Origin of the sequence: Streptomyces sp. NPDC006174, from assembly GCF_040614075.1 — a bacterium.
In the GTDB taxonomy this organism is placed as follows: Bacteria; Actinomycetota; Actinomycetes; order Streptomycetales; family Streptomycetaceae; genus Streptomyces.
This window is the reverse complement of the sequence record NZ_JBEXTJ010000001.1, coordinates 225,448-338,148: the sequence shown is the minus strand read 5'-3', so window position 1 is coordinate 338,148 and position 112,701 is coordinate 225,448. Positions and strand designations below refer to the sequence as shown.

Sequence of the window (112,701 nt, the reverse complement as noted above, 5' to 3'; positions counted from 1 at the left end):
GACGCCTACGGCAACCCGATCGAACTGGCCGCGATCGTCGTCTGGAAGGTCGAGGACACCGCGCAGGCGCTCTTCGAGGTCGACGACTTCCTGGAGTTCGTCGCCACCCAGACCGAGGCGGCCGTCCGGCACATCGCCATCGAGTACCCGTACGACGCCCACGAGGAGGACGGCCTCTCGCTGCGCGGCAACGCGGAGGAGATCACCGAGAAGCTGGCGATCGAGCTGACCGCCCGGGTGAAGGCGGCCGGCGTCCTGATCATCGAGTCCCGCTTCAGCCACCTCGCGTACGCCCCCGAGATCGCCTCCGCCATGCTCCAGCGCCAGCAGGCCGGCGCGGTCGTCGCGGCCCGCCAGCAGATCGTGGAGGGCGCGGTGGGCATGGTGGAGATGGCGCTGGCCCGGATCGCCGAGCAGGAGATCGTGGAGCTGGACTCCGAGCGGAAGGCCGCCATGGTGAGCAACCTGATGGTGGTGCTGTGCGGTGACCGCGCGGCCCAGCCGGTCCTCAATACGGGCAGCCTCTACCAGTGACCGACCAGCCCCCGCCCCGGCGGACTCCGGCGGACCGGCCGCGGCAGCGCAAGCAGATGGTGCTGCGGCTGGACCCGGCGGTGCACGACGCGCTGGCCCGCTGGGCCTCCGACGAGCTGCGCAGCGCCAACGCGCAGATCGAGTTCCTGCTGCGCCGGGCGCTGAAGGAGGCGGGGCGGCTGCCGGGAGCGGCGGCGCCGATCGCCCGCCGGGGCCGGCCACCGAGACAGCCGCCGGAGGAGCCGGCTCCCGACGCGTAGACAGCGGCCCTGGCCCGCGATCGCAGGCCAGGGCCTCTTTTCGGACTCATATACACAGTAGGTATACACGCCGTGTACAGTGCCTCTCATGTCTATCGGTCACACCCTCCTAGGGCTCCTGGAGTCCGGCCCCCGCCACGGCTACGACCTGAAGCGGACCTTCGACGAGAAGTTCGGCCAGGACCGCCCGCTCCACTACGGCCAGGTCTACTCCACGATGTCCCGGCTCCTGAAGAACGGGCTCGTCGAGGTCGACGGCGTCGAGAGCGAAGGAGGGCCCGAGCGCAAGCGGTACGCCATCACGGACGCCGGGATCACCGATGTCTCGCGCTGGCTCATGCAGCCCGAGAAGCCGGAGCCGTACCTCCAGTCCACGCTCTACACCAAGGTCGTCCTCGCGCTGCTGACCGGCCGCAGCGCCTCGGACCTGCTGGACTCCCAGCGCTCGGAGCACCTGCGGATGATGCGCGTCCTCACCGACCGCAAGCGCAAGGGCGACCTCGCCGACCAGCTGATCTGCGACCACGCCCTGTTCCATCTGGAAGCCGATCTGCGCTGGCTGGAACTGACCGCCGCCCGCCTCGGCCAGCTCGCCAAGGTGGTGGCCCCGTGATCCCCGAAGGCTCCCTGCTCGCCGCGCACGACCTGCGCAAGACCTACGGTTCGACGCCCGCGCTGGACGGCGCCTCGTTCTCCGTGCACCCCGGCGAGGTCGTCGCCGTGATGGGCCCGTCCGGCTCCGGCAAGTCGACCTTGCTGCACTGTCTGGCCGGGATCATCACACCGGACTCCGGCACCATCACCTACGCCGGCCGCGAGCTCTCCGCGATGTCCGACGCCGAGCGCAGCGCTCTGCGCCGCAGCGACTTCGGCTTCGTCTTCCAGTTCGGCCAGCTCGTGCCGGAGCTGACCTGCGTGGAGAACGTCGCGCTGCCGCTGCGCCTCGACGGCGTCAAGCGCAAGGCCGCCGAGCGCACCGCCCGGGAGTGGATGGAGCGCCTGGAGGTCGACGGCGTCGGCGCCAAGCGGCCCGGCGAGATCTCCGGCGGCCAGGGCCAGCGCGTCGCCGTGGCCCGCGCGCTGGCCGGCTCACCGAAGGTGATCTTCGCGGACGAGCCGACCGGCGCTCTGGACTCCCTCAACGGCGAGCGGGTCATGGAGCTGCTCACCGAGGCGGCCCGCTCCTCCAACGTCGCGGTCGTCCTGGTCACCCACGAGGCCCGGGTCGCCGCCTACTCCGACCGTGACGTCACCGTGCGCGACGGCCGGGCCCGCGACCTGGAGCACGCCGTATGACGCTGCTCGACTCCCGTGACGCTCCCGTCTCCGCACAGGACCGTCCGGCTCCGCCCGCACGCCCGGCCGCCGTCCTCCGCGACCTCGGTCTCGGCATCCGGTTCGCCGCCGCCGGCGGCCGCGAAGGCTGGATCCGTACGCTGCTGACGGCGGTCGGCGTCGGCCTCGGGGTCGCGTTGCTGCTGCTCGCCTCCTCCGTACCGCACATGCTCGACGAGCGCTCCGCCCGGGACCAGGCCCGCAAGGAGGCGCCCCTCTCTGGCTCGCCCGACGCGAACGCGGCGAAGTCGGACACCTCGGTGGTCCGCATCAACACCACCACCGAGTACCGCGACCGGACCATCGAGGGCTACCTGATGCGCGCCGACGGCTCGGCGCCCGCTCGCCCGCCGGGTCTCGACCGCTTCCCCGCACCGGACGAGATGGTCGTCTCCCCGGCGCTGCAGGAGCTGCTCACCGCTCCCGGCAACGAGCTGCTGCGCGAGCGGCTGCCGTACGAGATCACCGGCACGATCCGAGACGCCGGACTCCGCTCGCCCGGTGAACTCCTCTACTACGCCGGCAGCGACACCCTGACACCCGCCTCCGGCGGCCACCGCATCGCCGGATACGGCGACCCGCGCGAAGGCGATCCGCTGCCGCCGCTGCTCATCGTGCTGACCGTCATGGTCTGCGTCGTACTGCTGGTGCCGGTCGCGATCTTCATCGCCACCGCCGTCCGGTTCGGCGGCGAGCGGCGCGACCGCAGGCTCGCCGCGCTGCGGCTGGTCGGCGCCGACATCCGTACGACCCGGCGCATCGCCGCCGGAGAGGCGCTGTTCGGCGCGGTGCTCGGGCTGCTGGCCGGGCTGGTCTTCTTCCTCGTGGGACGGCAGTTCGTCGGTGCGGTGGAGATCTGGGACGTCAGCGCGTTCCCGGCGGACCTGGTGCCGGATCCGCTGCTCGCGCTCCTCATCACCTTCGCGGTGCCGCTGACGGCCGTGCTCGTCACGCTGGTCGCGATGCGCTCGGTGGTGATCGAACCGCTCGGCGTCGTACGGCGTGGCCGTGACCGGGGCCGCCGGCTCTGGTGGCGTCTGCTGATGCCCGTCGCGGGTCTGGCGGTGCTCGGATCCACGGGCAAGGTCAGCACGTACGAGTACGCGCCCCTGAATCCGTACTTCATCGCGACCGGTGCCGTGCTGGTGCTGGTCGGGCTCGCCCTGCTGCTGCCCTGGCTGGTCGAGGCGTGCGTGAACCGGCTGCGCGGCGGCCCGGTGCCCTGGCAGCTCGCCACCCGCAGGCTCCAGCTGAGCAGCGGGGCCGCGTCCAGGGCCGTCAGCGGGGTCACGGTGGCGGTGGCGGGCGCGGTCGCACTGCAGATGATGTTCGCCGCGATGAACGCCGACTTCAACCGGATGACCGGCCAGGACCCGACCCGGGCCCAGTTCGCCGGGTACTCCGAGCGGGTCACGGGCGACGCGGCCACCTCGGCCATCGAGCAGTTCCGCGCCACCAAGGGGGTGGAGATGGTCATCGGCTCGGTGGAGGCGTACGCGTCCAAGCCGGGCGTCTACGCCGACGACGACGTCCCGCCCACCACCTCGCTGACCGTCGGCACCTGCGAGACCCTGCGCGAGCTGGCCCGGATCGGCGCCTGCCGGGACGGCGACACGTTCGTCGTGCACCCGGAGGACGACAAGAGCATGGCCGACTGGGTCGACCAGGCCGCACGCAAGGGCAAGGTGGTCGAGATCGGCTCCGGTGGCGGCAAGCCGTTGCGGTGGACGCTGCCCGCCGACTCCCCGACCGTGACGGGCCGCATCGACCCGATGGGCAACGCGCACTGGGGCATCATGGCGACCACCGGCGCGATCGACGCGAGCACGCTGCCCGGCGCGCAGATCACCGCTCAGATCCGGGTCGACAAGAGCGTGCCGGACGTCGCCGAACACGTACGCAACACGGCGGCCAGGATCGATCCCGGCATGCGCTTCGTCACGCTCGACTCGGTGGAGCGCGACCGGCAGTACGCCAGCATCCAGACCGGTCTCCAGGTCGGCGCGAGTGTGGTGCTGCTGCTGATCGCCGCCTCGATGCTGGTCTCCCAGCTGGAGCAGTTGCGCGAGCGCAGGCGGCTGCTGTCGGTGCTGGTCGCTTTCGGCACCCGGCGTACGACGCTGAGCTGGTCGGTCCTGTGGCAGACCGCCGTGCCCGTGCTCCTCGGCCTGGTGATCGCGGTGGCGGGCGGGCTCGGCCTCGGTGCCACGCTGGTCTGGAAGATCGAGAAGAGCGTCTCCGACTGGTGGCTGTTCCTGCCGCTGACCGGCGCCGGCGCGGCGCTGATCCTGCTGGTGACGGCGGCGTCGATGCCCTCGCTGTGGCGACTGATGCGGCCGGACGGGCTGCGGACGGAGTAGCGGAACAGGCGGGTGCGGCCGGGCGGAAGTCCGGGCGCACCCGCGTCCGTTCACTCCTCAAAGGTCACCACCCGTACCGGCAGCGGCTTCATCGCGCCGCGCAGCGCGGCGCCGAACTCCTCGAACTCGCCGCCGCGCGCCGACCCGGTCCGCATCGCCAGCGCCACGCGCCGGGTCGGGGCCGGGTGGGCGAAGTAGCCGGTGGCCAGCGCGTCGTTGCGCGCGGTCTCCACCGTGACGGCGGTGCGCGGCAGCAGCGTCACGCCGAGCCCGCCCGCCACCAGCTGGACCAGCGTGGAGAGCCCGGCGGCGGTCGTGGTGACCGGCGCACCTTCCGTACGGCCTGCCTCCCGGCAGATGTCCAGGGCCTGGTCGCGCAGGCAGTGGCCCTCGTCCAGGAGGAGCAGCGGCAGCTCGCGCAGCGCGTCGCGCGGGATGTCGGCGCGGCCGCCGAGCCAGTGGTCCTGCTCCATGACCAGCACGAAGTCCTCGTCGAAGAGCGGGATCTCGCTGACTCCGGGGACGCCGAGCGGCACGGCGAGGAGCAGCAGGTCCAGGCGTCCGGCGGCGAGCCCTTCCAGCAGCGAGGAGGTCTGCTCCTCGTGGACCTGGAGGTCGAGGTCCGGGTAGCGGTCGTGGACCAGGCGGAGCACGGTCGGCAGGAGGTACGGGGCGACGGTCGGGATCACGCCGAGCCGGAGCACTCCGGTGAACGGCGCGCGGGCCGCCTCCGCCTCCTCCATCAGCGCCGCGACGGCCTCCAGCACGGCGCCGGCCCGGACCGCGAGCCGCTCGCCGGCCGGTGAGAGCAGCACCTTGCGCGTCGTACGCTCGATGAGCTGGACACCCAGTGCCTCCTCCAGGGTGGAGACGGCTCCGGAGAGTGCCGGTTGACTCATCCCGATTGCTGCCGCCGCGTCCCGGAAGTGCAGATGTTCCGCCACGGCCGCGAAGGCGCGCAGCTGCGACAGACTGGGCTGCCTGGCGGCCGACTTACCGGACTGCTTCGGGCGTATGCCCTGTTTTCCCTGTGCCACTGATAGGCACCTCCGATCATCACGACCGAGTGTAGCTATTTCACTGATCAATGCACTCTGTGCCAAGGTGGATCTCGTCCAACCCTCAGGAACTCTCCCAAAAAGGGAGTTCCAGACGTTGCAAGGAGAGCGCGTGCTCACTGTTGGTGACAAGTTCCCCGAGTTCGACCTGACTGCTTGTGTCTCGCTGGAGAGTGGCAAGGAGTTCGAGCAGATCAACCACAAGACCTACGAGGGCAAGTGGAAGATCGTCTTCGCGTGGCCGAAGGACTTCACCTTCGTCTGCCCCACGGAGATCGCCGCCTTCGGCAAGCTGAACGAGGAGTTCGCCGACCGCGACGCCCAGGTCCTCGGCTTCTCCGGTGACTCCGAGTTCGTGCACCACGCCTGGCGCAAGGACCACCCGGACCTGACCGACCTGCCCTTCCCGATGCTGGCCGACTCGAAGCACGAGCTCATGCGTGACCTCGGCATCGAGGGCGAGGACGGCTTCGCGCAGCGCGCCGTCTTCATCGTCGACCAGAACAACGAGATCCAGTTCACGATGGTGACCGCCGGTTCCGTGGGCCGTAACCCCAAGGAGGTCCTGCGGGTCCTCGACGCCCTGCAGACCGACGAGCTGTGCCCGTGCAACTGGACCAAGGGCGAGAACACCCTCGACCCCGTCGCGCTCCTCTCGGGCGAGTGAGCTGATACCCATGGCTCTCGATGAACTCAAGTCCGCCATACCGGACTTCGCCAAGGACCTGAAGCTGAACCTCGGTTCGGTCATCGGCAACAGCGACCTCCCGCAGCAGCAGCTGTGGGGCACGGTGCTGGCCTGCGCGATCGCCTCGCGCTCGCCGAAGGTGCTGCGCGAGCTGGAGCCCGAGGCGAAGGCCAACCTCTCGCCGGAGGCGTACACCGCGGCGAAGTCGGCGGCCGCCATCATGGCGATGAACAACGTCTTCTACCGGACCCGGCACCTGCTGTCGGACCCGGAGTACGGCACGCTCCGCGCGGGTCTGCGGATGAACGTCATCGGCAACCCGGGCGTGGAGAAGGTCGACTTCGAGCTGTGGTCGCTCGCCGTCTCCGCGATCAACGGCTGCGGCCAGTGCCTGGACTCGCACGAGCAGGTGCTCCGCAAGGCCGGTGTGGACCGCGAGACCATCCAGGAGGCCGTCAAGGTCGCCTCGGTGATCCAGGCGGTCGGTGTGACCCTCGACGCCGAGGCCGTACTCGCCGAGTAGTCACGCGCCCCTGACGCGCGGAAGAGCCCCGAGGACGACCGACCGTCCCCGGGGCTCTTCTCCGTCTGCTGTACGGCTACTTCTGCGGCGGCTCGTCCGGCGAGGGCGTCTGGCCCTCCGGCGGATCGGGGAACACGACCGGGGTGACGGGCTCCGCGGGCGGTCCTTCCAGCACCGCGTCCGGGGCGGCCGGCGGCCCGGACGGCGCGACCCCCAGCGCCGTGGCCCCGTGCTGGCCGCCGACCGTGCGCGGCGCTCCGTAGGACCGTAGGTAGCCGACCACCGTATTGGTGACCGCCACCAGCGGTACGGCGACGACCGCACCGCCGATGCCCGCGACCAGGCCGCCTGTCGCCACCGCGAGGACCACGGCCAGCGGATGGACCCGGACCGCCCGGCCGAGGATGAACGGCTGGAGGATGTGGCCCTCGATCTGCTGCACCGCCAGCACGACGACCAGCGCCCAGAGCGCGGTCCACACACCCTCGGTGACCAGCGCGACGACCACCGCCAGCGCTCCCGAGACGACGGCACCGACGAGCGGGATGAAGGCGAACAGGAAGATGAAGACGGCCAGTGGCACCGCGAGCGGCACATTGAGGACGTACAGGCCGAGCCCGATGAAGATGGCGTCGATCAGGGCGACGAGCACCGTGCCGCGCACGTAGGCGGTCAGCGTCCGCCAGGCGCGCGGACCGGCGCCTGCGACGCCGGGCCGGGCGGCGGCGGGCACCAGCTTCAGCGACCACTCCCAGATGCGCCGGCCGTCGTAGAGCAGGAAGAGCGTGGAGAACATCGCCAGCAGCAGGCCGGTGAGGAACTCCACCATGAAGGTGACGCCCTGGAGACCGGCGGAGGTGATCTCCTCCGTGTTGGTGCCGATGGTGTCGTTGAGGTTCTTGGCGATGTCGTTGATCTGCGACTCGGTGACGTGGAACGGGCTGTCCAGCAGCCAGCGCTTCAACTCGTCGATGCCGTCGCGGACCCGGTCGGAGAGCGTGTCGAGGTTCTCCATGACCTGCCACACCACGAACCAGCCGACCAGGCCGATGATGACGAACCCGAGGACGGCCGTCACGGCGGTGGCGAGCCCGTGCGGCAGCCCGTACCGCTTGAGCCGGACCACGGTCGGCTGGAGCATGGCGGTGATGAGCAGCGCGGCGGAGAAGGCGAGCACCACCAGCTCCACGGCGGTGATCACCTGCATCAGCACCCAGAGCGTCCCGGCGAGGACGAGCAGCCGCCAGCCCGCCTCGGCCGCCACCCGCATCCCCCACGGAATGGCGGCGACCGGATCGGGTTTGGCGGCGACGGAGGGGGCGTACGTGGGCGGCGCGGGCACCTGTCCGGAGTCCGCGGTGTCCGGGGACCCGTGAGGATCGTCGTCGCCGCGCGCGCGCTCCCGGCGCTCCTCCAGGCGTGCGCCCAGCTCCGTCAGTTCGGACCCGAAGCGGCCCAGCCAGCCTGGCAGTTTCGACATGTCTCTTTCCCTTCCCCCAACTTCGCTCCCCAGCGCTGCCAGGTTCGCCGGATGCGACCGTACACGCGCGAAGCCCCCCACCGCGTTCGCGGTGGAGGGCTTCGGGAGAGCCTGACGCTAGTACCAGTTGTTGGCCTGCCAGAAGGACCAGGCGCCGCACGGGGAGCCGTAGCGGCTGTCCATGTAGCTGAGGCCCCACTTGATCTGGGTGGCCGGGTTGGTCTGCCAGTCGGCGCCGGCGGAGGACATCTTGTGGCCCGGCAGGGCCTGCATCAGTCCGTACGCGCCGGAGGACGGGTTGGTCGCGCGGTAGTTCCAGGTGGACTCGTGGTCCACGATGTTGCTGAAGCACTGGAACTGGTCCGCGGGGACCATCTGGCGGGCCATCGCCTGCACCTCGGACACGGAGTACGAGCCCTGCGCGGAGAACGAGGAGGCGTCGCGGACGGAGGACCGGCTGGCGCGCTCGGCCGCTTCCTTCTTCTCCTTCTCCGCCTTCTCCTCGGCCAGCCGCTCGGCTTCGGCCTTCGCCTCGGCCGCCGCCTTCTTGGACTTGGCGTCCTTGGCGGCCTGGAGACGGGCGGACTCCTCGGCCGACTTCTTCGCGACGGCTTCGGCCGCGGATGCCTGGGCATCGGCCTGCTGCGTCAGCGAAGCGATCTGGACCTGGGCCTGCTGGCCCGCGGGGATGTCTGCGAGCAGCGTGGTGTCGGCTGCGGCAGCCTCGAAGTTGTTGTCGTCGGCGGCAGGTGCGCCGCCCGCAGCAACGCCTACGACGGCGCCAACGGTGGTGACCGCGGTGGCAGATGCCACGGCGAACCCCCGGACCGAGATCCGGCTCACATGGTGTCCTTCCAGCATCGTCCGCTTAGGTGACCTCGCGGGCGCGTTCGTGCCCCTGGCACTGGCCTCCCTACTGCGTGGGTCACGGGAGGTACGGGCCCGATGGGCAACCCCGGTGAGGAGGTCGCCACGTGGTACTCGCGGGCGGCATACGGCGGTTACGTGTGGAGTTGTGTGGTGCGTGGCGCCTCTGGAGGTGCCCAAGTGCCGTATGCGGGGCCTGACGGAAGCAAGACTCTGCCGGACGGGGATACCAGGGGGCAATTCTGTGTTGCGTGGGAAAGGTCACACCTCATTTGGGCCATCGGTTTCACGGAAATGACGGTGCAACACGATGCCGCCCGGCTAAGCTCTTTGGCTCGCCGGGCGGCACGAACAAGGACATGCAGGTCAGATGTGCCCTTCCTCCAGCATTTCGGTCACCAGTGCGGCGATCTGGGAACGCTCCGAACGCGTGAGCGTCACATGCGCGAAGAGCGGATGACCCTTCAGCTTCTCGACCACGGCGACGACTCCGTCGTACCGGCCGACCCGGAGGTTGTCCCGCTGGGCCACGTCATGGGTGAGCACGACGCGCGAATTCGCCCCGATCCGGGACAACACGGTCAGCAGCACGTTCCGTTCCAGCGACTGCGCCTCGTCCACGATCACGAACGCGTCGTGGAGCGAGCGGCCGCGGATGTGGGTGAGCGGCAGGACCTCCAGCATCCCGCGACCGAGCACCTCCTCGATGACCTCGCGCCCGGCGACCGCCGAGAGCGTGTCGAAGACCGCCTGCGCCCACGGGCTCATCTTCTCGGCCTCGCTGCCGGGGAGATAGCCGAGCTCCTGACCACCCACCGCGTACAGCGGACGGAAGACCATCACCTTCTTGTGCTGCTGACGCTCCAGCACCGCCTCCAGGCCGGCACAGAGCGCGAGCGCCGACTTTCCGGTGCCGGCCCGGCCGCCGAGCGAGACGATGCCGACGTCCTGGTCGAGCAGCAGGTCGAGCGCGATCCGCTGCTCGGCGCTGCGGCCGTGGATCCCGAAGGCCTCCCGGTCGCCGCGCACCAGCCGCACATTGCCCTCCGCCGTCACCCGGCCCAGCGCCTTGCCGCGCTCGGACTGGAGGACGAGCCCGGTGTGGACGGGCAGCTCGGCGGCCTCGGGTACGTACAGCGTCTCCTCGGTGAAGAGCAGGTCGACCTGCTCGCCCGAGAGGGACAGCTCGGTCATTCCGGTCCAGCCGGAGTCGGTGATGGCCAGCTCGGCGCGGTACTCCTCGGCGAGGAGGCCGACCGAGGAGGCCTTGATCCGCAGAGGCAGGTCCTTGGAGACGACCGTGACGTCGTATCCCTCCGCCTGGAGGTTGCGCGCGACCGCGAGAATCCGTGAGTCGTTGTCCCCCAGCCGGTAGCCGGCGGGCAGGACGCCGGGGTCGGAGTGGTTGAGTTCGACGCGGAGCGTCCCGCCCAGATCCCCGAGCGGGATCGGGGCGTCCAGCCGGCCGTACCGGATCCGGAAGTCGTCCAGCAGGCGCAGGGCCTGGCGGGCGAAGTATCCGAGCTCCGGATGGTGCCGTTTGGCCTCCAGCTCCGTGACCACCACGATCGGCAGCACGACTTCGTGCTCGTCGAAGCGGGCCATGGCTCCGGGATCGGCCAGCAGGACGCTGGTGTCGAGAACGTATGTGCGCCTGTCGGGCATGCGGCGCTTGCTACTGGTCACCACGGAAGGACGTACCCCCTCGGACGAGGTCGGGGAGTGCGACGGACGGTCGCGGAGCTTCCCGAAGGAGAGGACGGACCGGGATCGGGCCCCTGTGCGCGGGCCGGACCACGGCCACCACGTCGGCCGCAGGCTGTCTGCGTCCACGGCTACGGGCCTTCGTGCGCAAAGGGCCTCCCGGGCGAGCGGACTGGGTGCCGCTCACTTGGTTGCGACATCCGCCTGGTTGATGACCGGATGTCGACCTGCCAGGGGTATTCCCTTTTCAGTCCGAAGCCATGCCGCTGCATATGACACGGTGTGGAGAAGTCCCGGTGGACGCGCGATGACTCCCCTGTATAGAGGAGTCATCGGGCGGCACGGGTGAAGGGGCCTGTTCAGGCCCCGTAGCGGCGGTGGCGGGCCGCGTAGTCGCGCAGCGCGCGCAGGAAGTCGACCTTGCGGAAGGCCGGCCAGAAGACCTCGCAGAAGTAGTACTCCGAATGGGCGCTCTGCCAGAGCATGAAGCCCGACAGACGCTGCTCGCCACTGGTGCGGATCACCAGGTCGGGGTCGGGCTGGCCGCGGGTGTAGAGGTGCTCGGAGATCAGGTCGGTGGAGACGATCTCCGCCAGCTCCTCGAAGGTCGTACCGCGCTCCGCGTGCTCCAGGAGCAGCGAGCGCACGGCGTCCGCGATCTCCTGGCGGCCGCCGTAGCCGACGGCGACATTGACGATTATCCCGTCGACATGGGACGTCGCCTGCTCGGCCTCCTTGAGCACCGTCTGCGTCTCGGCGGGCAGCAGGTCGAGCGTGCCGACGTGGTGGACGCGCCACCGGCCGTCGGCGGCGAGGTTGCGCACGGTGTTCTCGATGATGCCGAGGAGCGGTTTCAGCTCGTGCTCGGGCCGGTCGAAGTTGTCCGTGGAGAGCATCCAGAGGGTGACGACCTCGACATCGGTCTCGCTGCACCAGCCGAGCAGCTCGGAGATCTTGTCCGCGCCGGCCTGGTGGCCCTGCACGGCCGAGCCGCCGGACGCCTTCGCCCACCGGCGGTTGCCGTCGAGGATGACCCCGATGTGCTTCGGCACCTGGTCATGGTCCAGGCGGCCTTCCACCCGGCGCGCGTAGAGCCTGTACACCAGGTCGCGGAAGTTCACTGAGTTCACCCTCTCGGTTCCGTACGGGCCCGGGGCCCGCCCTCCCCGTCGCCGGGGGTCCGGGGTCCGCCCCCGCCGGGGAGCGCCGCGCGGTCCGCACGGACCCGCGCGGGCATGAGCCGCGCCGCACGTCGGCATTCCCCGAAGCCGCCACATTACTGCGACCGGGTCACGGGGGCCCAACCCGGTCTGTCACAACTCCGTGATAAGGAGAGAAAGTGACTGATTACCTCTCCCCCGACCTCTATCACCGCGCTGCCGACACGCGCTACGACACGATGGAGTACCGCCGCACCGGACGCAGCGGCCTCAAGCTGCCCGCCCTCTCGCTGGGCCTGTGGCACAACTTCGGCGACGACCGGACGCTGGAGTCCCAGCGGGCGATCCTGCGCCGCGCCTTCGATCTCGGGGTGACGCACTTCGACCTGGCGAACAACTACGGCCCGCCGCCCGGCTCGGCCGAGCTGAACTTCGGCAAGCTCTTCGCCCAGGACTTCGCGCCGTACCGGGACGAGCTGGTCCTTTCCACCAAGGCCGGCTATCTGATGCATCCCGGCCCGTACGGCGAGTGGGGCTCGCGGAAGTATCTGCTGTCCTCGCTGGACGCCTCGCTGAAGCGGATGGGCGTGGAGTACGTCGACATCTTCTACTCGCACCGCTTCGACCCGCACACCCCGCTGGAGGAGACGATGGGCGCGCTGGCGTCCGCCGTCCAGCAGGGCAAGGCGCTGTACGTCGGTGTCTCCTCGTACAACGCGGAGCAGACGGCCGAGGCGGCCGGGCTGCTGAAGGAGATGGGCGTCCCGGCCCTGATCCACCAGCCGTCCTACTCCATGATCAACCGCTGGATCGAGGACGACGGCCTCCTCGACACCCTGGAGACGGCCGGTATGGGCTGCATCTCCTTCGTGCCGCTCGCGCAGGGCCTGCTCACCGACAAGTACCTGAAGGGCATCCCTGAGGGCTCGCGCGCGACCCAGGGCAAGTCGCTGGACCCGGGCCTGCTCTCGGACGAGGTCCTGCGCCGGCTGCGCGGCCTGAACGACATCGCGCAGGGCCGCGGCCAGTCGCTCGCCCAGCTGGCCATCGCGTGGGTGCTGCGCGACAGCCGTATGACGTCGGCGCTGATCGGCGCGTCGAGCGTGAAGCAGCTGGAGGAGAACGTGGCGGCGCTGGCCGGACCGGCGCTGACGGCCGCGGAGCTGAAGGAGATCGACACCTTCGCGGTGGACACCGAGGGCACGAACATCTGGGCGGGGCGCGGCTGACAGCGGATCAGGAGAGCTCAGGCAGGTCGCCGGTGGAGCGGCGCCGGGACCTGCCCAGAAAAAACGGGCCGGTCCGTGGGGGGGATACGGACCGGCCCGAGGGGGGGTTTCCACCATAACCCTTCGTAAGTCCTGACGCGCGCCGCGCCGCTCCACAACTACTCTCCGGATTCACCGGACTCCGTAAAGAGCCGGGCGGAGGCGTTCCGGACGCCGCGCGCGGGCCCGGATTCGTCCCCGGTATCGAGGGGCGGCGGAGTGGCGCGGGCTTGACGCCAGGAGGTGTGTGGCGACTCTCCGCGCGATTGCGGACAGGAGTTGTCCTGGTGAGCTTCTAGGTTCGTCCTATGACGAGCCGAGCCCGTGCGACCGTGACCGTGACCTGGCCCGAGGCGAATGCCCGCAGGATGGCCCGCCAGCACCTGTCGGGCCCGGCGCCCGGCGTCTCCGCCGCCGACGCGGTCGGCGCGATGCTCGGTGCGCACGCTCAGGTGCTGTCGGCGGCCGAGCTGTCGGTGGGGCTGCGCGGCGAGGGGCTGACGCGCACGGACGTGCGTACGGCGCTGTGGGCCGACGACCCGGCCCGGCGGATCCTGGTGAAGACGTTCGGGCCGCGCGGCACGGTCCATCTGCTGCCGGTGGCGGACCTGCCGCTGTGGACCGGCGCGCTCTCCGCCGTACCGACGGGTCCGAACCCGTTCCCCAAGGACACCCGGATGACGGCGGGCCAGGTGGAGGAGGTCGTGGCGGCGATCGGCGAGGCGCTGACCGGGACGGAGCTGACGGTCGACGAACTCTCCGAGGAGGTCGTGGCCCGGACCGGGCCGTGGGCCGGGGACCTGGTGATGCCCGGGTTCCAGGCGATGTGGCCGCGCTGGCGGCAGGTCCTGCACCTGGCGGGCCACCGGGGCGCGCTCGCCTACGCGCCGAACCGGGGCCGCCGGGCGACCTACACGAACCCCGGGTACACCCCGTTGCCGGGCGCGGAGGCGCGGGCGGCGCTGGTGGAGCGGTACCTGTACGCGTACGGTCCGGCCGCTCCGGCCCACTTCGCCCGCTGGCTCGCCGCGCCGAAGCGGTGGGCGGACGGGCTGTTCGCCTCGCTGGCGGACTCCGGCGCGATCGAGGAGGTGGCCTTCGAGGAGGCCGGGCCCGCCTGGGTGGTGGCGGGCGACACGGACTTCCCGGCCGAGCCGGTACGAGGAGTGCGCCTGCTCCCGTACTTCGACGCGTTCGCCATCGCCTCGCAGCCCCGCGAGCGGCTCTTTCCCGGCCGGGCGTACGAGCGTGCGCTCGGCGGCGGGCAGGCCGGGAACTACCCGGTGCTGCTGGTGGACGGCACGGTGGCGGGCGTCTGGCACCAGCGCCGCTCGGGCCGGCGGATCGCGGTGACGGTGGAGCCGCTGGAGCCGCTGCCGGCGGCGCGGCTGCGGGCGCTGGAGGACGAGGTGGAGCGGGTGGGGACGGTCATGGAGGGGAGGGCGGAGCTGACGGTGGGAGCGGTGTCGGTGGGGCCGCACGCGTAGGAGACGGGGTGCCCTTCGGTGCGGGTGGGCCCGCTGCGGGCGCCTTCCGCGGACTTTTCAGTGCGGGTGGAAGCGGACCGCCAAGGTGTCTCCCGCCGCGACCACGAAGTCGCCCTGCTCGCAGCGGATGACCGCCTCGTGGACCTCTCCGTTGCCGTCTCTGCGCTCCAGCGTCCCGACGACCGTCCACGCACCCTCGTACGGCACCGGCGGCAGCTGCGTCAGCGGGGCGTGCTGCCACTGGCCGGCCGGTACGCACCAGTCCGGCAGCAGCGGCCAGGTGCCCGGCGTGATGCGTAACGTCCAGTCGGAGGTGCAGGTCAGCAGGACGGACTGGTCCCGGTCGATCACGAACTCCACGGCCTCCGGCTCGCCCGCGCGCCCTTCCGGCCGGTAGAAGACCCCGTGCACGGCGGTGATCCGGGACCCGGTGAGCCAGTCGGCGTTGCCGCTCCGGGTGCGTCCGGCCGGAGCTCCGTACTCTTCCCGCTCCACCGTCATGACCGCTCCTCATCTCCCTCGCCGGGCCTGCTCCCACCGAGTAGGACGACGGCTCGCACGATCGCGTTGCCTGCCGGGCGAGGCTGAACTGGCGTCCGGAGTAAGCAGGTTGACACTTCTTGATACGTCACAGGGGCTTGCGGGCCTCAATCAGGAAGCGCGTGGTGTGGGCGAGGAAGGGCCCCTCCTCCTCGATCTTCCGGTGGAGCGCGGCCAGTTGGGGCCGGTACCGCCCGACGGTGAAGCCGGGCACCATCCAGATCACCTTGCGGAGGAAGTAGACGACCGCGCCGATGTCGAGGAACTCGGTGCGCAACCGCTCCGGCCGCAGATCGACGACCTCCAGACCGGCCGCCTCGGCGGCGGCGCGCGCGTCCTCGGGGTCGCGGCCGTTGCGTACCTCGGGCGGCTGCGGGCCGAGGAAGAACTCGACGAGCTCGAAGACGCTGGCCGGTCCGACCTGCTGCGAGAAGTACGTGCCGCCGGGTGCGAGCACGCGGGCGACCTCCTCCCACCAGGTGGTCACCGGATGCCGGCTGACCACCAGGTCGAAGGCCGCGTCGCCGAAGGGCAGCGGCGGCTCGTCCGCGTCCGCGACGACGACGGCACCGAGAGGGTGCAGGAGCGCGGTGGCGCGGGCGATGTTCGGCGGCCAGGACTCGGTGGCCACGGTGACCGGCGGGAGCTTCGGCGCGGCGGCGAGCACCTCGCCGCCGCCGGTCTGGATGTCGAGCGCGGCCCGCGCCTCACCGAGCCGGTCCGCCATCGCGCGCGCGTATCCCCAGGAGGGCCGCTGCTCGGTGGCCCGGCCCTCCAGCCAGGAGAAGTCCCACCCGTCCACGGAGACGGAGTCCGCCTCGGCGACGAGGGCCTCGAACCGGTCGCGGGAGGCGGCGGAGGCGAAGGACGGGGCGGAGTGAGGGGCCGGACGGGACGGAGGAGGCGGAGGGGACTGTTCGGACATACAGGGATCGTGTCAGGCCGGGGGTGAGTGGCGCGAATGGATTCCGGGCGTACGGATTCCGGGGCGTACGGGTCGTTCACCTGCCGGGCCCGGGGCTCAGGCCGCGAGGGCGCCGAGCAGCACACCGACCAGCGCCCCGGCGATCATGAACGGCCCGAACGGGATGCCGGTCTTCCGGCCCGCGCGACGGAGCAGGACGAGCCCGAGCCCGTACGCCGCGCCGAACAGGAACCCGGCGAACCCGCCGAGGAACAGCACCTCCCAGCCGTACCAGCCGAGGGCCACGCCCAGGGCCAGGGCCAGCTTCACATCGCCGAAGCCCATGCCGTCCGGGTTGATGAGGAAGAGCAGGAGGTAGAAGCCGCCGAGCACGAGCCCGCCGAGGAGCCCGGAGGTCCAGGATCCGGCGTGTCCGGGGAGGAGGGCGGCCGCGCCGAGCAGGAGGACGGCCGCGGCGGCCAGAGGCAGGGTGAGCGGGTCGGGCAGCCGGTGGACGCGGCGGTCGACGGTGGCGAGGAGGACGGCGGGCGGAGCGAGGAGCAGCCACGCGGCGAGCTCGGGCCGGGGCCCCGTGGCGGCGGCGAGCGCGAGGCAGGTGAGGACGGTGATGAGGGGCGCGAGGGTGCCGGGGGCGTAGGAGGCGGGGTGCGGTGGACGGGCGGCGGGGGCCTCGCGTTCGGGTCCGTACGGCGATACGGAGGCGGCGTTTTCGTGTCCGTCCGGCGGTACGGAGGCGTCGCCTTCGTCTCCGTACCGCACGGATGCCTGCGTCCGGGGCACGCAGGACGTGCAGCGCGCCGGGCCCAGCCACCCTCCGAGCCGGCCGGTGAACGCGTGTCCGGCCGGGCACGCGGTGTGCCAGGGCTCCTCGGGGTCGACGGCGAACCGGTACGCGGCGCGCGGGATCAGCAGTCCGGTGACTCCACCCCAGACAGCGGCGACGGCGAGCAGCGCGAGGTCCACACCACGACCCTAATCGGCCGCGCTGACCGGGAGCTTGGGCCCTGGGGCCCAGGCGCGGCCGTTCCGGACCCAGCGGCGTACGCCGGAGGCTACGGTCGGTGCCCATGAGGACGAGGACGTGGCGGGACGGCGACGGGACGTTGACGGTCGGCGGGGACGGCGGGGCCCGGGAGGTGCCGCTGCGGATAGCGGCCTCGTACCGGGCCCGTACCCGGGGGCTGCTCGGGCGGGACGGGATCGACGGGGCGTTGCTGCTCACTCCGGCCGGGAGCGTGCACACGTTCCGGATGCGGTTCGCGATCGATGTGGCGTACCTGGACCGGAACTTCACGGTGCTGGCCGTCCGCACGATGAAGCCCGGCCGCCTCGGCCTGCCGCGCCTGCGGTCCCGCCATGTGGTGGAGGCGGAGGCGGGCGCGATGGAGCGGTGGGGAGTGCGGCCGGGTGTGCGGGTGGAGCTGCGGGCGGTGGGGACGTCATGGGGACGGCCCGGCACCCTTTAGGGCTTTACGGCGGGCCCGCGCCGAGCAGGGTCCAGGCGCCGTAGGCCGCCGACGCGCAGGCGAGTACGGCGATGACGGCGGCCGTACGTCCCGTACCCCGCAGCCGTACGAGGGCGGCGGCGGGCGGGAGGAGCAGCGGGAAGGCGGGCATCATCAGGCGGGGCCGCGAGCCGAAGTACCCGGCGCCGATGAGCGAGATGACGACGATCGCGATTCCGTAGACGAGGAGCGGCAGCGGCTGCCGCTGCCGTACGCAGAGCACCACCAGCCGGCCGAGCAGCCCGAGCGCCGCGCAGAGTCCGAGCGCGGCGGGCAGCGGCAGCCCGGCGATGAAGGCGGCGAGCGCGCGGCCGCCGTCGATGCTGTTGCCCCACTGCGCCTGCACGTCGAAGTACGCGACCGGGCTGCCTTCGCGCACGGCGACGAACACCACGTACGCCAGCCAGCCCAGCGGTGCGAGCGCCACTCCGGCGATCATCCGGGCGTTGCGGCGGAGCACCGGGCCGATGCCGTTCCCGGCGCGGATCTCCCGTACGAGCGTGATGGCGGCGGTGATCGCCAGGGCCGCGATGAGGGCGGCGGCCGAGGGGCGGGTGAGTCCGGCCAGGACGCAGAGCGCGCCCGCCACGAGCCAGCGGCCCTTGAGGACCGCGTACAGCGCCCAGGCGGCGAGTGCGGTGAAGAGCGTCTCCGTGTACGCCATCGACTGGACGAACGCCGTCGGATACACGCCCCAGAGCGCGGCCAGCACCACTCCCGTACGCCGTCCGTACAGCTCCGCCCCCACGGCGAAGATGCCCCACGCGGCGAGCAGCCCGGCCGTCCAGGCGACCAGGAGGCCGGCGCCGCCGAGAGTGAGCGGGGTCACCTCGGCGAGGCCGCGCTCCAGGGCCGGGAGGAGCGGGAAGAAGGCCAGGTCGGAGTGGAGGGCGCCGCCGGGGAGGGTGACGGTGTAGCCGTAGCCGTTCTCCGCGATGCGCTGGTACCAGACGGAGTCCCAGCGCCCGGTGAGCCGCGCCAAGGGGTCCTTGCCGGATACCTCGGCGGCCACCCGGAGGACCAGGAGCCCCAGGGCCCGGACGGCGGCGTAGACCGCGAGCGCGGGCGCGGCGGCCCGGAGCGCGGCGGCCGCCCGGGAGGCGGGGTCGCGGCGGTGCGGGGCGGGGGTGCCGGGCATCCGGGTGCGGAGCTGGTGATCGGACATATTGCCGATTATGTCCTCCGGGGCGGGTGCTCCGGGCCTCGGTGTGGTGGTGCGCGGGGGCCTCTGTGCGTCTGTGCGTCTGTGCGTCGGTACGTCGGCACATGGGCGGCTCGGCGGCTTGGTGGCGTCAGCCGGGCGCCGGGCGGAGAGGAGGGCGGGTGCCGAGAGCGCGGCCGACCAGCGGGGCCACGGTGCGGATCAGCTTCAGCTGGGTGGAGCGTAAGACGCGCACGGTCGTCTCGTCGGACCAGCCGGTCGTGGTGGACCACTCGTAACCGGAACCGACCACGTCACTGGCGAAGGCCAGCTCGGTGGCGAGGAGCGCCCGCGCCCAGTCCATCGGCTCCAGCGCCTCCCGGGCGATCAGGGCGGCCCGGATCCGCAGCAAGCGGTGGTGGAGGTCCTTCGTACCGTCGAAGCCCATGGCGACGGCGAACTCCTCCGTGGAGCGCGCCGGGCCGCACCACTCGATCAGCCCGAGTGGTGGTGATGGCGGAGGGGCGGATCGTGGAACAGGGTCGGCCTGGTGAGTTGTTGGCGCGGGCGGGGGGCCATCTCAAGGAGCTGGTGCGGCGGCAGTTGGCGTGATGGCGGAGGGCCGGCACCGCGATCGCGTCACGGTGCCGGCCCCCTGGCCGTGCGTGTTTCCCGGCAGGGCTCAGGAACCCTCGCCGCGCGGGAAGGAGACCTCCACGCGGCGGTTCTTCTTCCGGCCCTCTTCGTCGCTGTTGCTGGCGATCGGATACTGCTCGCCGTAGCCACGGATCTCGTACGTGATCGTGGGGCCGAGCGCCTTGGAGAGGACTCCGTGCACGGCGTCGGCGCGCTTCTTGGAGAGCACGTCGCCGTGGGCGGAGGAGCCGAGGTTGTCGGTGAAGCCGAAGACGCGGACCTTGGTGGCGTTCTGCTTCCTGATCTCGTCGGCGATGGCGGCGATACGGGCGTTGGCCGCCGAGCTCAGCTTCGCGCTGTCCTTGCCGAAGAGGACTTCGGCCTGGAGCGCGAACTTGATGTCGGCGTTGCTGTCCTCGCGGCGTTCTTCGCCGCCGAGGTCTTCCACTACCTGGACGATGTCGAGGACCTTGCCAGGTGCTAGCGTCCCGCCCTCGGGCATCTTCAGATCAGGGTCGTTCGCATCGATGGGAACGGGGGCCTCGGATGTCGCCTCCGTGCCAGGTGGCACGCTGGGTCCGTCGTCGCCGTAGGAGACGGATGTGCTCAGGACCACGCTGCTCACCACGAGCACGGCAACGGCCATCAGGCGGCCGGCGCTGCGCTTGGTCCCAACACGTCGGGTGGTATCCATGTCCGCAGTCACCCGGAGATCTTGAGTGAGGTAGTAGCGAAAGTCGGCAGGGTGAAGTCGACTTCCGTCGTTTCCTGGGGAGGCGACGGGAACTGCATGAAGACCGAAGCGGAATCGCCCGGTGACAGCGGGACGATCGCTGTCGTACACAGACACCTGCCATCGGTGTCCCGCAGTACGTAGTAGTTTTTCTTGCCTGCCTTGTCCACCAGGGTTGCCCCGGCGACCGAGTTGGGGTTCTTCGCTACGAGCGCGGACTCCTGCCCCACCCAATTGGACGTGTTCTCGGTGGTTTCACCGCCATTCTTGATCACACCTTGAACGGTCACGAACCCACCGGAATCCCGCTTGACCTGGTTGATGAGCAGCGTCAGGCCATTCTGACCGCGTGCCTCCGCGAGCTTGACATCCGGGTCGACGTTATCGCCGGCAGCGGTGTCGTTCTGCCGCTCACCCTTGTCCTCGGGAGAAGAGCTAGCCGGAGCGGACGTACCCGCAGAACCTGTACTCGGCGCGTCGCCGCCGTCGTCACCACCGCAGCCGACAAGGGGCAGGCTGAGGACCGCGGCCATCGCCGCTGCGACCGTCGTCCTTCTGGCTGTCGTGGTCCACCGCATGGTCATGGTCAGAATCCTCTACTCATCGTTCGCTTCACTGTCACTGGTCGACCAACCGGACATCAAAGAGAGTCCTGCTCACGCTCTCCCACGGTGGAGGGCTGGCCGGCGTGATCTCGACGTTTTCGCCGTTCCGGCACGTGAAGGTGAAGAGGTCCAGGACTCCGTCACCGGTGAGGTCCACCGCCTTGGGGTTGGGGCAGCGGAACTCGATGACCGCGGTGGCCTTGGCCACGGCCTTCCTGTTCTCCGAACCGGGGAGAACCGAAGAGTCCACCGTCTTGCGTCCTTGGACCTCGACCGTGACCCGGTCGCGTAGGTATCCGGGGGTCGAGTAGCAGAGCTGCTGATCGGTGCCGTTGGCGTCAGCCAGTCGCTGGGCCTCCTGGCAGGGTGCCACGAAAGACCCGTCGAGGAAGGCGTCCAGCATGTTGGCAGGAAGCGAAGCGAGGAATCCGGTCCCGAAGTCGCTACGTGCCTGCTGAGCAGCGGCCAGCGCGGCGGCGTCAGCCGCGCCTTGGGACTCGTTGCGCAATGCCGAGGCCTTGCCGACAGCGAAGAAGGCCAACGCAAGGAAGAGCAGGCCCGCCACCATCATCACGTAGATGGGAAAGGCCTGCCCTTGCTCCTTGTGCAGGATACGAATCACTTCGCCGTGATCGAGTTCACCAGTCCGCTGATGCGCGCCGAGATCGCCCCGCCGATACCCGTCGCCACGATCGCGCCGATGATCGCCACGACCACCAGAATGATCCCCAGGTACTCGAACGCCGTCTGCCCCCGGTCCTTCGCCGCGTACCGCTTCCGGACGGCGGTGACGGCCGTGTTGGCCCAGCCGTTGACGCGGACGGCGGTCTTCAGGGTGATGTCCGACATGGTGTTCCCCTCCTGGTTCGGCCGGCCGTCTGCCGGCCGACTCGGGCGTTTCCGCGGTGGTGCCTTCGGTACCGGCTTCCTCCTGGCCGGTGCCGTCGGTGACGGGAGAAATATAGAGGGGAACTCCCGCGCGGTCAGAGGGTCCGTGGGCCCATTCCCGGGCCCAAAAGGTCTCCTGGGCCCCCGTGAGTAACGTCCGGTTCACCTTCCGGGCGGTCATGGGTGCCGTCCTGGGTCCCGGGGCGCCGTGCCGAGCCAGCGGGCTATGGCCTCGCTGCGGCTGGTGCTGTGGAGCTTGGTGAAGATGCGGTTGATGTGGTTCTTGACGGTCTTCTCGCTGATGAAGCAGGTGGCGGCGATCTGCTGATTACTCATTCCGGACGCAATCAGCTCCATGACCTCCACCTCCCTCGAACTCAGCCCGTACTGCTGCCTGTTGGGGGATGAGACCGGCCCCCCGGTTACAGAAGACTGTCCCACAACAGGTTGCAGTTGCGAAAGACTTTCGGAATGTTCGCGCTGTCGTGAGGGCTCGTGGACGAAAGCGGGAACAGGCGTCTGCGCGGGCGCCGTTGTGAGTGCCGCGCCCAGGCCGTCCGGCAGCGGGGCCCGCTCCGGGGCCGTGCCGTGGCGCATGTGGGCCAGCAGCGCGTCGGCGGCCGTGGCGGTGAAGTTGGCGCGGCCGTTCCTCGTGTCCCGTACCGCCTGCACCAGCTGGTCCGCCGTGAACTCGCCGTGCACCAGATAGCCTCCGGCGCCGAGGCGCAGCGCCTCGTGCACGATCTCGCTCTCGCGGCTGTACGTCAGCATGAGGACCGGCGCGATGCCCACCAGGTGCGGCAGCGCCGAGATGCCGTCCACGCCGGGCATGCGGACGTCCAGCAGGACCACGTCCGGGCGGTGGTGGAGCGTCTTCTCGTACGCCTCGCGGCCGTCCGCCGCCTCCGCGACGACCTGGATGTCGGCCCGGCCCGAGAGCAGGACGCCCAGGCCCGCGCGGACCACCGGGTTGTCGTCGGCCACCACCACCCGGAGCCGGGCCGTGGCGGGAGCGGGCGGCAGGGCTGGGGGAACGGTCGCGGGGTGCGGGGGGCCTGGTTCGGAGACGTCGTCCGGCATCGTGCGGCCTCCTCTCGGGGTCGGGGAATCAGGGGTCGGTGGTCAGAGGGGTCAGACGGGTCATGGGGATGACATGTGGGCGGCGGGGACAGAGGTGGGTCCGGCAGGTACCGGGGCCGACGGCGCGAACGGCGGCGGCAGCGAAGGCACCAGCGCCGCCAGCGGGAGCTCCACCCGTACCTCCGTCCCCCGCTCCGCCTTGCCCCGGCCGATCCGGATCCGGGCCCCGATCGACGCCGCCCGCTCCACCATGCCGACCAGGCCGAAGTGGCCCGCCAGGTGCAGGCCCTCCAGTGTGGTTCCGGCGGGCAGGCCGCGGCCGTCGTCGTACACGCTCATCCGCAGCACATCGCCCTTCACCCCGGCCAGGACGACCAGGTACGTGGGGCCCGCGTGGCGGTGCGCGTTCTCCAGTGCCTCCGAGGCGACCGTGAGGAGCTGGCGGGCCACCGCGTGCGGGACCGGTGGCACCGGGGTCTCCTCGGACAGCCGGCGGAACGTGGCCGTCACCGGGTGGCGGGCGGTGAAGTCCGCTGCCTGGGCCGCCAGTTCCGTCACCAGGTCCACGCCGCCCTCCAGGCCCTGTTCGCGCCGCAGGTCCGTGAGCAGCTCGCGCGCCTCAGCGGCGGCTCGGCGCGCGGCCCGGGCGACGAGCTCCGCCTGGTGGCGTACCGTCGGCGGGTCCGTCCGGTCGGCCGAGCACGCCAGGCCGTCGGCGGCCAGCGCCAGGCCGTGCAGGGTCTTGGCCACCGAGTCGTGCATCTCCCGCGCCAGGCGCGTGCGTTCGCCTTCCACCGCCTCGTTCACCGCCAGCCGCGCCCTGGTCTCGGTGAGCGCCTGCGTGGCCGCGCCGAAGCGGAGGAGCAGGTTGCGCAGAGTGACGCCGACCGCTCCGGCGATCACGCAGAAGCCGGGCAGCAGCAACGCCGTCGCGCCGCCCGCCTCCAGCTTCGGGACGCTCGCGTACACGCCGAAGACGATCACCACCTGGAGCGCCGCGAAGACCGCCGCGCCGCGCCAGCCCTGGACCAGGCCCGCCAGGAGCGGGGTGCAGACGGTGACGTACGCGAGGGTCGACTCGGGTGTCGCGGTGATCAGCAGGAGCGAGCCGAAGGCCATGTCGACGGCGAGGAGCCACGGGTGGCGCAGGAGGACGGGGCCGAAGCGTTCCCAGTCACGGAAGAGGACGTACGAGCCCATGAAGGTGACCAGGATGGCCGAGCCGATGAACCAGGTGGGAAGGCCGGGTGCGGTGTGGCCGATGGCGTACGGGGTCGCGATCGCGATCATCGCCAGCCGGAAGCCGAAGACCTGGCGGCACATCGCCTGGAGCGCGTTGACCTGGATGGCGAAGGCCGGGGCCGCCGGAGTACCGGCGTGGGCCCGGGTCAGGTCGGCGGTCAGGCCGGGATGGGATCCGCTCAGTTGATAGGCCATGTTCCTGTCACCTCCGCCTCGTTCCCCGTAAGGCTCCGCTGTCCCCGTCGTCCCCTTCCCGTACGCCGTTCATGTCAGCCGCCCGAGAGAAACGAGAAGTCGACGTCGGCTCCGTACACGAACCCGACCGTGAGGAGAACGAGCGTGCCGGGCAGCAGGAACGTCGTGACCGCGAACGTCGCCTTCGGGACCGCCTTGGCCGCCTTGCGGCGGGCGTTCTGCGCGTCGGTGCGGCGCATGTCGTTGGCGATCTGGATGAGCGTCTCGACGATCGGAGCGCCGAGCTCCTCACCTTGCTGGAGCGTGGTGACGAACATCGCGACCTGCTCCGAGTCGTTGCGTCTGCGCAGTTCCTCGAAGGCCTGGCGGCGGCTGACGCCCATGTCCATCTGGCGCAGGGTGATGCGGAGTTCGTCGGACCACGGGCCCTCGTACTTCTCCGCCACCCGGTCCAGCGCCTGCCGGAAGCCGAGGCCGGCGGAGACGACGACGGCGAGGACGTCGAGGAAGTCCGGCAGCGTGCGCTCGATGTGCTCGCGGCGGACCCGGATCGCCGACCAGATGCCCGCCTCCACCCAGAACAGGCCGAACGCGATCATGAGGAGAGCCAGGAAGAGCTGGCCGCGCAGGAGCATGGAGAAGGCGCCGAGGAGGCCGAGCGCGCCGTAGACGGCGCGGCGGGCCGCGTAACGGTCGATGGTGAGGCCGCCCGGGTTTCCGGCCAGGTCGATCTGGCGGCGCTTCTTGTTGACCGCCTTCGGGCCCATCATCCGCAGCACCATCGGGGCCCAGCGGATGCCGAGCCGGTCGATGCCGGAGCCGACCGCGCTCGTGCGCGAGGAGCCGGATTCCAGCGCGATGGCGAGGTCGCCGGGAAGTTTGGCGTCGGCCCGGTACATCCGGATGCCGTGGATGGCCCCGTAGACGGCGAGGCCGACGACCAGGGCGAGCAGCAGATCCATGTCCGTACCTCTTCTTCCTGGTCTCAGACGTCGATGCGGGAGAGGCGGCGGATGACCACGAACCCGACCGCGTACAGGGCGAGGGCCACGACCACCGCGGCCTGGCCGATGAAGGCGCCGGTCATCCGGTCCAGCGCTCCCGGCATGACCGCGTTCATCAGGAGCATCGCGCCGATGCCGAAGACCGGTACGGCGTAGGCGGTGACGGTCACCTGCGAGAGCTGGGTCTTGACCTCCCGGCGGGTCTCCTTGCGCTCCTCCAGCGTCTCGGTGAGGTTGCGCAGCGAGCTGACGACCGTACCGCCGGCCCGGTTGGAGAGGACCAACGTCGTCACCAGGACGACGAGTTCTCGGGACGGCAGTCGGTCGGTCAGTTCGCTCAGCGCCTCATCCAGCGATTCGCCCACCGCCAACCGCCGTGCCACGCGCGCCAGTTCCTCGCCTGCCGGGTCCTCCAGCTCCTCGGCGGCCATGGAGAGCGCGGTGCGCAGGGCCAGGCCCGCCTGAGTGGCGTTGGCCAGGATGCGGGAGAGCTCCGGGAGTTGGTTGATGAACTTCTCGGTGCGCTTGATCCGCTGCCAGTTGAGGAACGCGTTGGTGCCCCAGAGACCGATCAGCGCGGCAACCGGGCCGAAGAAGGTGGCAAGCACGGAGGAGGCGATCATCCACAGCCCGGCCATCGCGAGGAGCGCGTAGACGAAGAACTCTCCGGGCGTGAGCTCCATGCCGGTCGCCGCGAGTTTCAGCTCCAGCCTCCGGCCGAGCGCGGTGGCCCGCAGCCGCCGGTCCAGGTTCCGGAACCGGCGCCGGCGGCCGGTCTCGGGGACCTGGCCGACGTACGAGAGCCGCTCGACGAGCGCGTCGCGGTCGGCCTTGCCGCCGGAGTAGGCGTACAGGCCCATCACGCCGAGCACACAGGCGATCAGCGTGACGCCGACGGTGAGCAGAGGGAGGTTGACGTTGTCCATGCGCGGTACCTAGTTGGCCTCTCGGGTGGCGAGCTGTTCGGCGCTCTGCGCGATGCCGAACGCCTGCGGGATCGGCTGGCTCGCCATGTAGAGGCGGTCGGCGACCCTGCGAGGCAGCGGCAGGTACTGGAAGCGGCCGTGGATCCGGCCGTCGGAGGCCATCGGCTGCCCGTTGAAGCGGGCCACCGTGACGATCCGGTACGGGTCGCGGCCGTGCGAGTCGAGCACCGCGATCTCGGTGATCTTCCTGGTGCCGTCGGCGTGCCGGGTGAGCTGGACGATCACGTCGACGGCGCTGTTGATCTGGTCGTGCAGCGCCTCGAACGGGATCTCCACCTCGGACATCGAAGCCAGGGTCTGGAGCCTCATCAGCGCGTCCTCGGCGTTGTTGGCGTGGACGGTGGCGAGCGAGCCGTCGTGGCCGGTGGACATCGCCTGGAGCATGTCGAGCGACTCACCGCCACGGACCTCACCGACGACGATGCGGTCGGGCCGCATACGCAGCGAGTTGCGGACCAGGTCGCGGATGGTGATCTGGCCCTTGCCCTCGACGTTGGCCGGCCGGGACTCCAGCCGGATCACATGGCTCTGCTGGAGCTGGAGTTCGGCGGAGTCCTCGATGGTCACGATGCGCTCGGTGTTCGGGATGAGGCCGGAGAGCGCGTTGAGGAGCGTCGTCTTGCCGGTGCCGGTGGCGCCCGAGACGATGATGTTGAACTTGGCCTGGACGAGACCGGCCAGCAGGATCAGCATCTGCTCGTCCAGCGAGCCGAAGCCGATCATCTCCTGGAGGGTGAAGGAGCGCGGGAAGCGGCGGATGGTGAGCGTGGCACCGGTCAGCGAGAGCGGCGGGATGATCACGTTGACACGTTCGCCGCTCGGCAGCCGTGCGTCGACCATCGGATTCGACTCGTCCACACGGCGGTTGACGGTCGACACGATGCGCTCGATGGTTTGCATCAGCTGCTCGTGCGAGCCGAAGCGCAGCGGCAGTTGCTCGACCTTGCCGCTGCGCTCGACGAAGATCTGGTCCGGGCCGTTCACCATGATCTCGGTGATCGACGCGTCCTCCAGGAGCGGTTCCAGGATGCCGAGGCCGAGCGCCTCGTCCACGACGCGCCGGATCAGCTGCGAGCGCTCGACGGTGGAGAGGACCGGGCCCTCACGGCTGATGATGTGGCCGAGTACGCGCTCCAGCCGGGCCCGCCGGTCGGCGGCGGCCAGCGAGGACATCTCCGCGAGGTCGATCTCCTCCAGCAGCTTGGCCCGGTAGGTGGCCACCAGGTGGCCGTCCTCCCGACCGCTGCCCTGCTCGTCCGGGGCGGTCATGCGTGCCCGCAGGCTCATCGGCGTAACTCTCCTCGGTGTGACGGGTGGTGCGGGGCCGGGTCGGCGTGGGCCGTGCGTGGCGCTACTCGCGCGGCATCGTGGCGCTCCGGGTCGCCACCCAGCCGTCCAGGCCGGGGACGACGGACGGGACCTTGACCTTGACCGTGGCGGTGATGTCCTCGCCGCCGCTCTGGCTGTACCCGAACCCGTCGCCGCTCAGCCAGCCGCTCACCGAGCCGCGGGCCACGGACTCCGGGTCCCCGTGGGCGTCGTAGCTGGCCGCCGTACGGGCTCCGGCGCGGGCGGCCGTGCCCGCCTGGTTGGCGGCGTACGCGGCGAGGCCGAGCTGGAGGGCGCCCATGGCGACGAGGAGCAGGAGCGGCAGGAAGCCGAGGTACTCCAGGGCGACCTGGCCGCGGTCCCGGCGGGTGTTCGGCGATGCGTTCACGGTTGCCGTCATCACTCAGTCCTCCCTCGGCGATCCGGCTTCACCGGTGATGGGGATGTCCAGGTCGAACAGGCCCGGCACCAGCACCGGGACCTTGAGCCGCACCTCGGCCTCGTACAGGTCCGAGCCCGTGCCGCAGCTCACTTGGGCCGTGCCCGACCAGGCGTCGGGCAGATCCTTCATCGCGCCCGCCCGGCAGGCCGCATCGGCCCCGTACTCCGCGCCGCTCCCCTTGCGCGCGCCCACGTCCGCCGCGTTGCCCGCGAGGCTGAAGGTGTAGCCGATCAGTGCGCACTCCCAGAGCACGAGCATGATCAGGATGATGAAGGGGGTCATGCCGAGGAACTCGATCGCGGTCTGGCCGCGGTCGTTCCGTCGGAACTGCCGGATCCGACCGCGGTCAGCCTCCCGCCGCTGCCAGGGTCGCCAGGGCCTCCTTATGGAGCCGCGAGCCGTCCTTCCGGTCGTCGTCGTCATCGCTCAACGTGTCCCCTCAGCGTCGGCGGGCCCGCCGCGCCGGCGGCGCGGGCGTCCGATCGAGCCCCGGTCGTTCTTGAAGGTGCCGCTGTTCCTCCTGGCCAGAACGCCGCCGGACTTCTTGGCGGTCGCGCTCGGCTTGACGATGCCCAGCTCTCCGGCCAGGCCCCACAGAGCCTGCTTGACCGTGCTCCTGACGTCCAGTTCGTGCAGGCGCCCGGAGTCGACGGCGGCCTGGAGCTCCTTGAAGTTGGCGGGGACCGCGGCGGAGGCGACCCGGGTGCCGGTGATCTTCTGGATCAGAGGTGGCTGGATCTCGGTGTTGCGGGTGAAGCGGTTGACCAGGGTGACGGTCTCCTCGGCCTTGCGGATCTGGAGCCGTTCCCACATCCGTACGATGCGTTTCGCGCCGCGCACCGCGACCACGTCCGGGGTCGTCACCAGCAGGGCCGTGTCCGCCATCTCGATGGCCGCCGCGTTGGCGCCGTTCATCTGGCCGCCGCAGTCGATGACCACGATCTCGTACCGCGAGCGGAGCGCGCTGACGATCTGGCGCGCCGAGCGGTCGCTGACCTCCTCGCCGCGTTCGCCTTCGCCGGGAGCCAGGAGGAGGGCGAGGCCGGTGGAGTGCGAGAAGACGGCGTCGGCGAGGACGCGCGGCGAGATGTCGGTGATCAGCGCCAGGTCGACGAGCGAGCGGCGGAACTGTACGTCGAGGAAGGAGGCGATGTCGCCGGTCTGGAGGTCCATGTCGACCAGCGCGACGGTGTGGCCGGACGCCTGAGCGGCCAGGGCGAGTTGGATGGCGGTGACGGTGGCGCCGACGCCGCCCTTGGCGCCGGTGACCGTGACGACGGTGCCGCCGGGTCCGGTGAAGACGTCGCCGGCGGAGGAGAGGTGGCGGCGTACGCCGGTCGACCACTGGGCCGCCGCCTGGACCCGGTTGGCGAGTTCCTCGTACCCCACGGGCAGCGTGACCAGGCCGCGGGCGCCGGAGTCCATCGCGTCGGCGAAGAGGTGCGGGCCGGCGTCCGTGGTGATCATGACGACCCCGACGGACGGGAACCGCAGGGACACCTCCCGGATCAGCTCCAGCGCCGGGACCGGGCCGATCCGCTCGTGCACCAGCACCACTTCGGGCAGCTCGTCCAGCGCCTCGCCGGCCAGGCGCGCCAACGTGTCGATCAGCTGCGTGGAGTCGGTGACCGGGGCCGCGGGTTCGGCGTCGGGCAGCTGGCTGAGCAGAGTGGTGAGGGAGCGGGCCGCGTCCGGGTCGGCCACGGCCGGGAGGATTCTGGTGGTCATCCGGTCCCTCACTTGTCCTTGTCGAGCGTGTAGGTGCGGTCGCCCGGGCGGATGGTGCCGTCGCTGCCGGGGGCGACGAGTGCGAGACGTACGTGCTCCGCGAAGGACTCGGCGTAGGCGATGCGCTGGGTGTCCAGCGTGTTGAGCGCGAAGGTGATCGGCACGGCCTCGGTCATCTGGGTGCGCCGGTCGTCACCGCTCGGGTTGAGCGCGGTGAGCTTGCCGACCTCCAGCACCTTGGCGTTGGAGACGATGACCTTGGACTGGGCCGGAGTGGCGTTCTCCTGCTGCTGCTCGCCGGCGAAGGTGGCGTAGATGTTGACGGTGGCGCCCGGTGTGATCTTGCCGGCGACGCCGGTGGCGGCGTCGATCAAAATGGCGATCTCCTGCTCTCCGGCGCGGAGTTCGGGTTTGCGCACCATCATGTCCGACTGGAGGAGCGAGCCGCCGCGCAGCTCGGTGACGGCGATCTTGCCTTCGACCTCCCGCAGGTCGGTGACGGCGTTCTCCGAGAGCCAGCGCTTGGGCATCGTGATCTTCTCGAACTGACCGCTGTTCAGGGCCGTATAGGGAGCCACATCGGATTTCAGCTGGTAGGCGGTGACCTCGGGACCGACCTTGGAGTTCACATCGCTGATCACCGAGAGGACGCCGGCGAAGGCACCGAAGGCACACAGGACCGACAGGAGCAGGAGTATCACGCCGCGGCGCTGGCGGGAGTTCATGGGCCGGACAACCTCGTTCGAATCGGATGCGTGGGCAGCGGACGGAGAGGGAGGCCCGGTGAGGCGGTACGGGCCCGTGGGCCGGGTGCCTGGGCCGGGCGGGCCTAGGGGCCGGAGGGCTTGCCTGCCTCCAACTGGAGGACACCGGTGGACGGCGTGCGGTTCTCGGGTGCGGCGAGCGGTGCGGAACAGAAGGCGCAGCGGTCACCGATGAGTTCCATGGCGCACCAGTGGCATCTCTCCCGGCGGACGGAGGCGACCAGTTGGTACAGCACGGAGATGTCCGGGAGGTGGGCGGCGAACTCCACCAGCTTTCCCGTGCCCCACCAGCGCGGCGAGTCGGCGGGAACAGGCGTCTCGTGGACGGCCTGGACCTGCCAGGCGGGCGCGAGGGTCTCCTGCACCCAGTCCGACGTCAACTGCCCTCGCGCGATCAGGAGATGCGTACGGAATTCCGGTCCGGCCAGCGGTTCGGCGTCCGGGCCGACCTTGATGAGCTGCGGTTCGGGGCCGGCGAGCACGGCGAACTGGGAGCCGGGGACCCAGGACCTGGCGTGGCTCTTGAGGCTGACCGGGACCCGGTCGAGCCTGGCGACGGAGTTGAGCAGGGCGCCGGCGTAGATGTAGTGGGACAGCAGCCGGGCGGCGGAGGCGACGACGCCGGGGCTGAAGTCGCAGATGGACAACTGCCGCAGCTGGCGCACGAGTACGGCGACGCCGAGCGGCGGCAGGTCGACCTCGACCAGCGCGATCCGGTCGCTCTCCAGGACCGAGCGCATGGAGTGGAGCCGTCTGACGTGTTCGGGCCGGATGCCGGACGGATAGAGGGCGATCACATATCCGTGCTGTTCGAGCAGGAGATGCATGTCGCCGATCGCCAGCTCCAGGGCCTGGGCTTCGGGGGCCTGGAGCAGGGCCGCGGTCGGTGTCTGCTGATCGGTGGGCGGCAGCACCAGATCTGCACTCGTCACTGCTATCGCGGTCGGCACGCTCTTCCCCGTTCGGCTCCGGCCGCCGTCGAGACGTCGGCCGCAATCGCTCCTGCTCCGTGCTCCTGTCTCAGCACTTTAGCCACGTCTCATCAGGCAGAGAACAGTTATCGGAGACCTGTGCGTCATCATGCGAACACCGTTCGTACGGAGGTCGGGTGCTAAACGGGACGAAATCGATTCCGGTCAACTCCGCCGTCCTTGCGGAGCGTTACCGAACCCGCCATCCAGAATCCGGTCAGGCTTCCATTCCCGCACGTCAGGACGGACAGGGGCGCGTTCCGGACCGTTTCGGCGGGTGGTTCTCGTCACGGTACGGAGACCTTCGGCAAGATCACCCTTGTGGGTAGCGAAGCGCGGACGCCGGGTCACCGTCCGGCAAAGAAAATCCGGTCCGGACCTCTCCGCCGAGCACCGGGCGGGCGACCGGAGCCGGTGCGCGCCGATACCTCGCGAAGCCCCTTTCACTGCCAGAGGTCTTGACAACTTGATTGGTCTGGACCAGTTTATCCGCCAGCGGTGACGACCGCTTCCGCTCCACCCGCGCGGCCCTTCCCCATCCCCGTCGCCGCGCACCCGTCCGTCCGCCAGCCCGCACCGCCGCACCATCCCCGCCACGCACCACCAACTCCCCACGGAGGACCCCGTGCAACGCTCCGCAGGCAGCAGAAGACGCAGAAGGCACACCTCCCGGCCCTTCCTCGGCGGCGCCATGGCCGTCATCGCGGCCGGCGCCCTCACCGTCACCGGACTGGTCTCCACCGCCCAGGCCGCCGACGTCAACAACGCCAAGAACGCGGGCTTCGAGTCGGGGCTCGCCAACTGGTCCTGTTCCGCCGGCAGCGGCGCCACCGTCACCACGCCCGTGCGCAGCGGCACGTCGGCCCTGAAGGCCACTCCGGCCGGCCAGGACCACGCCAAGTGCACGCAGACCGTGGCCGTGAAGCCCAACTCGACGTACGCGCTGAGCTCCTGGGTGCAGGGCGGTTACGCCTACCTCGGCGTGACCGGCAGCGGAACGACCGACGTCTCCACCTGGACGCCGGGCTCCTCCACCTGGACCAAGCTCTCCACGAGCTTCAAGACCGGCGCCAACACCACCTCGGTGACCGTCTACACCCACGGCTGGTACGGGCAGTCCGCCTACTTCGCCGACGACGTCGAGGTGACGGGCCCGGACGGCGGCGGTGGCGGCGACGGCCCCGGCCCGGTCATCCCGGCGGCCCCGGCCGGTCTCACCGCGGGTGCCACGACGACCTCTTCCGTGGCCCTGTCCTGGAACGCGGTCTCCGGCGCGACCGGCTACAAGGTGTACCGGGACGGTGTGCAGGCCACCACCTCCACCGGGACCTCGGCGACCGTCACGGGGCTGGCCGCCGACACGGCGTACCAGTTCACGGTGAGCGCCACCAACGCGGCCGGTGAGTCGGTCAAGTCGGCCGCCGTCAGCGCCCGTACGGCCAAGCCCGGTTCCGGTGGCCCCGGCCCCGCCGTGCCCAAGCACGCGGTGACCGGCTACTGGCAGAACTTCAACAACGGCGCGGCCGTCCAGAAGCTCACCGATGTGCCGGCCGACTACGACATCATCGCGGTCTCCTTCGCGGACGCCACGGCGACGCCGGGCGCGGTCACCTTCAAGCTGGACACGGCCGGTCTGAACGGCTACACCGACGCGCAGTTCCGCTCGGACATCAAGACCAAGCAGGCGCAGGGCAAGAGCGTCATCATCTCGATCGGCGGCGAGCTCGGCACGATCCGGGTCGACAACGACGCCTCCGCCACCGCGTTCGCCAACTCGGTGTACGCGCTGATGCAGGACTACGGCTTCAACGGGGTCGACATCGACCTGGAGAACGGCCTCAACGCCACCTACATGTCGAAGGCGCTGCGCCAGTTGTCGGCGAAGGCGGGCTCCGGGCTCGTGCTGACCATGGCGCCGCAGACCATCGACATGCAGTCGACGTCGGGTGAGTACTTCAAGACGGCGCTCAACGTCAAGGACATCCTGACCGTCGTCAACATGCAGTACTACAACAGCGGTTCGATGCTCGGTTGTGACGGCAAGGTCTACTCGCAGGGTTCGGTGGACTTCCTCACCGCGCTCGCCTGCATCCAGCTGGAAGGCGGCCTCGACCCGAGCCAGGTCGGCATCGGCGTCCCGGCCTCCACCCGCGGCGCGGGCAGCGGCTACGTCGCCCCGTCGATCGTGAACGCCGCGCTGGACTGCCTGACCAAGGGCACCAACTGCGGTTCGTTCAAGCCCTCGAAGACCTACCCGTCGCTCCGTGGCGCGATGACCTGGTCGACGAACTGGGACGCGACGGCCGGGTTCGCCTGGTCGAAGGCGGTCGGCCCGCACGTCCGCAGCCTGCCGTAACCGGTTATCACCACCGCACCACCCCGAAACCTGCAGCGCCGCCGCTCCCCCGGCGGCGCTGCGGCGTTTCACCTGGTCGCAGTCACCAAGGCAGTTCACGCACCTGCTGCACACACAGCACGATGAACAGCAGCCCGGCGAGGGCCAGCATCCCGTTGCTGAGCCAGCCGTTGCGCCACTGGCTGGGCGTACGGGAAGAGTTGAGCAGCCAGAGCAGGGTCAGGGCGAGGAAGGGCATGAAGAACGCGCCGAGCACCCCGTACGCGATGACCAGGCCGAACGGCTCGTCCAGCCAGAGCAGGGTCATCGGCGGGAAGGTGAGCCAGAGGAGGTACGCGCGGAACGGCAGCGACCGCTGCTGCCGGTCGACGACGGCCGGCCCCGCGTGCTCCTTCTCCGCAGCGTCCTCGGCGGCCGGGGCCCGGAACCGCTCCACGAAGTCGGCGAACATCAGGCTCACGCCGTGCCACACACCGATCAGCGACGAGAACGAGGTGGCGAAGAAGCCGACCAGGAAGAGCTTCGCTGTACCCGTGCCGAACCGGTCCTCCAGCACCTTGCCCAGGTCGATCAGCCCGCGGTCGCCGGAGGTGAGGGCGAGCTGCGAGGCGTGCAGCAGCTCGGCGCCGACGATGAGCATCGCGACGACGAAGATCCCGGTGGTGATGTAGGCGACCCGGTTGTCGAGCCGCATCACCTTCATCCAGGAGGAGTTGCTCCACCCCTTCGCGTTCACCCAGTAGCCGTACGCGGCCATCGTGATCGTGCCGCCGACACCGCCGATCAGCCCGAGGGTGTAGAGCAGCGAACCGTCCGGCAGTACGGGGACGAGCCCGGCGAACGAGGCCCCGACGTCCGGCACGACCCGGGCGGCCACGTACACGACCACCACGAACATGATGCCGATCAGGACCGTCATGACCTTCTCGAAGACGGCGTACCGGTTGAACCAGACGAAGGCCAGCCCGATCAGCCCGGTCACGATCGCCCAGAACTTCAGCCCCGGCCCGTCCGGGAAGAGCGCGACGATCGGCAGGGCGCTGGAGGACATGGCCGTGGCGCCGTAGATGAAGCCCCAGACGACGACGTAGATCGCGAAGTAGACGGTCGTCCACGCGCCGATGCTGCGCCACCCGTCGAAGAGCGTGCGCCCGGTCGCCAGATGCCAGCGGCCGGCGGCCTCGGCGAGCGAGATCTTGACGATGCAGCCGATCACCGCCGCCCACATCAGGGTGTACCCGAACTTGCTGCCCGCGATGAGCGTCGCGACCAGATCCCCGGCCCCGACCCCGGTCGCCGCGACCACGATCCCGGGCCCGATGTACTTCCAGCTGGACTTACGCGGTCGGGAGGCCGGCTCCCCTGTCTCTGTGGTTGCGCTTGTCTCGGACATGCCGATCAAGGAAGCGCAATCGGCGGGACGGCACAAGGGGGCGTGCGGGGATCGAGTGGTGAGGCCGGCACCATGGGCAGCCGCAGGTAGCCCTGGGTAGCTTCAGTCAGCCTGAGGTAGCCTTAGTTAGTCCAGTCCTTAGTCCATCCCTTCTCCTTTGGTGAGGCAGCCGTGGAAGCAGCCCGGCAGTACAACGTGCATGAGGCCAAGACGCACCTCTCCCGGATCCTGGAGCAGGTCGCCACCGGCGAGGAAGTCGTGATCAGCAAGGCCGGCGAGCCGGTCGCCAAGGTGGTGCCCCTGCGTCCGAAGGTCAGGAGGACCGGACGCGGGTCGCTGGCGGGCCGTATCCACGTCGCGGACGACTTCGACGAACTGCCCGACGACATCGCTGACGCCTTCGGGATGCGCTGATGCGCCTGCTGCTCGACACCCATGTGATCCTCTGGTGGCTCGGTGATTCCGACGAGCTGTCCGACCAGGTCAAGGACCTCCTCGACACGGAACCCTCCGTCCACCTCAGCGCGGTCTCCGCGTGGGAGATCGCCATCAAGCAGTCCCTGGGGAAGCTGGGCGGCCCGGACGACCTGGCGGAGCGCGTACGCGACAGCCAGTTCACCGCGCTGCCGGTCACCGCGGGACACGGGGTGCGGGCGGGCAGACTGCCTGCTCTGCACCGCGACCCCTTCGATCGGATACTGATCGCCCAGGCGCAGGTCGAGGGGATGACCATCGTCACCCGTGACAAGTGGATCCCGCGGTACGACGTCCCTGTCATGGCCGCCTGAACGGCCCGGCAGGCGTACGGGCGCGCACACGCACCGCACGCCCACCCGTCCCGGTCCCCGGGGCTGACGGCCCCTAGATCACCAGGCTGAGCAGCGCCGCGACCGCGAAGCCGGCCACCGACAGCACCGTCTCCAGGACCGTCCAGGACTTCAGCGTGTCGCGTTCCGAGATGCCGAAGTACTTCGACACCATCCAGAAGCCGCCGTCGTTCACGTGCGAGGCGAAGATCGAGCCCGCCGAGATCGCCATGATGATCAGCGCCAGGTGGGCCTGGGACAGGTCCTGGCCCTCGACCAGCGGGACCACGATCCCGGCCGTGGTGACGATCGCGACCGTGGCCGAGCCCTGGGCCACGCGGAGGACCACCGAGATCAGCCAGGCGAGCAGGATGACCGGCAGGCCCACGTCGTTGAACGTGTCGGCCAGCGCGTCCGCGATGCCGCTGCCCTTGAGGACCGCGCCGAAGATGCCGCCCGCGCCGACCACCAGCAGGATGTTGCCGACCGGCTTGAGCGAGGACGTGGAGACCGATTCCAGGGACTTGCGGGACCAGCCGCGGCGGATGCCGAGCAGGTAGTACGCGAGGAACAGCGCGATCGTCAGGGCCACGAACGGGTTGCCGAAGAACTCCACGACCGAGCGGAGAGTCGACGGGTCCAGCGCGATGGAGGAGAACGTGGCGGCGAGGATCAGGATCAGCGGCGTGCCGATGATCGCCAGGACCGTGAGGAGCGGCACCGGCTTCTCGTGCGGCGTGACGCCCGCCGCCCGCTGCTCGGCGGCGACGGCCTCCTTGGCCTCGGCCGCCGCATCCACCATGTCCTGCGGTACGTCGACGAAGATCCGCTTGCCGATCCAGGAGGCGTACGCCCAGGCGGCCAGGACGGACGGGATGCCGACGACGGCGCCCATCAGGATGACCCAGCCGAGCGACACGTTGAAGAGTCCGGCGGCGGCCACCGGGCCCGGGTGCGGCGGCAGGAACGCGTGGGTCATCGACAGGCCCGCCAGCAGCGGCATCGCGTAGAGCAGGATCGATTTTCCGGAGCGCTTGGCCGCCGCGTACACGATCGGTGCGAGGACGAAGATGCCGACGTCGAAGAAGACCGGGATACCGAAGACGAGACCCGTCATACCCATGGCGAGCGGGGCGCGCTTCTCGCCGAAGGCGTTCAGCAGGCGGGCGCTCAACACCTCGGCCCCGCCGGAGACTTCGAGGATCGCGCCGAGCATCGTACCGAGCCCGATGATGATCGCGACATGGCCGAGGATGCCGCCCATGCCGGATTCGATGACCGAGACGACGGCGGATTTCTGGACGGTGCCGAAGAGTTCGGTGACCGAGAGCCCGGCGCCGAGGCCGACGGCTATGGAGACCGCCAACAGGGCGACGAACGGCTGGAGTCTGACCTTGATGATCAGGAAGAGGAGGAGCGCGATACCGAGGGCGGCGACGGTCAGGAGACCGGCGGTGCCGTCGATCAGGAGGAGCAGGCCACCGGTGTGCGGTGGCGTCTCGACCGGCGGTGGGGTGGCGGCGAGCGGCATGGGAACTCCGATGGTGCTGGAGGGAGGGCAGGGCGGAGCGCGGCACGGCGCCCTCGGAGGACGGGGCGCCGTGCCGTACGGCACGTTGGAGAGTTGCTGCGGGTGGAGCAAGGTGATCAGTGCGGCAGGGCCTTCGGTGAAGCGGGAACGGTCAGCGGAGCTGGAGTCGTCAGCCGAGCCGGAACCGTCAGCTCAGCACCGCGAGCGCGTCGATCTCGATCAGCAGCCCCTTCGGCAGGCCGACGTAGACCGTCGTACGGGCCGACGGCGCCTCCTTCAGGTTCTGCTCGGCGAAGTACGTGTTGTAGATCTCGTTCATCTCCGCGAAGTGGTCCACGTCCGTGAGGTAGACGCGCATCATCATCACGTCGTCCCAGCTCGCACCGCCCTCCTCCAGGATCGCCTTGACGTTGGCGAAGGTCTGGAGGGTCTGCTCGCGCAGGGTGGGGCCGGCGGGCGTCGGGGCCTGGCCCTCGACGGCCGGGAGGAAGCCGACCTGGCCGGCGACCTGGAGGATGTTCCCCTTCTTCACGCCGTGCGAGAACTTCGCCGGCGGCGTGGTGTGGGTGGAGGGGGTGAGGGCGGTCTTCTCGGTCATGGCTGATCAGACTTTCTTGGGTCGGTTGGTGCCGGATCCTGAGTACTCCCGGCTGATGGTCTCGGCGGTGCGCCGGACCAGCGGGAGGAGGGTGAGGAGTTCCTCGGCCGTGACGACCACGTTCGGTGCGGACACCGACATGGCCGCGACGACCCGCCCGTCCGCGCCCCGGATCGGGGCGCCGACGCAGTTGATGGACTCCTCGTGGCCACCGAGGTCGGTGGCCCAGCCCTGTTCGCGCACGACGGCCAGCTCCTTGAGGAAGGCGGCCGCGTTCGGCGTCGAACGGGACGTGTACATGGGGTAGTCGAGCTTCTCCGCGATCGCGCGCCGCTCGGGGTCGGTGAGGTCGGCGAGCAGCAGCTTCGCCACGGCCGCCACGGTGATCGCCACCGGCTTCCCGATCCGCGAGTACATCCTGACCGGATAGCGGCTCTCGACCTTGTCGATGTAGAGGACTTCCTGCTCCTCGTAGACGGCGAGGTGCACGGTGTGCCCGCACCGGTCGTTCAGCTCGACCAGGTGCGGATGGGCGATCTCGCGTACGTCGAGGTTCTCGACGGCCTCCTGCGCGAGCGCGAAGAGCCGGGCGCCGAGGCGGTAGCGCTGGTCCTGCTGACGGTAGACGAGGCCGTGCTCGTGGAGCGTACGCAGCAGCCGCAGCGCCGTGGACTTGTGGACGCCGAGCCGCTCGGCGACCTGGCCGAGGTCGGCAGGGCCCTGGGCGAGCAGCGGCAGGATGCTGAGTGCCCGGTCGACGGTCTGGCTCATGGCGTACGTACCTCCTCGTCGGCCCGGTCGGCTGCGGTCCAGCCGGGGCCGAGACGAAGTCTCCCCCAGGCCTCGTCGTCGAGGGCGACGAGGCGGTCGGCGTGGTCGCGGGCGGGCGGTTCGGTGAGGTCGCCGGGGACGGTGAGGACGGCGGCGGCCATGAGATGCCCGTGCCGGACCCGGTCCCGTACGGACAGTCCGCGCAGGGTCGCGGAGAGAAACCCGGCGGCGAACGCGTCGCCCGCGCCGACGGCGGCGACGACGTCGACGTGGAGGGCGGGGACGTGGGTGACGGTGTCGGGGGCGTTCTCAGCCCCGGTGCCTTCCGTGGAGCGCGAGGCCGGGGCAACTTCAGCCCCTCCGTCCTCCGTGGAGCGCGAGGCCGGGGCAACTTCAGCCCCTCCGTCCTCCGTGGAGCGCGAGGCCGGGGCAATCTCAGCCCCTCTGGCGTTTGAGGAGCGGGGTCCGGGGCGGAGCCCCGAGGCGAACACCGTCGCGCCCGCGCTCCCCCGCTTCACGACCACCACCGAAGGCTCGGGAACCGCCGCCCGGATCGCCTCCGCGCCCACGATCCCCCACGCCTCCTCCGCCTCGTCCTCGCCCACGAACACCAGATCGGCCCGACGGGCCAGCTCCAGCAGCACGGACGCGTCAGCCTGACCGCCCCGCCACAAGTGCGGCCGATGGTTCACGTCGAACGACACCAGCGGACGGCCAGGACGCGCAGCCGTCAGCTCCCGCAACAGCTCCAGACAGTCCGCCGACAACGCCGCCGTGATCCCGGACAGGTGCAGCACGCGGCCCGCGAAGAGTTCCTCGTACGGCACGTTCGCCGGCGACATCGCGGACGCCGCCGACCCCGCTCGGTAGTACGCCACCTCGTGCGCACCCGCCCCGCGATCCGTCGCCGTACGGAAGTAGATCCCCGTCGGACGCACCGGATCCCGCCGCACGGCCGACGTATCGACCCCGTACCCCGCGATCGTCTCGACCAGATGGTCACCGAAGCCGTCCGCTCCGACCCGGCCGACCCAGGCCGCCCGGTGCCCGGCGGCGGCGAGCGCGCAGGCCACGTTGGACTCGGCGCCTCCGATCCCCCGCCCGAAGGACGGCACATCGGCGAGGCGGCCGGGCTGCGAGGGCAGGAACGTCACCATGGACTCGCCGAGACAGACGACCTCGGCGGTCGTGTCGGCGCGGGCCGTCCCTGCTGCGGGTCCGGACACTGAAGGCTCCTCGCTGATCGGCGTGCGGGCCGGTGGTCACCATTGACCGGGCATCGGCTCGGATGTTAGACAGCGTTGAGCGATATACGCAATGGGTGTTGCATATGTTGCAACAGACTTCGAGGAGCTCCCCTTGGCCGCCGAACGCCCCACCTCCCTCACCGCCTCCCTCGCCGAAGAGCGCGTCGACCACCGCTTCAAGGCGCTCCCGCCCGACGCCGAAGGCCTGACCGTCTCCACGCTCGCCGCCGAGCGCCGCAACCTCTTCACCGGCGGCTTCACCACGCCGGTCCTCGCGCTCTCCGCCGAGTCGGTCGAGCACAACCTCGCGCTGCTGGAGACGTACGCCGAACGCCACGGCCTCGCCTTCGCCCCGCACGGCAAGACCTCCATGTCCCCGCAGCTCTTCGCGGACCAGCTGAAGCGCGGCGCCTGGGGCATCACGGCCGCCGTGCCGCACCAGGCCCGCGTCTACCGTGCGTACGGGATCGGCCGGATCTTCCTCGCCAACGAGCTGGTCGACCCGGTCGCGCTGCGCTGGCTGGCCGGCGAGATGAGCGCCGACCCGGAGTTCCGCTTCATCTGTTACGTCGACTCCGTGCGCGGGGTCGAGCTGATGGAGGAGGCCCTGAGCGCGGCAGGCGCCACCCGTCCCGTCGACGTGGTCGTGGAGCTCGGCGCGGGCGACGGCGCGCGCACCGGCGCGCGTACGGAGGCCGACTGCGTGGCGGTGGCCGACGCGGTGGCGGTGGCCGGGTCGCTGCGGCTGGTCGGCGTGGCCGGGTACGAGGGCGAGGTGCCGGACGCCGATCCGGAGCGCGTACGGGAGTGGCTGCGGCGCCTCGTCCAGCTCGCCGCCGCCTTCGACACCGAGAAGCGGTTCACCGGCGCCGAGGAGATCGTGATCAGCGCGGGCGGCAGCGCCTGGTTCGACGCGGTGGCGGACGTCTTCGCCGAGATTCCCGAACTCAGCTCGCCCGTACTGAAGTTGCTCCGCTCCGGCGCGTACGTGTCGCACGACGACGGCCACTACAAGCACCTGACACCGTTCAACAGGGTTCCTGAAGAAGGCGCGTTGGAGCCGGCGTTCCGCCTCTGGGCGCAGGTCGTCTCGCGCCCGACCGGCGAGCAGGCGTTCCTGAACGCCGGCAAGCGGGACGCGGCCTACGACCTGGACCTTCCCGAGGCGCAGGTCGTCCGCTCCGGCCGGGACGGCTCGGTGCGGCCCGCCACCGGCATCACGGTCACCGGCCTCTCCGACCAGCACACCTGGGTCCGTACGGAGGCGGGCGCCGAGCTGGAGGTCGGCGACTGGGTCGGGATGGGCCTCTCGCACCCGTGCACGAGCTTCGACAAGTGGCAGCTCATCCCGCTGGTCGAGGCGGACGGCACGGTCAGCGACTACATCCGCACGTTCTTCTGAGCCGCCAACTCCACCGCTCCGAAAGGCCATCCATGGACCTGGTCCTGCGCGACGCGCTCGTCGTCGACGGCACCGGCGAGCCGTCCTACCGCGCCGATGTGGCGGTCGACGGCGGCCGGATCGCCGAGATCCACCGCGAGGGCTCTCCCGGCCCCCGTCCCACCGCCACCCGCACGGTCGACGCCGACGGCCTCGCGCTGGCTCCCGGCTTCATCGACATGCACGCCCACAGCGATCTGGCGCTGCTGCGCGACCCGGAGCACAGCGCAAAGGCGGCGCAGGGCGTCACGCTCGAAGTGCTCGGCCAGGACGGTCTGTCGTACGCTCCGGCCGACGACCGTACGCTCGCCGAGGTCCGCCGTTCCATCACCGGCTGGAACGGCGACGGTTCCGACATCGACTTCGACTGGCGCACGGTCGGCGGCTATCTGGACCGCCTGGACCGCAACTTCGGCGGCGAGGGCATCGCGGTCAACGCGGCCTACCTGATCCCGCAGGGCACGGTACGGATGTACGCCGTCGGCTGGGACGACCGCCCGGCCGGCGACGCCGAACTGGCCCGGATGAAGGAGCTGGTGGACCAAGGCATGCGGGAAGGCGCGGTCGGCATGTCGTCCGGGCTGACCTACACGCCCGGGATGTACGCGGACGACGCCGAACTCACCGAACTCTGCCGGGTGGTGGCCCGTCACGACGGCTACTACTGCCCGCACCACCGCAGTTACGGAGCCGGTGCGCTCGAAGCGTACGAGGAGATGGTGCAGCTGACCCGCAACGCCGGCTGCGCGCTCCATCTCGCCCACGCGACCATGAACTTCGGCGTGAACAAAGGCAAGGCGCCGGACCTGCTGGCCCTGCTCGACGGCGCGCTGGCCGCCGGGGCCGACATCTCGCTCGACACCTACCCGTACACGCCTGGCTGCACAACACTCGTGGCCATGCTGCCGAGTTGGGCGGGTGAAGGCGGCCCGGAGTCCGTCCTCACCCGGCTCGCGGACGCGGCGAGCGCGGAGAAGATACGCCACCACCTGGAGGTGCTCGGCTCGGACGGTTGCCACGGGGTGCCGATCGAGTGGGACACCATCGAGATCTCCGGCGTCAGCGTGCCGCACCTGGCCGAGTACGTGGGCCGTACGGTGGCGGAGTCGGCGAAGCTGCGCGGCGAGGAGCCCTGGGTGACCGCGCGGCGACTGCTCACCGAGGACCGGCTCGGGACGACGATCCTCCAGCACGTGGGCCATGAGGAGAACGTCCAGCAGATCATGCGCCATCCGGTGCACACCGGCGGCAGCGACGGCATCCTGCAAGGCGACAAGCCGCACCCGAGGGCGTACGGCACATTCCCGCAGTATCTCGGGCGGTACGCACGGGAGTTGGGCATCCTTTCGCTGGAGGAGTGCGTGGCCCACCTGACCTCGCGCCCGGCCGCCCGGCTGCGGCTGGCGGACCGGGGCCTGGTGCGCGAGGGCTACCGCGCGGACCTGGTGCTCTTCGACCCGGAGACGGTGGCGGCGGGCTCCACGTTCGCGGAGCCGCGCACGCTGCCGGTGGGCATCCCGCACGTCCTGATCGACGGGCGCTTCGTCATCGAGGAGGGCCGGCGTACGTCGGTGCTGGCGGGACGGGCGGTGCGAGGCGCGGGAGCCGCCTGAACATCCGCTACGAGGCGTCGGCGCCCAGGGCCCTTCACGAGGCGTCGGCGGCGCGCTCCGCCGCCCAGGCCAGGTCCTCCTCGGTCGGGGCGTCGTCCTGGGTGAGCGCGCGCCGCCAGTAGCCGCTGAACTCAACTGCTTCCTTGGGCAGTTGGCGCTCCGCCACCAGATGGCGGCGGAGCGCCCGCACCGCCGACGCCTCACCCGCCATCCAGGCCGCGTCCACGCCGTCGAGGTCCGCTCCGGCGTCCCGTACCGCCGCCACCAGCGAGCCGCCTGGGTCCCGGTGCACCCAGCGCACCTCGGTCCCTCCGGCGGCGGCCGGCAGCTCGCGCTCCTCCGCCGCGTCCGCGACCTCGGCGTACACGAGTGCGCTGGTCGCGGCCGGCAGCGCCTCCAGCACCGTGGCGATCGCGGGAAGCGCCGACTCGTCCCCGCCGAGCAGCATCCTGCGGGCGTCGGCGGGCAGCGGGCGGGCGTAGAGGGACGACGGGCCGACCATGCCGAGCACGTCACCGGGCCGGGCGGCCGCACCCCAGCGCGCGGCGGGCCCGACGTCGCCGTGCAGCACGAAGTCGACGGCCATCGCGTTGCGTTCGCGGTCGTAGGAGCGGACGGTGAAGCCGCGCAGCCAGGGCCGCCGCGCCTCCGGGATCGCGAGGAACGCCTCGTACCACCGCATGCCGTACGTGTCCTCGGCGTCCCGCTCCGGCAGCAGCCCCTCCTCCACGCTCCGGCCCTCGCGCGGCAGGCACAGCTTCATCTGCTGGTCGGGGCGGTCCTCCAGGAGGCCGGGCAGCGCGTCGCCGGTGAAGGCGACCCGGGCGGTGCGCGGCGTGATGCGTTCGACTCCGGTGACCCGTACATAGCTGACCGGCATGGCCTGACCCATGAGCCGCAGCCCCTCTCCCTGATATCTTTACGACATAAAGCTTTCCCGTACGGTCCGGCCGAAGTTACTTTATGGCGTAAGGAGTCGCAAGTGGTGGTCTTCGCCGGGCAGGGTGACGCCCGCCGCTCCCTCTCGCTGCTCTGGCGCGCGGAGGTCGCCGCACCGCCGCGCGTCGGCCCCGGGCCCAAGCCCCGGCTGAGTGTGGACGCCATCGTTGCGGCGGCCGTCGCGGTCGCGGACGAGGACGGCATGGCGGCCCTGTCGATGCGGGCCGTCGGCGAGCGGCTCGGGCGGACGGCGATGGCGCTCTACACGCACGTTCCGGGCAAGAGCGAGCTGCTGGACCTGATGTACGACGCGGTCCACGCCGAACTCCCTTCCACGTACCCGGAGTCGGAGAACTGGCGGGCGCCGGTCACCGCGTGGGCCGGCGAGGTCCTGGAGCTTTACGTCCGCCACCCGTGGGTGCTCCAGGTGTCGCAGGCGCGGCCGGTGCTGGGCCCGCACGAGTACGCGAACCTGGACACGCTCGTCCGGCTGCTCGGCGCGACCGGGCTGGCGGCCGGGACGGTGCGGCGGCTGGTGGGGACGCTGTTCCCGCTGGTGCAGGGCTCGGCGCGGACGGTGGCGGACGCGCGGCGGGCCGCGACGGCGACCGGGAGCTCCGACGAGGAGTGGTGGGCGGCGCGCTCGGCGGCCCTCACGGAGCTGGTGCCGGACTTCGCGGAACGCTTTCCGGCGGTGATCCGGCTGGAGCGGGACGGAGCGCCGGAACCGTATGACGCGCACGACGGCCAGGACGCGATGCCGTATCCGGAGCGGGAGGCGCGGGAGACGTTCCGGGTGGGACTCGGAGTGCTGCTGGACGGGATCGAGGCGGCGCGCGCCGGGCGGTCCTGAGGGAGGTCAGGACCGCCCGGCGTGCCTACGCACCCGGTACGGCTACGGCGTACGACTACGGCTTCGGCAGCCCGCAGCCCTCGCGGTCCAGGTCGATCTTGTTGCCGGTGCCGATGCACGGGACCATGTCGTACGTCTGCTGGGCGTAGTTGACGCCTTCGCGCACGGTCACCTCGCCGTTCTCGTCGACCTCGCACGGGTTGTTGTCCGTGCACTCCCGGCCGCTCTCGTTACCGGTGTTGTTGACGGCGACCACCTTCCCGGTGGCGTCGTCGATCACCGGCGAACCCGACGTACCGCCGATGGTCCGGCACTCCGGCGTGTAGCGGACCGAGTCCTTCCAGGTCCACCGGCCTTCCTTGAGCTGGTGGACGAAGCCGTCGATGTCGCAGCTGTAGGTGCGCTTCCAGTAGCCGGAGGCGACGGTGATGGCGGTGCCCGCGACCGGGTGCGCGGTCTCCAGCTCCAGCGCCTCGATGCCGTAACCGGTCTCTATCTGCTCGTAGGTGGAGGTGAGTTCGTAGAGCGAGAGGTCGGTGTCGGTCATGGTGCCGTACGCGATCTTGCTCGCCTTCAGCGTGCCGAGGCCGTTGCCCGAGGCGTCGAGCAGCGTGAACGTCCGCGTGGACGGCCGGTCGACGAGCACCTCGCCGGGGCCCGGGAAGCCGGTCTCCAGGCAGTGGCCGTTGGAGAGCACGAGCGCGGGGTCGGTCGGTGCGGAGTCGGGCGAACGGACCACGGAGCCCGAACAGTTGCTCAGCGCGACGGTCCCGGCGAAGGTCACGGCCTTCGCCTCGGCGGCGGAATCGGTCGCCGATCCGCCGGTCGTGGCCTTGGGTGCGGTTTCGGCCACAGCGCCACCCGGGCCCGCGACCGGACCGGCCGCGACGGCGGGCGCGGCGCCCGCTCCCAGGAGCAGGGCAGCAAGAAACGCACCGCTGAGAGGCTTGTTCATGTGGGGGGGGTCCCCTCCAGTGATGCCAAGGGCCGGAGATCTTCCGGCTTTTGACATGCGCATGGTGGTGCAGATGTCCGGCCGTCACAAGGGGCCGTTTCCGGCCGCGGCGGCCCGCCCAAGAAGCCGGGCCCGCCTCCCTACCTCCGGCCGGTCAGCGATCACCGGGTAACACCCACTCATATGTGCGTACTTGATCTCTCCCGGCCCGGTCGACCAGCCTGGTCTCATGTCCGACACCACAGCGGCACCGACCGCATCCACCTCTCCCACCCCTGTCACCCTGCTCGGCCTCGGCGCCATGGGCACCGCGCTCGCCCGCACCTGGCTCGCCGCCGGGCACCCTCTGACCGTCTGGAACCGCAGCCCGGGCCGCGGCGCCGAACTGGCGCGCGAAGGCGCGCGGGTGGCCGGGACGGCGGCGGAGGCGGTGGCCGCGAGCCCGCTCGTCGTCACCTGTCTGCTCGATGACGCGTCGGTCCGCGCGGCGCTGGCCGACGCCGACCTCACCGGCAAGGACCTGGTCGACCTCACCACCTCAACGCCGGCTGAGTCCCGTGACCGTGCGGCCTGGGCGGCCGAGCGCGGCGCCCGCTTCCTGGACGGCGGGATCATGGCCATTCCGCCGATGATCGGCGTGCCGGAGGCCGGCGGCTACGTCTTCTACAGCGGCTCGCGCGAGGTCTTCGACGCCCGCCGCGAGGTGCTGGCCGTGCCGGCCGCCACCCGGTACGTCGGTGAGGAGTTCGGCCTCGCCGCGCTGTACGACGTGGCGCTGCTCAGCGCGATGAACGCCATGTTCGCCGGGGCCCGGCACGCGGCCGCGCTGGTGGCGGACGCCGGGATCGACCAGAAGGCGTTCGGCGCGCTGGTTGCGGACTGGCTCACGGCGATGGCACCGGCGACGGCGGCGTACGCGGGCGGGCCTGTGCCGGAGGACCCGACCAGCGCGGCCGTGGCGGAGTCGGGAGACGCGACGCTGCTCCGTACGGCCCAGGAGCAGGGCGTCGACACGGCGCTGCTGATCGCGTCGGCGGGCTCGATGAACGGCATGTGACGGTCCGGGGCGACGATGCGGACCGGGCGGTTCCGGGCCGTCCCGGGCGGAAGCCCGGCCCGTCCGGCCCGCTCGGGTCAGGCGTCTGCCCGTCCGCCCGTCCGCCCCGTCCAGGTCAGGCCTCCGTCGCCGCGGCCTCCTTCGCGAACGTCACCGCCTGGAGCAGCGTCAGTCCGGGCTCGGCCTGGCGCAGGATCTTGATGGCCTCCACGGAGTCCGCCGGCCCCTCGTGCCCGGCGGCGGCGAGCCGCCGGCGCACCCACCGGCCGCGCAGCTCCGCGTCCGGGCGCCCGGCGGAGTCCTCGGCCAGGACCAGGGCGTGCTCCAGTCCGGGGCGCTCGGCGTCCGTGGCGGTCTCCAGCGCACGCCGAAGAGCGGCGACGACATCGGGGGCGTCGCGGACGACGAGTACGGCGAGGGGCTGCGGCTTCCGGAACAGGCTCATGGTCCACCGTTACCCGAGTCGGCCCGGCTCTCACCGGAGTTGAGTAAGATCTGAGCAGCCCGCGGAGGGCCTCGGTCCAGAGACCGAGACCCTCCGGACGCGCACTTCGGTCCGCAGCCGGAGGCACGACCGCGCCCCGGCTGCGTACGGTCGGCGTATGACACTCGACCTCGACGCGTACGTCGCCCGTATCGGCTGGACCGGGAACCTCCGCCCCACACGTGAGGTGCTGCGGTCCCTGCACCGCGCCCATCTGTCCGGCATCCCGTTCGAGAACCTGGACGCCGTCCTCGGCTCCGCTCCGTCGCTGGCGCTCGACGACCTGGAGGCGAAGCTCGTGCGCGGCGGGCGCGGCGGGTACTGCTTCGAGCACGGCACCCTCTTCGCCGCCGTCCTGCGGCAGATCGGCTTCTCCGTGACGCCGCTGACGGCCCGCGTGATGCTGGGTGCGGCGCCGGGGGACATCCGGCCACGTTCGCACATGCTGCTCCAGGTGGACGTGGAGGGTGATCCGCACCCGTATCTGGCGGACGTCGGCTTCGGGGCGACCGGCGCCTTGCTGGAGCCCATCGAGCTGGTCGAGGGCGCCGAGCTGTTCGACGCCCCGCGCCACCACCGGCTCGTCCACGTCGCGCACGACGGCCCGCTGCCGACGTGGGAGCTGCAGGCGGACAAGGGCGGCTCGTGGGAACCGCAGCACTCGTTCACGCTGGAGCCGTTCGAGGCGCCGGACTACGAGATGATGAACTGGCACGTCGCGACGCACCCGAACTCGCCGTTCCGGCAGGCGGTGTACGCGCAGCGCACCCGGATCGGCTCGCACCTGTCGCTGGCCGGGCTGGACCTGGTGGAGACGGCCGACGACGGCACGGTCAAGGAACGGCGGCTGAAGGACGGCGACGAGGCGTTGCGGGTCCTGGCGGACGACTTCGGCATCCGGCTACCGGAGGGCGCCCGACTGCCGGAGTGACCGCACCCGACTGCCGGAGTGACCGCACCCGACTGCCGGAGTGACCGCACCCGGCAACCGAGGTCACCCCCGCGTGGCGCATCTCACCCGCCGCGCCCGCCCGCGCTCCTTTCCGGCCTTTCCAAGCCGCGGCCCCGCCCCGACCGGACGATCCCACGGTCCGGGGCCGGGGCGGCCTTGCCGATGGAAGCCGGAGCGTGGCGGCGGGCCGGAGCGGAGGTCGCGAGGACGGCGCAATCTCCGCGCACCGCGCGAAACGCGGCCGTAAGCTCGCGGACATGCAGGTCATCCAGTCCACCAAGCTCGCCAACGTCTGTTACGAGATCCGGGGCCCCGTGCTGGAGGAGGCGATGCGGCTCGAAGCGGCCGGTCAGCGCATCCTCAAGCTCAACACGGGCAATCCGGCCGCGTTCGGCTTCGAGTGCCCGCCGGAGATCCTCGAGGACATCCTCCGGAACCTTTCGGGCGCGCACGGCTACGGCGACGCGAAGGGCCTGCTCCCGGCGCGGCGCGCGGTGGTGCAGCACTACCAGACCAAGGGGATCGACGACCTCGACGTCGAGGACGTCTACCTCGGCAACGGCGTCTCCGAGCTGATCCAGATGTCGATGCAGGCGCTGCTCGACGACGGCGACGAGGTCCTCGTACCGGCTCCGGACTATCCCCTGTGGACGGCGTCGGTCTCGCTGGCCGGCGGGACGGCCGTGCACTACCGGTGCGACGAGCAGGCCGACTGGATGCCGGACCTGGCGGACATCGAGCGGAAGATCACCGACCGCACCAAGGCCCTGGTGATCATCAACCCGAACAATCCGACCGGCGCGGTGTACGACGACGAGATGCTGCGCGGTCTCACCGAGATCGCCCGGCGCCACAACCTGATCGTCTGCTCCGACGAGATCTACGACCGGATCCTGTACGACGGCGCGACCCACACTCCGACGGCGGCGCTGGCCCCGGACCTGATGGTGCTGACCTTCAACGGGCTCTCGAAGAACTACCGAGTGGCCGGCTTCCGCTCCGGCTGGCTGGCGGTCTGCGGCCCGAAGGCGCACGCCACCTCGTACATCGAGGGGCTCACGATCCTGGCCAACATGCGGCTCTGCGCCAATATGCCCTCCCAGCACGCCGTGGCCACCGCGCTCGGCGGCCGGCAGTCGATCGAGGACCTGGTGCTGCCGGGCGGCCGGATCCTGGAGCAGCGGGACACGGCGTACGACCTGCTGACGTCGATCCCCGGAGTGACCTGCGTGAAGCCGAAGGGCGCGCTGTACCTCTTCCCGCGGCTCGACCCGAGGGTCTACAAGATCAAGGACGACCGGCAGATGGTGCTGGACCTGCTGCGGGCCGAGAAGATCATGGTCGTGCAGGGTACGGGGTTCAACTGGCCGGAGCCCGACCACTTCCGCATCGTGACGCTGCCGGCGACGGAGGAGCTGCGGGACGCGGTGACGCGGATCGGCACGTTCCTGGACGGTTACGGCCAGCCGTAGGCCTGTCGTCCTCGAGCATCGATGGCCGGATCGGGCACAAACTTAGACTCGATCCAATGTAGGATGGACACCCAGCATCACCGGGAGGCCATCCATGTACGAGCCGATCCGCACCCCATCGGTCCACAGCCCGGCCGACGACGCGGACTTTCCGCACCGCAGCCGCGAGGAGGAGCTGGACATCCAGCTCGCGGGACATCTCGCCGCGCTCCTCGCGGTCACCGACGAACTCGGCCTCGGCCCGGCCGGCGACCGCATCGCCGAACAGGTGGCACGGCTGCGCGGCGCTCCGCCCGCCCGCCACGCCGCCCTCACCGACGCCGCTCCGGCGTCCCTGCACCGCCGCGCCCACGCCTTGGCGGGCCGCGCGCTGGTGGTGGCCGCGTCCCGCGCCGACACCACCGCCGCCATCCTCTCCGCGCAGCGGATGGACGCCCACACCGAGGCCCTCGCCGACACCACCGCCTCCGGGCAGCTGGTCGGCGCCCACTGACGGCCCCGGTCCGCGTGCCGCCAGGGCGCGCGGACCGGGCGCCACGGCCTCTCACGCTCCGGAATCAGCCCGGCCCCGGAACGAGACCGGCCCCCGGAACCTGAGGGGGTTCCGGGGGCCGGGCGGGCGTCCTTGGTCGGGGACACCCGGGGCCGTCTGCGACGACAGGCCCCGTACCGCGGCGGATCGTCGATTCCACAGGTCAGGGCGGATCTCCGATGGACCCGGCCGCGGAGTTCAGCAGGCCGAGCGGACGTACGGGCTCAGCCCAGCCGCTCCACCAGCGCGCGGTACTCGTCCCACAGCTCCTTGGGCGTGTGGTCGCCGAAGGTGTTGAGGTGCTCGGGGACCAGGGCGGCCTCCTCGCGCCAGACCTCCTTGTCGACCGTGAGCAGGAAGTCGAGGTCGGCCTCGGAGAGGTCCAGGCCCTCGGTGTCGAGCGCGCCCTTGGCCGGCAGGATGCCGATCGGCGTCTCGACGCCCTCGCCCTTGCCTTCCAGCCGCTCCACGATCCACTTGAGGACGCGGCTGTTCTCACCGAAGCCGGGCCAGACGAACGTGCCGGCCTCGTTCTTGCGGAACCAGTTCACGTAGTAGATCTTCGGCAGCTTGGCCTGGTCCTTGTCGGCACCGACCTTGACCCAGTGGTTCATGTAGTCGCCCATGTTGTAGCCGCAGAACGGCAGCATGGCGAACGGGTCGCGGCGCAGCTCGCCGACCTTGCCCTCGGCGGCCGCCGTCTTCTCGGAGGCGACGTTGGCGCCGAGGAAGACGCCGTGCTGCCAGTCGAAGGACTCGGTGACCAGCGGTACGGCGGAGGCGCGGCGGCCGCCGAAGAGGATGGCCGAGATCGGCACGCCCTTCGGGTCCTCCCACTCGGGCGCGATGATCGGGCACTGTCCGGCCGGGACGGTGAAGCGGGCGTTGGGATGGGCGGCGGGCGTGGCGGACTCCGGCGTCCAGTCGTTGCCCTTCCAGTCCGTGAGGTGCGCGGGCTTCTCCTCCGTCATGCCCTCCCACCAGACGTCACCGTCGTCCGTCAGCGCCACGTTGGTGAAGACGGAGTTGCCCCACATCGTCTTCATGGCGTTGGCGTTGGTGTGCTCGCCGGTGCCGGGCGCGACGCCGAAGAAGCCGGCCTCCGGGTTGATCGCGTAGAGGCGGCCGTCCTCGCCGAACCGCATCCAGGCGATGTCGTCGCCGATGGTCTCCACGGTCCAGCCGGGAATGGTCGGCTCCAGCATGGCGAGGTTGGTCTTGCCGCAGGCGGACGGGAAGGCTGCAGCGACGTACTTCGACTCACCACGCGGCGGCGTGAGCTTGAGGATCAGCATGTGCTCGGCGAGCCAGCCCTCGTCGCGGGCCATCACGGAGGCGATGCGGAGCGCGTAACACTTCTTGCCGAGCAGGGCGTTGCCGCCGTAGCCGGAGCCGTACGACCAGATCTCGCGGTCCTCGGGGAAGTGCGAGATGTACTTGGTGGTGTTGCAGGGCCACGGGACATCCTCCTGGCCCTCGGCCAGCGGCGCTCCCAGCGTGTGGACGGCCTTCACGAAGAAGCCGTCGGTGCCCAGCTCGTCCAGGACCGCCTGGCCCATCCGGGTCATGGTGCGCATGGAGACGGCGACGTACGCGGAGTCGGTGATCTCGACGCCGATGGCGGAGAGCGGCGAGCCGACGGGCCCCATGCAGAAGGGGACGACGTACATGGTGCGCCCGCGCATGGACCCGCGGAACACACCGTCGGCACCGGTGAAGATCTCCCGCATCTCGGCGGGGTCCTTCCAGTGGTTGGTCGGGCCCGCGTCCTTCTCCTCCTTGGAGCAGATGAACGTACGGTCCTCGACGCGGGCGACATCGCTCGGGTCGGACGCGGCGTAGTACGAGTTCGGCCGCTTGATCTCGTCCAGCTTGGTGAACGTGCCCTTGGCGACGAGCTCCCTGCACAGGCGCTCGTACTCGGCCTCGGAGCCGTCGCACCAGACCACCCGGTCGGGCTGGGTGATGGCTGCGATCTCTTCGACCCAGGAGACCAGCTCCTGGTGGTGGGTGGGGACAGTGAGGGGAGCCGCGATGTCGCGCGCCACGATCGCTCCTTGATGAGGGTGTGTGTTGTCAGGTGCCCCGTGGGGGCTGCGACCCGGATGCTTCGTACCCTTCGATCCCCTGGCGCTCATCCGGTGCCGACCGCACTCATTTGATCATCCGACCGTTTCGCCCATCTGTCCAGGGGGCCTCACACGTGAGCATGGCCACTCATATTCGTTACCTACGGTTGCGTAGGTAACATGCGGATATGACTGACGCCGCTGCTGACGCCGCGACCACAACCCCGACCGGGGCGACCACGGGCCCTGTCGAACTCGACCCCGTACCCGTCAAGCCCCGGATGCGCGGCTGGCTGCACGCCGGCATGTTCCCGGCGGTGCTGATCGCCGGGATCACCCTGATCGCTCTCACCGACACCACCCGCGGCCGGATCGCGTGCGCCATCTACATCGCGACGGCCTGTCTGCTCTTCGGCGTGAGCGCGGTCTACCACCGGGGCACCTGGGGCCCGCGCGGGGAGGCGGTGCTGCGCCGCCTGGACCACGCCAACATCTTCCTGATCATCGCCGGGACCTACACCCCGCTGACCCTGCTGCTCCTGCCCGAATCCACCGGACGGCCGCTGCTCTGGGCGGTCTGGGCGGCTGCGGCGGCGGGCATCGCGTTCCGGGTCTTCTGGGTCGGCGCCCCGCGCTGGCTCTACACGCCGTGCTACATCGCGATGGGCTGGGCCGCGGTCTTCTTCCTGCCCGACTTCATGCGGACGGGCGGCATCGCGGTCCTGGTGCTGGTCATCGTGGGCGGCCTGCTCTACAGCGCGGGCGGCGTGATCTACGGCATCAAGCGGCCGAACCCGTCGCCGCGCTGGTTCGGCTTCCACGAGGTCTTCCACTCGCTGACGCTCGCGGCGTTCGTGGCGCACTACGTGGGCATCTCGCTCGTGGCGTACCGGCACGGATAGGACACAAGGGGCCGGCCACACGCGGCGACCGGCCCCCTGTCCATCTCTGCCCTCAGCCGCCGAGCTTCACCGCCAGCTCGGCCGCGTCCGTGGTCGGCGCGTCACAGACGAAATGCCGGCAGACGTACGCGGTCGGCTCACCGCCCACCAACGGCCGGTCCACCAGCAGCGGGAACTCCGCGCCCGCGCCCGGCCCTTCACCGGCCGCGACGACCGCACCCGGCGCCCGTCCCAGCAACGCCGTACGGTGCAGCTCACCACCGACCGGCCCGGCGACGGCCACCTCACGCGGCCCGTCCAGCAGCGCCTCGGCGACGGCGAGCCCCCAGCCGATGAACCGCGGCGCACGCGGCCCCAGCGCCTTGACCACGCCGAGCGCACCTTCGGCGGCGGTGCGATGGGCCTCGGACCCGGTATAGGCGGCGTACGAGAGCAGCGCGCCCGCAGCGGCTGTCCATCCGGCCGGAGTGGCACTGTCGGTCGGATCCTGCGGCCGCCGGATCAGCTTCTCCGCCTCATGCGCGGTGTCGTAGAGCTGCCCGCCGTCGCCGGTGAACTGCTCCAGTACGACATCGAGCAGGAACCCGGCGAATTCCAGCCAGGCCCCTTCTCCCGTCACAGCGGCCAGCGCGAGGAACCCTTCGGCGACATCGCCGTAGTCCTCCAGCACACCGGCGTTGTCACCCGCGCGCCCGTCCTTGGAGGTACGGGTGAGCCGGGCGACCTCTCCGAGGTGGACCCGGACCAGCAGATCGGCGGCCTCGGTGGCCCGCTCGACGAGGTCGGGCCGGTCGAAGTAGGCGCCGGTCTCGGCGAGCGCGGCGATGGCGAGCCCGTTCCAGGCGGCGACCACCTTGTCGTCCCGTCCAGGACGCGGCCGCTCCTCGCGTGCCGCCAGCAGCCGCGCCCGTACGTCGGCGACGCGCCCGGCGTCCACGGGCCGCGCCTCACCGGAGAGCTGGAGGACGGAGGCACCTTCCTCGAAGGTGCCCTCCTCCGTCACACCGAAGTACGCGGCGGCGAAGGCCCCGTCCTCCTCACCGAGCACCGCACGCAACTGCGCAGGAGTCCACACATAGAAGGCGCCTTCGACATGCTTGCCCTGCGCGTCCTCGCTGTCGGCATCGAGCGCGGAGGCGAAACCGCCTTCGGTGGTACGGAGCTCCCGCACCATGAAGTCGGCGGTCTCCAGGGCGACGCGGCGGGCCTCGGCGGACCCGGTGGTGCGCCAGAGATGGGCGTACACACGGCAGAGCAGCGCGTTGTCGTAGAGCATCTTCTCGAAGTGCGGGACGACCCACTCCCGGTCCACGGAGTACCGCGCGAACCCGCCACCGAGCTGGTCGTAGATCCCGCCGCGGGCCATGGCCGAGCAGGTGTCGGCGGCCATCTGGAGGGCGCCTTCCGCTCCCGTACGGGCGTAATGCCGCAGCAGGAACTCCACAGCCATGGACGGCGGGAACTTGGGCGCACCGCCGAACCCGCCGTGCCGCTCGTCGTACTCCCGGGTCAGCCCGAGCAGCGCCTGCGCCACCTCCGCCTCACCCGGCACCCCGTCACCGCCGTGCGCCAGCGACCGCCCGGCCAGATCGGCAACGATCCGCCCGGCCACCTCGGCCACCTCCTCCCGCCGATCGGTCCAGGCGGCGCTCACCCCTTCGAGCACCTGCCGGAAGGAGGGCGAGCCGTGGCGAGGCTCGGGCGGGAAGTAGGTCCCGAAGTAGAAGGGTTCGGCGTCCGGCGTGAGAAACACGGTCATCGGCCACCCGCCATGCCCGGTGGCCGCCTGTACGGCCTCCATGTACACGGCGTCGACGTCGGGCCGCTCCTCCCGGTCGACCTTCACGGCGACGAACCGCTCGTTGAGGTAGGCGGCGACGGTCTCGTCCTCGAACGACTCGTGCGCCATGACGTGGCACCAGTGGCACGCGGAGTATCCGACCGACAGCAGGACGGGCACATCACGCCGCCGCGCCTCCTCGAAGGCGTCCGCTCCCCAGGGCCACCAGTCGACGGGATTCTCAGCATGCTGAAGCAGATAGGGCGAGGTCACGCCAGCCAGCCGGTTCATGCAACCCAGCCTCTCACAGCGCCTGGCACGACCGGCGAAACCCTCACGGGCCCGGCTCGCTTGGCCGAATTGCACTTATGCGCCATTACATGGTGGGCGGCTCCATCCCTTCCGAGTCAGGTAGGCCCGGTTCGGAGACCACAGACCGGATCGAGACTGCTGCGCCCTTCCCCGTCACTGTCGACCTGGAAGCCGTCTGACAGCGCTGGAAGAAAGCGAAAATTTCGGGAGTACCTGGAGGCTCTTTCGCTGCGGTCGGCTCCCCTGGACCAGCCGCCATCTGCTCTACGAGCAAGGATCGACTAGGGCGAACTTCCCTGTCCGTGCAGCGCATTCGCGATTGGCAAACCAGAAAACATATACCGACAAATAAACTCTGCCGAGAATTTCTTCGTGCGGTCGACCTCTTGGCTCGGCAGCGCAACACCGCCCTCCCTGCCCCACTCGCCGACCGGCATTTTGGGATCGCTTACCGGGCGGCGTCCCGGCGGCCGGCACCGCACGGCACCGGGACCGTGCGGCGTACGCCCGGGCCGCCGTTCCACCGGCTCCGAATTGATTCGTTCATGCGTTCGAATATCTGTTCCTGTCCCCACCACCTCGCTGGCTGGTCAGCCGGCTAACCGAACACTGTGACTGGTTTGCTGGCAACTCTTCCCGTCGGCAGGTGATGGATCAACGGGAGAAGATGGTGTGCGCACTTCCGGTGCGGCTATCGTTCGGGGTCAGAGTTTCACCAGCCACGTGGTAACTAAAGGTGATGACGGCTCCGGTGACCGGGCGCGGCCGGGGGTCCGCCGCGCAGACCGCTGCCGTAGCGCAGCCGAAACGGGAGACGACAGTGCGGCAACCGGTCCAGCAGCGATCCATAAGCAAGCGCCGCGAGCTGGTGGCTGCTGCTGCCCGGGTCTTCGCCGAGAAGGGCTACTACCGGACCACGATCGAGGAGATCACGACGCTGGCCGGGGTCGGCCGCGGTGCCTTCTATCACTACTTCAACAAGGGCAAATCCGACGTTGCCACGGCAGTGGTGACGGAGGGCTTCACGATGGACGCGGCGGTGCCGACGCTGCCGCGCATCCAGAGCGTGGTGGACGCCTCGATAGCCCTGGCGACACTCACTCCCGTGGTTCCGGTCGTCAAAGCCGCCGCACGGCTTGCCACCGAGCAGGATCACCCCGACTTCTACGGTCACTTGATCCGGTTGTACATCCCTCAGGTCACTCAGCTGATCGAACAGGCCAAGGAGTTCGGCGAGCTCCAGCAGGGCGTGGATCCAGCTCTTACGGCGGAGGCGTGGGTCATGCTCTACTCGGGGACCGATCAGCACGCCCGCCTGGACTACCACCGGCTGCCGCAGAAGATCGCGCAAGCGAATGCGGTGATCGTGCGTGGCATCGTCACCGCGGAAACAGCCCTCAAGCTGGACATGTCGGTTCAGCGCGGCGAGCTTCTGGTGCGGCAGTCCCGTTGGGCCGAGGAGTACATCCAAGGCCTCGAAGCCGTGGCGCCGGCCGACAGCCCGACCTGACCGCCTTCCCCCCTGTCGGTCCGGCCCGTCGTGGTGTCGCAGATGAGGCACTCGCCTCTCGGCATTTCTCCCGTTGTCACACAAAGTAATCACAAGGGTGAGTCCGCGATCCGTGAGAAGGCGACGGCGAACGCCCTTCGAAAGAGCTGGATCGCCACAGTGTGGGTTGCTCTGCGCGAAGTGCAGAACACTGCCGGGTTCCGAACCAAACCATGCGCATGGTTTGATCTCTATCGTTCAGGCCGGGTGGCGAGAGGGCAACGGCCCGTTGGCGGGCGCACATTCCGTGCGGACGGCCTGGGCTGGTGCGGAGGGGGAGAGCGGTGCCGGGAGCGGAGCGCGAGTACCAGTGGCTGATGGAGCGCTACCGCCGTCGGCGGACCAGGAAGGAGCTCGGGCTCGAACCCTGGTCGGTGTCCTTCGATCGGGGCGGGCGCGGATCCGAGCGCATCCGGCAGGACGATGCCCGGCTGCGGGCTGTCGAGGAGTCCGGTAGCGGGCTCCGCGGTGGGTCTTTGCCGCTGCGCCACCCGGCACTCGGCGAGGGGTCCGTGCACCTGCTCGCCTCGCGGACCTCCGGGGCGAGCATCCCGACCTACATTTTCGAGCCTGGCGATCAGGAGCTGTGATGCACATACTCATGCCTGAGGACCCGGTGTTCATGACGCGGTTCCTGGAGATGGAGGAACCCCTCCTCCACTCCCTGTACTACCTCCACATCGACCATCTTCCGAAGGTCCAGGCCGAGACGATCCGCCGGGCCTACGAGTGCTGGGGCGACATCCAGGCCGCAATGCCCAAATTCCTGAGCTGGCACACGCCGTCCGCGTTCGAACTCGCCGCACCACGCCGGGAATCGGAGGGTTACCTCCTCCACAGCCCCGACGGCGCGCAGCTGATCAGCCTGTACGCGGTGGAGGTGAGCATCGAGAGGCTCGGCTGTCTGGCGGCGTGCCTCACGCTGCTCGAAGAGGCCGAGAACGCGATGGGCGGACCGCTGGCCGGTGCGCTCGCAGAGATCAGGGAGCCACGGGGGCGGGATCTGGTGGACAACTTCCGTCGGGTCCTGCGGGCGTTGCAGATACCGGCGCCCCTCTCCTTGCTCGCGTCACTGCGGCATGCGGCGCCGGCCGGGCCGGAGGAGGAGGTTCACCTCGATGAGGCGCAGCACGCCGAGTACGTGACCTACAGCGATGAGTTCTGCTACGCCCTGAGCACCGGAGACTGGTTCACGTACACGATGCACCGGTCCCTGTACCTCTGACCCATCGCTCCGGCCGCCGCCCCGTCCGGCGGCCGGGGAGCCTGTCTCCCCCGTGGTGCTGGTCAGGCACTGAGCATCGGGTGGGTCTCCAGCAGCGCCTCGGACACACCGAAGGCGCGGGTGAGGGTCAGCGCGTGCGGCTCCAGGAAGCCGAGGACCGCGTCGACCGCGTCGGGCAGGCCCTCGACCTGGTGGGCCGTCAACCGCTTCCGCGCCAGCAGGTCACCGCTGTGCGCAGCGACCCGGCGCAGGGCGAACAGGGCATGCAGCCCGCGCAGCAGGTCCGCCGGCAATCCGGAGGGAACCTGGCCGGCGGCGGTCAGCAGGGACTCAGCGGCCAGCCGGTGGACGTGGGCGTCGGCCAGCGCCACGGCGGGCGTCACCGTTGCGTTCCAGCGGGCCAGCGGGGATGCGGCACGCCGGCGGAGCCGGGCTTTCGCGCGACTGTGAGAGATGCGCTCGATGTCGGCCAGGAGGTCCTGGAGGAACTGGGGGTCGGTGAGCCCCCGGTCCTCGGGCGCTATCTCGCTCTCCGGCTTGAGGTCGATGTTGCCGAGCAGCATCTCGCCCCCGGCCTTCTGCAGGATCACCACGTTGTCGCCCTCGGCCGTGATCGTGCCCTCGATGGAGGCGAGCTGCAACGCGATGCCGTTCGCCTGGATCAGGCCTTGGGCGCCGCACCGCTCGCGGCACTCGGTCATGACCGCCCGGGCCCGCCAGGTGATCCACGCCTTGCTGATCGCCGTCAGCCGCTCGTACGCCTCGCGGTCCTCACCGGTCGCCCGGTCCCACTGCCGCACGACGGACCGCTGGAGCAGCGTGGCGGCGTAGGTCGTCGCGGCGGCGTCGAGCAGGGGCGTGTGGTGGCCGCGGTGGGAGATCAGCGGCACGCGCTGCCCGTTGGTCATGCCCGAGGTGACCCGGGTGTGGGCGTAGCGCATGGCGACGTCGAGAGCGTGACGCATGACGCCGAGGCTGTGGGCGGTCATGCACAGCTTGCCCATCGTGACCCGTCCGATGGACTGGAGGAACCGACGGCGTGGGCTTCCGAGCGTGCTGGTGAACTCGCCGTCCGGGGTGAGGCGGCCGTGGTCGCTCTGGAGGAGGGCGTCGAACGGGAGGCGGACATCGTGGAACGTCGTGGCGCAGTGGTCGACGGGGCTGCTGGCCGTCTGGGGCAGCGGCCGCACATCCACACCCGGTAGCGGGCTGCCTTCGCTGTCGCTGAGCGGCGTCAGGAACAGGAAGACGCCGTGGTCGGTGCCGTCGACGATCAGGCGTGCCGCGACGACGGCCCCCTTCGCCCCGCCGGCCGGGCCGGTGTTGGGCATGAACTTCGCCGCGCCGGCCGTCGGGGTGTTCAGCACGAACCCGCGCGCCGCCCGGTCGAACGTCGCCGTGGTCTCCATATGTACAGCGTCATTGCCATGGGCAACCTCGGTGCAGAGAAACGTGCCTATGCGGTCGGCGCGGACGTACTCGCTCAGGTCCCGCCCGCCCGCCTCGTGGTCGACCAGGCTCCCGAAGAAGAGGTTGTAGTGGATGGAGACGATGGTGGCCATGCCCGGGTCCACGGCACCGGCCCACTCGTGAATGGCGGTGAGTTCGACCGGATCGCTCGCTAGGACCTGTGGATCCTCCACGGCCCCGTTGACGAGCCGGAGCCGGTCGTAGCTCAGGTCTATGCGTTCTCGGTGGGCCAGCCCCTCCTCGAAACGGAATGGGGTGGAGCTGAAGAGGCGCCGCCATCGTTCGTGAGTCGTATCCAGCTGACCGGCGAACAGGACGTCGGCGAGAGCGGCGGAGGCGGATGCGGAATGCGGAATCTGAGAGTCAGTCACACCGAAGCAAACTAGCCTGATCGATCACGTCTGACGCAGTGAGGATCAACACGATTGAGCTGGGCGAAAACACGGTAGGTGCCCACTCCATCACTCACTTTCACCCCCGTCGGACGGCCGCTGGGCGCGACCGTGGCCAGGGCGCGAACAGACCCGATCCGGCTCTATGTGCTGTCCGTAGCGCCGGTGCAGGTCGCGCACGTCCGATGCGGTCATACGGCGAAGTTGCGGACGCACCGCGACCCGCCACATCGGCTGTCGCGTCCGCGGTGCGGTTGATGCGTGCCTCCGTCGGCCGGTGGATGTCCGGCACCGCGCGGCGGGCCGTCTCAGCGCCTGAGCGGGCAGGACCAGGACCGCTTCCGGTGGTACGCCGGTGGCGAGCGGCACCGCCGGAGCCGCGCCCGCCCGGCCCGGCGGCTCATCGGTCGCCTCCTCTCCCCCGCGCTCCGGTCACCGACCCGTCGCATGGTGGGAAACGTTTGATTATTGGTTGTTCCTGAGCGATTCCGTTTGAGTATGTCTCGTGTTACGTTCCCCGTGCTCCAGCCCCAACTCCCTTGCCAGGCCCCGGACATGGGCATCCCCTTCCCCGCGTTTCCCCCGCTCGTCCAACCCCGCACGTCCAACCCGCACGGATTGCCGCACGCTGCCACGGCTCACTCCGCCGGGGCGTCGCGCCTCACTCCGCGCGCCGTCATGCCTGGAGGAGATCGATGCGACGCATCGTCGCTTGTCTGGTGGCCCTGCTGGTGATGGTGGGAGGCCCGCTGTTCACCGGGACCGCCGCTGCCGCCGTCGTACCCAAACCACCACCGCTGACCACGCCGTGGACGGACCAGGTGTCCACCACCAACCCGCTGCCGGACTATCCGAGACCGCAGATGACGCGGCAGGCCTGGCAGTCGCTGAACGGTGAGTGGGAGTTCCTCAACCCGCCGGTCGACGGCGCCGGAAACGTGAACCGGAACGCCGCGCCGCCGTTCGGCCAGACCCTGCCCGAGCGCATCCTCGTGCCCTACCCGGTCGAGTCGGCCCTGTCCGGCATCATGCGCAACGACAACCGCGACCTGCTGTTCTACAAGCGCGCCTTCACCGTCCCGCGGAGTTGGAACGGCCAACGCGTCCAACTGCACTTCGGTGCGGTGGACTACGAGGCCACCGTCTGGGTCAACGGCACGCAGGTCACCACGCACAAGGGCGGCTACGACCGGTTCGAGGTCGACATCACGCCACAGCTGCGGGCCGGTTCCAACGAGCTGATCGTGCGTGTCTACGACCCGACCGACGGGCGCGGTGAGAAGCAGCCGGTCGGCAAGCAGACCAACAACCCGACCGGGATCTTCTACACGCCCAACTCCGGTATTTGGCAGACCGTCTGGCTGGAGCCGACACCGGCCTCCTCCCTCTACTCCGTCGACATCCGGCCCGACCTGGCGACCAGCACCGCCCGGGTGCGGGTCTTCACCCGCGGCAATGTCAGCGGCCACACCGTCCGCGCCGAGGCGCTGTCCGGCGCCACCGTCGTCGGCGAGGCCACCGGCGGCTTCACCGAGTTCTCCGTACCCGTGCCGAACGCCCGGCGCTGGTCGCCCGACGACCCGTTCCTGTACGACCTGCGGGTGACGCTGCGTAACGCCTCCGGCGCCGCCGTCGACAGCGTCACCAGCTACTTCGGGATGCGCGAGGTCGGCAAGAAGATGGTCGACGGGGTCCTGCGGCCCACGCTGAACGGTGAGTTCGTCTTCCAGATCGGCACGCTCGACCAGGGCTACTGGCCCGACGGCCTGTACACCGCGCCCACCGACGCGGCTCTCGCCTTCGACCTCCAGAAGCACAAGGAGCTCGGCTTCAACATGGTGCGCAAGCACATCAAGGTGGAGCCGGCCCGCTGGTACTACCACGCCGACCGGCTCGGGCTGCTGGTGTGGCAGGACATCCCCTCCACCCCGGCCTTCGACCAGAACCGCACTCCGGCCCAGACCGCTCAGCTGGAGACCGAGGCGCGCGAGATCATCGACGAGCACCGGTTCTCGCCGGCGGTCATCTCCTACGTCCCGTTCAACGAGGGCTGGGGCGAGTGGGAGCTGAACGCCACCCGACGCATCGCCGACGAACTGAAGAACTACGACCCGTCCCGGCTGATGAACGCCCACAGCGGCTACAACTGCTGCGTCTCCAAGGGCGATCCGGGCAACGGCGACATGCTCGACTGGCACGTCTACACCGGCCCGGACGCACCGCGCCCCACCGCCACCCGCTTCTCCGTACTCGGCGAGTTCGGCGGCATCGGACTCCGTACACCGGGTCATGAGTACAGCCCCGACAACAAGTTCTTCGCCTACGAACAGGTCTTCAGCAGCGCCCAGCTCAACGACCGCTACACCGGCATGGTCCGCGATGTGCGGCAGCTGATGACCACCAAGGGCGTTTCGGCGTACGTCTACACGGAGATCACCGACGTCGAAGGCGAGTACAACGGGCTGCTCACCTACGACCGGCGCGTCCAGAAGGTCGACACCGGCCAACTACGCGCGGCGCACGCCGCTTTGATCGGCGCCTCCCGCAACCTCAACTCCACGCCGGTCCACACCCTGGGCCACGTCCGCTCCCTCCGGGTCACCACGCCCGGCTTCACCGACCGCTACCTTCGCCACGCCGACTCGGTGGCCCGTACCGACGTCCTCTCCGCCGCCTCCTCCGACACCGGCCGCCAGGACGCCTCGTACCGCACCGTGGCCGGTCTCGCCGACCCGCGCTGCGTCTCCTTCGAGTCGGTCAACCAGCCGGGCCGCTACCTGAGGCACGCGAACAGCCGGGTGCGGGTCGACGCGAACACCGGCGGGCCGTTCGCCGCGGACGCCACCTGGTGCGCCCGTGCCGGCCTCGCCGCCGGTGGCACCTCGTACGAGTCGTACAACTTCCGCGGCTCCTACCTCCGCCACCATGCCGACAACGTGTACCTGGCCCGCAGCGGCGGCCCCAACCCGTGGGACACCGCGAGCGGCTTCAACGCCGACGCCACCTGGAACACCGCCGAGCCGGCCCTGTGGCGCAGCTCCGTCCTGCTCCCGACCGACGTACGCCGCTCGCTGCGGGTCACCACCTGGGGCCACACCGACCGGTATCTGCGGCACGCCGACAGCCTCGCGTACACCGAGGTCGTGAGCGCGGGCAGCAGCGCCACGCTCAAGCAGGACGCGACGTACACCGTGCGGCGCGGACTGGCCGACTCGTCCTGCTACTCGTTCGAGTCGGTGAACTTCCCCGGCCAGTTCCTGCGCCACGCCGACAGCCGGGTGCGCAACGCGCCGAACGAGAACACGGCGCTCCACCGCCAGGACGCCACCTTCTGCGCCCGGCCCGGCGTCGGCGGAACCGGCGTCACCTTCGAGTCGATCAACGTGCCGGGCTCGTACCTCCGCCACTTCGACTCCGCGGTGTACATCGCCTCCGGCAGTGCGGGCGAGGGCTTCAACCGGCCGCAGACCCTGACCGCGGACAGCAGCTGGACGCTCGCCGCTCCCTGGGCGCCCTGACCCTGTCGCCCCGGCGGGAGCGGTGCCATCCCGGCCACTCGCGCGCGAGCGCCGTCCGCAGCACACTTGAGTCCGGCGCCGGTCCCTGACGACCGGCGCCGGACGCTCGGACGCCGCTGACGACGGAGGGGGACACACATGCGGGACAGCCATCGGGCGGAAGCGAAGCGGCTGTTGGCGCGGGCCGTGGAGGAGGAGGCGCGGCGCGCGGGTGGCCGGACGGATTCCGGAGTACTGATGGCGCGGGCCACGGCGGCGCTCGACACCATCGCGGCGGGAGCGCGCGAGGAGTACGCGGCGTATACGCAGGCGCTCGACGCGGCGGCCGCCGGTGAGCGGCCGCTGTCGGAGCGGCTCACGAAGGAGACACTCGGAACACCGCTGCTGGTGACGGGAGTTGCCGCCGTCGCCGCGTTCGGCGCGGACCTGGCGTTCGGTACGGCCACCGGTCCCGCGCTCGGCGCCGGTGCGGTCGTCGCGGTGGCCGGTGCGGCGACGACGGTGGCGAAGGCGACCGCCTCGCACTGGCCCGCCGCCCACCGCCGCGCCGGAGCGGCCGGACAGCCGGGTGGAGCCGAGCAGTTGCGGCTCCAGTGGCTCACCGCGCTGGAGGTACGGGGCATCCGCCCGTACCTCGACCAGCAGCGCATGCTCACCTCCACCAACCGCGCCACCAAGGCCCAGAAGGCGCCGGTCGTACGGCAGTTGCGCGGCGGTGACCGCAGCGCCGCCGCCCGCACCCGGGTCGTGCTGGAGCAGTCCTTCGGCCATCTGCCGTCCGCCGACGGGCCGTTCACCGGCCGTCGGGCCGAACTCGCGCAGATCGCGCAGTGGGTGCACGCCGCCCGCGCCTCCACGCAGACCCGGCCCACCGTCGTCGTGCTGCACGGCGCTCCGGGCTCCGGGCGCACCACGCTCGCGGTGCGGGCGGCGCACGCGCTCAAGGACCAGTTCCGCGGCGCCTGCGTGGTCGACCTGCGAGGCCAGGTCGACGGCGAGAGCCCGCTGCCGACCCGCGACGCCCTGCTCCACCTCCTCAACCGGCTCGGCGCACCGCGTGAGCAGCTCCTCTTCCGGGACGGGACCGCACCGGGAGCCTCCGGCGCCGCGCAGCCGCAGCCGTACGGGAAGTCCGCCGCCGCGCAGCACGTGCGGCGCCTCGGCGAGCTGTACCACCAGCACCTCACCGGCACGCCGGTCACCATCGTGCTCGACGACGCGACCGACGCCGAACAGGTCCGCACCCTGATCCCGGAACGCTCCGACGGCCTCGTCATCGTCACGGCCCGCGAGCCGCTGGAGCTGCCGGAGGACGTACCGGCCTGGGTCCACCACCTGCCGGTCGGCCCGCTGGACGCGGGAGGCGCCGAGGAGCTGCTGCGCGAGGTGGCCGGCGGCGAGGAGGCGGGGCCGTACGACTATCCGGCCACCGAGGCCGTCGTGGAGCTGTGCGGCGGGCTGCCGCTGGCGCTGCGCGTGGCCGCCTCGGCGCTCGGCGCCCGTACACGCAGCGCACTCGCGGAAGACCTGCGCGCCTACGGTCCGGTCTCGCCGGTGGACCGGGCCCTGTGGCTGCGCTACACCGACCAGCACGAGGCGGCCCGCCGGCTGCTGCGGCGGCTCGCGCTGGCGGGCCGGGCCAGCCTCGGCGCCGCTGCCGCCGCCGCTCTGCTGGCCGCCGACGAGCAGGAGGCCGAGCGGCGGCTGGCCGAGCTGACCCGGGCCGGGCTGCTCACCCATGTACGCGGATCGCGCTACCGGCTCCACGACCTCGTCCGGAGCTTCGCGCTGGCCCGGCTGCTCGACGAGGAGGAGCCCGCCGAGCGCGCCGCCGCCCATGAGCGGCTGCTGACCAGCTACGCGGAGCTGGCGAACGCCGTGATCCGCATGGTCGACGGCAAGATGTCGACGCGGGCCGGCCAGTTCGGCGCGCACGGCTTCGGCTCGCTGGACTCGGCGCTGCGCTGGCTGGACGACGAGTCAAGCTTCATCACCTCCGCGCTGCGCCACAGCGAAGGCGTCGACCAGTCCACGGTGCTGAACCTGCTCGGCGCGCTCTGCGACTACTGCCTGCTGCGCGGCGACCTCTACCGCCTCGGCGAGATCAGCGAGCTGACCCGCTCGGTCGACCAAGGGCTGCTGGAGCGGTCGGTGCAGTGGCGTACGGGAATCGCGGCGCGGCAGCTCGGTGAGCTGGACAAGGCGCGCACCACGCTCTCCTCGGTGGTCGGCCTCTACCGCGAGGCGCACAACGACGCCGGCGCGGCCCTCGCGCTCTGCTCGCTCGGCATCACGCTGCACCACCAGGGCAACCTCACCGAGGCCGCCGCCCGGCTCGGCGAGGCGCTGGAGCTCCAGGCCTCCGACGCGCAGGCCGAGGACCGGGCCTGGACCCTGCACGCGCTGGCGGCGGTCGAGCGCGACCGGGGCAACCTGGCCCGCGCGCTGACCCTGCTGGACACCGCGCTCACGCTGCACCGCGAAGGCGAGTCGCTGCACGGCGAGGCGTGGACGCGCTTCCAGCTCGGCCAGGTCCGGCTGCGTACGGGAGAGGTCGCGGCGGCCGAGGAGGCCTTGTCCACGGCCCTGGAGCTGTACGGCCGCACCCGCGACGGGCGCGGCGAGGCCTGGGCCATCACACAGCTGGCAAGGGCCCGGCTGCTGGACGGCGACCCGGGCGCCGCGCTGGAGCAGCTCCGCGACGCGCTGGCCCGCCACCGGGACAACGAGGACGCGCGCGGCGAGGCGTGGACGCTGTACTACCTGGGCCAGGCGCTGGAGGAGGACGGCGACGCGGTGGAGGCCGTACGGGAGCTGGAGCGGGCCCGGACGATGTTCTCCCGGATGCGCGACGTGTACGGGCTGGCCTGCGCCCGCCACCACTCGGGCCGGGTCACCCGCGACCAGCGGGCCGCGCAGACCGGGAACCTGCGCAATTCCGGCTTCGCCCGGCAGCTCCTGATGGACGCGCGGGCCGACTTCCGGCGGATCGGGGTCGCGCACGGCGAGGCGTGGGCGTGCCTGGAGCTGGCGCTGATCGACGCGGGCAACGGGCGGGCTCCGCAGGCGCTGGAGCTGTGCGGCGAGGCGGCGGAGCTGTTCGCCTCGTACGGGGACGAGCGCGGGCGGGACTGGGCCCGGTTCCTGCGGTGCACGCTGCTGCCGTACGCCTCGCCGGGCGGCAGCGAGGTGGGCACGGTGGTGGCGCAGCAGGAGCTGGCGGAGCTGGCCGCCGAGCACCACCCGGCCCGGGACAGCAGGCTGGAGCGGTGCACGGAGGCCTTCGCGGTGGCGCTGGCGCGCGGCGTGGACCTGGAGGACGGCTGGCAGGCCTGGCGCCTGGGCCTGACCCCGACCCGCCACTCCCGAGAGGTGATCGGCCACTCCAGCCCGTCCGCGGACCACTCCCGAGAGGTGATCGGCCACTCCAGCCCGTCCGCGGACCACTCCAGCCCGTGACCGGCCGCACCAGCCCGTCCGGCGTTCGAGGACGGAAGCCCGCGCCCGGAGGCCCCGGGCCTACTTCTCGGCAGAACTCCGAGGAGCCCCGCTCTCGGCGGCCTCGGAGGCGGCCGGGTCCGGGGCCTCCTCGAAGTTCACCCGCCCCATGTGCCGGTTCATCGACTTCATCAGCTGCCACACGCCGACGGCGAGGGCCGCGAAGACGAGGAAGCCGAGGACACCGGGGGTGACCTTGTTCTTGTCGAGCTCGGCGGCGAGCGGGACGACGTGCGTCAGTGCCTGGGTCGCGTACATATCAGGCATTGTCGCGGATGCCCGCGAAGAGGTCGCTCTCGGGGAGGGAGGTATCGACCAGAGACTTCGCCAGCTCGTACTCCTCGGTCGGCCAGACCTCCCGCTGGACCTCCATCGGAACGCGGAACCAGCCGCCCTCCGGATCGATCTGCGTGGCGTGCGCGATCAGCGCCTTGTCGCGGATCTCGAAGAACTCGTCGCAGGGAACGTGCGTGGTCAGCGTGCGCTCGACCCGCTCGAACTCCTTCCACCGCTCCAGCCACTCCCCGTACGGCGACTCCAGGCCGCGCGCGAGCAGCGCCTCGTGCAGCGCGACCGTGCGCGGCCGGTTGAAGCCCTGGTTGTAGTAGAGCTTCTGCGGCTCCCAGACCGGCCCGAACTCGTCCTCCGGGAAGGCCTCCGCGTCGGCGGCGCCGTCGAACGCGATCATCGAGATCGTGTGCGTCATGATGTGGTCGGGGTGCGGATAGCCGCCGTTCTCGTCGTACGTGGTGATGACCTGCGGCCGGAACGCGCGGATCTTCGCCACCAGCCGTCCGGCCGCGACCGTGGGGTCCTCCAGCGCGAAGCAGCCCTCCGGCAGCGGCGGCAGCGGGTCGCCCTCGGGAAGGCCGGAGTCGACGAAGCCGAGCCACTCCTGCCGGACGCCCAGGATCTCCCGGGCCTCGTCCATCTCCTTCTTGCGCACCTCGTGGATGTTCTTCTCGATGTACGCGTCACCCTGGAGCTTCGGGTTGAGGATGGAGCCGCGCTCGCCTCCCGTGCAGGTCACGACCAGCACGTCCACCCCCTCGGACACGTACTTGGCCATGGTGGCCGCGCCCTTGCTCGACTCGTCGTCGGGGTGGGCGTGAACGGCCATCAGTCGCAGCTGCTCAGTCAAAGCTCGATCCTCGGTGTCGTAGATCCTGCTGTGTCGGTGTCGGGGCGCGGTCGGGTGACGAACGGGCGACTTCTATAGTGACCGAACGGGAAGGTGGAAAATTCCTCGTTGCCCGGACCGGAGGGAAAGATCATGACGGCGGTTCGCGAAGCCACGCCTCAGGGGCGGTACGGCAGGAGCGATGATCAGCGCACGGACCGCAAGCTGAAGATCATCGGTTCGGTGCTCGGCGTCGCGCTGCTCGGCGTGGTCGGCTGGATCGGCTACGGATATGTGACCGGCCAGGGCATCAGCGCGGAGCTGATCAAGTTCGACATCGTCTCCGACACGCGGACCGAGGCCCACCTCGAAGTGCGCAAGGGCAGCGAGACCGACGGCTACTGCACGGTACGGGCGCTGAGCAAGGACGGCAGCGAGGTCGGCCGCAAGGAGACCCGCTTCGCTCCGGGCGCGAGCCGGATCGACGAGCTGGTGGTGATGCGGACCCGGGCCCGGGCCACCGCCGTCGAGCTCACGGGCTGCACGGCCGGCGACTCTCCCACCGGCTGACTTCTTCCCGCGTCCCTCGCCTCCGCACCCACTCCGACCTGCGCTCTTGACGCACCGAAGCGGCCCACCCGGACGTGTGACGGTTTACCTTCTCCCCCTTTTCCTGGGGAATTGTTAGGCTCGTGGTTTCGCCCACCCGAAGAAGCACATGCTTCCGGGTAGGGCGATGCTTTGTATTCCCAGCACCGACGAGGAGCACCTGTGACCCAGACCAGCGAAAACGTCACCTGGCTCACGCAGGAGGCGTACAACCAGCTCAAGGCCGAGCTGGAGTACCTGTCTGGTCCCGCGCGCACGGAGATCGCCGTCAAGATCGCGGCGGCCCGTGAGGAGGGTGACCTCCGGGAGAACGGCGGGTACCACGCGGCCAAGGAGGAGCAGGGCAAGATGGAGCTGCGCGTGCGCCAGCTCACCCAGCTCCTGGAGCACGCGAAGGTCGGCGAGGCGCCGGCCGACGACGGCGTGGTCGAGCCCGGCATGGTCGTGACGATCGCCTTCGACGGCGACGAGGACGACACGACCACGTTCCTGCTCGCCTCCCGCGAGTACGCCAGCGGCGACATCGAGACGTACTCCCCGCAGTCCCCGCTCGGTATCGGCGTGAACGGCAAGCGGACCGGCGACGACGCGGAGTACGAGCTGCCGAACGGCAGGACCGCCACGGTGAAGATCCTGGCGGCGAAGCCGTACACGGGCTGACGTCCGGCCCACCACGACGGAACGGCACACGGGAGCCCCGGCCTTCATCGAGAAGGCCGGGGCTCCCGTGTGCCGTCGGTCGGTCCTCGGCGGCTCAGGCGGTCGCCGAGCGGTACTTGCGGACCGCGAGCGTCCGGAAGACCACGATGATCAGGATCGACCAGAGGACCGAGGCGAGGACCGGGTGCTCCATCGGCCAGGCGCCGGTGACCGACTTCGGCACGCCCGGCATGGTGTTGCCGAAGAGCTCACGGGCGCCCGCCACCGTGGCGCTGAAAGGGTTCCACTCGGCGACGTGCTGGAGGAACGTCGGCATGTTGGTGACCGGCACGAAGGCGTTCGAGATGAACGTCAGCGGGAAGAGCCAGATCAACCCGCCGGAGGTGGCCGCCTCTGGTGTGCGTACGGAGAGGCCGATCAGCGCGCCGATCCAGGAGAACGCGTAGCCGAGCAGGAGCAGCAGCAGGAAGCCGCAGAGTACCTTGCCGATGTTCTCGTGGGCCCGCCAGCCGACGAGCAGCGCGACGGCCGCGAGCACGACCAGCGTGAGCGTGGTCTGTACGAGGTCGGCGAGCGTCCGTCCGGTGAGGACCGCGCCCCGGGCCATGGGCAGCGACCGGAAGCGGTCGATGAGCCCCTTGTGCATGTCGTCGGCGATGCCGGCGCCGGCGCCCGCCGTGGCGAAGGTGACGGTCTGGGCGAAGATGCCCGCCATCAGGAATTCCTTGTACAGCTGCGGGTCGGTGGAGCCGCCGATGCTGATCGAGCCGCCGAAGACGTAGGTGAACAGCACCACGAACATGATCGGCTGGATCAGTCCGAAGATCAGCATCTCCGGGATCCGGGCCATCCGGATCAGGTTCCGCTTGGCGACGACGAGCGAGTCCTTGGCCGACTGGACCATGCCACCGGAGGGCCGTGGGGTCAGAACGGGAGCGTCCTTGGTGGTGGTGCTCACGGGGTCTCCTCCTTCTCCTCGTTGCCTTCCGCCTCGGCCGCGTGGCCGGTGAGCGAGAGGAAGACGTCGTCCAGGGTCGGGCGGCGCAGCGCGATGTCGTCGATCTCCACTCCGCTGCCGTCCAGCTCGCGGATGATCTCGGCGAGCAGCTTGGCCCCGCCGCTCACCGGGACGGTCAGCTTGCGGGAGATCCGTACGACGGCGACCTCGCCCTTGCCGAGCGAGGCGAGCACCGAACGGGCGGGCTCGATCTCTTCCGGGCGGTGGACGACGACCTCGACGCGCTCGCCGCCGGTCCGGGCCTTGAGTTCGTCGGAGGTGCCGCGGGCGATGACCTTGCCGTGGTCGATGACGCAGATGTCGTTGGCGAGGCGGTCGGCCTCCTCCAGGTACTGCGTGGTCAGCAGCAGCGTCGTACCGCCGGCCACCAGGTCCTCGATGACGTCCCACAGCTGCTGCCGGTTGCGCGGGTCGAGCCCGGTCGTCGGCTCGTCCATGAACATCACGGGCGGCGAGACGACCAGCGCGGCCGCGAGGTCGAGGCGGCGGCGCATCCCGCCGGAGTACGTCTTGGCCGTACGGTCGGCGGCGTCGGCGAGGTTGAACCGCTCCAGCAGGACGCCGGCCCGGGCCTTCGCGTCGCGGGCGCTCATCTGGTAGAGCTGCCCGACCATCTGGAGGTTCTCCCGGCCGGTCAGATACTCGTCGACCGCGGCGAACTGTCCGGAGAGCCCGATCGAGCGGCGTACCTCGTTGGGCTTCTTCAGTACGTCGATCCCGGCCACGAACGCGGATCCGCTGTCGGGCCGCAGGAGGGTGGTGAGGACCCGGACGGCGGTCGTCTTGCCCGCGCCGTTGGGTCCGAGCAGCCCGAGGACGGTGCCCTCGGGCACGTCGAGGTCTACTCCGTCCAGGGCTCGTACGTCACCGAAGGTCTTGACCAGACCTTCGGCATGGATGGCACCTGGCATAGAGGGACTCCCCCGTCGCTCGCTCGCGGTACGTGCTCGGTACGCGTGTTTCCGGTACGCGCGTTCCCGGTACGTCGTTCCGTGGGTGATCCTAGGATTCGCCGGGCCTCACCGCGCGGCGAATAACGTGTTTCGGCCATCCGGCAGGAACCGGACGGTCAGCCGATGACCCGGTATCCCTCCGCGCGCAGCGCCGCCTCGACTTCTTCGCAGTGGCGAGGGCCCTTGGTCTCCAGGTGGAGGTCGACCTCCACCTCGGTCAGGCCGAGGCGCGGGTCGGTGCGCACATGGCCGATATCGAGCACATTGGCGTCGGCGACGGTCAGCGTGGCCAGCAGGGTGGCCAGCGCGCCGGGCCGGTCGGTGAGCCGCAGCCGCAGGCTGAGGTAGCGGCCGGCGGCGGACATGCCGTGGCGCAGGACGCGCTGCATCAGCAGCGGGTCCACGTTGCCGCCGGACAGCACCGCCACCACCGGCCCGCGGAACGCCTCCGGGTCGCTGAGCAGCGCGGCCACCGGGCTCGCACCGGCCGGCTCCACCACCAGCTTGGCCCGCTCCAGGCAGAGCAGCAGCGCACTGGAGAGCTCGTCCTCGGTGACCGTACGGACCTCGTCGACCAGCTCCTCGATGAACGTGAACGGGACGTCGCCGGGCCGGCCGACCTTGATGCCGTCGGCCATGGTGACCGGGTCGTCGAGCGAGACCGGGTGGCCGGCGGCGAGCGAAGGCGGATAGGCGGCGGCGCCCTCGGCCTGGACGCCGACGATCCGGATGTCCGGCCGCAGCGCCTTCACCGCGACGGCGATCCCGGCCGCGAGGCCTCCGCCGCCGATGCCGACGACGATGGTGCGGACCTCCGGGCACTGCTCCAGGATCTCCAGCCCGACCGTGCCCTGGCCCGCGATGATGTCCGGGTGGTCGAAGGGGTGGATGAAGACCGCGCCGGTCTCCTCCGCGTACCGCTGCGCGGCGGTGAGCGTCTCGTCGACGACCTGGCCGTGCAGCCGCACCTCGGCGCCGTAACTCTGGGTCGCGGCGACCTTCGGGAGCGGTGCGCCGACGGGCATGAAGACGGTGGAGCGTACGCCGAGGAGCGAGGAGGCGAGCGCGACGCCCTGCGCGTGGTTCCCGGCGCTGGCGGCGACGACCCCGGCGGCCCGCTCCACCGGCGTGAGGCCGGAGATACGGACGTACGCGCCGCGCAGTTTGAAGGAGCCGGTGCGCTGGAGGTTCTCGCACTTGAGGTGGACCGGTGCTCCGACCAGCTCGCTCAGGTGCCGGCTGCCCTCCAAGGCGGTCACGCGGGCCACCCCGGACAGCATTTTCCGCGCGCCCCGGACGTCGTCGAGGATCAGGGCCGGGTGCCGGGAGGTCGCGCGGAACATCATGTCCGCAAGTCTTGCAGCTCCGGGCGGTCGCGGCAGACTTGTCTCATGGCGGCCTGCGGTGGTGTCCGCAGGTTTGTGCGGCACTGGTACGCGTTGCCCCGGGGCCGCGTACTCTGTCCCCCACCCATCCGACACCGCACGAAGAGAGCTTCCAGCCATGCCCCCTCAGGACATGACGACTGCTGCGTCTCCTTCCGGGGGCGCCGCCCCCGAACACCCGGGTCCCGACCGCCTGCTGGACTCCCTCCAGCACCAGGTGGCGGTCTTCGCCCGGCGTGCCGAGCAGACCCGCCTCGGCGGTGTCGGCCAGGTCCGCAACTCGATGGACCGGGCTGCCTACCTGCTGCTCAACCGCCTGGACAAGGAAGGCCCGATGGGCGTCAAGGCGCTGGCGGCCGGGATGGGAATCGACTCCTCGACCGTGACCCGGCAGGTCGCGCCGCTCGTCGACACCGGCCTGGTCAAGCGCACGTCGCACCCGGAGGACGGCCGGGCCGTCGTCCTCCAGCTCTCACCGCGCGGCCAGGCCCGCCTGGAGGAGGTCCGCGCCTCACGGCGTGAGCTGATGTCCCAGGTGACGGACGGCTGGACGCGGGAGGAGCGGGACACCTTCTGCGCGCTGCTCACCCGGTTCAACGGTTCGCTTGCCGCCCGGCAGGCCGCGCACCAGCCGCCGCAGAGCGACTGACCCTTCCATACGCCCCTCGTACGCCCTCTTAGGCGCCCCTGTCCCGCCGGGCGGCAGGGGCCTTGCCGTACGCTTCGCAAAGAGTTTCCAGATGGATACTTTTTACCTTTAAGGGGCGCGGGACGATGGCCAAGCAGGACAGCAAGAGCGATCTGGCGGGACTGTTGTCCGCCGACCGCGAGAGAGTCGTGGACCAGTGGATCGACGGCGTCGTCGGATCGCTCAAGGGCCGCATCAGCAAGGCCGAGGTCGACCGGGAGCTGCGTGAGCTGTACGCGGCGCTCGTGGAGGCGCTCACCGCGGGCGGCGAGGACGCCCGCGGTGAGAACCTCTCCGAGACCCGGGCGCTGCTGACCGAGCTGTCGCGCAACCGTGCCCGGCAGGGCTTCACGCCCAGCGAGACGGCGATCAGCGTGCTCGCGCTCAAGAAGGCGTTCGAACCGGCGCTGCGGGACGGATCGGCCGAGGACATCGACCGGTATCTGCGGCTGAGCCGGCTCCTCGACGATCTGGCTCTGTTCACCATCGAGACGTACACCCGCACCCGCGAGGAGATCATCAGCTCGCAGGCCGCCCAGCTCATGGAGCTGTCGACGCCCGTGGTGAAGCTCTGGGACGGCGTCATCGCCGTGCCGCTCGTGGGCACCCTGGACTCGGCCCGCACCCAGGTCGTCATGGAGAAGCTCCTCCAGGCGCTGGTGGACACCGGCTCCGAACAGGCCATCATCGACATCACGGGCGTCCCCGCCGTCGACACCCAGGTCGCCCAGCACCTGCTCAAGACGATCGTGGCGGCCCGGCTGATGGGCGCGGAGTGCACGGTCTCCGGCATCCGCCCGCAGATCGCGCAGACCATCGTGGCGCTGGGCATCGAGTTCGGTGACATCACCACCAAGGCGACCCTCGCGGACGCCCTCCAGCTCGCGCTGAAGAAGTCGGGCATCGACATCGTGGCGCACCAGGGCGGCGGACGATGACCGAGCGGGTTCCGGTCCTGCGGATCGGTGACGTCCTCCTCGTCTCCATCCAGGTGGACCTGGAGGACCAGACGGTGCTGAACCTCCAGGAGGACCTGGCGGAGCAGATCGTCGCGCGCGCGGCCCGCGGCGTCGTCATCGACATCACCGCGGTGGAGATCGTCGACTCGTTCGTCGGGCGCATGCTGGCCACGATCGCCTCCATATCCCGGCTTCTCGACGCCGAGACCGTGGTGGTGGGCATGCGGCCCGCCGTGGCCATCACCCTGGTGGAACTTGGGCTCTCGCTGGGCGGGGTCCGTACCGCACTCGACCTGGAGAAGGGTCTCGCGCTGCTGCGCCGGTCCGCCGCCGGCGCGGACGGGCGATGAACATCCCCTGGGCGGCGGGACAGGAGCCCCAGGAGCAGGGCATCGCCCAGAACGACGACGTCGTACGGGCACGCCAGCAGGTCCGCACGTACGCGCAGCAGTGCAAGCTGTCGCTGGTCGACCAGACGAAGTTCATCACCGCCGCCAGCGAACTCGCCCGCAACACCCTGGTGTACGGCGGCGGCGGGCAGATGCGGGCCGGTCTGGTGGAGCGGGACGGGCGGCGCGGTGTCGCGGCGGTCTTCGAGGACTCCGGACCCGGCATCCCCGACATCGAGCTCGCCCTGACCGACGGCTGGACCTCGGGCGGCGGACTGGGCCTCGGGCTCAGCGGCGCGCGCCGGCTGGTGGACGAGTTCGAGCTGGACACCGAGGCGGGCCGGGGCACCACGGTGTCGATCGTGAAGTGGGCCCGATGACCTCCCTCAGAGTCCTCGACTGCGAGGACATCGCCTGGTTCCGGGCCGATCCCGAGATGCCGTCGGCGGCCCGTGGAGCGGCGGCGACGCTGGCGCGCCGCATCGGCCTGGAGGGGTACCGGGCCTCGGAGGTGGCGCTGGCCGTCACCGAGGCCGCGACCAACCTCCAGCGGCACGCGACCGACGGGGCGTTGCTGCTGCGGGTCCTGCGGACCCCGGACCGGGCCGGCGTCGAGTTCGTCACCGTGGACACCGGCCCCGGTATGGCCGATGTGGAGGCCGCCCTCGCGGACGGCACGTCCACCGCGGGGACGCTCGGCATCGGGCTCGGGGCGGTCGCCCGGCTCGCCGACGTCTTCGACATCCACTCGGTGCCGGGACGGGGCACGGTGATCGCGGCCCAGTTCTGGGATCGTGCGGCCGTGGCGGAGCCGGCCGGCCGGGAGCCCTCCGTGGCCTCGGGTCTGACCCGGCCGATCAGCGGCGAGACGAGCTGCGGTGACGCCTGGGCGGTACGGGTGGACCCCGGCACCGACCACGATCCGCGCTCCGGCGCCGCCGCGTCCGGCTCCTCACCGGAGCCGGCGATCCTGGTCATGCTCTGCGACGGGCTGGGACACGGCCCGATGGCGGCACTCGCCGGTGAGGCCGCGGTCAAGGCGTTCCGGCGGAGCACGGCACGCCATCCCGAGGGCCTGCTGCGCGACATCCACACGGCGCTGCGCGGCACCCGGGGCGGCGCTGTCGCGGTGGCCAGGATCGAGCCCGGCGCGCAGCGCCTCCTGTACTGCGGCATCGGCAATGTGAGCGGCGTCCTGCTGGGCCCCGAATCCCGTAACGGGCTGCTCTCGGCGCCGGGCATCGTCGGGCAGCAGATGCGGAGTCTGCGGACGTTCGAGCTGCCGCTGAGGCCGGGCGGCGCGCTGGTCATGCACTCCGACGGGCTGACCGAGCGCTGGAAGGCGGACGACGTGCCCGGGCTGCTCCGGCACACGCCGGCCGTGATGGCGGGCCAGCTGCTGCGCGAGGCCGGCGTGCGCCGTGACGACGCCGGGATCGTGGTCGTCAAGGGGGCCTGGTGACGGTGTCGGCCGCGCGATCCGCCTACCTCTCCGCGTTCGATCTCGCCACGGCGCAGGACGTCTTCATCCTGCGCCGCATCGGCCAGAGCGCGGCCGAGGCGCTGGGCATGGACCGCCAGGACCAGGTGCGGATCGCCACCGCGCTCAGCGAACTGGGCCGCGACCGGCTCGGCAGCGACGGCCTCACGGTGGCCTTCTCCCTGTCCGCGGCCCCGGAACCGGTCCTGTCCGTCGTCTTCGAATGGGACGGCGGTACGAAGGCGGGTCCCGATCTCGAACCGGCGGCCCGCCTCCTGAGCCGGGTCCGCCACGAGACCGGCGGCGCGCACGGGAGCGGCGGCGCCCGGGAGCGGATCGTCGCCGAGCACCCGCTGCCCGCCGGCTGGGCCGACACCCCGGCGGCCCGGCTGAAGGTGCGGGAGGCGCTGCGCCGCCACGCGCCCATGACGCTCGCCGACGACCTGCGGGCGCAGACCCGCGACCTGATCGCCACCCTGGAGGAGACCCGGGCCCAGCGCGAGGAGCTGCGCCGGCTCAACGACGAGCTGGAGGAGACGAACCGGGGTGTCCTGGCGCTCTACACCGAGCTGTCCCAGGAACTGGAGGAGACCAACAGCGGGGTCGTGGCCCTCCACGCCGAGCTGGAGGAGAAGTCGAACCGGCTGCGGGAGACCAGCGAGGCCAAGACGCGCTTCTGGACCAACATCAGCCATGAGCTGCGCACCCCCGTGAACGCGGTGGTGGCGCTCTCCCGGCTGCTGCTGGCGGCCGGTGCCGCGCCGCTCACCGAGGAGCAGCGCCGCCAGGTCTTCCTCATCGACGCCTCGGGTCAGACCCTGTTCGCGCTGGTCAACGATCTGCTGGACATGGCCAAGGCGGAGGCGGGCCAACTGGAGATCGCCGCCGCGCCGGTGGACCTGCGGGCACTGGTGGGCCAGCTCGCGGCCGTGCTGCGCTCCACCGGGATGCCGGGCGAGGTCGTCCTGCTGACACCCGAACCCTCCACACTGCCGGTCACGGTGACCGACGAGGCCCTGCTCACCCGCATCCTGCGCAACCTGCTGTCGAACGCCCTGAAGTTCACCGAGAAGGGCGAGGTCCGGCTGGAGTTCGCGGTGGACCCGGGAGCCTCCGGGCAGTGGATGACCTTCACCGTGACGGACACCGGCGTAGGCATCCCCGAGTCCGAACTGGCCCGGGTCTTCGAGGAGTTCTACCAGGTACGCGGACCGCTCCAGCGGGTCCACCGGGGCACCGGCCTCGGACTCCCCTACGCCCGCGCCCTCACCGAGCTCCTCGGCGGCACCCTGCGGCTGTCCAGCACCCCCGGCGTGGGCACCCGCGTCGAGGTCCGGCTCCCCCACCGGCCCGCTCCCCCGCCCGCACCGCCCGCACCGGAGACCGACGCGTGACCGAGACAGCACGACGCGACAGCGCGCCCGGGACCATCCTGGTGATCGACGACGACGAGACCAACCGCTACGTACTGACCAGCTGGCTCCGCCGGGCCGGGCACACCGTGATCGACGCCGCCGACGGAACCCAGGGCCTGGCCCTGATCCACGCGCACGACACCCCCATGCCCGAGGCCGCGGTCATCGACGTCCAGCTCCCCGACATGACCGGTTTCGAGGTCTGCGAGCGGATCAAGGCCGACCCGGGCACCGCCTCACTGCCGGTCATCCACGTCTCCGCCATCGCCATGAGCGCGGAAGACCACACCGAGGGGCTGAGCCGGGGCGCGGACGCCTATCTCGACCAGCCCGTCGACCCGGAGGAGTTCCTCGCCACCGTCACGGCCGCCCTGCGGTACGTACGGGCGCGGCGCCGGGCCGAGCGCCTCACGCTGCGGCTGGCCGCCCTCAACCGGGCGACCCTCGACGTCTACCGGGCCGTCGGCTTCCACTCGTTCGCCGCCGCGGCGACCGGTGGCGCGTCCGCCCTCATGTCCAGCCCCGCCACCGCGATCTTCCTGAGCCCCCAGGGCCAGCCGGTGCACAGCCACGCCGCGGGACCGGGCGCGGCCCCGCGCTCCTCGCCCGCCCGCTCCGAACTGCTGGACCGGCTGGCCTCGTACACCCTCGGCGGCGACACCGGGGCCGAGGTGCGGGTGATGGCGCACAGCCAGTGGAAGGCGCTGCTGCCGCTCGACCCGATCGACGGGGACGTCGTGCTGGTGGTGGCCCGGACCAAGCGCAACCGGCCGCCCGTCTGCGTCGCCGTACCCGCCGACGCGGCCCGCACCACCGACGAGCGCGAGCTCCTCCAGCAGCTCGTCAGCGCCTGCGCGCTGGCCCTGGAGGCGCTGCGCACCTTCAACGAGGAGCACGCCCTCGCGCTCGCGCTCCAGCGGACCTTCCTGCCGGACCGGCTGCCGTCCGTGCCGGGCGTCTCGCTCGCCGTGCGCTACCTCCCGGCCTCCGACCACGCGGAGATCGGCGGCGACTTCTACGAGGCCCTGGAGACGCCGGACGGGCTGCTCCTGGCCATCGGTGACGTGGCCGGCCACTCGCTGGTCGCCGCGACGGTCATGGGCGAGATCCGCCACGCGCTGCGCGCCTACGCCTTGGAGGGCCACCCGCCGCACCATGTGCTGGAGCGCCTCGACGCCCTCCTCGCCCACACCCGGCCCGGCCTCACCGTGACGCTCTGCCTCGTCCTGGTCGACCCGGACGCCGGCCGGATCCACGTCGCCAACGCCGGACACATCCCGCCCCTCCTGCTCGGCCCCGACACCGCCGCCTACCTCCACGAGCACGGCCCGCTGCTGGGCCTCCGGCTGCCGCACCCGCCGGCCCGCGTCCACCCGGTGGCGCCGGGCACCCGCGTCCTGCTGATCACCGACGGCCTGGTGGAGGTGCGCACCCAGGACCTCGACGACAGCCTGGCGGCGTTCCGCTCCGCGACGCTGGAGGGTCCTCAGGAGCTGGAGGCCCTCTGCGACAGCCTCCTCGGCTCGTTCGGCGAGGGCAAGGACGACGACATCGCGCTGCTCGCGCTCCAGCTGGACGACGCCCCGGACCCGTCACGTCGGCCCTCTTGACCGCAGCCGGGTGGCAGGGCTCGGATGTGCTGCATGCGAGAGCGGCAGACCCACCGGGACCGGCTCCGCGCCCAGGAGTTCGAGGCCTTCGTGGCGGGCGCGGGCGGCCGGCTGCTGCACACGGCGACGCTGCTCACCGGCGAGCCGACCGCACCGGCGGGTGACCACGTACGGGCGGAACGGCTGCTCTGCGCGGCGCTGGCACGTACGTACGCGGAGTGGGACCGGATGCGCGGCGAGGACCCGTACGACCGCACCCGCCAGGAGCTGGCGGTCCGCTTCGCGCGGCAGGCCTGGCGCCACCGGCGGCCGCTCGGCGGTGTGCTGGACCGGCTCGCGCCGCTGGAGCGGCTGGTGCTGGTGCTGCGCGTGTACGAGGAGGTCGGCGAGGACCAGGCGGCGGCGCTGCTGGGCCTTCCGGCGGACCGGATACGGGCCGTCTGCGACCGCTCGGTCGCGGTGATGCGCTCAGGCGCGCGTGGCGCCTTCGGGGTGGCGCGATGATCGGCGGCCGGGACCGCAAGGCGGAGGAGGTCCGGCGGATGCTGGAGGGCCCGCATCCGGCGGTGCCGGCCGCGTTGGCCGCCCGGTCCGCGTGGCGCGGCGCCCGGCTGCTGCGGGTGCGGCGCGCGGTGCGGCGTACGGCCTGGTGGCTGGCGGCGGCGGTGTTCGCCGCGTTCCTGGTGTGGGCCTGGGTGGAGCAGCCGTGGCTGCCGGACCCGGCGGAGGTGACGCCGCCGCTGGAGGAGTGGTGAAGGTGCCGGGGGCCCGCCCTGCGCCGGACGGGCCCCCGGTGTTCCGCTCGCCGGTCAGCCCAGGGCCTGGGTGAGGTCGGCGACCAGGTCGTCGCCGTTCTCGATGCCGACGGAGAGGCGGACCAGGTCGGCGGGGACCTCCAGGAGGGAGCCCGCGACGGAGGCGTGCGTCATCCGGCCGGGGTGCTCGATCAGCGACTCGACGCCGCCGAGGGACTCACCGAGCGTGAAGAGCTCGGCGCGTTCGCAGACCTTGAGCGCCTCCGCCTCGCCGCCCGCGACGCGGAAGGAGACCATGCCGCCGAAGTCCTTCATCTGCTTGGCGGCGATGTCGTGGCCGGCGTGCTCGGGCAGGCCCGGGTAGTAGACCTGGGAGACCTTGGGGTGGCGGGTCAGCAGGTCGGCGATCTTGGTGGCGTTCTCGGAGTGGCGGTCCATGCGGACGGCGAGGGTCTTGGTGCCGCGCAGCACCAGCCAGGCGTCGAACGGGCCGGAGACCGCGCCCATGGCGTTCTGGTGGAAGGCCAGCTCGTCGGCGAGCTCCTGGTCGCCGACGACGAGCGCGCCGCCGACGACGTCGGAGTGGCCGCCCATGTACTTGGTGGTGGAGTGCACGACGACGTCCGCGCCGAGCGCGAGCGGCTGCTGGAGGTAGGGCGAGGCGAAGGTGTTGTCGACGACGAGGCGGGCACCGGCGTCGTGCGCGACCTGGGCGACGGCCGCGATGTCGGTGATGTTGAGCAGCGGGTTGGAGGGCGTCTCGACCCAGACCGCCTTGGTACGCGGCGTGATCGCGGCCCGGACCGCCGCCACGTCCGAGGTGTCGGCCACCGAGAACTCCACGCCCCAGCGCGCGGCGACCTTGGCGAAGAGCCGGAAGGTGCCGCCGTAGGCGTCGTTCGGGATGACCACGTGGTCGCCCGGGGTCAGCATCGTACGGAGGAGGGTGTCCTCGGCGGCGAGGCCGGAGGCGAAGGCGAGACCGCGGCGGCCGCCTTCCAGGGCCGCCAGGTTCTCCTCCAGGGCGGTGCGGGTCGGGTTGCCGCTGCGGCTGTACTCGTAGCCGCCGCGCAGTCCGCCCACGCCGTCCTGCTTGTACGTGGACACCTGGTAGATGGGCGGAACCACGGCGCCGGTGAGAGGGTCGGCGGTGTTCCCCGCGTGGATGGCGAGAGTCTCGAAGCTGTGCTGGTCGCTCATGGCTCCGAGCGTAGTTCGTCAAGAGGTCCCTCACCGGCCACTCGGCGCTCCGGGGACAATGGGTCCATGGAGATTCTGTTGTTCCTGCTCGCGATGTGCATGTTCGCCGCGATCGTCGGCCCGTGGGCGATGCGCCGGCGGGGCGGTATCCGCCAGGTCGCGCCGGGCTCGCCGGACGCCGCCGACCCCGACACGTACGGCTTCGCACGCCAGGAGGAGCTGGACGTCCGGATGCCGGGCCCGGACCAGGACCTCCTGGACGTCCTCGATGTCGTCCAGGCCACCCAGGAGTGGCGGGCCGCCTCACAGCTGCTGGCCGGTACGCCGAAGGACGGCGAGGTCCGCTGGCAGCGGGTGCAGGCCTTCGCCGGCGCGGCCTCGCTGGAGCTGGCGCGGCAGCCGGGCAGGGGCGGCTCGTGGCTGCGGGCCTGGCGGGCTCAGGCGCCGAAGGACGCGGGCGGAGCCGTGGTGCACGCGGAGTTCCTGGTGCAGCAGGCGTGGCGCTCCTCGTCGGCCGGGAGCGACGACTTCCGGATCATCCTGGAGGAGGCCCGTACGGTCTGCGGCGAGGCGGCGCTGCTCGCACCCGGCGACCCCGTGCCGTACATCGTGGAGCTGGCGGTGGCCCGCGGTCTGAACTACACGCCCGAGCAGTTCGACCAGCTCTGGGCGAAGATCATCGACCGGGCGCCGGCGCACATGGGCGCGCACATCGCGGCGCTGCACTTCCACTGCGAGAAGTGGCACGGCTCCCGCAAGGACGCCGACGCCTTCGCCACGGCCGCCGCCGCCCGCGCACCGCAGGGTTCGCTGCTGGCCGCGCTGCCGCTGTTCGCGGTGTACGAGCACCTGCCGGAGGTCAACCTGGTGCAGGGCTTCTACCGCGGCCAGGTGGTGGTGAAGGCGGTGGAGGGCGCGATGTACGCCGTCCACGCGGCCCGTCCCGACGACCCGATGCTCGCCCACGTACGCCATCTGCTGGTGCTGTTCCTGGTCCACATGGAGCGCTGGTCGGAGGCGATGCACCAGCTGGTCCTCATCGACGGCCACGTCGGCGCGCTGCCGTGGACGGCGGACGCGGACCCGGCCGCGCAGTACGCCGTCTACCGGGCGCTGGCGGTGGCCGGCTACGAGGCGAACGGCGGCTCTCCGGCGACGCTGCCGCACTGAGGCAGGGCCGCCGGCCGGCGGCCCGGATCAGCGCCTGCCGCTCCGGCCGGTGCGGAAGGCGGAGGGGTCGGTCGAGACGAGCCGCTTGAGCAGCGCGGGAGTCCGGCCGCCCCGGTCCTCGTGGTCCTCGACGGCACGGAGCGCGGGCAGCAGGACGCCCGCTCCGGCGGACCGCAGCGGGTCCGGCGGTATCCAGCCGCCCGGAGTGCGGGCCAGCGCTGAGCGGCTCCACTCGTCGGTGACGCCGAGGGCGAACGAGGCGAGGACCCGGGCCATGAGCCGCGAGGGCCCGACCCCGTCGCCGGAGTAGCCGGTCGCGTAGCACGCGTTCGGTACGGAGCGGAGCCAGCCCGCGAAGGGCAGTGAGGTGACGGAGTACTCGACCGGGGCGGTCCAGGACGAGGCCACGGGCGCGTCGGCGAGGGAGGGGAAGAGCCTGGCCAGGTGTCGGCGCAGCTCTCCCATCCGCCGGGGCGGTCCCCACTGGGTGCTCGCCGAGGAGTTCCCGTAATTCATCCCGGCGCCTCCCTTGCCGAACAGCAGCCGGCCGTCCGGGGTCCTGCGGTAGTAGTTCAGTCGCCGCCGGGCGTCGCAGACCGAGGTGCCGTCGTCCCAGCCGAGCGCGTCCAGCTCGGCCGGGAGCGGGGCGGTCAGCAGGGTGTCGCTGGCCACGGTCACCATCTTGCTGCCCAGGTCCTCCAAGGAGGACGCCCAGGCGTTGATGGCCAGCACCACCTTGTCGGCGAGGACGCTCCCGTACGGAGTGACCGCCCGGGTCCGCGGGCCCGGGCGCAGGGCCAGCAGAGGGGTGCGCTCGTGGATGCGCACGCCGGCGTCCAGGGCGGCCCGGCGCAGTCCGCGGGCGAGCCCTGCGGGCTGCAGCGTGGCGCAGCCCGGGTCGATCAGCCCGCCGTAGTGGTTCTCGACTCCGACGGCTTCGCGCGCCTCGGCCGCGGAGACCTGGTGCAAGGGCTCGACGCCGGCGCGGTGCAGGTCTTCCAGGGTCTGCCGCCAGGAGCCGCGCTGCGCCGGGGACGACGCCGCGAGCAGCCACGGCCCGCGCCGGTGTCCGATGTCGATGGCGTGCTCGTCGGCGAAGTCGATGATCTCGTCGACCGCCCGGGCCGAGGCCTCCGCGATCCAGCGGGCCTCCTCCAGGCCGCTGATGGCGACGAGGCTGCTGAACCGTGCCCACATCGGCATCAGGAAGCCGGCGTTGGCGCCACTGGCACCGCTGCCGCAGAGGTCCGCCTCGATCAGCACCACGTCGGTGCCGGGCGCTCTGCGGACGATCTCCAGCGCCGTCCACAGGCCGGTGAAGCCGCCGCCGACGATGCAGACGTCGCAGCCAAGTTCGTCCTCCAGCGCCGGTGAACGGCCGTCGTCCGGTTCACGCGCCAGGGCGTCGTGCAGCCATCCGGAGCGGTGTTCGGGGGCGGGGGCGTCGTGGTGCGGCCAGGTGCGGGGCAGAACCAGATCGGTCACAGCGTCTCTCCGTCGGTCAGGGATGCGGGTTACGGGATCGGGCGGGGTGCGCTCATCGCGGGTCCGGGTCCAGCGGGGCCGGAGCGACCGGGACTCCTGCCCGTACGGCGGCGTTGAGCAGGTCGATCCTGGAGCCCACACCGAACGTCCGGAACAGTTTGCGGAGGTGGTAGTTGACCGTGTGGTGGGAGAGCCGGAGGCGTCCGGCCATCTCCTGGTTGGTCAGCCCCTCGGCCACCAGCCGCAGCAGCAGGCGCTGCCGCTCGTCGAGCTCGGGGCCCGCCGGCTCGTCGCGGGGCGGCGGATGTGCCGTCGGCCCGCCCAGGGCGGCCCGCTCGCGGCGCAGCGCGGTCCGCACCGCCTGAGGAACCGTTTCCGCGACCAGACAGCGCGCGAGCAGGCTGACGAAGGCGGGCGCACCGCCCTGGTCGTGGAGCAGGCCGGTCGCGTACGCCTCCTCCAGGACCGGGATGAGGGCGACGGTGGAGATGCCCAGGAGCCGGCTCAGCGTCTCGAAACCGCATCCGTCGTCCAGCAGGGCCATGAGGCACAGCAGCTGACGGCAGAGGCCGGAGGAGCCGGCGAGGGTGTCCCGGACGTAGAAACAGGCCTGTTCCGAAACGCGGGAGGTGACCAGTTCGGCCACCCCGGACACAGTCCGTACGCTGCCCTCCTCCTGGAGCCCGCGGATGAGCTCGATGAGCAGTCCGGGATGTCCGCCGACCTGTTCCAGCAGCCGCAGTAGCGGTCCGTCGAGCCGCGCACCGAGGAGGTCGGACGCCAGGTCGCGGACGGCGTCCGCGGACAGTGGGCCCAGCACCAGGCGCGTCGTGCAGAGGAACGGCGGCACGTCGATGCCGTCGGCCCGGCGCGGCGGTGTGCCCGCCGGGGAGGCCGTCATCCACACCGTGTGGCTGGACGGCCGGGGGCCGAGGGCTTCCCGGTCCGGCCAGGCGCCGGTGCGGAAGGGTTCGTCGACAACGACGAGCGTGGGCACGGAGTCACCGGGCGCGGCTGCCCGCGTCTCCCCACGCACCAGGCGGAATCCCCGCCTGCGCGCGGTCTCCGCCGCCTCCTGGAGCATCCTGGTCTTGCCCATTCCCCGGGGGCCGACCACGTACATCAGGGCGTTGCCGCCCGTGCAGGCGCAGTCGAGCGCTTCGTCCACGCGACGGGTCTCGGGTTCCCTTCCGCGCTGGGGCAGAGCGGGCGGTGTGCTGGACACGGGAGCGGGGTCTCTCTCCTCGTCGGGGCCGGTGGGTGGTGGCGGGGCCGTGCGGTCGGTCAGCGGGCGTCGCCGTAGCGGCGCACTCCTACGGTGCGGAAGCGTTCGGCCACGTAGGCGCCGTCGCAGTAGACGGAGTTGCCGGAGGGGTTGAGGCCGGTGCCGTGCAGGTCGGAGTAGACGGCGGACTGAGTGATGAACCAGTCGCCCATCAGATTCACCGAGAGCATCACTCCGGCGCGTTCGCACACCTCGGCGACCAGGGCCTCCACCTCCAGAGACGTGGTGTGGACGCCGACGGTCAGCGCACCGGCCCGCCGGGTCACGGCGCCCAGCACCTCGGCCCCGTGCGCGGCCGAGTCCACGGCCACCACGAAGCCGACCGGCCCGAACCACTCCCGCCCGAACGTCTTGTGGTCCTCCTCCCGCGAGGCGTCCAGCGCGACCAGGACCGGAGTGCGCAGGGTCGCTCGCGGGTGGTCGGGGTGCGCCACGGCACGCGGCGCCAGAGCCACCGGCCCGATGGCGCCGGAGGCCGCGTGCTCGACGTCCTCCAGGACGTCGGGCCCCACCAGCGCTCCGAGCACGGCGATCGCGGACGCGTCCTCGGTGAGCAGAGCGGTGACGGTTGCCGCGAGGTCCCGCACCACCTCGGCGTACGTCCGGTGGCCTTCGTCCGTCGCGATCCCGCCACGGGGTACGAGCAGGTTCTGCGGGCTGGTGCACAGCTGGCCGCTGTACAGGGCCAGCGAGAAGGCGAGGTTGTGCAGCATGCCGCGGTAGTCGGCGGTGGACTCGACGAGGAGGGAGTTGACCGCCGACTTGGCGGTGAAGACCCGGGCCTGCCGGGCGTTGGCCTCCAGCCACTCGCCGAACTCCGATGTCCCGGCGTAGTCGACGATGCGCACCTCGGGACGGAGCGCCAGGGTCGCGGCCAGCCGTTCGCCCGGACGTTCGGGGGCCAGCGCGACGAGATTCGGGTCGAAGCCGGACTCCCGCAGCACCTGGCGGGCGATACGGACGGTCAGCGCGAGCGGTAGGACGGCTCCCGGGTGCGGCTTGACGAGCACGGCGTTGCCGGTGGCCAGCGAGGCGAAGAAGCCTGGGTAGCCGTTCCAGGTGGGAAAGACCCGGTTGGCGACCACCAAGCTCACCCCGCGCGGCACCACGGTGAAGGTCTTGGCCAGGGAGAACACCCGGCCGTCCGGCATGGGTTTGCTCCAGGTCACCTCGGTGGGCATCCGGGTCTGCTCGGACAGTGCGTAGGCGACCGCTTCCAGCCCTCGGTCCTGGGCGTGCACGGCTCCGGCGTGAAAGGCCATCAGGAAGTTGTGGCCGCTGGTGTGCACGGCCGCGTAGGCGAGTTCGAAGGAGCGCGCGTTGATCCGTTCGAGGATCTCGGCGCACACCGCGGCGCGTCCCCACGGACCCGCTTCCCGCCATCCCGCCATCGCGGCCTCCATGGCCGGCAGCAGGACGTCGGGGTCGGCGTGCGCGTAGGTGATGCCCAGCCCGAATCCGTACGGGGAGGACTCGCCGCCGTCGTCGGGGCCGGGCCCGACCGAACCGTCCCGGCCCGGCTGGTCCGAGGCGAACTCCTGGCCCAGTAACCGGCGGAAGGCTTCGTCGCCCGCCGTCCGGGCGAGCTCTCCGTAGGCGGCGGCCTCGTCCGGGTACGGGGACCAGTACTCCCTGGTGCGGATCGCCGTGACGGCACGTTCGAGTGGTGCTCGGTGACGCGTCAGCAGGTCCTGTGCCGCTTCGGCGGCTGCTCTCTCGGACCGGGCGGTGGTCATGCGGTTGCCTCCAGGGGCCAAAACGGTCGGGACGTCGGTACGCCGGGCCGGCGGGACGCGGTGGTCCCGCCGGCCCGGCGTCGGAGCGGTCAGTCGGTACGGACCCGGAAACGCCGGTCCAGCGCCCGGTCCGACAGCACCCGCTTGAGGACGTGGAAGGAACGGGCGTCCTTGCCCACCTGGTAGCGGGTGCGGGGTTCGGCGGACGTCAGCGCCCGGTAGACCGTGCGGGCGAAGTCCTCGGCGCTGGTGCCGGTCGCGGTCTGCTGCTCGTTCGCGTCGAGGAAGTGTCCGAACGCGGTGCGGTAGGGCTCGCTGACCGCCCGGGGCAGGTCGTCGAAGTCGCTCCGGGCGCCGGCCGTGAGCTTGCCCCAGATCGGCGTCATGATCGCCCCCGGCTGGACGACGCAGACACCGACACCGGCCCCGCGCAGTTCCCGCCGCAGCACGTCCGACATCGCCTCCTTGGCGAACTGGGCCGCCGCGTAGGCCCCGAGGAAGGGCAGCGCGACGCTGCCCAGGCCGGAGGTCACGTTGACGATGCGGCCACCGGAGCTCCGTAGCTGCGGCAGGAATCCCTGGGTGACGGCCAGTTGACCGATGACGTTGGTGTCGAGCTGCTGCCGCATCCGCTGCGGGGTGACGCACTCCAGCGGCGCGGACACCGCGATGCCCGCGTTGTTGACGAGGCCCCAGAGCCCGGATCCGCCGGTCTCCGCGGCGACCTCCTTGACGGCGGCGGCCACCGACTCCTCGTCGGTGACGTCGATGTGGACGGGCCGGATGCGCCCGGAGGGGGACAGGGCCGCCAGCTCTTCGCCGTCGCGCGTCCTGCGGACGCCGGCGAAGACCTGGAAGCCGACCCGGGCCAGCTGCAGTGCGCAGGTGTGGCCGAGGCCCGAGGAAGCGCCCGTCACCAGAACGTGCTTGTCCCCGGGCGGGAGGAACTTCGCCGATCGGTAGGTCATGGCCGCTCCTTCGGTTCGGGCCGGCCGGGCGTGACGGCGGGGTAGGTGAGGGCGCTCTCCAGGGTGCGGACCAGCCGTCGCTTGGGCAGGAACTTGAAGTAGGCGTCCCGGACCGGCCGGCGGACGGGGTTCTCGGACTGTTCGAAGGTGCTGATGGCGCGGGAGGCGGCGACCAGGGCGCGGGTGCGCTCACGGCGGTCGTCCTCGTAGCGGCGCAGCGCCGCCGGCAGATCGGTGGCACCGGCCAGCCTGCGGCCGAGCACGACGGCGTCCTCGATGGCCATGCACGAGCCCTGGCCCAGGCTGGTGAGCATCGGGTGCGCGGCGTCGCCGAGGAGCGTGACGGGGCCCTCGCCCCAGCGCTCCAGGAAGACCCGGTCCCGGGAGGGCACGGCGAGGATGTCCTCCTCGGGGGTGACCCGGACGGCTTCCTGGACGACGTCGGCCCAGCCCGCGTAGGCCCGCTGCACGTCGGCCTTGCGGCCCTTCCAGCCGTGGGACTCCTCGGTGGGCATGTTCTTGGTGCCCCACCAGTACAGGCGCCCGCCTCCCATGTCGACGAGGCCGAAACGGCTGCCGCTGCCCCAGTAGTGGGTGACGGACCCGGGTGCGAAGTGGGGGTGGGAGAAGGGGACGACGGCCAGCCAGCAGATGTACCCGCTGTCCATGGACTCCTCGGGGCCGGTCAACTGGCGGCGGACCACCGAGTTGAAGCCGTCGGCGCCGATGAGGACGTCCCCGCGCGCTTCGGTGCCGTCCGCGAAGCGGACCCGTACGCCTCCGCCGGCCTCGCTCTCGAATGCGACGGCCTGAGCACCGAGGGTGATCGGGATGCCCGACGCGGCGTCGAGCAGGGCCTGCTGGAGGTCGGAGCGGGTGATCAGCACACTGGGTGTGCCCAGCCTGCCGATGATCTCCGGGAACGGGAACTCGCGGATGAGGCGGCCCCTGGCGGTGCGGACGTGGTACGACTCCAGCACGCTGCCGCGCTTGGCCAGGTCGATGCCGAGGCCGAGCGAGTCCAGGGCGGCGATGGCGTTGCTCATCACGGAGAGCCCTGATCCGGCGGCCCGCAGTTCGCCCGCGCGCTCGTAGACCTCGACGTCGAGGCCCGCCGCGCGCAGCGCGACGGCCGCGGTGAGCCCGCCGATCCCCGCGCCGATGACGAGGGCCTTGCGCCGCGGGCCCCGGCCGGATCCGCCCGCTGTCCGATGGTCGGTTCGCAGTGTTGTCATCTCAGTGCCCGATCAGTTCGTCGACGGTCCTGACCATGTGGCCGATGTGCGGCTCCTCCATGATGGTCAGGTGGTCTCCGGGGACGAGGACGACGTCGAGCTTGCCGCTCGTGCGCTCCCGCCACCCGTTGGACGGGTCCTTGTGCATGCTGTCGATCGCGGTGTGCATGGTGTCGAGGACCGCGGGCAGCGGCTCGGTGGCCCGGATGAGCACCATGTCCTGCTCGACCGGATCGGGGCGGTAGTCGAACGCCGCCCGCCAGTTCGCCTCGTACACCCGGAACAGCCTCCGCACGATCGTGCCGGTACTGCCGGCAGGCAGCACACCTTCGTCGATGGCGAGTTGAGCGATGAAGTCGAACTTCTCCTCCAGCGTGTTCAGTTCGACAGGAATCAGCTCCATGGGCGAGTCCCCGCCCCGCTGGAGCCACAGCAGCTCCCAGAAGAACCAGCCGAGCAGCGCGTCGTCGTCGGTGGTGAGCCGGCGACCCGGGTTGAGCGCCGTCGTGTCCAGCAGGACCAAGCGCTGGAGCCGCTCCCCCGCCGCCCGCAGCTGGCGGGCGATCTCGAAGGCCACGAACCCGCCGAAGGACCAGCCGCCGATGGTGTAGGGACCGGTGGGCTGGACACGCCGGATCGACTCGATGTAGCGGGCCGCGATCTCCTCGACCGTACGGAGCGGTTCGGTGCCGGCGTCGACACCGGCCGCCTGGAGCGCGTAGAACGGCTGGTCGTCCGGGAGATGGGCGACGTACCGGAGATAGCAGAGCACGTTGCCGCCCATGGGGTGGACGAAGAACATCGGCCGCTTGGTGCCGTCCTCGCGAATCGGCACCAGCGGATCGAACGCACCCTCGGCCCCGCCGGAGCGCAGCCTGGCGGCGAGGGACGCGACGGTCGGCGCGGCGACGAACTCCGACATGGGGACGTTGATGCCGTAGCGCTGCTCGATCACGACCACCAGCCGCATCGCGGTGAGCGAAGTGCCGCCCAGGTCGAAGAAGTTCTGGTGGACTCCGAGTTCGGACAGCTGGAGGTGGTCGCGGACGATCTCGGCGAGTGTGTGTTCGTAGGCGTCGCGCGGCGGTGTGACGTCGTGCGCCGTGCTCGCGGCGAGCGGAGCCCGCCTCAGCGCCGCGTCGTCCCGCTTCCCGCTCGGGGTGAGGGGCAGGGCGTCCACGACCTGGTAGTACGAGGGCACCATGTACTCGGGCAGCACGCTGCGCAGCTGCTTGTCCAGCAGGTCCCGCCCGGCGTCGGAGAGCCGCCCGACCAGGAAGGCGGCCAGGAACGACTCGTCGTCCCGGCGTCGGCGGGCGACGACGGCCGCTTCGGTCAGGCCCGGGTGGTCACCGAGGAAGCCGGTGATCGCGAGCTCCACCTCCGAGGGCTCCACGCGGTAGCCGCGAATCTTGACCTGGGAGTCCGCCCGGCCCAGGCACACGATCTCACCGCCCGGGAGGGTGAAGCCGAGGTCACCGGTCCGGTAGAGCCGCTCGCCGGGAGCCCCGGAGGGGTGCGGCAGGAAGCGCTCCTCGGTCAGTTCGGGCAGCCCCACGTAGCCGTCGGCCAGGCAGGATCCGGCGAGGTGGATCTCGCCCTTCACGCCGGCGGGCACGGGTCGCAGCCGGGCGTCCAGGACCAGGGCCCGGCTCCCGTCGATGGCGGTGCCGATCGGAGGCATCGCCGGGAAGGCGGCGGGATCACCCGTCATGGTGTGACTGGTGACGACGTGCGACTCGGTAGGCCCGTACTGGTTCTCCAGGATGATCCCGGGCACCTCGGCGCACAGCCGGCGGATCTCGTCGGTGACCCGCAGCTGCTCCCCGGAGGAGAGCAGCGCCTTGAGATGGCGGGGTACCAGGCCCAGCGCCTGGGAGGTCTCGGCGAGCTGCTGGAGCGCCACGTAGGGCAGGCACACCCGTTGGACGCGCTCCTCGTCGAGCAGCCGCAGCAGGGCCGGCATGTCGCGGCGCTGCTCCTCGGCCAGAACGACCAGGGTGCCGCCGCCGCAGAGCGTGGAGAAGATCTCCTGGAAGGAGACGTCGAAGCTCATCGGCGCGTACTGCGCGGTGACGCCTCCCACGACGCCGCTGGGGATGCTGTTCTGCCAGGCGATCAGGCGGCCGAGCGTCCGGTGGGACTGGACGACTCCCTTGGGCCGGCCCGTGGATCCGGAGGTGAAGAGGATGTACGCCGTGTCCTCCGGCGCGATCCGGCGCGGCTCCGCCGGGGCGTCGTCGCCTTCGGCGGGCCCGGCGGCGAGCAGTTCGGCGGCGGGAACCAGGGGTGAGACGCTCCCGAGGCCCTCCGGCTGCTCGGCGCCGGTGATGATCCGGAAGGGACGGGCCTGCGCCACCATGTCCAGGAGCCGCTCGACCGGATAGGCGAGGTCCAGCGGTACGGTCGCGGCGCCCGCCTTCATCACACCGAGGATCACGGTGACGGTCTCCGGTGAGCGGTTCATGGCGATGCCGATCCGGTCGCCGGGCCGGGCGCCGAGGGCGATCAGCCGGCGCGCCACCCGGTCGGATGCCTCGCCGAGTCCGGCGTAGGTGAGGCTCTCCCGGCCGTGGGCCACGGCCCTCGCACCCGGGGTGCGCAGCGTCTGCTCCCGTACGGCGGCGACCACGTCCGTGAACGGCTCGGCCGCGGTGCGTCCGGGTGCGGGAGCGGCGGCCGGCAGCTCCAGCAGTCCGGGATCGGTCGGTTCGTCGGGGTGGCGGACCAGGTGTGCCAGGACGGCGGTGAAGCCTTCGGCGTACAGGTCGGCCTGGGCCGGGGTGAAGGTGCGTCCGTGGCAGTCGATCCGCAGCTGGATCCGGCCGTCGACCGGATCGGTCATGGCGTTGACCAGAAGCTGGAAGTTGGTCTCCTCCCAGGTCCGGAAGGAGTGCATGGCGACGCCGGGCAGCGCGAACACCTCGGTCAGCTGCCGGAAGTGGATGTAGTTGAAGGCCGTCTCCAGGACCGTGCCGCCGAGGTCCTCCTGGACGGCGCTGAGCGGGTAGCGGCGGTGGGGGTAGGTGGCCCGTTCCTGGCGGAGCGCCTCCTCGACCACGTCGGCCCAGGTGGGCTGGGCGGTGTCGACGCGGACCGGGAGGGTGTTGAGGAACAAGCCGGCGGTGCGCTCGGCATCCTCGTACTCGGGACGTCCGTGGGTGACCAGGCCGGTGGTGACGTCCTCGGTGCCGGAGTACAGGCGCAGCGCGAGGACGTGCGCCGCGAACAGTACGGACTTCATGGTCAGCTGGCGGCCGGCGGCGAAGGCGCGCGCGTCGGCGGTGAGTTCGTCCGGCAGGTCGACGACACGGGTGATCAGGTCGTCCGGACCCGGCGCCTCGTGCTGCCTGAAGGATTCCAGGCGGAGCAGTTCGGCGTCCTTGAGGTAGCCGGTCCAGAACTCCTTGCTCGGCGCGGACTCCAGCGCGTTGCGCTCGGCGAGCACGTGGTGGGCGGCCGAGGGCAGCTCCCGTACGGGGACGGCCGGGATGTCCAGGCCCAGGCCGTGGAGGTAGTCCTGGAGCAGCTCCCGCACCAGGTTGGCGACGCTGCCGCCGTCGAGGATCGCGTGGTGGAAGCTCAGCACCAGCTCCACGGTCTCCGGCCGCACGTGCACCCGGAGGTGGTAGAGGGGAGCCCGCTCCATGTCGTAGCGCCAGTAGCGGCGTTCGTCGACATGGGCGCCGATCTCCGCTTCCGCCTCCGCCTCGTCGTGGTCGCGGAGGTCGACGATGCGCAGACCGTACGGGGCTGTGCGGTCCACGATCTGCAACGGTTCGGAGAAGCCTCCGAGATCGAAGGCGGAGCGCAGGACGGGATGCCGGGCGACCAGCCGCGTGAACGCCTGCTCAAACCTTTCCGCATCCCATCCGAAGGTGAAGCTGTACCGGAAGACGTCGTGGTAGACGGCGGAGTTCTCCCGGGCCCGGCTGTGATAGATCAGGCCGAGCTGGAGGCGGGTGAGCGGGTAGGCGTCCTCCCGGCCCGCCAGGCGGGCCCGGTCCACCCCGGAGACCAGCTCGAACGGCTCCAGCCGCCGGGACCCGCCGGCCGCTCCGGTGGTGGCGCGTTCGGCCAGCGCCGCCACCGTGGGGTGGCTCACCACATCGTCGAGCGTGAAGTGAATGCCCTGCTTCTCGGCCAGCGCGCGCACCCGGAGCACGGTGATGGAGTCGCCGCCGAGCGCGAAGTAGTCCTCGTCGATACCGACGGCGTCCCGGCCGAGCACGTCGGCCCAGATCGCGGCGATCGTCTCCTCGACGGGATTGCGCGCGGTGACCGGGGCGCTCTCGGGCGCGGTCACCGGTGCGGGCAGGGCGCGCCGGTCGGCCTTGCCGTTGGGTGTCAGCGGCACCCGGTCGATCCGTACGAAGTGGGCGGGCACCATGAAGGCGGGCAGGACGGCACGGAGTTCGGCGTCCAGCCGTCGTACGTCCAGCTCCGCGTCGGAGACGTAGTAGGCGACGAGGTGGGTACCGCGCGCGGCGGAGTGGTGGTCCACGACCAGGGCGGTGCGCACCCCGGCCACCTGGGCGAGCTGGTTCTGCACCTCGCCCAGCTCCACCCGGTTGCCGCGGATCTTCACCTGCCCGTCGATCCGGCCGAGGTACTCGACGGTGCCGTCCGCCAGCCACCGGGCCAGGTCGCCGGTGCGGTAGACGCGGCCTCCGGGTGCGAACGGGTCGTCGGTGAACTTCTCCGCGGTCAGCTCAGGGCGGTCCAGATAGCCTCGGGCCACCTGGACACCGCCGATGCAGAGTTCGCCGGGTACGCCGCCGGGCTGGAGGTTTCCGTGCGCGTCCAGCACGTACAGCTGGGTGTTGTCGACGGGGCGGCCGATGGGCACCCGGGACACGGAGGCCTCGGGGCCGGCGGGGCAGTCGTGGTAGGACACGTCGACGGTGGCCTCGGTCGGCCCGTACAGGTTCACCAGCAGCGGCGGTTGCCCCGGCCCGTCGAAGACCCGGTTGAACTGCTCGACGAGTGCGGCGGGCAGGGCCTCTCCGCTGCAGAAGACCCGGCGCAGCGAGGCCGCTTCCTGGCGCAGGTCGGGGCGGACCTCCAGCAGGTCCAGGAACGGCCCGAGCATGGAGGGGACGAAGTGCGCGGTGGTGACCCCGTGCCGGGCCAGGGTGTCGAGGATGGTGCGCGGGTCCTTCTGGCCCTCCGGCGGCAGCAGCGACAGGCTCGCGCCCTCGACGGCCCACCAGAACAGCTCCCACACCGAGACGTCGAACGAGATGGGCGTCTTCTGCAGCAGTACGTCGTCGTCGCCGATCGGGTAGCGGTTCTGCATCCAGGCCAGCCGGTTGACGACCGAGTGGTGCTCGACCATGACGCCCTTGGGTCTGCCGGTGGAGCCCGAGGTGTAGATGACGTAGGCGAGGCCGCGCGCGTCCGTGACGGGTTCCGGCGGCGTGCCCGGCCCTTCGGCCAGTTCGCCGACGCCGATCACCACGACGCCGTCCTCGGCCGGCGGAGGCGGCGAGCCCGCGTCCACGAGCACCGCGCGAGCGCCGCTGTCGCGGAGCAGCAGGGCGATGCGCTCGGCGGGGTAGCCGGGGTCCACCGGCACGTAGGCGCCGCCTGCCTTGAGCACTCCCAGCAGGACGGCCAGCAGCTGAGGGCTGCGCTCCATCATCACGGCGACCCGGTCCTCGGCGCCGATGCCCCGGGCCCGCAGTCCGTGCGCCACCCGGTTCGCGAGGGTGTCCAGCGCACGGTAGGTGAAGGGCGCGGAGCCGTCCGAGGGCCGGACGGCGATCCGGTCGGGTGTCCGTGCGGCCTGCTCGGCGATCAGGTCGTGCAGCGTGCGGTCCCGGGCGTGGGCGACGACGGGGCCGCGGCTCTGCTCCAGGAGCTTGCGCCGCTCGTCCTCGGTCGTCAGCGGCAGCTCCTCCGCCGGGCGCTCCGGTTCGGCGACGCCGCTCTCCAGCAGGGTGAGCAGATGCCCGGCGACGGCGTCGAGCGGGAAGTCGTCGTCGAAGACGTCGGGGGCACCGTCGAGGTCGATGTGCAGATCCCCGTCGTCACCGGCGACGTTGACCATGACGGACAGCGCGTCCTGGACGTGCACCGGGGCGAGTACGGCGGCGTGGACCCGGCCGTCCGGGCGCGGGTGGCGCATGTAGGAGAGCGTGACGTCGAAGAGCTTGCGGGAACCGTCCGCGTCGGCCGGCAGATCGCGCAGTACGTCGCCGAGGGCGAGCCGCTCGTGGCCGCGTACGGCGTCGGCACCGGCCCGGACGCGTCGCGCGAGATGGTGCAGGGTGGCGCCGGGGCGCGGGGCGACCCGTACCGGCAGGCTGTTCGCGCGCTGTCCGACGGCGGTGAGCTCGGCGTCGGTGGCCCGGTTGCGGAAGGGGATGCCGAGGACGACCTCCTCGGTGCGGTGGATCCGCGCCAGATACGTGCCGAGGGCCGCGGAGAGGAAGGCGAAGGGGGAGCTGCCCTGCCGGCGGATGCGGGTGGCCAGCTCGGCGTCCACGGTGAAGGAGTGGCGGACCCGGGGCCGTTCGGCGTCGGCCGGCCGCAGAGGGTTCCGCGTGAACAGAGCTGGGGCGACGCCCTCCAGCGCGGTGCGGTGGAAGGAACGGTCGCGTTCGTAGGCGGTGGATCTGCGGTAGGCGACGTCCGCCTCGGCGAGACGGCGGAAGGACGGCGGTCGCGGTGCGCCGTCGGTGGAAGCGCCGGGGTCGTTCCCGGCGGCCTGGACGCGGTCGTACTCCGCCCACATCTGGAGGCTGACCTGGTTGAGCGCCCAGGCGTCGGCTATGAGGTGATGGGCCTTGAGATGCAGCCGCGCGGGTCCGTGACCGGTCGTTAATATCGCGACCGCGAACATCCGTGAGCGGCGCAGGACGAACGGCCGGGCCAGCGAGCGGGCCTGCCAGGCGGCGCGTGCCGCGGCCGGGTCGCTCGCGCCGGAGAAGTCGACGACCGCCACCGGGGCCGCGCCGTCCTCCTCGTCGTCGGTGCCGTCGTGGAACCACTGGACGGGTATGCCGTCCTGTTCGTCGAAGCGCAGGGAGAAGGCGTCGTTGCGTGTGAGGACCCGCTCCAGGCACCCTCTCAGGATTTCGGTGTCCACGTCGGTACCGATCTCCTCCTCGAGGACGACGTTGAACTGTGGGTCCGGATATCCGATGGAATCGGACACCCAGATGTCCCGTTGGAATGAAGTAAGCGCAAAGCAATGATCAGGGGTCACCGCTACACCTTCCATAGGAATTCCGGCCGACTCATTTCGGCCGCCATCGAAGCCCGGAACCGTCCGCGCTTCATCGAGCACTCTACTGACCGATCTGGTTAATATGGCTACTCGTTCGAGTAGTTTGTTGAAAACGCCACACAGTTTTCATCGAGAGGCAGCAAGATGTACGGGAGACCACTTATGATCTCGGCATGGACATTGACTCAGGCTTGATACCCGACCCATTGAAAGTCGGCGAAGGACCAGGTCTTCTCCTTGCACACGGTGCGGGAAGTGACATTCAGGACAGTTATGGGCCGGTGATCGAGCGGCTCTCCGCAGTCAGCACCGTGGTCGGCCCCGATTTTCCCGGGTCCGGAAACTGCCCCTTACCGCAGGGCCCGCTCACACTGGACGGCACAGCGGATTACCTTGTGGCGAGCGCCGTGCGCGCAGGCATCGAATCCTTCGCCATATCCGGATTCTCCATGGGGACGGCCGTGGCCGTCCGAGCAGCCACCCGCCATCGCGAACGGGTGACCGGACTCATCCTGTCATCGGGCTTCGCCTATCCGAATTCCCGGCTGCGCCTCGTCATCGACACCTGGCGTGCGCTCGCCCGTGACAGCGGAAATCCCAGGACCCTCGCGTCCTATCTCTCTCTCGTCGTCGGCGGGCCGCAGTGGCTCGACGGACGCTCCCCGGAGGAAGTCGAGGAGCAGCTGGCCCTGTTCTCCGCCGGAATGCCGGCCGGAGCCGACGCGCAGCTGGCGATGTTCGACCACATCGATGTGCGGGAAGATCTCCGCTCGATCAGCGTTCCCACCCTCGTGATCTCCCCCCTGGCCGACCTGATCACCACTCCTCTTCACTCACGCGAACTCGCCGACGGCATCCCGCACGCCGAGTTGGTCACGCTGGACTGCGGCCACGCCATCGCCGCGGAACGCCCGGAGGCGTGGGCCGACGCGATGACCAAGTTCCTCGCCACCCTGCCGCGCACCGGGGAGCCGGCCGGCCGGCCGTAACCCGGACCGGACAGCCGCGCCACGTCACCGGGCCGGACCTGTCCGCGCCCGCGCCGGTGCCCGGGGGACGCTCCCCCCGGGCACCGTTCGCGTGACAGAGGCGCGGTGACTGCCCGTACGCCCGCGCGGTCAGGCTCCGACGGCCGGCGTGGGAGACCGGCCGACCGTCGTGGTCACCAACGCGCCCACCGCGAGCGCTCCGCCCACCCACATCACTGCCGTGATGCCGATGCCGTCGGCCGCGAGCCCGCCGATCAGCGCGCCGAGCGCGATGGCTCCGTTGAACACCCCGACGAACAGCGAGGATGCCGCCTCGCGGGCGTCCGGCGAGGCGAGCAGGATCCAGGTCTGCGTGCTGACCGAGACACCTCCGTAGCTCAGGCCCCAGACCACCATCAGCACGGCGGCGAGAGCCACCGACCCGCCCAGCCACGGCAGCGCGATCACGGTGGCCGCCATGACCGCGCTGATCACCAGCAACGTTCTGCGCGGCGAGCGGGCCGCTCCGGCCCCGGCCAGGAAGTTCCCGGCCACACCGGCGACCCCGTACACCAGGAGCAGCGTGCCGATCATTCCCGCGCCGACGCCGGAGACGTCCTCCAGCACCGGCCTGATGTAGGTGTACGCGGCGAAGTGGCCGGTCACCACGAAGCCGACGACGATGAGGCCCGTACGCACCTGAGCGTTGCCGAACAGCGCCATCACCCCGCCGAGCGGAATCGCGCGCTCCGCGGGCAGCCGGGGCAGCAGGACCGCCGCCGCGACCAGCACCACCAGTCCGAGCCCGGCGGCCGCGAGGAACGCGGACCGCCAGCCGGCCGCCGCTCCCAGGTACGTGCCGGCCGGAACGCCCAGTACGGACGCCACGGCGATGCCGCTGAAGACCAGCGAGGTGGCCGGGCCGACCGATTTCGCCGGCACCAGCCGCACCGCGAGGCCGGCCGCGATGGCCCAGACGCCGCCCATGCCGATGCCGACCAGGATGCGGGCCACGACCATGATCCCGAAGTTCGGAGCCCAGGCCGCGCCCAGGTTGCCGATCACCAGCACGGCGACCAGCGCACAGAGCGCCATCCGGCGGTCGGTCCTGCCCAGCATCGAGACGAGCACCGGGGACGAGACCGCCGCGACCAGGCCGGTGATCGTCAGCGTGAGGCCCGCCACCCCTTCGGAGACCCTCAGCGACTCACCCATCGGGGTCAGCAGCCCGACGGGCAGCATTTCGGACGTGACCACCGTGAACGTGCCCAGCGCCAGGGCCACCACGCCCAGCCAGCCACTGAGCGGCGACCTCTGTCGGGTGGGTGGTGTGCCTGTGGATTCCTCAACCTGCGTCATGCGTCCAGCCAACAGACCGCGCGGCGAGGGAACAACGGCCAACCTCTCATCCTTCTATGAGTGGAGCTCATCGATAGACCGGCCATCCGCGACACTGGTGCCGCGACAGGGGGAGAAACCGCTGTGAGCAGTCTGGACGCCCGCGAGTTGGAGGCCTTCCTCGCGCTGGCCGACGAACTTCACTTCGGACGGGCGGGAGAACGCCTGTACGTCTCACAGAGCCGGATCAGCCAGCTGCTGCGGTCCCTGGAGAGCAAGATCGGTGCCCGGCTCGTCGAGCGCACCAGCCGCCGCGTCCGGCTCACGCCGCTCGGCGAACAGTTCCTGGCGGGGCTGCGCCCGGCCTTCGACTCCATCGTGAAGACGATCGACGAGGCCCGGGACATGGCGCGCGGGGTCGGCGGACTGCTCCGCATCGGCTTCCAGGGCACGGCCAACGACCAGGTCATGAACGCCATCGCACTCTTCCAGAGCCGGTATCCGGAGTGTGCCACGGAGATCGTGGAAATCCCGTTCTCCGATCCCTTCGGCCCGGTGCACCGGCGGGAGGTCGACACGGCGGTGGTGCTGATGCCGGTCCAGGAAAGCGAGTTGGTGCTGGGCCAGGTCTTCTCCAAGCAGCCGCAGTCCCTGGCCGTGTCCACCCGGCACCCCTTCGCGAAGCGCACGGCCCTCGATGCCGAGGACCTCGCGGTCTGTTCGCTCATCGGCGTCCACGGCGCGGCCCCGGAGTACTGGCGCCGCGCCCAGGCCCCGGCCGCCACCCCCGGAGGCCTCCCCATCCCCACCGGTCCCTCGGTGAGCACCCTCCAGGAGGGCCTGGCGCTGGTACAGGCGGGCCGCGGCGCGATGCTGCTCTGCCACCCCACCGCCGACTACTACGGTCGCCGCGCGGTCACCTTCGTCCCCCTCACCGGCCTCCAGGACTCCTTCCTCGCCCTCGTGTGGCACCGCAACCACGAGACCGCCCGCACCCGCGCCTTCTCCCAGGCCCTCGCGGCCGTCGCCGACGCCGGATGAGCGGCTCGGCCGGGACCCGGCCCACGGTCGCCCGCCGCGGAATCCTGGCGGCCGCTCCCTTGTTGTAAGGGGACGACCCCGACCCCGGAGGAGCCACCCGCATGTTCCTGAACCGCCGCACCCCCGAGCTCCCCACCCCGGAGCAGGCCCTGCGCGGCCGCCCCGTCCCCGAATTCACCGTCCCCTCCCGCCACACCGTGCTCGGCAACCCGCTGGTGGGCCCGTACCCGGAGGGCCTGGAGGTGGCGGACTTCGCGCTCGGCTGCTTCTGGGGCGCGGAGCGGAAGTTCTGGCAGACGGAGGGCGTCTGGACGACGCTGGTCGGCTACCAGGGCGGCTACACCGAGAACCCGACGTACGAGGAGGCCTGCTCGGGCCTGACCGGCCACACGGAGGCCGTCCGCGTCGTCTTCGACCCGGAGGTCGTCAGTTACGAGGAGCTGCTGAAGCTCTTCTGGGAGTCCCACAACCCGACGCAGGGCTTCCGCCAGGGCAACGACGTGGGCACCCAGTACCGCTCCGCGATCCACACCCACTCCCCGGCCCAGGCAGCGGCCGCCGACGCCTCCCGTGAGGCGTACCAGAAGGTCCTGACGGCCTCGGGCCACAAGGAGATCACCACGGAGATCCTCCCGGCCCACGGCCGCCCGTTCTGGCCGGCGGAGGCGTACCACCAGCAGTACCTGGACAAGAACCCGGGCGGTTACTGCGGGATCGGCGGTACGGGAGTCTCCTGCCCGATCGGCGTGGCACCGGTCGAGGGCTGACCGGCCGGCGGCTGACGCGCGGAGTCAGCCGAGCATCGCGGGCAGCAGTCGGCGCAGCAGCCGTTCGAACAGGGCGTCCCGCTCGGCCGGGCCAGCCGGAGGTGGCGGGCCCGCCGTGGTGAGGGCGGCCAGCAGGTGCGGGTGCCGGCCCTCGGCGGCGACGGCGGCCAGGTGGGCCGCCTGGGCGGGCGGGTCGCCCGGGGCCGTCGCGATGGCCTCACGGCGGGCGAAGAGCGTGGCCAGGCCGCCCAGAAGACCGATCGCCTCCAGCTTCTGCCGGCTCGTACCGGGTGCGGGGGCCAGGACCGCCAGAGCGTGGTCCAGGTAGTCGATCGCGTGCGGGCCGAGCACCTCGCCCCGGCGGTCGTTCAGCTCCGCGAGCCAGGGGTGGCGGGTATGGGCGGCCCTGGACTGGAGCGCCAGGCCGACGAGATCGCCGAGCCAGTCGCCGCTGGGCGCGGCGGAGAGGTCCAGCTCTCCCGCGACCGCGTCGGCCATCAGGTCCAGCAGCTCGTCGCGGCTCCCCACATAGCGGTAGAGCGAGGCGGGCCCGGTGCCCAGCCGCTGCGCGAGTGCGCGCATGGACACGGCCGCCAGTCCTTCGGAGTCCGCCAGGACGAGGGCGGCGGCGGTGATCTCGTACCGGCTCCGCTCGGGCACGGGTCCGCGCGCGCCCCGCTCAGGGCGCGACCAGACAGTCGTCGGCCGGGTCTCGCGGTCGGCCACGCCCCGCCACCTTCCCTTCGGTCTCATCCCTTCGAACGGCTGTAGTCTAATACTGCGAACACTGATCGCAGTATTTACCGCCGAAGGAGCCCGTCATGACCTGGACCGAACGCCGCTTCGCCCGCAACGGCCCGGTCGAGCTGGCCCATGAACGCCTCCAGGAGGGCCGGGACGGCGAGCCGCTGCTGCTGGTCATGGGTCTGGCCGTCTCCCGGCACTGGTGGCCGCGCGAGCTGTGCGCCGCCTTCGCGAAGGCCGGGTTCGCCGTGGCCCGCTACGACCAGCGCGACGCGGGCGAGTCCACCAGGCTGCCGAGGACGGTCCAGGGCTCCAACCCGTTCGCCGCTCTGGCCGCCCGGCGCTCCGCCGCGTACACCGCCGAGGACATGACCGACGACGCCGTCGCCGTCATGGACGCACTCGGCTGGGAGTCGGCGCACCTCTTCGGGCACTCGCTCGGCGGGGTCGTCGCCCAGCGTGTGGCGCTGCGCCATCCGGACCGGGTGCGTACGGTCACCTCGTCCGCCGCGCTGCCGAGCGACGTCGGCGGGCTCGGCGCGTTTCGCCACCTCCGCCTCACCACCCTCGCGAAGTTCGCCCGCATCAAGCCCGCCGAGGACCGGGAGGGCCGGATCGCGGCGGGGCTCGCGGTGGCGCGGCTCTGCGCGTCGCCGGGCTACCCGTTCGACGAGGCGGAGGCACTGGAGCGGATCACCGCCGACGTGGAGACCGGGATCGCAGACCCGGACGCCCAGTCCCGCCAGATCGGCGCCCGCTGGAGCGGTCCGGCCCTGGCCGAACTACGCGTCCCCGCACTGGTGTTGCACGGTACGGACGACCCGCTGGTCAAGCTCTCCGCCGGACGGGCCACCGCCGCCGCGATCACCGGCGCCCGCCTCGTACTCCAGCCGGGCGTCGGCCACGACATCCCGCGCGAGCGCCACGCGGCGGTCGCGGCGGAGGTGCGGGCGCTCGCGGACCGGGCGAGGCCGGCGGACGCCCGTGACGGATCGGCGGGTCCGGCCGCCGCTTGACCGCGCTCCGGCCGCTACCGGGCATCGCGCAGCGCGGAGTTGTGTGTCCCGGGCCTGGCGGTCCGGGCACTGTCCGGGACGCTCGGACCGGCAGCGGTGGGCACCTCTGCCGCGACCGCCGGACGAGAAGAAAACCGGATGCCGCGGGACGGCAGGCGCCATTATGGTGCCCGGATGGCAAAGATCAGGACGGTCCAGGTCACCTTCGACTGCGCACAGCCCGAGCGCCTCGCCCGGTTCTGGTGCGAGGTGCTGGGTTACGAAGTCCCTTCGGCACCCGAAGGGTTCGCGACCTGGGAGGACTACAACCGCTCGCTGCCTCCGGAGGATCAGGACAGGTCGTTCGCCTGCGCCGATCCGTCGGGGGTCGGTCCGCGCCTGTACTTCCAGCGCGTTCCGGAGGGCAAGGTCGTCAAGAACCGGGTCCATCTCTGTGTGCGGGCCGGCACCGGACTGGTGGGTGCGGAGCGGCTCGCGACGCTGGAGGCCGAGCGCGACCGGCTGGTGGCGCTCGGTGCGGTGTGTGAGCGCGTGATGGTCGCCGACGAGGAGAACGAGTCCTGCATCGTGATGCAGGACATCGAAGGCAACGAGTTCTGCCTCGACTGAGGCATGGGCCGTTGGCGCGGGGCCTTTGCGGGCCCTGCGCCAACGGCCGGTGTCACTTCTACGGCGCCCAGGGGCCGAGCATGTCCTTCATGGCGTCCGTCAGGGCCATCTGCAGCAGCGGGCCGTAGGTGATGCGGCCGACGCCGAGGCGGCGGAACCGCTCGAGGTCGTGCTTGACCGGGTGGGCCGTGGAGTTGACGGGTACGGAGACGGCGGCCGTCACCGCCGCGAGCAGCTCGTCGTCGTCCTGGATCTTCACCGGGTAGACGCTGTCCGCGCCGGCCTGCTCCAGGGCCCGCAGCCGCTGGATCGCCTCGTCGAGGACGGAGGCGGCGTCCTGCGCGTGCAGGAAGAGGTCGGTGCGTCCGTTGATCCAGACCGGGACGCCCGCGTCGTCGGCCGCCGCGCGCAGGCCCGCGATGTAGCTCGCGTGCTCCTGCGTGGTGCGCACCCGGCCGCCTTCCGAGTGGACGGTGTCCTCGATGTTGAGGCCGACACCGCCGACCTCGACCAGTCCGGCGACGAGATCGGCGGGCTTCTGGCCGTACCCGGCCTCCAGGTCCACGGAGACCGGGATGTCGACCGCCGCGATGATCGGCCGGACGGCGGCGAGCACCTCTTCGAAGGTCTGCCCCTCCTGGTCCTCGGCCCCGCGCGAGTCGGCGAGCGGATGGCTGCCGACCGTCAGCGCGGAGAATCCGGCGGCGGCCGCCGTCCGCGCGGACCAGGCGTCCCATACGGTCGGCAGCACGAGCGGCTGGTGGTCGGCGTGCAGCTGCTTGAGGCGTTGAGCGCGCTCAACTGTGGTGCGAAAGTCCATGCCGAGGACCGTACCCGCAGATCGGCCCGGCCATCCGCTCAAGCGGCCAGCCGTACGGTGCCCGTCGGGGGGCCGGTGCGGCGGGCACCGAGACTCTCGGTCCGGGACCGCGCCCCGGAAAGCCTGATCAACTCCCTTTGAGCCAGCGCGAGGACATCGGCCAGGCCCAGCCCGAGCGCCTGCGCGGCGGCCGCCAGCACCTCGGACGAGGCCTCCTTGCGGCCGCGCTCCACCTCGGAGAGGTAGGCCATCGAGATCCGCGCGGCGTCGGCCACGTCCTTCAACGTCCGCTGCTGGGACAGCCGTTCTCTCCGCAGTACGTCCCCGACGAGGTCACGCCAGAGCGGCTCGCGGGCCGGAGTGGGGCCGGGCGTCGCCGGGAACGGGCGCAGCGGGATGACGCGGGCGCGGGGCTGGTTCGTCGCTCGGATGGTCACCGCTCCAGCCTAGGAGCCGTACGCCGAGCAGGCACGGGTCGGGCGTTGCGCTCCGGGCGGATCTGCTGAGGGCGAAGTGACGTGACAGAGCGGCCACACAGGAGAGGCACCGGCCGGCGTTCCCGCGCGGGCCGGCGCCTCTGGCACGTCCTGCGTCAGATCAGCCCCTGCGCCAGCATCGCGTCCGCCACCAGCTCGAAGCCGGCGATGTTCGCGCCCACCACATAGTTGCCCGGGCTTCCGTACCGCTCGGCGGTCGTGAAGCAGGAGTCGTGGATGTGGCGCATGATCTCGGCGAGGCGCTCCTCGGTGTGCGAGAAGGTCCAGGAGTCGCGGGAGGCGTTCTGCTGCATCTCCAGAGCACTCGTCGCGACGCCGCCCGCGTTGGCCGCCTTGCCCGGCGCGAAGGCGACGCCCGCCTGCTGGAGGACGTGGACCGCTTCCGGCGTGGTCGGCATGTTGGCGCCTTCCGCGACGGCCTTGACCCCGTTGCGTACGAGTTCCAGCGCGTCGGCCTCGTGGAGCTCGTTCTGCGTGGCGCAGGGCAGGGCCACGTCCACGGGGACCGACCAGACGCCCGTACCGGGAACGAACCGGGCGTGGGCGCCGCGGCGCTCGGCGTACTCGGAGACCCGGCCGCGGCCCGCCTCCTTGACCTCCTTGAGGAGGGCGAGGTCGATGCCCTTCTCGTCGACGACGTAGCCGCCGGAGTCCGAGCAGGTGATGACGGTCGCGCCGAGCTGCTGGGCCTTCTCGACGGCGTAGATGGCCACGTTGCCGGAGCCGGAGACCGCGACGGTCTGGCCCTCCAGCGACTCGCCCCGGCTGCGGAGCATCTCGGCGGTGAACAGGACCGTGCCGTAGCCGGTGGCCTCCGTACGGGCCTGAGCACCGCCCCAGCCGAGGCCCTTGCCGGTGAGGACGCCGGACTCGTACCGGTTGGTGATCCGCTTGTACTGGCCGAAGAGGTAGCCGATCTCGCGGCCGCCGACGCCGATGTCACCGGCGGGCACGTCGGTGTACTCGCCGAGGTGGCGGTGGAGCTCGGTCATGAAGGACTGGCAGAACCGCATGATCTCGGCGTCCGAGCGGCCCTTGGGGTCGAAGTCCGCGCCACCCTTGCCGCCGCCGATGGGCATGCCGGTGAGGGCGTTCTTGAAGATCTGCTCGAAGCCGAGGAACTTCACGATGCCGAGGTTGACGGAGGGGTGGAAGCGCAGGCCGCCCTTGTACGGGCCGAGCGAGCTGGAGAACTCGACGCGGAAGCCGCGGTTGACGTGGATGTCACCGGAGTCGTCGGCCCACGGCACGCGGAAGATCAGCTGGCGCTCCGGCTCGCATATCCGCTCGATGATCCGGGCGTCCACGAACTCGGGCCGCTGCGTCAGTACGGGACCGAGCGTCTCCAGGACCTCGCGGACCGCCTGATGGAACTCCTTCTCGCCCTGGTTGCGCCGCAGGATCTCGGCGTAGAGCGGCTCGATGACCCGGTGGGCGGACGCGGGCATGGGAGCGGGGTCAGGGGTGAGCGGCATCTGATCAAGACCTTCCGTGGGTCGGCTCGTGCGCGTCGGCGCCTCCGTCCCGGGAGGCGCCACCGTCGTACGTCCCGATTGTCCCGCGTCGCCCGATGATCTTCGACACCCATCCACATACTGGCCATCCGGGCCCTTACTGCCCCTCCTCGGAGAACGGCGTGTCGCTCCACCGGAACCAGGCCCGGTCGCCCTGGATATGCAGCAGGAACTCGGCGACCGCCTCGCCCTCCGGACCGGCCAGCGCGAGCGTGCTGTTCACCTCGCAGCAGACCCTCTCCCACGCCTCCGCGCTCTCGTCGCTCTCGTCCTCGTCCAGCCGCGCCATGAGGGCCAGTTCACGGTCGAAGAGCTCGCGTACGGCGGTGTCGAAGGCCGGGCCGGGGATGAACCGGCCGCGCAGCCACGGGAAGTCGGGATCGTCCACCGCGATCTCCCCGACGAGTTCCGTGCCGCGCCGCAGCCTCCATATGGTGCCATCGAATTCCATGGTCGCCCCCGTACGTACTCGTGCATCCGTTCCCGTCACCGTAAGGGATTGGTGAAAGCGGGTAAGGGCACGGGAGTTACCCGTCAGGAACCACGACACCTCGCCTGACGATCAGTCATGATGCTCTCCATGACGAAGCCGCGGGGGCGTCGGAGAGCGCAATCTCCTTATCAGCCAAGGTTGTTGCACGGAACCGGCCGCGCTCCCGGGGAGGCGCGCCGGCCCCGCCTCCCCAGGGGCACGGGCGAGACGCGCCGCTACCTGGCGGTCGGGCTCGACTGCTACCTGTGCCTGCTGGTCGTCGGCCTGCTGGTGCACTCCTGCCTGGGCGCGCCGGGCGCGGGAGCGGGCCGGACGGCGGCGGTGCTCGTCGGCCAGCTGACCGTGCTGTCCTTCGCCAACCAGGTGCTGCTCACGATGGCGGTACGGGCGAGCGCCGGAAAGCTGATCATGGGCGTACGGGTGATCCGCTTGCCGGACGCGGGCCGACCGGAGTTCCGCCGCCTGGTCCTGCGCTGGCTGTACGGCCTGCTCTGGCTGCCACTCCAGCCCTGGCACCACCTCCGCCGGACAGCTGCCGAACCACCTCGCGAACGCCTCGGTGGCTGCCCCCGCACGGCCCCGCAGACGGACCTGGCCGGCGTACGCCAGGTCCACCGCAGCGACCTGCGGTACTACCGGGAGGCGGTGGAGGGACGTACGGACTGAGCCTCATCCGCGCGGTCGTGCGCGGCACGCATCGCCGCGGCCGTGGCCGTGGCGTCGTACTCCGGGCCGACGCCCGGAACGATCACCACGTCACCGTCGAAGTGCCGGGTGCGCAGCGGCAGGATCTCCTGGTAGGCGGGCGACGCGTACCAGGCGCGAATCTCCTCGACCCCGGGAAAGACCACCAGCACCAGCGCCCCCGGCCACTCCCCCTCCACCACCTCCACCTCGGCCCCATGGACCAGGAAGCGGCCTCCGTAAGGCTCCATGGTGGCCTGGATGCGCTCGATGTAGCTCAGCACCTCTTCGTGGACGGGGCCGTCGACGGGGCGCAGGTGGGCGATGGCGTACGCGGTCATGGTCCGGTCCTCCGAGGTGGGCGTGGCGTGGTCCTTCGGTACGCCTCCGATGCTGCCGGGCGGGGCGGAGGGCGTCGATTACCTCGGAGGTCATGGCGGCGGGCCGTACTGCGAAGCGCCTGGCCGGGATGGCTGGCCGGGCTCTCTTGCGACCGCGTGCGGGGCTCGTCCGAAACCGGCGTACGAACCGTCGCCGTCTCGCACTGCTCGCGCAGGGCACCCAGGTTGTTGAACGCGATGCGCAGGGGCACGTGGTCCTCCTGGTCAGTCGTCTCCGATGGTGATGCCGAGTTCGTTCACGAGAGCCTGGGCAAGGTCCGTCCGCTGGCCGGGGTCGATGCGGACCTTGGCCAGGTTGGCGACGCCTCCGAGATCGGCCGCCCTCACGCCTGGCAAGAGCTGCACAGAGTGGCGGGGATACTGATGCGTCGCAGAGCCCCCGAGGGCCGACCGCTGTTCGATGCCCTGGCGGCGCTGGACTGATCCCGGCCCACGACCTCCCCACCGGTGCACCCACGTCGCCCGCGCCTACCTGATCCCCGCCAGCTGACCTGCCAAGCCTCGGGGTGTTTGGCGGTTGACCTGCCGCAATGAAGGTCAAGCGTCTCCTCACCGAAGGTTGAGTGGATGGCCTTGCGCGGCAGCGCCTCAGGCCGTTGTCAGTGCTGGCAGGCAGGATCACGGGCATGACGCCGTTGCTTCTTTCCGACATCGAACGAGCCGTTCGCAGCAGCTGGAGTACCGAGACATGCACGCCTGAGTTCCGATCGCGCTGGACCGAGGACGATCCGGCCCGGGACCAGTGCGGGGTGACCGCCATGGTGCTCAACGACCTGCTGGGAGGCGAGCTGATCCGCGGGGAGGTCCACGTCAACGGGGAGCGTGTGGACTACCACTGGTGGAACCGCTTGAGTATGGGCATTGAAGTCGATCTCACCCGCGAGCAGTTCGGGCCGCAGGAGACCGTCATTGGCGGCGTTGTCATCCCCCGCCCGTGACCGAGTGGCGCAGGCTCCGTGAGGAGTATGAGCTTCGCCGCGACAGGGTCTTGGAGAAGCTCGATCGGCAGCAGGCATCCACCTCTGTGGCCGTGCCGAGGCAGCCAGGTGTGGAGCTCGTGGATGAGATGGTCGAGCGCGTGGACGAGCAGGACCAGGTCATGGCGGTGGTCGGCCGGGGCGAGGCCGTTCGCCGTGGCTGGTTGCATCGGATTGCCGTGACTGTGTGCCGGGATCGGGAAGGCCGGATCCTTGTGCACCGTCGCTCTGAGCACGTCGATCGGTTCCCGGGACACTACGAGGTGGGGTTGGGCGGCGCCGTTGCCCCGGGTGAGTCCTACGAGGAAGCCGCATCGCGCGAACTGGCCGAGGAACTGGGCGTTCGAGCGCCGGTCCGCTTCATCGTGAAGTTCCTGAACCGTAGCGGGCTCAGCCCCCACTGGCTCGCGGTGCACGAGGCCGTCCTGTCCGACACCCCGTGTCCTGACCCGGACGAAGTGATGTGGCACGGCTGGCTGTCGGAGTCCGAGCTCCTCAGGTCGATGCGGGAGAACCCGTTCACTCCGGATACCCATGACGTTTTGCGTCACTACTCCTCCGCCGTGGAGCGGAGAATCGTCTGATCGACGTCAGGGCACAACCGAGCACTGATGCTCCCCCGAAGCGAGCCAAGCACACGGCTCCGTCCGTGTCCGTCGATCGACACATCGGCGCCCGGCCAGGAGACCCGGCCGGGCGCTGGTGCGGCCTGCGTGCGGTGCGCGTGCCCTACGGCCGCCTGAACTCGCCGTCCACGACTCCGCCTGCAAAGGCCGCCCACTCGCCGGAGGTGAAGACGAGAGCCGGGCCGTTGCCCTGGTCCTTGCTGTCACGCATGGCTACGCGACCATCGCCGAGGAGGGCGACCTCGACGCAGTTCCGATCAGCATTGCTGCGGCTGCTCTTGCGCCAGACCGCGCCTGTCAGGTCAGCACTGTTCATGTGGTCAGCTCCCTCGCTGCTTGCTTGAAAAGGACCTGGCTGCTCGCTTGGTCGAGCGCCGAGGCCGAGATGGATGCGAACGCGCCGTCGTAGCGCTCGATCTCGCTGGGCTTGTCGAGGTAGAGCGCTCCGGTGAAGCCCTCCGCGTAGACCGTGGGCGGCTCCGCGTTCCGACCGTCACCGTTGGCCGGGAAGCGCATGATGACGAACGGGCCGGACAAGATGCCGTCGTGCAGACCGGCTGCATACGGAACAACGCGGATGGATACGTTGCCCAGTTCGTTCAAGTGAACCAGGTGTTCAAGCTGTTCGGCCATCACGTTGTTCCCGCCCACAGGCCGCCGCAGGATGGCTTCGCTGAGCACCACGTCGATGTCGGGCGGTGCCGTCACCCGCGTCAGCAACGCCTGTCGCGCGATGCGAATATGAACCAACCGCTCCACCTCAGCATCGTTCCTTGCCGAAGTTGACCTCCTGATGAGGGTGCGAGCGTAGTCAGGCGTCTGGAAGAGGCCAGGAATCAGCTCCGCCTCGTACCAGGACAGACTCGCCGCAGCTTCCTCAAGCCCGATGTAGAGGTCGAAGCCCTCAGGGATCACGTCCCCGTAGGCGTGCCACCAACCCCGATTCTTCGTCTCCTTGGCCAAGCCCATCAGGCCCTTGGTCAGCTCGGGGTCCGCCCCGTACGTCCGGCACATGGCCTCGACATCAAGGCTGCGGAGCGACACCTGGCCGGTCTCGATGCGCCAGATCTTCGGCTCCGACCACTCCAATTCCTTGGCGGCTGCGCGCACCGTCAGGCGCGAGGCGTTGCGTAAGTCTCGGAGATGCCGACCGAGTTGGCGCCGAGGAACGGTCGAACCAGTCGTTGCAACACTCACAGGCGGCCACCTTCCTTGAATGTGAATACGCCTTACACCCGAAACGTAGTCGTCAGGAGTTCAAATCCGCAATGCCGTATAAAAGTTCGAGTAATTCGAATTGATTACTCGAAATGTAGTCTTGCATAACGATGTCTCATGGTGATTCACTCGGTTACCCACAGGACCGCTGCGAACACTCCACGTGACCGCAGGCAAGGCGAGGGGACCTAAGCCGATGAACCCGCTGATCTTTGGCTACATGCGCGTGCCCGACGACATGAGCGACGAGGAGGCGAAGCAGAAGCAGCACGACCTCTCCACGTACGCCGAGAAGAACGGCTTCCACCTGGCCACCGTGTTCTACGAGTACGTGCCGGGAGCGCATGCCGCGTTCACGGAGTTGGTGGCGGCCGTCCGGCACGCCGAGGCCAAGCACGTGGTCGTGCCGTCCTACCGTGAGTTGGCGCTGAACCGGTCGCTCCAGAACGCCATGCTCGCGCACCTCTTCCACGCCACCGGCGGCGCGGAAGTCATCAGCCTTGACGACCGCTCATGACCGCCCAGGAGGTGCCGTACCAGACCCGACACGTGCGCTTCGTCGACCAACTCTCCCTCGTCGCCGCGCAGTCGGCCGCCTCCGCCTCGCGTCACTTCCTGCGGCTCGCCCTCTCCAAGTGGCAGGCGGCCCTCATCGAGGACGACGTCCTACTCGTCGCCTCGGAGCTGGTCACCAACGCCATTACCGTCACCGGGGTACTCCCGAAGCCGCCTGCGTGGGACGAGCTGGAACGGATCGGCCTCGTCCACGTCCGTCTCGTCGGCTTGCCGGACAGCGTCGTCGTAGAGGTGTGGGACGTGTCGGACGAGCCGCCCCGGCTCCAGCGCGTCGGCGATGACTCCGAGGGCGGGCGCGGGCTCGTCCTCGTACAGGAGTTGGCAACGCGCTGGGGTTCCTACCGCACCACCGGCGGAAAGGCGGTGTGGGCCCAGCTGGCGGCCCGTCCGCCGTTGCCGCAGAGGCCGCAGAGCGGCGAGCGGCAAGGGAGCCACCCGGACACCCCGCCGGGGCCCGATGCCGCGTTGCTCCGCCGCGTCCGGGCGGGGCTGGATGCGGCGTGGTAGGAGAGGCCCGCACACGCCGAAGGCGGCAGCCCCCCGGATACGTTCCGAGGTGCCGCCGCCTTCAGCTGGGGACGGGGGTGGAGCTGAGGTCAGGAGGTCAGACGGCGGAGCCGGCCTTCCACTGGGACCAGTCCATGTTCCAGCCGTTGAGGCCGTTGTCCGGCTTGATGGTCTTGTCCGGAGAGTTCTTGACGATGACCACGTCGCCGACCATGGAGTTGTCGTAGAACCAGGCGCCGGGCGCGCTGGGGTCGTTGGCGCCCTTCACGTCGGCCAGCCCCACGCAGCCGTGGCTGGTGTTGGCCTTGCCGAAGATGCCCTTGCCCCAGTAGTTGCCGTGGATGAAGGTGCCCGAGGTGGACAGGCGCATCGCGTGCGGCACGTCCTTGATGTCGTACTCGCCCTTGCCGTCGTCATCGGTGAAGCCGACGGTGGCGCCGTTCATCCGGGTCTCCTTGTGCTTCTCGGAGATCACCATCTCACCGTTGTACGTCGGGTTCTCAGGCGCGCCCGCGGAGATCGGGATGGTCTTGATCGTCTTGCCGTCGCGGGTGACCGTCATCATCTTGGTCTTCGCGTCGACGGTGGAGACCTGGTTGCGGCCGATCTTGAACGTCACGGTCTTCTGCTGCACACCGACGACGCCGTCCGCGCCTTCGACGCCGTCCAGCGCGAGCTTCAGCGTGACGGTGGAGCCGCCCTGCCAGTAGTCCTCCGGGCGCAGGTCCAGGCGCTGGCTGTTGAACCAGTGGCCGACGACCTCCTGGCCGCTGCTGGAGGTCACGGTGATGCCGTCCTGGACGGCCTTCTTGTCCGTGATCTCCTTGTTGAAGTTGATCGAGACGGGCATCCCGACGCCGACGGTGGAGCCGTCCTCGGGCGTGAAGTTCCCGATGAAGCTGTTGTCGGGCGAGACGGTGGTGAAGGAGCTGTTCTCGTGGGCCTTGCGGCCCTTCGCGTCCTCCGCCGTGGCGTCGATCTTGTACGTGGTGGAGCGTTCGAGCTGGCCCGCGGGCTTCCAGCTGGAGCCGTCGGCCGCCAGCGTGCCCTCGACCTCCTTGCCCTCCGCCGTGGTCATGACGACCTCGGTGAGCTTGCCCTTGGCGACGGTGACCTGGGCGGCGTTGTTGATGCTGGCGTTGGTGGCGCCGTTCTCCGGCTTGATCGCTATCTGTGCCTCGGACGCGTCCTCGGCGGCGGCCTTGTCGACCTCCTGCGCCTGTGACGACTCCGAACTCGCGGCGCCCGTCTTCTTGTCGCCGCCGTCGTCGGTACAGGCCGAAAGCACCAGCACGCCGCCGAGCAGTGCGGACGCGGCCGTGAGGCCCTTGCGCCGCTTGCTGTCCGTCATCACACGCTTCTCCATCGTTGCCGATTCCCCAAAATCCCCGAACGGGG

105 protein-coding genes and 1 pseudogene (1 of these 106 only partly in view) are annotated in these 112,701 nt (G+C 70.9%); 48 read left to right on the top strand and 58 right to left on the bottom strand.

Going from position 1 to position 112,701, the window contains the following annotated elements; genetic code table 11:
* The 5 genes from ABZ267_RS01575 to ABZ267_RS01555 all read left to right on the top strand — a co-directional run.
* Positions 1–534, top strand: the 3' portion of a protein-coding gene (locus tag ABZ267_RS01575) for an SPFH domain-containing protein (RefSeq protein ID WP_356746999.1). The gene continues 438 nt to the left of window position 1, outside the view; 534 of the gene's 972 nt are visible here — the last part of the coding sequence; the start codon falls outside the window, past its left edge; its stop codon occupies positions 532–534.
* Positions 531–794 carry a hypothetical protein gene (locus ABZ267_RS01570; RefSeq protein ID WP_356747001.1) on the top strand — a complete coding sequence of 88 codons (264 nt, stop codon included), beginning with the start codon at positions 531–533 and terminating at the stop codon, positions 792–794. The genes ABZ267_RS01575 and ABZ267_RS01570 overlap by 4 nt, the downstream gene beginning before the upstream one ends.
* Positions 795–882: 88 nt before the next feature.
* Positions 883–1,407 carry a PadR family transcriptional regulator gene (locus ABZ267_RS01565; protein ID WP_356747003.1) on the top strand — a complete coding sequence of 175 codons (525 nt, stop codon included), beginning with the start codon at positions 883–885 and terminating at the stop codon, positions 1,405–1,407.
* Positions 1,404–2,090 carry an ABC transporter ATP-binding protein gene (locus ABZ267_RS01560; protein WP_356747005.1) on the top strand — a complete coding sequence of 229 codons (687 nt, stop codon included), beginning with the start codon at positions 1,404–1,406 and terminating at the stop codon, positions 2,088–2,090. Before ABZ267_RS01565 ends, ABZ267_RS01560 begins: the two co-directional genes overlap by 4 nt.
* Positions 2,087–4,489 carry an FtsX-like permease family protein gene (locus ABZ267_RS01555; protein WP_356747007.1) on the top strand — a complete coding sequence of 801 codons (2,403 nt, stop codon included), beginning with the start codon at positions 2,087–2,089 and terminating at the stop codon, positions 4,487–4,489. The genes ABZ267_RS01560 and ABZ267_RS01555 overlap by 4 nt, the downstream gene beginning before the upstream one ends.
* Positions 4,490–4,539: 50 nt before the next feature.
* Here the strand turns inward: ABZ267_RS01555 and ABZ267_RS01550 are convergent, their stop codons facing one another.
* Positions 4,540–5,526 (bottom strand): hydrogen peroxide-inducible genes activator, encoded by a 987-nt coding sequence (locus ABZ267_RS01550; RefSeq protein WP_356747009.1) that lies wholly within the window; start codon positions 5,524–5,526, stop codon positions 4,540–4,542.
* Between the two features lie 133 nt (positions 5,527–5,659).
* Between ABZ267_RS01550 and ABZ267_RS01545 the strand changes: the two genes are divergently transcribed.
* On the top strand, positions 5,660–6,214 hold the full coding sequence (locus tag ABZ267_RS01545; RefSeq protein WP_007452441.1) for a peroxiredoxin: 555 nt from the start codon (positions 5,660–5,662) through the stop codon (positions 6,212–6,214).
* A gap of 10 nt (positions 6,215–6,224) precedes the next feature.
* A complete protein-coding gene (locus ABZ267_RS01540; protein ID WP_053559572.1) occupies positions 6,225–6,758 on the top strand; it encodes an alkyl hydroperoxide reductase in 534 nt (177 codons plus the stop codon).
* 76 nt (positions 6,759–6,834) lie between these two features.
* Here the strand turns inward: ABZ267_RS01540 and ABZ267_RS01535 are convergent, their stop codons facing one another.
* From ABZ267_RS01535 to ABZ267_RS01520, 4 genes are all read right to left on the bottom strand, one after another.
* Positions 6,835–8,238, bottom strand: coding sequence for an AI-2E family transporter (locus ABZ267_RS01535; RefSeq protein WP_356747011.1), 1,404 nt, complete (start codon positions 8,236–8,238; stop codon positions 6,835–6,837).
* Positions 8,239–8,355: 117 nt separating this feature from the next.
* On the bottom strand, positions 8,356–9,081 hold the full coding sequence (locus ABZ267_RS01530; protein ID WP_356747013.1) for a transglycosylase SLT domain-containing protein: 726 nt from the start codon (positions 9,079–9,081) through the stop codon (positions 8,356–8,358).
* Between the two features lie 390 nt (positions 9,082–9,471).
* Positions 9,472–10,794 (bottom strand): PhoH family protein, encoded by a 1,323-nt coding sequence (locus tag ABZ267_RS01525; protein ID WP_128847652.1) that lies wholly within the window; start codon positions 10,792–10,794, stop codon positions 9,472–9,474.
* A gap of 374 nt (positions 10,795–11,168) precedes the next feature.
* The gene (locus ABZ267_RS01520) at positions 11,169–11,930 is read right to left on the bottom strand and encodes an isoprenyl transferase (RefSeq protein ID WP_356747257.1); all 762 of its coding nucleotides are present in this window, start codon (positions 11,928–11,930) and stop codon (positions 11,169–11,171) included.
* 218 nt (positions 11,931–12,148) lie between these two features.
* Here ABZ267_RS01520 and mgrA point away from each other — a divergent pair, with 218 nt between their 5' ends.
* Both mgrA and ABZ267_RS01510 read left to right on the top strand, forming a co-directional pair.
* Positions 12,149–13,198: an L-glyceraldehyde 3-phosphate reductase gene (gene mgrA, locus ABZ267_RS01515; protein WP_356747015.1), complete on the top strand. Its 1,050-nt coding sequence runs from the start codon at positions 12,149–12,151 to the stop codon at positions 13,196–13,198.
* 347 nt (positions 13,199–13,545) lie between these two features.
* The gene (locus tag ABZ267_RS01510) at positions 13,546–14,724 is read left to right on the top strand and encodes a winged helix DNA-binding domain-containing protein (RefSeq protein WP_356747017.1); all 1,179 of its coding nucleotides are present in this window, start codon (positions 13,546–13,548) and stop codon (positions 14,722–14,724) included.
* Between the two features lie 57 nt (positions 14,725–14,781).
* On the opposite strand, the gene ABZ267_RS01505 is transcribed toward ABZ267_RS01510, so the two are convergent.
* From ABZ267_RS01505 to ABZ267_RS01495, 3 genes are all read right to left on the bottom strand, one after another.
* Positions 14,782–15,225: a hypothetical protein gene (locus tag ABZ267_RS01505; protein ID WP_356747019.1), complete on the bottom strand. Its 444-nt coding sequence runs from the start codon at positions 15,223–15,225 to the stop codon at positions 14,782–14,784.
* Positions 15,226–15,352: 127 nt separating this feature from the next.
* Positions 15,353–16,189, bottom strand: coding sequence for a class I SAM-dependent methyltransferase (locus ABZ267_RS01500; protein WP_356747021.1), 837 nt, complete (start codon positions 16,187–16,189; stop codon positions 15,353–15,355).
* Between the two features lie 96 nt (positions 16,190–16,285).
* The gene (locus ABZ267_RS01495; protein WP_356747022.1) at positions 16,286–17,152 is read right to left on the bottom strand and encodes an A24 family peptidase; all 867 of its coding nucleotides are present in this window, start codon (positions 17,150–17,152) and stop codon (positions 16,286–16,288) included.
* A 104-nt stretch (positions 17,153–17,256) separates the two neighbouring features.
* Here ABZ267_RS01495 and ABZ267_RS01490 point away from each other — a divergent pair, with 104 nt between their 5' ends.
* Positions 17,257–17,655 carry a DUF192 domain-containing protein gene (locus ABZ267_RS01490; RefSeq protein ID WP_356747024.1) on the top strand — a complete coding sequence of 133 codons (399 nt, stop codon included), beginning with the start codon at positions 17,257–17,259 and terminating at the stop codon, positions 17,653–17,655.
* A 4-nt stretch (positions 17,656–17,659) separates the two neighbouring features.
* On the opposite strand, the gene ABZ267_RS01485 is transcribed toward ABZ267_RS01490, so the two are convergent.
* The 16 genes from ABZ267_RS01485 to ABZ267_RS01410 all read right to left on the bottom strand — a co-directional run bounded on the left by ABZ267_RS01485 (position 17,660) and on the right by ABZ267_RS01410 (position 31,399).
* Complete coding sequence (locus ABZ267_RS01485) at positions 17,660–18,859, bottom strand: hypothetical protein (protein ID WP_356747026.1); 1,200 nt, start codon at positions 18,857–18,859, stop codon at positions 17,660–17,662.
* Between the two features lie 127 nt (positions 18,860–18,986).
* Positions 18,987–19,283, bottom strand: coding sequence for a hypothetical protein (locus ABZ267_RS01480; RefSeq protein ID WP_356747028.1), 297 nt, complete (start codon positions 19,281–19,283; stop codon positions 18,987–18,989).
* A gap of 234 nt (positions 19,284–19,517) precedes the next feature.
* A complete protein-coding gene (locus tag ABZ267_RS01475; RefSeq protein WP_356747030.1) occupies positions 19,518–20,165 on the bottom strand; it encodes an OmpA family protein in 648 nt (215 codons plus the stop codon).
* An 8-nt stretch (positions 20,166–20,173) separates the two neighbouring features.
* Positions 20,174–20,788 carry a hypothetical protein gene (locus ABZ267_RS01470; protein WP_356747032.1) on the bottom strand — a complete coding sequence of 205 codons (615 nt, stop codon included), beginning with the start codon at positions 20,786–20,788 and terminating at the stop codon, positions 20,174–20,176.
* Positions 20,789–20,822: 34 nt separating this feature from the next.
* Entirely contained in the window at positions 20,823–21,431 is a 609-nt protein-coding gene (locus tag ABZ267_RS01465) for a pilus assembly protein TadG-related protein (RefSeq protein ID WP_356747034.1), read from the bottom strand.
* The gene (locus ABZ267_RS01460; RefSeq protein ID WP_356747036.1) at positions 21,428–21,658 is read right to left on the bottom strand and encodes a hypothetical protein; all 231 of its coding nucleotides are present in this window, start codon (positions 21,656–21,658) and stop codon (positions 21,428–21,430) included. The genes ABZ267_RS01465 and ABZ267_RS01460 overlap by 4 nt, the downstream gene beginning before the upstream one ends.
* A gap of 216 nt (positions 21,659–21,874) precedes the next feature.
* Positions 21,875–22,777, bottom strand: a complete 903-nt coding sequence (locus tag ABZ267_RS01455) for a response regulator transcription factor (protein ID WP_356747038.1) — start codon at positions 22,775–22,777, stop codon at positions 21,875–21,877.
* Between the two features lie 60 nt (positions 22,778–22,837).
* A complete protein-coding gene (locus tag ABZ267_RS01450; RefSeq protein ID WP_356747040.1) occupies positions 22,838–24,214 on the bottom strand; it encodes a histidine kinase in 1,377 nt (458 codons plus the stop codon).
* Positions 24,215–24,288: 74 nt separating this feature from the next.
* Positions 24,289–25,176: a DUF5936 domain-containing protein gene (locus tag ABZ267_RS01445; protein ID WP_356747042.1), complete on the bottom strand. Its 888-nt coding sequence runs from the start codon at positions 25,174–25,176 to the stop codon at positions 24,289–24,291.
* 23 nt (positions 25,177–25,199) lie between these two features.
* Positions 25,200–26,144 carry a type II secretion system F family protein gene (locus ABZ267_RS01440; RefSeq protein ID WP_356747044.1) on the bottom strand — a complete coding sequence of 315 codons (945 nt, stop codon included), beginning with the start codon at positions 26,142–26,144 and terminating at the stop codon, positions 25,200–25,202.
* A 9-nt stretch (positions 26,145–26,153) separates the two neighbouring features.
* Positions 26,154–27,491, bottom strand: coding sequence for a CpaF family protein (locus ABZ267_RS01435; RefSeq protein ID WP_356747046.1), 1,338 nt, complete (start codon positions 27,489–27,491; stop codon positions 26,154–26,156).
* A gap of 64 nt (positions 27,492–27,555) precedes the next feature.
* Positions 27,556–27,933, bottom strand: coding sequence for a TadE/TadG family type IV pilus assembly protein (locus ABZ267_RS01430; protein WP_356747047.1), 378 nt, complete (start codon positions 27,931–27,933; stop codon positions 27,556–27,558).
* Positions 27,934–27,936: 3 nt separating this feature from the next.
* The gene (locus ABZ267_RS01425; protein ID WP_356747049.1) at positions 27,937–28,398 is read right to left on the bottom strand and encodes a TadE family protein; all 462 of its coding nucleotides are present in this window, start codon (positions 28,396–28,398) and stop codon (positions 27,937–27,939) included.
* A gap of 3 nt (positions 28,399–28,401) precedes the next feature.
* A complete protein-coding gene (locus ABZ267_RS01420; protein WP_356747051.1) occupies positions 28,402–29,703 on the bottom strand; it encodes an AAA family ATPase in 1,302 nt (433 codons plus the stop codon).
* An 8-nt stretch (positions 29,704–29,711) separates the two neighbouring features.
* Complete coding sequence (gene cpaB / locus ABZ267_RS01415; RefSeq protein ID WP_356747052.1) at positions 29,712–30,428, bottom strand: Flp pilus assembly protein CpaB; 717 nt, start codon at positions 30,426–30,428, stop codon at positions 29,712–29,714.
* 104 nt (positions 30,429–30,532) lie between these two features.
* The gene (locus tag ABZ267_RS01410; protein ID WP_356747054.1) at positions 30,533–31,399 is read right to left on the bottom strand and encodes a hypothetical protein; all 867 of its coding nucleotides are present in this window, start codon (positions 31,397–31,399) and stop codon (positions 30,533–30,535) included.
* Positions 31,400–32,063: 664 nt separating this feature from the next.
* Here ABZ267_RS01410 and ABZ267_RS01405 point away from each other — a divergent pair.
* The gene (locus ABZ267_RS01405) at positions 32,064–33,794 is read left to right on the top strand and encodes a glycoside hydrolase family 18 protein (RefSeq protein WP_356747056.1); all 1,731 of its coding nucleotides are present in this window, start codon (positions 32,064–32,066) and stop codon (positions 33,792–33,794) included.
* Positions 33,795–33,876: 82 nt separating this feature from the next.
* Here ABZ267_RS01405 and ABZ267_RS01400 read toward each other — a convergent pair whose 3' ends face one another.
* Complete coding sequence (locus ABZ267_RS01400) at positions 33,877–35,187, bottom strand: Nramp family divalent metal transporter (RefSeq protein ID WP_356747058.1); 1,311 nt, start codon at positions 35,185–35,187, stop codon at positions 33,877–33,879.
* A gap of 171 nt (positions 35,188–35,358) precedes the next feature.
* On the opposite strand from ABZ267_RS01400, the gene ABZ267_RS01395 reads away from it, so the two are divergent.
* Positions 35,359–35,601, top strand: coding sequence for a type II toxin-antitoxin system prevent-host-death family antitoxin (locus ABZ267_RS01395; RefSeq protein ID WP_356747060.1), 243 nt, complete (start codon positions 35,359–35,361; stop codon positions 35,599–35,601).
* A complete protein-coding gene (locus ABZ267_RS01390) occupies positions 35,601–35,975 on the top strand; it encodes a type II toxin-antitoxin system VapC family toxin (RefSeq protein ID WP_356747062.1) in 375 nt (124 codons plus the stop codon). The genes ABZ267_RS01395 and ABZ267_RS01390 overlap by 1 nt, the downstream gene beginning before the upstream one ends.
* Before the next feature lie 73 nt (positions 35,976–36,048).
* On the opposite strand, the gene ABZ267_RS01385 is transcribed toward ABZ267_RS01390, so the two are convergent.
* The 4 genes from ABZ267_RS01385 to ABZ267_RS01370 form a co-directional block, all read right to left on the bottom strand.
* Complete coding sequence (locus tag ABZ267_RS01385) at positions 36,049–37,524, bottom strand: gluconate:H+ symporter (RefSeq protein WP_356747064.1); 1,476 nt, start codon at positions 37,522–37,524, stop codon at positions 36,049–36,051.
* A gap of 187 nt (positions 37,525–37,711) precedes the next feature.
* A complete protein-coding gene (locus ABZ267_RS01380; protein ID WP_103509953.1) occupies positions 37,712–38,122 on the bottom strand; it encodes a RidA family protein in 411 nt (136 codons plus the stop codon).
* A 6-nt stretch (positions 38,123–38,128) separates the two neighbouring features.
* A complete protein-coding gene (locus ABZ267_RS01375) occupies positions 38,129–38,893 on the bottom strand; it encodes an IclR family transcriptional regulator (protein ID WP_356747066.1) in 765 nt (254 codons plus the stop codon).
* Positions 38,890–40,119, bottom strand: coding sequence for a sugar kinase (locus ABZ267_RS01370; protein WP_356747068.1), 1,230 nt, complete (start codon positions 40,117–40,119; stop codon positions 38,890–38,892). The genes ABZ267_RS01375 and ABZ267_RS01370 overlap by 4 nt, the downstream gene beginning before the upstream one ends.
* A 91-nt stretch (positions 40,120–40,210) precedes the next feature.
* Between ABZ267_RS01370 and ABZ267_RS01365 the strand changes: the two genes are divergently transcribed.
* Together ABZ267_RS01365 and ABZ267_RS01360 are read left to right on the top strand one after the other, a co-directional pair.
* Positions 40,211–41,542 carry an alanine racemase gene (locus ABZ267_RS01365; protein WP_356747070.1) on the top strand — a complete coding sequence of 444 codons (1,332 nt, stop codon included), beginning with the start codon at positions 40,211–40,213 and terminating at the stop codon, positions 41,540–41,542.
* Positions 41,543–41,574: 32 nt separating this feature from the next.
* Entirely contained in the window at positions 41,575–43,194 is a 1,620-nt protein-coding gene (locus tag ABZ267_RS01360; RefSeq protein WP_356747072.1) for a D-aminoacylase, read from the top strand.
* Positions 43,195–43,228: 34 nt separating this feature from the next.
* Here ABZ267_RS01360 and ABZ267_RS01355 read toward each other — a convergent pair whose 3' ends face one another.
* Complete coding sequence (locus ABZ267_RS01355) at positions 43,229–44,086, bottom strand: siderophore-interacting protein (protein ID WP_356747073.1); 858 nt, start codon at positions 44,084–44,086, stop codon at positions 43,229–43,231.
* A gap of 90 nt (positions 44,087–44,176) precedes the next feature.
* Here ABZ267_RS01355 and ABZ267_RS01350 point away from each other — a divergent pair, with 90 nt between their 5' ends.
* Positions 44,177–44,986, top strand: coding sequence for a TetR/AcrR family transcriptional regulator C-terminal domain-containing protein (locus ABZ267_RS01350; protein ID WP_356747075.1), 810 nt, complete (start codon positions 44,177–44,179; stop codon positions 44,984–44,986).
* Positions 44,987–45,041: 55 nt separating this feature from the next.
* On the opposite strand, the gene ABZ267_RS01345 is transcribed toward ABZ267_RS01350, so the two are convergent.
* Entirely contained in the window at positions 45,042–45,941 is a 900-nt protein-coding gene (locus tag ABZ267_RS01345) for a serine protease (protein ID WP_356747077.1), read from the bottom strand.
* Between the two features lie 229 nt (positions 45,942–46,170).
* On the opposite strand from ABZ267_RS01345, the gene ABZ267_RS01340 reads away from it, so the two are divergent.
* On the top strand, positions 46,171–46,998 hold the full coding sequence (locus tag ABZ267_RS01340; protein WP_356747078.1) for an NAD(P)-binding domain-containing protein: 828 nt from the start codon (positions 46,171–46,173) through the stop codon (positions 46,996–46,998).
* A gap of 115 nt (positions 46,999–47,113) precedes the next feature.
* Here ABZ267_RS01340 and ABZ267_RS01335 read toward each other — a convergent pair whose 3' ends face one another.
* Positions 47,114–47,443 (bottom strand): hypothetical protein, encoded by a 330-nt coding sequence (locus ABZ267_RS01335; RefSeq protein WP_356747080.1) that lies wholly within the window; start codon positions 47,441–47,443, stop codon positions 47,114–47,116.
* A 157-nt stretch (positions 47,444–47,600) separates the two neighbouring features.
* Between ABZ267_RS01335 and ABZ267_RS01330 the strand changes: the two genes are divergently transcribed.
* From ABZ267_RS01330 to ABZ267_RS01320, 3 genes are all read left to right on the top strand, one after another.
* Complete coding sequence (locus ABZ267_RS01330) at positions 47,601–48,413, top strand: arylamine N-acetyltransferase (protein ID WP_356747082.1); 813 nt, start codon at positions 47,601–47,603, stop codon at positions 48,411–48,413.
* Between the two features lie 278 nt (positions 48,414–48,691).
* Complete coding sequence (locus ABZ267_RS01325) at positions 48,692–49,906, top strand: pyridoxal phosphate-dependent aminotransferase (protein ID WP_356747084.1); 1,215 nt, start codon at positions 48,692–48,694, stop codon at positions 49,904–49,906.
* A 94-nt stretch (positions 49,907–50,000) separates the two neighbouring features.
* Positions 50,001–50,399 carry a hypothetical protein gene (locus ABZ267_RS01320; protein ID WP_356747086.1) on the top strand — a complete coding sequence of 133 codons (399 nt, stop codon included), beginning with the start codon at positions 50,001–50,003 and terminating at the stop codon, positions 50,397–50,399.
* A gap of 263 nt (positions 50,400–50,662) precedes the next feature.
* Here ABZ267_RS01320 and ABZ267_RS01315 read toward each other — a convergent pair whose 3' ends face one another.
* A complete protein-coding gene (locus ABZ267_RS01315) occupies positions 50,663–52,486 on the bottom strand; it encodes a phosphoenolpyruvate carboxykinase (GTP) (RefSeq protein WP_356747088.1) in 1,824 nt (607 codons plus the stop codon).
* Between the two features lie 209 nt (positions 52,487–52,695).
* Between ABZ267_RS01315 and ABZ267_RS01310 the strand changes: the two genes are divergently transcribed.
* On the top strand, positions 52,696–53,409 hold the full coding sequence (locus ABZ267_RS01310) for a hemolysin III family protein (RefSeq protein WP_356747090.1): 714 nt from the start codon (positions 52,696–52,698) through the stop codon (positions 53,407–53,409).
* A gap of 52 nt (positions 53,410–53,461) precedes the next feature.
* On the opposite strand, the gene ABZ267_RS01305 is transcribed toward ABZ267_RS01310, so the two are convergent.
* Complete coding sequence (locus ABZ267_RS01305) at positions 53,462–55,480, bottom strand: thioredoxin domain-containing protein (protein WP_356747092.1); 2,019 nt, start codon at positions 55,478–55,480, stop codon at positions 53,462–53,464.
* A gap of 760 nt (positions 55,481–56,240) precedes the next feature.
* Between ABZ267_RS01305 and ABZ267_RS01300 the strand changes: the two genes are divergently transcribed.
* The 3 genes from ABZ267_RS01300 (at position 56,241) to ABZ267_RS01290 (ending at position 58,275) form a co-directional block, all read left to right on the top strand.
* Positions 56,241–57,011: a TetR/AcrR family transcriptional regulator gene (locus ABZ267_RS01300; protein ID WP_356747093.1), complete on the top strand. Its 771-nt coding sequence runs from the start codon at positions 56,241–56,243 to the stop codon at positions 57,009–57,011.
* A gap of 356 nt (positions 57,012–57,367) precedes the next feature.
* Positions 57,368–57,640 carry a hypothetical protein gene (locus ABZ267_RS01295; RefSeq protein ID WP_356899699.1) on the top strand — a complete coding sequence of 91 codons (273 nt, stop codon included), beginning with the start codon at positions 57,368–57,370 and terminating at the stop codon, positions 57,638–57,640.
* Positions 57,640–58,275: a hypothetical protein gene (locus tag ABZ267_RS01290; protein WP_356747097.1), complete on the top strand. Its 636-nt coding sequence runs from the start codon at positions 57,640–57,642 to the stop codon at positions 58,273–58,275. Before ABZ267_RS01295 ends, ABZ267_RS01290 begins: the two co-directional genes overlap by 1 nt.
* 62 nt (positions 58,276–58,337) lie before the next feature.
* Here ABZ267_RS01290 and ABZ267_RS01285 read toward each other — a convergent pair whose 3' ends face one another.
* Positions 58,338–60,116: an acyl-CoA dehydrogenase gene (locus ABZ267_RS01285; protein ID WP_356747099.1), complete on the bottom strand. Its 1,779-nt coding sequence runs from the start codon at positions 60,114–60,116 to the stop codon at positions 58,338–58,340.
* Positions 60,117–60,832: 716 nt separating this feature from the next.
* Between ABZ267_RS01285 and ABZ267_RS01280 the strand changes: the two genes are divergently transcribed.
* On the top strand, positions 60,833–63,655 hold the full coding sequence (locus ABZ267_RS01280; RefSeq protein WP_356747101.1) for an AbfB domain-containing protein: 2,823 nt from the start codon (positions 60,833–60,835) through the stop codon (positions 63,653–63,655).
* Between the two features lie 138 nt (positions 63,656–63,793).
* Complete coding sequence (locus tag ABZ267_RS01275) at positions 63,794–67,114, top strand: tetratricopeptide repeat protein (protein WP_356747103.1); 3,321 nt, start codon at positions 63,794–63,796, stop codon at positions 67,112–67,114.
* Between the two features lie 60 nt (positions 67,115–67,174).
* Here ABZ267_RS01275 and ABZ267_RS01270 read toward each other — a convergent pair whose 3' ends face one another.
* Entirely contained in the window at positions 67,175–67,411 is a 237-nt protein-coding gene (locus tag ABZ267_RS01270; RefSeq protein ID WP_356747105.1) for a hypothetical protein, read from the bottom strand.
* Position 67,412: 1 nt separating this feature from the next.
* A complete protein-coding gene (gene mca, locus ABZ267_RS01265) occupies positions 67,413–68,294 on the bottom strand; it encodes a mycothiol conjugate amidase Mca (RefSeq protein WP_356747107.1) in 882 nt (293 codons plus the stop codon).
* Between the two features lie 132 nt (positions 68,295–68,426).
* On the opposite strand from mca, the gene ABZ267_RS01260 reads away from it, so the two are divergent.
* Both ABZ267_RS01260 and greA read left to right on the top strand, forming a co-directional pair.
* Entirely contained in the window at positions 68,427–68,843 is a 417-nt protein-coding gene (locus tag ABZ267_RS01260; RefSeq protein WP_356747109.1) for a DUF4307 domain-containing protein, read from the top strand.
* Between the two features lie 201 nt (positions 68,844–69,044).
* On the top strand, positions 69,045–69,542 hold the full coding sequence (gene greA / locus ABZ267_RS01255; protein ID WP_356747111.1) for a transcription elongation factor GreA: 498 nt from the start codon (positions 69,045–69,047) through the stop codon (positions 69,540–69,542).
* A 94-nt stretch (positions 69,543–69,636) separates the two neighbouring features.
* Here greA and ABZ267_RS01250 read toward each other — a convergent pair whose 3' ends face one another.
* From ABZ267_RS01250 to ilvA, 3 genes are all read right to left on the bottom strand, one after another.
* Positions 69,637–70,500, bottom strand: a complete 864-nt coding sequence (locus ABZ267_RS01250) for an ABC transporter permease (protein ID WP_356747113.1) — start codon at positions 70,498–70,500, stop codon at positions 69,637–69,639.
* Positions 70,497–71,471: an ATP-binding cassette domain-containing protein gene (locus ABZ267_RS01245; protein WP_356747115.1), complete on the bottom strand. Its 975-nt coding sequence runs from the start codon at positions 71,469–71,471 to the stop codon at positions 70,497–70,499. Before ABZ267_RS01245 ends, ABZ267_RS01250 begins: the two co-directional genes overlap by 4 nt.
* 158 nt (positions 71,472–71,629) lie before the next feature.
* Positions 71,630–72,859 carry a threonine ammonia-lyase gene (gene ilvA, locus ABZ267_RS01240; RefSeq protein WP_356747116.1) on the bottom strand — a complete coding sequence of 410 codons (1,230 nt, stop codon included), beginning with the start codon at positions 72,857–72,859 and terminating at the stop codon, positions 71,630–71,632.
* A gap of 157 nt (positions 72,860–73,016) precedes the next feature.
* Here ilvA and ABZ267_RS01235 point away from each other — a divergent pair, with 157 nt between their 5' ends.
* From ABZ267_RS01235 to ABZ267_RS01195, 9 genes are all read left to right on the top strand, one after another.
* Positions 73,017–73,547 carry a MarR family transcriptional regulator gene (locus ABZ267_RS01235; protein WP_356747118.1) on the top strand — a complete coding sequence of 177 codons (531 nt, stop codon included), beginning with the start codon at positions 73,017–73,019 and terminating at the stop codon, positions 73,545–73,547.
* A gap of 125 nt (positions 73,548–73,672) precedes the next feature.
* Complete coding sequence (locus tag ABZ267_RS01230; protein ID WP_356747120.1) at positions 73,673–74,524, top strand: STAS domain-containing protein; 852 nt, start codon at positions 73,673–73,675, stop codon at positions 74,522–74,524.
* The gene (locus tag ABZ267_RS01225) at positions 74,521–74,895 is read left to right on the top strand and encodes an STAS domain-containing protein (RefSeq protein ID WP_356747122.1); all 375 of its coding nucleotides are present in this window, start codon (positions 74,521–74,523) and stop codon (positions 74,893–74,895) included. Before ABZ267_RS01230 ends, ABZ267_RS01225 begins: the two co-directional genes overlap by 4 nt.
* Entirely contained in the window at positions 74,892–75,314 is a 423-nt protein-coding gene (locus ABZ267_RS01220; protein ID WP_356747124.1) for an anti-sigma regulatory factor, read from the top strand. The genes ABZ267_RS01225 and ABZ267_RS01220 overlap by 4 nt, the downstream gene beginning before the upstream one ends.
* On the top strand, positions 75,302–76,396 hold the full coding sequence (locus ABZ267_RS01215; RefSeq protein WP_356747126.1) for an ATP-binding SpoIIE family protein phosphatase: 1,095 nt from the start codon (positions 75,302–75,304) through the stop codon (positions 76,394–76,396). The genes ABZ267_RS01220 and ABZ267_RS01215 overlap by 13 nt, the downstream gene beginning before the upstream one ends.
* Positions 76,393–77,808 (top strand): ATP-binding protein, encoded by a 1,416-nt coding sequence (locus ABZ267_RS01210; RefSeq protein ID WP_356747128.1) that lies wholly within the window; start codon positions 76,393–76,395, stop codon positions 77,806–77,808. Before ABZ267_RS01215 ends, ABZ267_RS01210 begins: the two co-directional genes overlap by 4 nt.
* Entirely contained in the window at positions 77,805–79,439 is a 1,635-nt protein-coding gene (locus ABZ267_RS01205) for a fused response regulator/phosphatase (RefSeq protein ID WP_356747130.1), read from the top strand. Before ABZ267_RS01210 ends, ABZ267_RS01205 begins: the two co-directional genes overlap by 4 nt.
* Before the next feature lie 33 nt (positions 79,440–79,472).
* The gene (locus ABZ267_RS01200) at positions 79,473–79,943 is read left to right on the top strand and encodes an RNA polymerase (RefSeq protein WP_356747132.1); all 471 of its coding nucleotides are present in this window, start codon (positions 79,473–79,475) and stop codon (positions 79,941–79,943) included.
* Positions 79,940–80,194 carry a hypothetical protein gene (locus ABZ267_RS01195; RefSeq protein ID WP_356747134.1) on the top strand — a complete coding sequence of 85 codons (255 nt, stop codon included), beginning with the start codon at positions 79,940–79,942 and terminating at the stop codon, positions 80,192–80,194. Before ABZ267_RS01200 ends, ABZ267_RS01195 begins: the two co-directional genes overlap by 4 nt.
* Before the next feature lie 54 nt (positions 80,195–80,248).
* On the opposite strand, the gene ABZ267_RS01190 is transcribed toward ABZ267_RS01195, so the two are convergent.
* Entirely contained in the window at positions 80,249–81,394 is a 1,146-nt protein-coding gene (locus tag ABZ267_RS01190) for a cystathionine gamma-synthase (protein ID WP_356747136.1), read from the bottom strand.
* A gap of 66 nt (positions 81,395–81,460) precedes the next feature.
* Here ABZ267_RS01190 and ABZ267_RS01185 point away from each other — a divergent pair, with 66 nt between their 5' ends.
* The gene (locus ABZ267_RS01185; protein ID WP_356747138.1) at positions 81,461–82,564 is read left to right on the top strand and encodes a hypothetical protein; all 1,104 of its coding nucleotides are present in this window, start codon (positions 81,461–81,463) and stop codon (positions 82,562–82,564) included.
* Positions 82,565–82,591: 27 nt separating this feature from the next.
* Here the strand turns inward: ABZ267_RS01185 and ABZ267_RS01180 are convergent, their stop codons facing one another.
* From ABZ267_RS01180 to ABZ267_RS01155, 6 genes are all read right to left on the bottom strand, one after another.
* Positions 82,592–84,049 (bottom strand): FAD-binding oxidoreductase, encoded by a 1,458-nt coding sequence (locus ABZ267_RS01180; RefSeq protein WP_356747139.1) that lies wholly within the window; start codon positions 84,047–84,049, stop codon positions 82,592–82,594.
* Between the two features lie 52 nt (positions 84,050–84,101).
* On the bottom strand, positions 84,102–85,274 hold the full coding sequence (locus ABZ267_RS01175) for a LuxR C-terminal-related transcriptional regulator (protein ID WP_356747141.1): 1,173 nt from the start codon (positions 85,272–85,274) through the stop codon (positions 84,102–84,104).
* A 59-nt stretch (positions 85,275–85,333) separates the two neighbouring features.
* The gene (gene paaN, locus ABZ267_RS01170; protein WP_356747143.1) at positions 85,334–87,070 is read right to left on the bottom strand and encodes a phenylacetic acid degradation protein PaaN; all 1,737 of its coding nucleotides are present in this window, start codon (positions 87,068–87,070) and stop codon (positions 85,334–85,336) included.
* 89 nt (positions 87,071–87,159) lie between these two features.
* A complete protein-coding gene (locus ABZ267_RS01165; RefSeq protein ID WP_356747145.1) occupies positions 87,160–88,038 on the bottom strand; it encodes an SDR family oxidoreductase in 879 nt (292 codons plus the stop codon).
* Positions 88,035–89,273 (bottom strand): FAD-dependent monooxygenase, encoded by a 1,239-nt coding sequence (locus ABZ267_RS01160; protein ID WP_356747147.1) that lies wholly within the window; start codon positions 89,271–89,273, stop codon positions 88,035–88,037. The genes ABZ267_RS01165 and ABZ267_RS01160 overlap by 4 nt, the downstream gene beginning before the upstream one ends.
* A 1-nt stretch (position 89,274) precedes the next feature.
* Positions 89,275–96,501, bottom strand: a complete 7,227-nt coding sequence (locus ABZ267_RS01155) for an amino acid adenylation domain-containing protein (RefSeq protein ID WP_356747259.1) — start codon at positions 96,499–96,501, stop codon at positions 89,275–89,277.
* Positions 96,502–96,680: 179 nt separating this feature from the next.
* Between ABZ267_RS01155 and ABZ267_RS01150 the strand changes: the two genes are divergently transcribed.
* A complete protein-coding gene (locus ABZ267_RS01150) occupies positions 96,681–97,496 on the top strand; it encodes an alpha/beta hydrolase (RefSeq protein ID WP_356747149.1) in 816 nt (271 codons plus the stop codon).
* A gap of 129 nt (positions 97,497–97,625) precedes the next feature.
* Here the strand turns inward: ABZ267_RS01150 and ABZ267_RS01145 are convergent, their stop codons facing one another.
* On the bottom strand, positions 97,626–98,834 hold the full coding sequence (locus ABZ267_RS01145) for an MFS transporter (RefSeq protein WP_356747151.1): 1,209 nt from the start codon (positions 98,832–98,834) through the stop codon (positions 97,626–97,628).
* 123 nt (positions 98,835–98,957) lie between these two features.
* On the opposite strand from ABZ267_RS01145, the gene ABZ267_RS01140 reads away from it, so the two are divergent.
* Both ABZ267_RS01140 and msrA read left to right on the top strand, forming a co-directional pair.
* Entirely contained in the window at positions 98,958–99,854 is an 897-nt protein-coding gene (locus ABZ267_RS01140; protein WP_356747153.1) for a LysR family transcriptional regulator, read from the top strand.
* Between the two features lie 101 nt (positions 99,855–99,955).
* Positions 99,956–100,621: a peptide-methionine (S)-S-oxide reductase MsrA gene (msrA, locus tag ABZ267_RS01135; RefSeq protein ID WP_356747155.1), complete on the top strand. Its 666-nt coding sequence runs from the start codon at positions 99,956–99,958 to the stop codon at positions 100,619–100,621.
* Between the two features lie 24 nt (positions 100,622–100,645).
* Here the strand turns inward: msrA and ABZ267_RS01130 are convergent, their stop codons facing one another.
* The gene (locus ABZ267_RS01130) at positions 100,646–101,347 is read right to left on the bottom strand and encodes a TetR/AcrR family transcriptional regulator (protein WP_356747157.1); all 702 of its coding nucleotides are present in this window, start codon (positions 101,345–101,347) and stop codon (positions 100,646–100,648) included.
* 95 nt (positions 101,348–101,442) lie between these two features.
* Between ABZ267_RS01130 and ABZ267_RS01125 the strand changes: the two genes are divergently transcribed.
* Positions 101,443–102,381: an alpha/beta hydrolase gene (locus ABZ267_RS01125; RefSeq protein WP_356747159.1), complete on the top strand. Its 939-nt coding sequence runs from the start codon at positions 101,443–101,445 to the stop codon at positions 102,379–102,381.
* Positions 102,382–102,555: 174 nt separating this feature from the next.
* Positions 102,556–102,990, top strand: a complete 435-nt coding sequence (locus ABZ267_RS01120) for a VOC family protein (protein ID WP_356747161.1) — start codon at positions 102,556–102,558, stop codon at positions 102,988–102,990.
* 58 nt (positions 102,991–103,048) lie between these two features.
* On the opposite strand, the gene ABZ267_RS01115 is transcribed toward ABZ267_RS01120, so the two are convergent.
* The 4 genes from ABZ267_RS01115 to ABZ267_RS01100 form a co-directional block, all read right to left on the bottom strand.
* Complete coding sequence (locus ABZ267_RS01115) at positions 103,049–103,810, bottom strand: isocitrate lyase/phosphoenolpyruvate mutase family protein (protein ID WP_356747163.1); 762 nt, start codon at positions 103,808–103,810, stop codon at positions 103,049–103,051.
* A gap of 38 nt (positions 103,811–103,848) precedes the next feature.
* Complete coding sequence (locus ABZ267_RS01110) at positions 103,849–104,247, bottom strand: helix-turn-helix transcriptional regulator (protein WP_356747165.1); 399 nt, start codon at positions 104,245–104,247, stop codon at positions 103,849–103,851.
* A 155-nt stretch (positions 104,248–104,402) separates the two neighbouring features.
* Complete coding sequence (gdhA, locus tag ABZ267_RS01105) at positions 104,403–105,782, bottom strand: NADP-specific glutamate dehydrogenase (protein ID WP_356747167.1); 1,380 nt, start codon at positions 105,780–105,782, stop codon at positions 104,403–104,405.
* A gap of 136 nt (positions 105,783–105,918) precedes the next feature.
* Positions 105,919–106,272, bottom strand: coding sequence for a hypothetical protein (locus ABZ267_RS01100; RefSeq protein ID WP_356363779.1), 354 nt, complete (start codon positions 106,270–106,272; stop codon positions 105,919–105,921).
* Between the two features lie 261 nt (positions 106,273–106,533).
* Here ABZ267_RS01100 and ABZ267_RS01095 point away from each other — a divergent pair, with 261 nt between their 5' ends.
* Positions 106,534–106,980 (top strand): RDD family protein, encoded by a 447-nt coding sequence (locus ABZ267_RS01095; RefSeq protein WP_356747261.1) that lies wholly within the window; start codon positions 106,534–106,536, stop codon positions 106,978–106,980.
* Here the strand turns inward: ABZ267_RS01095 and ABZ267_RS01090 are convergent.
* Together ABZ267_RS01090 and ABZ267_RS01085 are read right to left on the bottom strand one after the other, a co-directional pair.
* Positions 106,947–107,339: a DUF1330 domain-containing protein gene (locus ABZ267_RS01090; RefSeq protein ID WP_356747169.1), complete on the bottom strand. Its 393-nt coding sequence runs from the start codon at positions 107,337–107,339 to the stop codon at positions 106,947–106,949. The two genes, ABZ267_RS01095 and ABZ267_RS01090, sit on opposite strands and share 34 nt — an antisense overlap.
* A gap of 264 nt (positions 107,340–107,603) precedes the next feature.
* Positions 107,604–107,735 carry a hypothetical protein gene (locus ABZ267_RS01085; RefSeq protein ID WP_356747171.1) on the bottom strand — a complete coding sequence of 44 codons (132 nt, stop codon included), beginning with the start codon at positions 107,733–107,735 and terminating at the stop codon, positions 107,604–107,606.
* Positions 107,736–108,025: 290 nt separating this feature from the next.
* Between ABZ267_RS01085 and ABZ267_RS01080 the strand changes: the two are divergent.
* Positions 108,026–108,405: pseudogene (locus ABZ267_RS01080) on the top strand (hypothetical protein); the annotation flags it as partial.
* Positions 108,406–108,465: 60 nt separating this feature from the next.
* Positions 108,466–108,960: an NUDIX domain-containing protein gene (locus ABZ267_RS01075; protein WP_356747263.1), complete on the top strand. Its 495-nt coding sequence runs from the start codon at positions 108,466–108,468 to the stop codon at positions 108,958–108,960.
* A 145-nt stretch (positions 108,961–109,105) separates the two neighbouring features.
* On the opposite strand, the gene ABZ267_RS01070 is transcribed toward ABZ267_RS01075, so the two are convergent.
* Together ABZ267_RS01070 and ABZ267_RS01065 are read right to left on the bottom strand one after the other, a co-directional pair.
* The gene (locus tag ABZ267_RS01070; protein WP_356747173.1) at positions 109,106–109,318 is read right to left on the bottom strand and encodes a DUF397 domain-containing protein; all 213 of its coding nucleotides are present in this window, start codon (positions 109,316–109,318) and stop codon (positions 109,106–109,108) included.
* Positions 109,315–110,199 carry a helix-turn-helix transcriptional regulator gene (locus ABZ267_RS01065; RefSeq protein WP_356747175.1) on the bottom strand — a complete coding sequence of 295 codons (885 nt, stop codon included), beginning with the start codon at positions 110,197–110,199 and terminating at the stop codon, positions 109,315–109,317. Before ABZ267_RS01065 ends, ABZ267_RS01070 begins: the two co-directional genes overlap by 4 nt.
* Positions 110,200–110,416: 217 nt before the next feature.
* On the opposite strand from ABZ267_RS01065, the gene ABZ267_RS01060 reads away from it, so the two are divergent.
* Both ABZ267_RS01060 and ABZ267_RS01055 read left to right on the top strand, forming a co-directional pair.
* A complete protein-coding gene (locus tag ABZ267_RS01060; protein ID WP_356747177.1) occupies positions 110,417–110,737 on the top strand; it encodes a recombinase family protein in 321 nt (106 codons plus the stop codon).
* A complete protein-coding gene (locus ABZ267_RS01055) occupies positions 110,734–111,303 on the top strand; it encodes an ATP-binding protein (protein WP_356747179.1) in 570 nt (189 codons plus the stop codon). Before ABZ267_RS01060 ends, ABZ267_RS01055 begins: the two co-directional genes overlap by 4 nt.
* 97 nt (positions 111,304–111,400) lie before the next feature.
* On the opposite strand, the gene ABZ267_RS01050 is transcribed toward ABZ267_RS01055, so the two are convergent.
* Positions 111,401–112,669: an Ig-like domain-containing protein gene (locus tag ABZ267_RS01050; RefSeq protein ID WP_356747181.1), complete on the bottom strand. Its 1,269-nt coding sequence runs from the start codon at positions 112,667–112,669 to the stop codon at positions 111,401–111,403.
* Between the last annotated feature and the right edge of the window lie 32 nt (positions 112,670–112,701).

What these genes read in the sequence shown, in the direction of transcription:
- ABZ267_RS01565 (WP_356747003.1), top strand. Translation starts at nt 883, where the DNA reads ATGTCTATCGGTCACACCCTCCTAGGGCTCCTGGAGTCCGGCCCCCGC.
- ABZ267_RS01555 (WP_356747007.1), top strand. Translation starts at nt 2,087, where the DNA reads ATGACGCTGCTCGACTCCCGTGACGCTCCCGTCTCCGCACAGGACCGT.
- ABZ267_RS01540 (WP_053559572.1), top strand. Translation starts at nt 6,225, where the DNA reads ATGGCTCTCGATGAACTCAAGTCCGCCATACCGGACTTCGCCAAGGAC.
- ABZ267_RS01535 (WP_356747011.1), bottom strand. Translation starts at nt 8,238, where the DNA reads ATGTCGAAACTGCCAGGCTGGCTGGGCCGCTTCGGGTCCGAACTGACG.
- ABZ267_RS01510 (WP_356747017.1), top strand. Translation starts at nt 13,546, where the DNA reads ATGACGAGCCGAGCCCGTGCGACCGTGACCGTGACCTGGCCCGAGGCG.
- ABZ267_RS01505 (WP_356747019.1), bottom strand. Translation starts at nt 15,225, where the DNA reads ATGACGGTGGAGCGGGAAGAGTACGGAGCTCCGGCCGGACGCACCCGG.
- ABZ267_RS01500 (WP_356747021.1), bottom strand. Translation starts at nt 16,189, where the DNA reads ATGTCCGAACAGTCCCCTCCGCCTCCTCCGTCCCGTCCGGCCCCTCAC.
- ABZ267_RS01490 (WP_356747024.1), top strand. Translation starts at nt 17,257, where the DNA reads ATGAGGACGAGGACGTGGCGGGACGGCGACGGGACGTTGACGGTCGGC.
- ABZ267_RS01485 (WP_356747026.1), bottom strand. Translation starts at nt 18,859, where the DNA reads ATGTCCGATCACCAGCTCCGCACCCGGATGCCCGGCACCCCCGCCCCG.
- ABZ267_RS01480 (WP_356747028.1), bottom strand. Translation starts at nt 19,283, where the DNA reads ATGGGCTTCGACGGTACGAAGGACCTCCACCACCGCTTGCTGCGGATC.
- ABZ267_RS01475 (WP_356747030.1), bottom strand. Translation starts at nt 20,165, where the DNA reads ATGGATACCACCCGACGTGTTGGGACCAAGCGCAGCGCCGGCCGCCTG.
- ABZ267_RS01470 (WP_356747032.1), bottom strand. Translation starts at nt 20,788, where the DNA reads ATGACCATGCGGTGGACCACGACAGCCAGAAGGACGACGGTCGCAGCG.
- ABZ267_RS01460 (WP_356747036.1), bottom strand. Translation starts at nt 21,658, where the DNA reads ATGTCGGACATCACCCTGAAGACCGCCGTCCGCGTCAACGGCTGGGCC.
- ABZ267_RS01455 (WP_356747038.1), bottom strand. Translation starts at nt 22,777, where the DNA reads ATGCCGGACGACGTCTCCGAACCAGGCCCCCCGCACCCCGCGACCGTT.
- ABZ267_RS01450 (WP_356747040.1), bottom strand. Translation starts at nt 24,214, where the DNA reads ATGGCCTATCAACTGAGCGGATCCCATCCCGGCCTGACCGCCGACCTG.
- ABZ267_RS01445 (WP_356747042.1), bottom strand. Translation starts at nt 25,176, where the DNA reads ATGGATCTGCTGCTCGCCCTGGTCGTCGGCCTCGCCGTCTACGGGGCC.
- ABZ267_RS01440 (WP_356747044.1), bottom strand. Translation starts at nt 26,144, where the DNA reads ATGGACAACGTCAACCTCCCTCTGCTCACCGTCGGCGTCACGCTGATC.
- ABZ267_RS01435 (WP_356747046.1), bottom strand. Translation starts at nt 27,491, where the DNA reads ATGAGCCTGCGGGCACGCATGACCGCCCCGGACGAGCAGGGCAGCGGT.
- ABZ267_RS01430 (WP_356747047.1), bottom strand. Translation starts at nt 27,933, where the DNA reads ATGACGGCAACCGTGAACGCATCGCCGAACACCCGCCGGGACCGCGGC.
- ABZ267_RS01425 (WP_356747049.1), bottom strand. Translation starts at nt 28,398, where the DNA reads ATGACGACGACGACCGGAAGGACGGCTCGCGGCTCCATAAGGAGGCCC.
- ABZ267_RS01420 (WP_356747051.1), bottom strand. Translation starts at nt 29,703, where the DNA reads ATGACCACCAGAATCCTCCCGGCCGTGGCCGACCCGGACGCGGCCCGC.
- cpaB (WP_356747052.1), bottom strand. Translation starts at nt 30,428, where the DNA reads ATGAACTCCCGCCAGCGCCGCGGCGTGATACTCCTGCTCCTGTCGGTC.
- ABZ267_RS01400 (WP_356747058.1), bottom strand. Translation starts at nt 35,187, where the DNA reads ATGTCCGAGACAAGCGCAACCACAGAGACAGGGGAGCCGGCCTCCCGA.
- ABZ267_RS01390 (WP_356747062.1), top strand. Translation starts at nt 35,601, where the DNA reads ATGCGCCTGCTGCTCGACACCCATGTGATCCTCTGGTGGCTCGGTGAT.
- ABZ267_RS01385 (WP_356747064.1), bottom strand. Translation starts at nt 37,524, where the DNA reads ATGCCGCTCGCCGCCACCCCACCGCCGGTCGAGACGCCACCGCACACC.
- ABZ267_RS01380 (WP_103509953.1), bottom strand. Translation starts at nt 38,122, where the DNA reads ATGACCGAGAAGACCGCCCTCACCCCCTCCACCCACACCACGCCGCCG.
- ABZ267_RS01375 (WP_356747066.1), bottom strand. Translation starts at nt 38,893, where the DNA reads ATGAGCCAGACCGTCGACCGGGCACTCAGCATCCTGCCGCTGCTCGCC.
- ABZ267_RS01365 (WP_356747070.1), top strand. Translation starts at nt 40,211, where the DNA reads ATGGGTGTTGCATATGTTGCAACAGACTTCGAGGAGCTCCCCTTGGCC.
- ABZ267_RS01360 (WP_356747072.1), top strand. Translation starts at nt 41,575, where the DNA reads ATGGACCTGGTCCTGCGCGACGCGCTCGTCGTCGACGGCACCGGCGAG.
- ABZ267_RS01355 (WP_356747073.1), bottom strand. Translation starts at nt 44,086, where the DNA reads ATGGGTCAGGCCATGCCGGTCAGCTATGTACGGGTCACCGGAGTCGAA.
- ABZ267_RS01345 (WP_356747077.1), bottom strand. Translation starts at nt 45,941, where the DNA reads ATGAACAAGCCTCTCAGCGGTGCGTTTCTTGCTGCCCTGCTCCTGGGA.
- ABZ267_RS01340 (WP_356747078.1), top strand. Translation starts at nt 46,171, where the DNA reads ATGTCCGACACCACAGCGGCACCGACCGCATCCACCTCTCCCACCCCT.
- ABZ267_RS01335 (WP_356747080.1), bottom strand. Translation starts at nt 47,443, where the DNA reads ATGAGCCTGTTCCGGAAGCCGCAGCCCCTCGCCGTACTCGTCGTCCGC.
- ABZ267_RS01330 (WP_356747082.1), top strand. Translation starts at nt 47,601, where the DNA reads ATGACACTCGACCTCGACGCGTACGTCGCCCGTATCGGCTGGACCGGG.
- ABZ267_RS01325 (WP_356747084.1), top strand. Translation starts at nt 48,692, where the DNA reads ATGCAGGTCATCCAGTCCACCAAGCTCGCCAACGTCTGTTACGAGATC.
- ABZ267_RS01320 (WP_356747086.1), top strand. Translation starts at nt 50,001, where the DNA reads ATGTACGAGCCGATCCGCACCCCATCGGTCCACAGCCCGGCCGACGAC.
- ABZ267_RS01310 (WP_356747090.1), top strand. Translation starts at nt 52,696, where the DNA reads ATGACTGACGCCGCTGCTGACGCCGCGACCACAACCCCGACCGGGGCG.
- ABZ267_RS01305 (WP_356747092.1), bottom strand. Translation starts at nt 55,480, where the DNA reads ATGAACCGGCTGGCTGGCGTGACCTCGCCCTATCTGCTTCAGCATGCT.
- ABZ267_RS01300 (WP_356747093.1), top strand. Translation starts at nt 56,241, where the DNA reads ATGACGGCTCCGGTGACCGGGCGCGGCCGGGGGTCCGCCGCGCAGACC.
- ABZ267_RS01295 (WP_356899699.1), top strand. Translation starts at nt 57,368, where the DNA reads ATGGAGCGCTACCGCCGTCGGCGGACCAGGAAGGAGCTCGGGCTCGAA.
- ABZ267_RS01290 (WP_356747097.1), top strand. Translation starts at nt 57,640, where the DNA reads ATGCACATACTCATGCCTGAGGACCCGGTGTTCATGACGCGGTTCCTG.
- ABZ267_RS01280 (WP_356747101.1), top strand. Translation starts at nt 60,833, where the DNA reads ATGCGACGCATCGTCGCTTGTCTGGTGGCCCTGCTGGTGATGGTGGGA.
- ABZ267_RS01275 (WP_356747103.1), top strand. Translation starts at nt 63,794, where the DNA reads ATGCGGGACAGCCATCGGGCGGAAGCGAAGCGGCTGTTGGCGCGGGCC.
- ABZ267_RS01270 (WP_356747105.1), bottom strand. Translation starts at nt 67,411, where the DNA reads ATGTACGCGACCCAGGCACTGACGCACGTCGTCCCGCTCGCCGCCGAG.
- ABZ267_RS01260 (WP_356747109.1), top strand. Translation starts at nt 68,427, where the DNA reads ATGACGGCGGTTCGCGAAGCCACGCCTCAGGGGCGGTACGGCAGGAGC.
- ABZ267_RS01245 (WP_356747115.1), bottom strand. Translation starts at nt 71,471, where the DNA reads ATGCCAGGTGCCATCCATGCCGAAGGTCTGGTCAAGACCTTCGGTGAC.
- ilvA (WP_356747116.1), bottom strand. Translation starts at nt 72,859, where the DNA reads ATGATGTTCCGCGCGACCTCCCGGCACCCGGCCCTGATCCTCGACGAC.
- ABZ267_RS01235 (WP_356747118.1), top strand. Translation starts at nt 73,017, where the DNA reads ATGCCCCCTCAGGACATGACGACTGCTGCGTCTCCTTCCGGGGGCGCC.
- ABZ267_RS01230 (WP_356747120.1), top strand. Translation starts at nt 73,673, where the DNA reads ATGGCCAAGCAGGACAGCAAGAGCGATCTGGCGGGACTGTTGTCCGCC.
- ABZ267_RS01225 (WP_356747122.1), top strand. Translation starts at nt 74,521, where the DNA reads ATGACCGAGCGGGTTCCGGTCCTGCGGATCGGTGACGTCCTCCTCGTC.
- ABZ267_RS01220 (WP_356747124.1), top strand. Translation starts at nt 74,892, where the DNA reads ATGAACATCCCCTGGGCGGCGGGACAGGAGCCCCAGGAGCAGGGCATC.
- ABZ267_RS01200 (WP_356747132.1), top strand. Translation starts at nt 79,473, where the DNA reads ATGCGAGAGCGGCAGACCCACCGGGACCGGCTCCGCGCCCAGGAGTTC.
- ABZ267_RS01195 (WP_356747134.1), top strand. Translation starts at nt 79,940, where the DNA reads ATGATCGGCGGCCGGGACCGCAAGGCGGAGGAGGTCCGGCGGATGCTG.
- ABZ267_RS01190 (WP_356747136.1), bottom strand. Translation starts at nt 81,394, where the DNA reads ATGAGCGACCAGCACAGCTTCGAGACTCTCGCCATCCACGCGGGGAAC.
- ABZ267_RS01185 (WP_356747138.1), top strand. Translation starts at nt 81,461, where the DNA reads ATGGAGATTCTGTTGTTCCTGCTCGCGATGTGCATGTTCGCCGCGATC.
- paaN (WP_356747143.1), bottom strand. Translation starts at nt 87,070, where the DNA reads ATGACCACCGCCCGGTCCGAGAGAGCAGCCGCCGAAGCGGCACAGGAC.
- ABZ267_RS01165 (WP_356747145.1), bottom strand. Translation starts at nt 88,038, where the DNA reads ATGACCTACCGATCGGCGAAGTTCCTCCCGCCCGGGGACAAGCACGTT.
- ABZ267_RS01160 (WP_356747147.1), bottom strand. Translation starts at nt 89,273, where the DNA reads ATGACAACACTGCGAACCGACCATCGGACAGCGGGCGGATCCGGCCGG.
- ABZ267_RS01155 (WP_356747259.1), bottom strand. Translation starts at nt 96,501, where the DNA reads ATGGAAGGTGTAGCGGTGACCCCTGATCATTGCTTTGCGCTTACTTCA.
- ABZ267_RS01150 (WP_356747149.1), top strand. Translation starts at nt 96,681, where the DNA reads ATGGACATTGACTCAGGCTTGATACCCGACCCATTGAAAGTCGGCGAA.
- ABZ267_RS01145 (WP_356747151.1), bottom strand. Translation starts at nt 98,834, where the DNA reads ATGACGCAGGTTGAGGAATCCACAGGCACACCACCCACCCGACAGAGG.
- msrA (WP_356747155.1), top strand. Translation starts at nt 99,956, where the DNA reads ATGTTCCTGAACCGCCGCACCCCCGAGCTCCCCACCCCGGAGCAGGCC.
- ABZ267_RS01125 (WP_356747159.1), top strand. Translation starts at nt 101,443, where the DNA reads ATGACCTGGACCGAACGCCGCTTCGCCCGCAACGGCCCGGTCGAGCTG.
- ABZ267_RS01120 (WP_356747161.1), top strand. Translation starts at nt 102,556, where the DNA reads ATGGCAAAGATCAGGACGGTCCAGGTCACCTTCGACTGCGCACAGCCC.
- ABZ267_RS01115 (WP_356747163.1), bottom strand. Translation starts at nt 103,810, where the DNA reads ATGGACTTTCGCACCACAGTTGAGCGCGCTCAACGCCTCAAGCAGCTG.
- gdhA (WP_356747167.1), bottom strand. Translation starts at nt 105,782, where the DNA reads ATGCCGCTCACCCCTGACCCCGCTCCCATGCCCGCGTCCGCCCACCGG.
- ABZ267_RS01100 (WP_356363779.1), bottom strand. Translation starts at nt 106,272, where the DNA reads ATGGAATTCGATGGCACCATATGGAGGCTGCGGCGCGGCACGGAACTC.
- ABZ267_RS01090 (WP_356747169.1), bottom strand. Translation starts at nt 107,339, where the DNA reads ATGACCGCGTACGCCATCGCCCACCTGCGCCCCGTCGACGGCCCCGTC.
- ABZ267_RS01075 (WP_356747263.1), top strand. Translation starts at nt 108,466, where the DNA reads ATGGTCGAGCGCGTGGACGAGCAGGACCAGGTCATGGCGGTGGTCGGC.
- ABZ267_RS01070 (WP_356747173.1), bottom strand. Translation starts at nt 109,318, where the DNA reads ATGAACAGTGCTGACCTGACAGGCGCGGTCTGGCGCAAGAGCAGCCGC.
- ABZ267_RS01060 (WP_356747177.1), top strand. Translation starts at nt 110,417, where the DNA reads ATGAACCCGCTGATCTTTGGCTACATGCGCGTGCCCGACGACATGAGC.
- ABZ267_RS01055 (WP_356747179.1), top strand. Translation starts at nt 110,734, where the DNA reads ATGACCGCCCAGGAGGTGCCGTACCAGACCCGACACGTGCGCTTCGTC.
- ABZ267_RS01050 (WP_356747181.1), bottom strand. Translation starts at nt 112,669, where the DNA reads ATGGAGAAGCGTGTGATGACGGACAGCAAGCGGCGCAAGGGCCTCACG.